The 115,343-nt window shown below is 36.2% G+C and carries 106 protein-coding genes, 4 tRNA genes and 1 pseudogene; 47 read left to right on the top strand and 64 right to left on the bottom strand.

Going from position 1 to position 115,343, the window contains the following annotated elements:
- Window positions 1-13 precede the first annotated feature (13 nt).
- The 10 genes from CCAL9328_RS04900 to mog are packed head-to-tail and all read left to right on the top strand — an operon-like array spanning window position 14 to window position 10,923.
- Window positions 14-1,120, top strand: a complete 1,107-nt coding sequence (locus CCAL9328_RS04900; protein WP_249318024.1) for an MlaE family ABC transporter permease — start codon at window positions 14-16, stop codon at window positions 1,118-1,120.
- Entirely contained in the window at window positions 1,117-1,857 is a 741-nt protein-coding gene (locus CCAL9328_RS04895; protein ID WP_169938478.1) for an ABC transporter ATP-binding protein, read from the top strand. The genes CCAL9328_RS04900 and CCAL9328_RS04895 overlap by 4 nt, the downstream gene beginning before the upstream one ends.
- A complete protein-coding gene (locus CCAL9328_RS04890) occupies window positions 1,857-2,783 on the top strand; it encodes an MlaD family protein (protein ID WP_170000158.1) in 927 nt (308 codons plus the stop codon). Before CCAL9328_RS04895 ends, CCAL9328_RS04890 begins: the two co-directional genes overlap by 1 nt.
- 1 nt (window position 2,784) lies before the next feature.
- On the top strand, window positions 2,785-3,345 hold the full coding sequence (locus CCAL9328_RS04885) for a lipoprotein (protein WP_170000157.1): 561 nt from the start codon (window positions 2,785-2,787) through the stop codon (window positions 3,343-3,345).
- A 39-nt stretch (window positions 3,346-3,384) separates the two neighbouring features.
- Window positions 3,385-4,809 (top strand): COG3400 family protein, encoded by a 1,425-nt coding sequence (locus CCAL9328_RS04880; protein ID WP_169938472.1) that lies wholly within the window; start codon window positions 3,385-3,387, stop codon window positions 4,807-4,809.
- A 55-nt stretch (window positions 4,810-4,864) separates the two neighbouring features.
- A complete protein-coding gene (gene aroB / locus CCAL9328_RS04875; RefSeq protein ID WP_170000156.1) occupies window positions 4,865-5,905 on the top strand; it encodes a 3-dehydroquinate synthase in 1,041 nt (346 codons plus the stop codon).
- Window positions 5,902-7,491, top strand: coding sequence for a mechanosensitive ion channel domain-containing protein (locus CCAL9328_RS04870; protein WP_170000155.1), 1,590 nt, complete (start codon window positions 5,902-5,904; stop codon window positions 7,489-7,491). The genes aroB and CCAL9328_RS04870 overlap by 4 nt, the downstream gene beginning before the upstream one ends.
- The gene (gene mtaB, locus CCAL9328_RS04865) at window positions 7,488-8,732 is read left to right on the top strand and encodes a tRNA (N(6)-L-threonylcarbamoyladenosine(37)-C(2))-methylthiotransferase MtaB (RefSeq protein ID WP_349304194.1); all 1,245 of its coding nucleotides are present in this window, start codon (window positions 7,488-7,490) and stop codon (window positions 8,730-8,732) included. Before CCAL9328_RS04870 ends, mtaB begins: the two co-directional genes overlap by 4 nt.
- Window positions 8,719-10,374 (top strand): AAA family ATPase, encoded by a 1,656-nt coding sequence (locus CCAL9328_RS04860; RefSeq protein WP_170000153.1) that lies wholly within the window; start codon window positions 8,719-8,721, stop codon window positions 10,372-10,374. The genes mtaB and CCAL9328_RS04860 overlap by 14 nt, the downstream gene beginning before the upstream one ends.
- 9 nt (window positions 10,375-10,383) lie before the next feature.
- On the top strand, window positions 10,384-10,923 hold the full coding sequence (gene mog, locus CCAL9328_RS04855) for a molybdopterin adenylyltransferase (protein ID WP_170000152.1): 540 nt from the start codon (window positions 10,384-10,386) through the stop codon (window positions 10,921-10,923).
- Window positions 10,924-10,969: 46 nt separating this feature from the next.
- Here the strand turns inward: mog and rfbB are convergent, their stop codons facing one another.
- The 16 genes from rfbB to CCAL9328_RS04775 form a co-directional block, all read right to left on the bottom strand.
- Window positions 10,970-12,004 carry a dTDP-glucose 4,6-dehydratase gene (gene rfbB, locus CCAL9328_RS04850; RefSeq protein ID WP_170000151.1) on the bottom strand — a complete coding sequence of 345 codons (1,035 nt, stop codon included), beginning with the start codon at window positions 12,002-12,004 and terminating at the stop codon, window positions 10,970-10,972.
- Entirely contained in the window at window positions 12,004-12,870 is an 867-nt protein-coding gene (gene rfbD, locus CCAL9328_RS04845) for a dTDP-4-dehydrorhamnose reductase (RefSeq protein WP_170000150.1), read from the bottom strand. The genes rfbB and rfbD overlap by 1 nt, the downstream gene beginning before the upstream one ends.
- Window positions 12,863-13,447 (bottom strand): dTDP-4-dehydrorhamnose 3,5-epimerase, encoded by a 585-nt coding sequence (gene rfbC / locus CCAL9328_RS04840; RefSeq protein WP_170000149.1) that lies wholly within the window; start codon window positions 13,445-13,447, stop codon window positions 12,863-12,865. Before rfbC ends, rfbD begins: the two co-directional genes overlap by 8 nt.
- 2 nt (window positions 13,448-13,449) lie before the next feature.
- The gene (gene rfbA / locus CCAL9328_RS04835) at window positions 13,450-14,337 is read right to left on the bottom strand and encodes a glucose-1-phosphate thymidylyltransferase RfbA (RefSeq protein ID WP_170000148.1); all 888 of its coding nucleotides are present in this window, start codon (window positions 14,335-14,337) and stop codon (window positions 13,450-13,452) included.
- Window positions 14,334-15,089 carry a glycosyltransferase family 2 protein gene (locus CCAL9328_RS04830; protein WP_170000147.1) on the bottom strand — a complete coding sequence of 252 codons (756 nt, stop codon included), beginning with the start codon at window positions 15,087-15,089 and terminating at the stop codon, window positions 14,334-14,336. The genes rfbA and CCAL9328_RS04830 overlap by 4 nt, the downstream gene beginning before the upstream one ends.
- Window positions 15,086-15,862, bottom strand: a complete 777-nt coding sequence (locus tag CCAL9328_RS04825) for a polysaccharide deacetylase family protein (RefSeq protein ID WP_170000146.1) — start codon at window positions 15,860-15,862, stop codon at window positions 15,086-15,088. Before CCAL9328_RS04825 ends, CCAL9328_RS04830 begins: the two co-directional genes overlap by 4 nt.
- On the bottom strand, window positions 15,859-16,836 hold the full coding sequence (locus tag CCAL9328_RS04820; protein WP_170000145.1) for a glycosyltransferase: 978 nt from the start codon (window positions 16,834-16,836) through the stop codon (window positions 15,859-15,861). Before CCAL9328_RS04820 ends, CCAL9328_RS04825 begins: the two co-directional genes overlap by 4 nt.
- Window positions 16,829-18,043 (bottom strand): O-antigen ligase family protein, encoded by a 1,215-nt coding sequence (locus CCAL9328_RS04815; RefSeq protein WP_170000144.1) that lies wholly within the window; start codon window positions 18,041-18,043, stop codon window positions 16,829-16,831. Before CCAL9328_RS04815 ends, CCAL9328_RS04820 begins: the two co-directional genes overlap by 8 nt.
- Entirely contained in the window at window positions 18,021-19,118 is a 1,098-nt protein-coding gene (locus CCAL9328_RS04810) for a glycosyltransferase family 4 protein (RefSeq protein WP_170000143.1), read from the bottom strand. Before CCAL9328_RS04810 ends, CCAL9328_RS04815 begins: the two co-directional genes overlap by 23 nt.
- Entirely contained in the window at window positions 19,115-20,005 is an 891-nt protein-coding gene (locus tag CCAL9328_RS04805; RefSeq protein ID WP_170000142.1) for an ELM1/GtrOC1 family putative glycosyltransferase, read from the bottom strand. The genes CCAL9328_RS04810 and CCAL9328_RS04805 overlap by 4 nt, the downstream gene beginning before the upstream one ends.
- The gene (locus tag CCAL9328_RS04800) at window positions 20,002-20,880 is read right to left on the bottom strand and encodes a lysophospholipid acyltransferase family protein (protein ID WP_169936002.1); all 879 of its coding nucleotides are present in this window, start codon (window positions 20,878-20,880) and stop codon (window positions 20,002-20,004) included. Before CCAL9328_RS04800 ends, CCAL9328_RS04805 begins: the two co-directional genes overlap by 4 nt.
- Window positions 20,881-20,926: 46 nt before the next feature.
- Window positions 20,927-21,532, bottom strand: a complete 606-nt coding sequence (locus CCAL9328_RS04795; protein WP_169971757.1) for a DedA family protein — start codon at window positions 21,530-21,532, stop codon at window positions 20,927-20,929.
- Window positions 21,533-21,573: 41 nt separating this feature from the next.
- Window positions 21,574-22,227, bottom strand: coding sequence for a LysE family translocator (locus CCAL9328_RS04790; protein ID WP_170000141.1), 654 nt, complete (start codon window positions 22,225-22,227; stop codon window positions 21,574-21,576).
- Window positions 22,228-22,265: 38 nt separating this feature from the next.
- Window positions 22,266-23,054: a MetQ/NlpA family ABC transporter substrate-binding protein gene (locus CCAL9328_RS04785; RefSeq protein ID WP_170000140.1), complete on the bottom strand. Its 789-nt coding sequence runs from the start codon at window positions 23,052-23,054 to the stop codon at window positions 22,266-22,268.
- A 33-nt stretch (window positions 23,055-23,087) separates the two neighbouring features.
- Window positions 23,088-23,867 (bottom strand): MetQ/NlpA family ABC transporter substrate-binding protein, encoded by a 780-nt coding sequence (locus tag CCAL9328_RS04780; RefSeq protein ID WP_170000139.1) that lies wholly within the window; start codon window positions 23,865-23,867, stop codon window positions 23,088-23,090.
- Window positions 23,868-24,003: 136 nt separating this feature from the next.
- On the bottom strand, window positions 24,004-24,777 hold the full coding sequence (locus CCAL9328_RS04775; protein ID WP_170000138.1) for a MetQ/NlpA family ABC transporter substrate-binding protein: 774 nt from the start codon (window positions 24,775-24,777) through the stop codon (window positions 24,004-24,006).
- Window positions 24,778-25,082: 305 nt separating this feature from the next.
- Here CCAL9328_RS04775 and CCAL9328_RS04770 point away from each other — a divergent pair, with 305 nt between their 5' ends.
- Window positions 25,083-25,859, top strand: coding sequence for a PhzF family phenazine biosynthesis protein (locus CCAL9328_RS04770; protein ID WP_170000137.1), 777 nt, complete (start codon window positions 25,083-25,085; stop codon window positions 25,857-25,859).
- A 4-nt stretch (window positions 25,860-25,863) separates the two neighbouring features.
- Here the strand turns inward: CCAL9328_RS04770 and CCAL9328_RS04765 are convergent, their stop codons facing one another.
- A complete protein-coding gene (locus CCAL9328_RS04765; RefSeq protein WP_169935987.1) occupies window positions 25,864-26,199 on the bottom strand; it encodes an ArsR/SmtB family transcription factor in 336 nt (111 codons plus the stop codon).
- 99 nt (window positions 26,200-26,298) lie between these two features.
- Here CCAL9328_RS04765 and CCAL9328_RS04760 point away from each other — a divergent pair, with 99 nt between their 5' ends.
- Window positions 26,299-27,261, top strand: a complete 963-nt coding sequence (locus CCAL9328_RS04760) for a permease (RefSeq protein ID WP_170000136.1) — start codon at window positions 26,299-26,301, stop codon at window positions 27,259-27,261.
- A gap of 5 nt (window positions 27,262-27,266) precedes the next feature.
- Here the strand turns inward: CCAL9328_RS04760 and CCAL9328_RS04755 are convergent, their stop codons facing one another.
- The 6 genes from CCAL9328_RS04755 to pbpC form a co-directional block, all read right to left on the bottom strand.
- Entirely contained in the window at window positions 27,267-27,941 is a 675-nt protein-coding gene (locus CCAL9328_RS04755) for a methionine ABC transporter permease (RefSeq protein WP_169935983.1), read from the bottom strand.
- Window positions 27,941-28,897 (bottom strand): methionine ABC transporter ATP-binding protein, encoded by a 957-nt coding sequence (locus CCAL9328_RS04750; protein WP_169935981.1) that lies wholly within the window; start codon window positions 28,895-28,897, stop codon window positions 27,941-27,943. The genes CCAL9328_RS04755 and CCAL9328_RS04750 overlap by 1 nt, the downstream gene beginning before the upstream one ends.
- Window positions 28,898-28,941: 44 nt before the next feature.
- Window positions 28,942-29,925, bottom strand: coding sequence for a diaminopimelate dehydrogenase (locus CCAL9328_RS04745; RefSeq protein ID WP_169971748.1), 984 nt, complete (start codon window positions 29,923-29,925; stop codon window positions 28,942-28,944).
- 105 nt (window positions 29,926-30,030) lie between these two features.
- On the bottom strand, window positions 30,031-32,646 hold the full coding sequence (locus CCAL9328_RS04740) for a valine--tRNA ligase (protein WP_170000135.1): 2,616 nt from the start codon (window positions 32,644-32,646) through the stop codon (window positions 30,031-30,033).
- Window positions 32,647-32,763: 117 nt separating this feature from the next.
- Entirely contained in the window at window positions 32,764-37,881 is a 5,118-nt protein-coding gene (locus CCAL9328_RS04735) for an alpha-2-macroglobulin family protein (protein WP_170000134.1), read from the bottom strand.
- Between the two features lies 1 nt (window position 37,882).
- Window positions 37,883-40,066 carry a penicillin-binding protein 1C gene (gene pbpC, locus CCAL9328_RS04730; protein WP_170000133.1) on the bottom strand — a complete coding sequence of 728 codons (2,184 nt, stop codon included), beginning with the start codon at window positions 40,064-40,066 and terminating at the stop codon, window positions 37,883-37,885.
- A gap of 61 nt (window positions 40,067-40,127) precedes the next feature.
- On the opposite strand from pbpC, the gene CCAL9328_RS04725 reads away from it, so the two are divergent.
- Window positions 40,128-42,161, top strand: a complete 2,034-nt coding sequence (locus tag CCAL9328_RS04725) for an ATP-dependent helicase (protein ID WP_170000132.1) — start codon at window positions 40,128-40,130, stop codon at window positions 42,159-42,161.
- 19 nt (window positions 42,162-42,180) lie between these two features.
- Here CCAL9328_RS04725 and CCAL9328_RS04720 read toward each other — a convergent pair whose 3' ends face one another.
- The 14 genes from CCAL9328_RS04720 to CCAL9328_RS04655 form a co-directional block, all read right to left on the bottom strand.
- Window positions 42,181-42,570 carry a DUF3237 family protein gene (locus tag CCAL9328_RS04720; RefSeq protein WP_249318021.1) on the bottom strand — a complete coding sequence of 130 codons (390 nt, stop codon included), beginning with the start codon at window positions 42,568-42,570 and terminating at the stop codon, window positions 42,181-42,183.
- A 114-nt stretch (window positions 42,571-42,684) separates the two neighbouring features.
- Window positions 42,685-43,089: a DUF3237 family protein gene (locus CCAL9328_RS04715; protein WP_249318018.1), complete on the bottom strand. Its 405-nt coding sequence runs from the start codon at window positions 43,087-43,089 to the stop codon at window positions 42,685-42,687.
- A gap of 102 nt (window positions 43,090-43,191) precedes the next feature.
- Window positions 43,192-43,845 carry a DUF3137 domain-containing protein gene (locus tag CCAL9328_RS04710; RefSeq protein ID WP_169935968.1) on the bottom strand — a complete coding sequence of 218 codons (654 nt, stop codon included), beginning with the start codon at window positions 43,843-43,845 and terminating at the stop codon, window positions 43,192-43,194.
- A 256-nt stretch (window positions 43,846-44,101) separates the two neighbouring features.
- Window positions 44,102-44,665, bottom strand: a complete 564-nt coding sequence (locus CCAL9328_RS04705; RefSeq protein WP_170000131.1) for a LemA family protein — start codon at window positions 44,663-44,665, stop codon at window positions 44,102-44,104.
- A gap of 66 nt (window positions 44,666-44,731) precedes the next feature.
- Entirely contained in the window at window positions 44,732-46,588 is a 1,857-nt protein-coding gene (gene htpG, locus CCAL9328_RS04700) for a molecular chaperone HtpG (RefSeq protein ID WP_169971740.1), read from the bottom strand.
- An 85-nt stretch (window positions 46,589-46,673) separates the two neighbouring features.
- Complete coding sequence (locus CCAL9328_RS04695; protein WP_236860494.1) at window positions 46,674-46,991, bottom strand: YolD-like family protein; 318 nt, start codon at window positions 46,989-46,991, stop codon at window positions 46,674-46,676.
- Complete coding sequence (locus CCAL9328_RS04690; protein ID WP_170000130.1) at window positions 46,972-48,234, bottom strand: Y-family DNA polymerase; 1,263 nt, start codon at window positions 48,232-48,234, stop codon at window positions 46,972-46,974. Before CCAL9328_RS04690 ends, CCAL9328_RS04695 begins: the two co-directional genes overlap by 20 nt.
- Window positions 48,235-48,594: a fluoride efflux transporter FluC gene (locus tag CCAL9328_RS04685; protein ID WP_169935960.1), complete on the bottom strand. Its 360-nt coding sequence runs from the start codon at window positions 48,592-48,594 to the stop codon at window positions 48,235-48,237. It abuts the gene before it with no gap.
- A complete protein-coding gene (locus tag CCAL9328_RS04680; protein ID WP_170000129.1) occupies window positions 48,587-49,273 on the bottom strand; it encodes a lysophospholipid acyltransferase family protein in 687 nt (228 codons plus the stop codon). The genes CCAL9328_RS04685 and CCAL9328_RS04680 overlap by 8 nt, the downstream gene beginning before the upstream one ends.
- Entirely contained in the window at window positions 49,254-50,555 is a 1,302-nt protein-coding gene (locus tag CCAL9328_RS04675) for an SH3 domain-containing protein (protein ID WP_170000128.1), read from the bottom strand. Before CCAL9328_RS04675 ends, CCAL9328_RS04680 begins: the two co-directional genes overlap by 20 nt.
- On the bottom strand, window positions 50,549-51,214 hold the full coding sequence (purQ, locus tag CCAL9328_RS04670) for a phosphoribosylformylglycinamidine synthase I (protein WP_169935954.1): 666 nt from the start codon (window positions 51,212-51,214) through the stop codon (window positions 50,549-50,551). The genes CCAL9328_RS04675 and purQ overlap by 7 nt, the downstream gene beginning before the upstream one ends.
- Window positions 51,211-51,447, bottom strand: coding sequence for a phosphoribosylformylglycinamidine synthase subunit PurS (purS, locus tag CCAL9328_RS04665; protein WP_169935952.1), 237 nt, complete (start codon window positions 51,445-51,447; stop codon window positions 51,211-51,213). The genes purQ and purS overlap by 4 nt, the downstream gene beginning before the upstream one ends.
- Window positions 51,448-51,455: 8 nt before the next feature.
- Window positions 51,456-52,166, bottom strand: coding sequence for a phosphoribosylaminoimidazolesuccinocarboxamide synthase (gene purC / locus CCAL9328_RS04660; protein ID WP_169935950.1), 711 nt, complete (start codon window positions 52,164-52,166; stop codon window positions 51,456-51,458).
- Window positions 52,167-52,183: 17 nt separating this feature from the next.
- Window positions 52,184-53,467, bottom strand: coding sequence for a S41 family peptidase (locus CCAL9328_RS04655; RefSeq protein WP_194238992.1), 1,284 nt, complete (start codon window positions 53,465-53,467; stop codon window positions 52,184-52,186).
- 219 nt (window positions 53,468-53,686) lie between these two features.
- Here CCAL9328_RS04655 and CCAL9328_RS04650 point away from each other — a divergent pair, with 219 nt between their 5' ends.
- The 13 genes from CCAL9328_RS04650 to hypA all read left to right on the top strand — a co-directional run bounded on the left by CCAL9328_RS04650 (window position 53,687) and on the right by hypA (window position 68,401).
- A complete protein-coding gene (locus CCAL9328_RS04650; protein WP_169971737.1) occupies window positions 53,687-56,260 on the top strand; it encodes an ATP-dependent Clp protease ATP-binding subunit in 2,574 nt (857 codons plus the stop codon).
- A 181-nt stretch (window positions 56,261-56,441) separates the two neighbouring features.
- Window positions 56,442-57,596, top strand: coding sequence for a hydrogenase small subunit (locus tag CCAL9328_RS04645; RefSeq protein ID WP_169971736.1), 1,155 nt, complete (start codon window positions 56,442-56,444; stop codon window positions 57,594-57,596).
- Window positions 57,589-59,313, top strand: coding sequence for a nickel-dependent hydrogenase large subunit (locus CCAL9328_RS04640; protein WP_170000127.1), 1,725 nt, complete (start codon window positions 57,589-57,591; stop codon window positions 59,311-59,313). The genes CCAL9328_RS04645 and CCAL9328_RS04640 overlap by 8 nt, the downstream gene beginning before the upstream one ends.
- Window positions 59,314-59,316: 3 nt before the next feature.
- Window positions 59,317-59,976 (top strand): Ni/Fe-hydrogenase, b-type cytochrome subunit, encoded by a 660-nt coding sequence (cybH, locus tag CCAL9328_RS04635; protein WP_169935942.1) that lies wholly within the window; start codon window positions 59,317-59,319, stop codon window positions 59,974-59,976.
- 2 nt (window positions 59,977-59,978) lie between these two features.
- Window positions 59,979-60,533, top strand: a complete 555-nt coding sequence (locus CCAL9328_RS04630) for a HyaD/HybD family hydrogenase maturation endopeptidase (RefSeq protein WP_169935940.1) — start codon at window positions 59,979-59,981, stop codon at window positions 60,531-60,533.
- On the top strand, window positions 60,493-61,974 hold the full coding sequence (locus CCAL9328_RS04625; RefSeq protein WP_170000126.1) for a hypothetical protein: 1,482 nt from the start codon (window positions 60,493-60,495) through the stop codon (window positions 61,972-61,974). Before CCAL9328_RS04630 ends, CCAL9328_RS04625 begins: the two co-directional genes overlap by 41 nt.
- Before the next feature lie 36 nt (window positions 61,975-62,010).
- Window positions 62,011-64,221 carry a carbamoyltransferase HypF gene (gene hypF / locus CCAL9328_RS04620; protein ID WP_170000125.1) on the top strand — a complete coding sequence of 737 codons (2,211 nt, stop codon included), beginning with the start codon at window positions 62,011-62,013 and terminating at the stop codon, window positions 64,219-64,221.
- Between the two features lie 46 nt (window positions 64,222-64,267).
- On the top strand, window positions 64,268-64,681 hold the full coding sequence (gene nikR, locus CCAL9328_RS04615; RefSeq protein ID WP_169935934.1) for a nickel-responsive transcriptional regulator NikR: 414 nt from the start codon (window positions 64,268-64,270) through the stop codon (window positions 64,679-64,681).
- 215 nt (window positions 64,682-64,896) lie between these two features.
- Window positions 64,897-65,709, top strand: coding sequence for a hydrogenase nickel incorporation protein HypB (gene hypB, locus CCAL9328_RS04610; RefSeq protein WP_170000124.1), 813 nt, complete (start codon window positions 64,897-64,899; stop codon window positions 65,707-65,709).
- Window positions 65,709-65,999 carry a HypC/HybG/HupF family hydrogenase formation chaperone gene (locus CCAL9328_RS04605; RefSeq protein WP_169971730.1) on the top strand — a complete coding sequence of 97 codons (291 nt, stop codon included), beginning with the start codon at window positions 65,709-65,711 and terminating at the stop codon, window positions 65,997-65,999. Before hypB ends, CCAL9328_RS04605 begins: the two co-directional genes overlap by 1 nt.
- Window positions 65,983-67,074, top strand: coding sequence for a hydrogenase formation protein HypD (gene hypD / locus CCAL9328_RS04600; RefSeq protein WP_169935928.1), 1,092 nt, complete (start codon window positions 65,983-65,985; stop codon window positions 67,072-67,074). The genes CCAL9328_RS04605 and hypD overlap by 17 nt, the downstream gene beginning before the upstream one ends.
- The gene (hypE, locus tag CCAL9328_RS04595) at window positions 67,071-68,060 is read left to right on the top strand and encodes a hydrogenase expression/formation protein HypE (RefSeq protein ID WP_170000123.1); all 990 of its coding nucleotides are present in this window, start codon (window positions 67,071-67,073) and stop codon (window positions 68,058-68,060) included. The genes hypD and hypE overlap by 4 nt, the downstream gene beginning before the upstream one ends.
- The gene (gene hypA / locus CCAL9328_RS04590; RefSeq protein ID WP_170000122.1) at window positions 68,060-68,401 is read left to right on the top strand and encodes a hydrogenase maturation nickel metallochaperone HypA; all 342 of its coding nucleotides are present in this window, start codon (window positions 68,060-68,062) and stop codon (window positions 68,399-68,401) included. The genes hypE and hypA overlap by 1 nt, the downstream gene beginning before the upstream one ends.
- A 48-nt stretch (window positions 68,402-68,449) precedes the next feature.
- Here the strand turns inward: hypA and CCAL9328_RS04585 are convergent, their stop codons facing one another.
- Complete coding sequence (locus CCAL9328_RS04585) at window positions 68,450-71,017, bottom strand: YhdP family protein (RefSeq protein WP_170000121.1); 2,568 nt, start codon at window positions 71,015-71,017, stop codon at window positions 68,450-68,452.
- Here CCAL9328_RS04585 and mltG point away from each other — a divergent pair.
- The 10 genes from mltG (at window position 70,965) to CCAL9328_RS04535 (ending at window position 80,476) form a co-directional block, all read left to right on the top strand.
- On the top strand, window positions 70,965-71,909 hold the full coding sequence (mltG, locus tag CCAL9328_RS04580; protein ID WP_170000120.1) for an endolytic transglycosylase MltG: 945 nt from the start codon (window positions 70,965-70,967) through the stop codon (window positions 71,907-71,909). The genes CCAL9328_RS04585 and mltG overlap by 53 nt on opposite strands.
- Window positions 71,910-71,981: 72 nt before the next feature.
- Window positions 71,982-74,165, top strand: coding sequence for an NADP-dependent isocitrate dehydrogenase (locus tag CCAL9328_RS04575; RefSeq protein WP_170000119.1), 2,184 nt, complete (start codon window positions 71,982-71,984; stop codon window positions 74,163-74,165).
- A 3-nt stretch (window positions 74,166-74,168) separates the two neighbouring features.
- The gene (locus CCAL9328_RS04570) at window positions 74,169-75,059 is read left to right on the top strand and encodes a lactate/malate family dehydrogenase (RefSeq protein WP_169935915.1); all 891 of its coding nucleotides are present in this window, start codon (window positions 74,169-74,171) and stop codon (window positions 75,057-75,059) included.
- Complete coding sequence (gene sucC, locus CCAL9328_RS04565) at window positions 75,059-76,234, top strand: ADP-forming succinate--CoA ligase subunit beta (protein WP_170000118.1); 1,176 nt, start codon at window positions 75,059-75,061, stop codon at window positions 76,232-76,234. The genes CCAL9328_RS04570 and sucC overlap by 1 nt, the downstream gene beginning before the upstream one ends.
- A 1-nt stretch (window position 76,235) precedes the next feature.
- The gene (gene sucD / locus CCAL9328_RS04560; protein ID WP_170000168.1) at window positions 76,236-77,135 is read left to right on the top strand and encodes a succinate--CoA ligase subunit alpha; all 900 of its coding nucleotides are present in this window, start codon (window positions 76,236-76,238) and stop codon (window positions 77,133-77,135) included.
- On the top strand, window positions 77,119-77,424 hold the full coding sequence (locus tag CCAL9328_RS04555; RefSeq protein ID WP_170000117.1) for a 4Fe-4S binding protein: 306 nt from the start codon (window positions 77,119-77,121) through the stop codon (window positions 77,422-77,424). Before sucD ends, CCAL9328_RS04555 begins: the two co-directional genes overlap by 17 nt.
- Complete coding sequence (locus CCAL9328_RS04550) at window positions 77,425-78,552, top strand: 2-oxoglutarate synthase subunit alpha (protein ID WP_169971721.1); 1,128 nt, start codon at window positions 77,425-77,427, stop codon at window positions 78,550-78,552.
- Window positions 78,542-79,387 carry a 2-oxoglutarate ferredoxin oxidoreductase subunit beta gene (locus CCAL9328_RS04545; RefSeq protein WP_170000116.1) on the top strand — a complete coding sequence of 282 codons (846 nt, stop codon included), beginning with the start codon at window positions 78,542-78,544 and terminating at the stop codon, window positions 79,385-79,387. The genes CCAL9328_RS04550 and CCAL9328_RS04545 overlap by 11 nt, the downstream gene beginning before the upstream one ends.
- Window positions 79,384-79,935, top strand: coding sequence for a 2-oxoglutarate:acceptor oxidoreductase subunit OorC (locus tag CCAL9328_RS04540; protein ID WP_170000115.1), 552 nt, complete (start codon window positions 79,384-79,386; stop codon window positions 79,933-79,935). Before CCAL9328_RS04545 ends, CCAL9328_RS04540 begins: the two co-directional genes overlap by 4 nt.
- Window positions 79,936-79,990: 55 nt before the next feature.
- On the top strand, window positions 79,991-80,476 hold the full coding sequence (locus tag CCAL9328_RS04535; protein ID WP_170000114.1) for a flavodoxin domain-containing protein: 486 nt from the start codon (window positions 79,991-79,993) through the stop codon (window positions 80,474-80,476).
- A 34-nt stretch (window positions 80,477-80,510) separates the two neighbouring features.
- Here the strand turns inward: CCAL9328_RS04535 and CCAL9328_RS04530 are convergent, their stop codons facing one another.
- The 15 genes from CCAL9328_RS04530 to murA all read right to left on the bottom strand — a co-directional run bounded on the left by CCAL9328_RS04530 (window position 80,511) and on the right by murA (window position 93,678).
- A complete protein-coding gene (locus CCAL9328_RS04530) occupies window positions 80,511-81,149 on the bottom strand; it encodes a thiamine phosphate synthase (RefSeq protein WP_170000113.1) in 639 nt (212 codons plus the stop codon).
- Window positions 81,142-82,302: a 2-iminoacetate synthase ThiH gene (gene thiH / locus CCAL9328_RS04525; RefSeq protein WP_170000112.1), complete on the bottom strand. Its 1,161-nt coding sequence runs from the start codon at window positions 82,300-82,302 to the stop codon at window positions 81,142-81,144. The genes CCAL9328_RS04530 and thiH overlap by 8 nt, the downstream gene beginning before the upstream one ends.
- The gene (locus CCAL9328_RS04520; RefSeq protein WP_169935897.1) at window positions 82,302-83,069 is read right to left on the bottom strand and encodes a thiazole synthase; all 768 of its coding nucleotides are present in this window, start codon (window positions 83,067-83,069) and stop codon (window positions 82,302-82,304) included. Before CCAL9328_RS04520 ends, thiH begins: the two co-directional genes overlap by 1 nt.
- Window positions 83,070-83,081: 12 nt before the next feature.
- Complete coding sequence (thiF, locus tag CCAL9328_RS04515; protein ID WP_170000111.1) at window positions 83,082-83,936, bottom strand: sulfur carrier protein ThiS adenylyltransferase ThiF; 855 nt, start codon at window positions 83,934-83,936, stop codon at window positions 83,082-83,084.
- Window positions 83,936-84,139 (bottom strand): sulfur carrier protein ThiS, encoded by a 204-nt coding sequence (thiS, locus tag CCAL9328_RS04510; RefSeq protein WP_169971715.1) that lies wholly within the window; start codon window positions 84,137-84,139, stop codon window positions 83,936-83,938. The genes thiF and thiS overlap by 1 nt, the downstream gene beginning before the upstream one ends.
- A gap of 84 nt (window positions 84,140-84,223) precedes the next feature.
- Window positions 84,224-85,393 carry a pyridoxal phosphate-dependent aminotransferase gene (locus tag CCAL9328_RS04505; protein ID WP_170000110.1) on the bottom strand — a complete coding sequence of 390 codons (1,170 nt, stop codon included), beginning with the start codon at window positions 85,391-85,393 and terminating at the stop codon, window positions 84,224-84,226.
- A 114-nt stretch (window positions 85,394-85,507) separates the two neighbouring features.
- Window positions 85,508-87,343: a biosynthetic arginine decarboxylase gene (gene speA / locus CCAL9328_RS04500; protein ID WP_169935889.1), complete on the bottom strand. Its 1,836-nt coding sequence runs from the start codon at window positions 87,341-87,343 to the stop codon at window positions 85,508-85,510.
- On the bottom strand, window positions 87,336-88,574 hold the full coding sequence (gene hisS, locus CCAL9328_RS04495; protein ID WP_170000109.1) for a histidine--tRNA ligase: 1,239 nt from the start codon (window positions 88,572-88,574) through the stop codon (window positions 87,336-87,338). Before hisS ends, speA begins: the two co-directional genes overlap by 8 nt.
- Before the next feature lie 20 nt (window positions 88,575-88,594).
- Window positions 88,595-89,179, bottom strand: a complete 585-nt coding sequence (gene tmk, locus CCAL9328_RS04490) for a dTMP kinase (protein WP_169935884.1) — start codon at window positions 89,177-89,179, stop codon at window positions 88,595-88,597.
- 2 nt (window positions 89,180-89,181) lie between these two features.
- Window positions 89,182-89,652: a pantetheine-phosphate adenylyltransferase gene (gene coaD, locus CCAL9328_RS04485; protein WP_169935882.1), complete on the bottom strand. Its 471-nt coding sequence runs from the start codon at window positions 89,650-89,652 to the stop codon at window positions 89,182-89,184.
- A 57-nt stretch (window positions 89,653-89,709) separates the two neighbouring features.
- Window positions 89,710-90,261: a UbiX family flavin prenyltransferase gene (locus tag CCAL9328_RS04480; protein ID WP_170000108.1), complete on the bottom strand. Its 552-nt coding sequence runs from the start codon at window positions 90,259-90,261 to the stop codon at window positions 89,710-89,712.
- Window positions 90,258-91,064: a flagellar basal body P-ring formation chaperone FlgA gene (gene flgA, locus CCAL9328_RS04475; RefSeq protein WP_169935877.1), complete on the bottom strand. Its 807-nt coding sequence runs from the start codon at window positions 91,062-91,064 to the stop codon at window positions 90,258-90,260. Before flgA ends, CCAL9328_RS04480 begins: the two co-directional genes overlap by 4 nt.
- Before the next feature lie 68 nt (window positions 91,065-91,132).
- Window positions 91,133-91,207, bottom strand: a tRNA-Gly gene (locus CCAL9328_RS04470).
- 43 nt (window positions 91,208-91,250) lie between these two features.
- Window positions 91,251-92,411 (bottom strand): molybdopterin molybdotransferase MoeA, encoded by a 1,161-nt coding sequence (locus CCAL9328_RS04465; protein WP_170000107.1) that lies wholly within the window; start codon window positions 92,409-92,411, stop codon window positions 91,251-91,253.
- A gap of 1 nt (window position 92,412) precedes the next feature.
- Window positions 92,413-93,678, bottom strand: a complete 1,266-nt coding sequence (gene murA / locus CCAL9328_RS04460; RefSeq protein ID WP_169936045.1) for a UDP-N-acetylglucosamine 1-carboxyvinyltransferase — start codon at window positions 93,676-93,678, stop codon at window positions 92,413-92,415.
- Between the two features lie 141 nt (window positions 93,679-93,819).
- Between murA and CCAL9328_RS04455 the strand changes: the two genes are divergently transcribed.
- The 4 genes and pseudogenes from CCAL9328_RS04455 to CCAL9328_RS04440 all read left to right on the top strand — a co-directional run bounded on the left by CCAL9328_RS04455 (window position 93,820) and on the right by CCAL9328_RS04440 (window position 96,352).
- Window positions 93,820-94,506 (top strand): NlpC/P60 family protein, encoded by a 687-nt coding sequence (locus CCAL9328_RS04455; RefSeq protein ID WP_169971710.1) that lies wholly within the window; start codon window positions 93,820-93,822, stop codon window positions 94,504-94,506.
- A 10-nt stretch (window positions 94,507-94,516) separates the two neighbouring features.
- Window positions 94,517-95,041 (top strand): rhomboid family intramembrane serine protease, encoded by a 525-nt coding sequence (locus tag CCAL9328_RS04450; protein WP_169936043.1) that lies wholly within the window; start codon window positions 94,517-94,519, stop codon window positions 95,039-95,041.
- A gap of 8 nt (window positions 95,042-95,049) precedes the next feature.
- Window positions 95,050-95,987, top strand: a pseudogene (locus CCAL9328_RS11270) (ferritin-like domain-containing protein).
- On the top strand, window positions 95,876-96,352 hold the full coding sequence (locus CCAL9328_RS04440) for a SixA phosphatase family protein (protein ID WP_349304193.1): 477 nt from the start codon (window positions 95,876-95,878) through the stop codon (window positions 96,350-96,352). The pseudogene CCAL9328_RS11270 and the gene CCAL9328_RS04440 overlap by 112 nt, the downstream one beginning before the upstream one ends.
- Window positions 96,353-96,831: 479 nt before the next feature.
- On the opposite strand, the gene CCAL9328_RS04435 is transcribed toward CCAL9328_RS04440, so the two are convergent.
- The 4 genes from CCAL9328_RS04435 to murI form a co-directional block, all read right to left on the bottom strand.
- Window positions 96,832-98,181: a TolC family protein gene (locus CCAL9328_RS04435; RefSeq protein ID WP_170000105.1), complete on the bottom strand. Its 1,350-nt coding sequence runs from the start codon at window positions 98,179-98,181 to the stop codon at window positions 96,832-96,834.
- A 1-nt stretch (window position 98,182) separates the two neighbouring features.
- Window positions 98,183-100,111, bottom strand: coding sequence for a MacB family efflux pump subunit (locus CCAL9328_RS04430; protein WP_170000104.1), 1,929 nt, complete (start codon window positions 100,109-100,111; stop codon window positions 98,183-98,185).
- Complete coding sequence (locus CCAL9328_RS04425; protein WP_169935862.1) at window positions 100,108-101,301, bottom strand: efflux RND transporter periplasmic adaptor subunit; 1,194 nt, start codon at window positions 101,299-101,301, stop codon at window positions 100,108-100,110. Before CCAL9328_RS04425 ends, CCAL9328_RS04430 begins: the two co-directional genes overlap by 4 nt.
- Before the next feature lie 66 nt (window positions 101,302-101,367).
- Window positions 101,368-102,168, bottom strand: a complete 801-nt coding sequence (murI, locus tag CCAL9328_RS04420) for a glutamate racemase (protein WP_169935860.1) — start codon at window positions 102,166-102,168, stop codon at window positions 101,368-101,370.
- A gap of 79 nt (window positions 102,169-102,247) precedes the next feature.
- On the opposite strand from murI, the gene CCAL9328_RS04415 reads away from it, so the two are divergent.
- From CCAL9328_RS04415 to murG, 3 genes are all read left to right on the top strand, one after another.
- A complete protein-coding gene (locus tag CCAL9328_RS04415; protein ID WP_169935858.1) occupies window positions 102,248-103,309 on the top strand; it encodes a tyrosine-type recombinase/integrase in 1,062 nt (353 codons plus the stop codon).
- Window positions 103,310-103,382: 73 nt separating this feature from the next.
- Window positions 103,383-104,543 carry a peptidoglycan glycosyltransferase FtsW gene (locus tag CCAL9328_RS04410; protein ID WP_169935856.1) on the top strand — a complete coding sequence of 387 codons (1,161 nt, stop codon included), beginning with the start codon at window positions 103,383-103,385 and terminating at the stop codon, window positions 104,541-104,543.
- Window positions 104,540-105,574, top strand: a complete 1,035-nt coding sequence (murG, locus tag CCAL9328_RS04405; RefSeq protein WP_169971704.1) for an undecaprenyldiphospho-muramoylpentapeptide beta-N-acetylglucosaminyltransferase — start codon at window positions 104,540-104,542, stop codon at window positions 105,572-105,574. Before CCAL9328_RS04410 ends, murG begins: the two co-directional genes overlap by 4 nt.
- Here murG and CCAL9328_RS04400 read toward each other — a convergent pair.
- The 4 genes from CCAL9328_RS04400 to CCAL9328_RS04385 form a co-directional block, all read right to left on the bottom strand.
- Complete coding sequence (locus tag CCAL9328_RS04400; protein ID WP_169971703.1) at window positions 105,566-106,303, bottom strand: hypothetical protein; 738 nt, start codon at window positions 106,301-106,303, stop codon at window positions 105,566-105,568. The two genes, murG and CCAL9328_RS04400, sit on opposite strands and share 9 nt — an antisense overlap.
- Window positions 106,304-106,378: 75 nt before the next feature.
- Window positions 106,379-106,465, bottom strand: a tRNA-Leu gene (locus tag CCAL9328_RS04395).
- Window positions 106,466-106,555: 90 nt separating this feature from the next.
- Window positions 106,556-106,858, bottom strand: coding sequence for an HU family DNA-binding protein (locus CCAL9328_RS04390; RefSeq protein WP_169935850.1), 303 nt, complete (start codon window positions 106,856-106,858; stop codon window positions 106,556-106,558).
- Window positions 106,859-106,987: 129 nt separating this feature from the next.
- On the bottom strand, window positions 106,988-107,728 hold the full coding sequence (locus tag CCAL9328_RS04385) for a YaaA family protein (RefSeq protein ID WP_169971702.1): 741 nt from the start codon (window positions 107,726-107,728) through the stop codon (window positions 106,988-106,990).
- A 108-nt stretch (window positions 107,729-107,836) separates the two neighbouring features.
- On the opposite strand from CCAL9328_RS04385, the gene flgL reads away from it, so the two are divergent.
- The 4 genes from flgL (at window position 107,837) to CCAL9328_RS04365 (ending at window position 112,621) form a co-directional block, all read left to right on the top strand.
- The gene (gene flgL / locus CCAL9328_RS04380; RefSeq protein WP_170000103.1) at window positions 107,837-110,101 is read left to right on the top strand and encodes a flagellar hook-associated protein FlgL; all 2,265 of its coding nucleotides are present in this window, start codon (window positions 107,837-107,839) and stop codon (window positions 110,099-110,101) included.
- A gap of 143 nt (window positions 110,102-110,244) precedes the next feature.
- Window positions 110,245-112,353: an FtsK/SpoIIIE family DNA translocase gene (locus tag CCAL9328_RS04375; RefSeq protein ID WP_169935844.1), complete on the top strand. Its 2,109-nt coding sequence runs from the start codon at window positions 110,245-110,247 to the stop codon at window positions 112,351-112,353.
- Window positions 112,354-112,451: 98 nt separating this feature from the next.
- A tRNA-Gln gene (locus CCAL9328_RS04370) sits at window positions 112,452-112,526 on the top strand.
- A gap of 20 nt (window positions 112,527-112,546) precedes the next feature.
- Window positions 112,547-112,621 (top strand) — tRNA-Met (locus tag CCAL9328_RS04365).
- Between the two features lie 58 nt (window positions 112,622-112,679).
- Here the strand turns inward: CCAL9328_RS04365 and CCAL9328_RS04360 are convergent.
- The 3 genes from CCAL9328_RS04360 to CCAL9328_RS04350 all read right to left on the bottom strand — a co-directional run.
- Window positions 112,680-113,555 (bottom strand): tyrosine-type recombinase/integrase, encoded by an 876-nt coding sequence (locus CCAL9328_RS04360; protein WP_194239107.1) that lies wholly within the window; start codon window positions 113,553-113,555, stop codon window positions 112,680-112,682.
- The gene (locus CCAL9328_RS04355; protein WP_170000102.1) at window positions 113,539-114,762 is read right to left on the bottom strand and encodes a replication endonuclease; all 1,224 of its coding nucleotides are present in this window, start codon (window positions 114,760-114,762) and stop codon (window positions 113,539-113,541) included. The genes CCAL9328_RS04360 and CCAL9328_RS04355 overlap by 17 nt, the downstream gene beginning before the upstream one ends.
- Before the next feature lie 53 nt (window positions 114,763-114,815).
- Window positions 114,816-115,343: secretin GspD/PilQ domain-containing protein (locus tag CCAL9328_RS04350; protein WP_211436824.1), on the bottom strand; the 528-nt coding region annotated here is incomplete at its 5' end.

Raw genomic sequence — 115,343 nt, 5'->3', positions numbered from 1 at the left:
TTAAGGAAAATTTTTGTCAAACTCACAAAGTATCGTTTTTATAAAAAACCAGAGCTTGGCTAAGCTTATTTTTAAAGAAGATGTGAGCTATAAAGATGCGAAAATTTTACGACCTATTTTTTTAACATTATCAAAATTTAACGGCGATATCGAGATAGATATGACGGAGCTTGAAAAGATAGATTACTCCGTTTTGATCCTACTTAAGAATAGCATTAAAAACAAAAAATACGATATAAAAGTTAATAATCCAAAAATCAAAGCCATGTTAAAATTAGTCGATGATAAAAATATCGACACAAGTTATTTCCCTGCTCAAAACAAGCTAAATTTCTTCGCTCGTTTAGGTGAGAAAATTTGCGACGGAATTTTAAATTTATTGGAATTTTCTGCATTTTTGGGTGAATTTATCATCAAAACTCTTAAAATTTTAATTAATCCCACTCAGCTTAGGTTTAAGGAATTTAGTAACTACATAAAAGACGCCGGTGTAAATGCCGTGTTTATCGTATCTTTGACCGCATTTTTGATAGGCGTAGTACTTGCTTATCTTGGAAGTTCCATGCTTGCAAATTTTGGAGCAAGCATATTTATAGTTGAGATAATGGGAATTTTGACTCTTCGTGAGGTCGCTCCGCTTATTGCAGCTATCGTAGTTGCAGGTAGATCGGCATCAAGCTTTACTGCTCAAATAGGTGTTATGAAGCTAACCGAAGAGATAGATGCGATGAAAACGATGGGCTTTAAACCGTTTAATTTTCTAGTTCTTCCTCGTATTATAGCTATGGTTTTGTGTCTGCCTGTGATAATTTTTATCACTGATGCGGTTAGTATATTTGGGCAGATGCTAGTTTGTGAAAATTTGCTAGATATAAGCTTTAATGACTATCTTGCTAGGTTTAAAGACATGATCGAAATTCGACATTTTGTGGTTGGTATGATAAAAGCACCGTTTTTTGGTGCAGTCATAGCGATAATTGGCTGCATGAGAGGGTTTGGAGTAAGTCAAAGCGCTCAAAGTCTTGGTGAGATGACTACGATAAGTGTTGTAAATGCGATATTTTGGGTTATAGCGCTTGATGCGTTTTTTGCGATAATTTTTATGTGGTTAGAGATATGAGAGATATTATTAGGGGTGAAAATATCACGACAAGTTACGGCGAACGTATAATGCACGATAATGTCAGTTGGAGTATCAAGGAGGCTGAAATTTACGGCTTTTTGGGTGGTAGCGGTAGCGGCAAAACAACACTTATGAAGACGATGATATATTTAAAAGAGCCAAATTTGGGCGATATCTACTTTGATGGCGTAAATATGTGGAAAAGTGATATCGCAACACAAGCTAAGATAAAGCTTCAAAGCGGGACGATGTTTCAGTTTGGTGCGCTTTATAGCTCTATGACGATACTTGATAATGTCGGTGTTATGCTGGTTGAATACTCTAAATTTAGCAAGCGACAGATAGATGAGATCGCGATGTTTTGGATACAAAAGGTAGGCCTTAAAAAAGAGGTGGCTTCATTATATCCAAGTGAGCTTAGCGGTGGTATGAAAAAACGTGCTGCACTTGCGCGAGCTCTTGTGCTTAGCCCTAAAGTTTTATTTTTAGATGAGCCAAATAGCGGACTTGATCCCGTTAGTTCACGTCAAATGGACTCTCTTGTAAGGGATTTGAGGGATTCGCTTGGGCTTACGGTTGTTATGGTTACTCACGATGCAGACAGTATCTTTGATATACTTGATCGTTTTTTGATAATAGAAAATAAAAAAATCGCCTTTGAGGGAACGCTAAGTGAGCTTGAAAAAGCCGATCGAAACCCTCTTGAAGAGTTGTTTAAATCAAGGAAAAAATAATGGAAAATAGAAATTCCTATACCATAGTTGGTATGTTTTTTATAACCTGCCTTAGCGCACTTGCCGTATTTATCTGGTGGATGACAAATAACGATACGAAGCTTGATTATGTTAATTACTATATAAGGACAAACGAGCTTCCAAGCGGTGTTAAGGCTGACTCTTTGGTTAAATTTATAGGAGTTCCCGCAGGAAGTGTTAGTAGGATCGACTTTGTAAAAGATAGCAGTGCTTTAATCGAAATAACACTAAAGATTAGAGATGATCTACCTATTAAAAAAGACAGTGTGGCAAGTATCGAGCTTCATCCTATAAGTGGAGTTGCAACGATAAACATAAGTCGTGGAACACAAGACTTTAAAAAGGATGAACGTTTGGTTTTAGAACTTGAGGCTAGTTTGTTTTCAAAGCTTGGAAATAACGCTCAAAATATCACAGAAAAGCTAAGTCAAAGCCTTGATAAGCTTGATAATTTCTTCTCTGATAAAAATATGGCCCACTTACAGTCGATTCTTGAAAATATCGATGCGTTCACTAAAGAGCTAAATGATAAAGAGAGCATGGCGAATGCAAAAGCTATGGTGGAAAATTTAAAAAACATAACATCCGATTTTGAAAAAGCACAGATAAAAGAACTTGTGTCAAATTTAAACGGGCTTGTTGACAGTTCAAATTCTTTTGTGGTTTCTGCTGACAAAAATGCGAAAGAATTTTCCTCTTTGCAACAGCTGTTAAGACAAAAGCTACAAGACGGCGAGTATGACCTTAAAAATGCGCTAAGCCCAACCATGCTTGAGGCGACTAAATTTCTAAGTGATTTTCAAAAAACATTAAGAGAATTTAGAGGTGCGCTTTATCGTTTGGAAGATAACCCTTATGAATTTTTCTTTAAAGATGTAGAAAATAAAAAACAAAATGGAGAGTGAAATGAGAAAATTTACATTAGCCCTTGTATCTTTGATAATCTTAAGCGGTTGTTCGATAAAAACAACGGTTGCGCAACCGGATATGTATGAAATTTACTACTCAAACAAGGAGTGCAGGGCAGTTAAAAATGCTTCTAAAAATATCTACATAGATAGCGTAAGTGCGCTTGATCTAGTAGATAGTAGGAGAATTTTAATCGTTGCCGAAAATAATAAGATAAGATACTTAGACGATGCAAAATTTGTAGCTATGCCAAGTGAGATGATATACAAAGCGCTTGTGAAAGGGGTTTACTCAAACTGCGGTCTATCTCCTGTTTTTGCACCAGGCACAAATGACAGCAGGCTAAAGGTAAATTTAATCTCACTTCAAATAAGAGGCGATAAGGCTGAAGTAACGATGGCCTATGAACTGTTTAACGCCTCAAGATCGATAAAGTCAGGGATAATAAACAAAGAACTTTTTTGTCCGGATCCTAGCTCAAAAACAGTATTTGAAACTATAAACAAAACCGTAAATATAGCGATCGATACGCTTTTGTCTGAAATTGTAATAGATTAAGTCCGTTTTGCTATAATGCCGCCTTTAATGGGAGTATTTATGAAAAAAATTTTAATAATAGCAGACGGAATACTTGCTGAAAATTTTATTAAAAGACTTTTAAAAGCAAAGTCCGTATCTCATCACTATACGATCGTTATCGAAAAAAACGGGATCATATCAGATGATATGAATCTTGAAAATTTTAGTTTTTATTATTTTGATCCGACAAGCTTTTCTAAGCTAAAAGGTGTTGCCGATGGCTATTTTAGTCAGTTTCTAATAGTCATGCAAAACAAAGCCGATGCATTTGCTGCTTATGAAAATTTAAGAAAAATAAGTACTAGGACAGAGCTTGTTTTTATGAATATATGGGAGCTTACAAAAGAGGAAAAAGAGCGCATAAGCTCGGATAAGCATTTGGAATTTGAAGATGTAAGGGAGATCGTCTCTTCTCGCTTGATGGACTGTATGCCTGATGTTCCTGTTTTGGCTGACAACATTGGTCTTGGCGAGGGCGAGATAATGGAAGTAAAAGTGCCTATCGGCAGTGCATATATGTATAGGCATATAAATGCCATTCAGCAAAAAAGGTGGAGAATTTCGCTTGTTTATCGTATGGGCGAGATAATACTTCCAAAGCCTAGCGTGATGATACAGCCAAACGATACGCTTTTAATAGTTGGCGATCCTAACGTTTTGCAAAATGTTTATCGCTCTATAAAACGTGAGCCGGGACAGTTTCCAAGCCCTTTTGGAAGCAATATCTATACGATAATAGACATGCATGAAATGAGTAAAGAGCGAGTTGCAAAGCTTATAGAAGATAGCTTGTTCTTAAATTCTAAGCTAAATAATAAGCGCTTGATACTTAAGGTTTTAAATCCGACTTTGGGCAAAAATTTAGATATGCTAAAAAGCATAAAAGATAAAAAAATAAGCGTTTTGTTGGATTATTTCTCACAGGATCTAGCTTATATAAAACAAGAAATTTTTAAATTAGATGTCGGTATGATCGTTAGCGATGATGAGTATTTCTTTAAATTTCAAAAATTTTTCTACTCGCTAAAACTACCTGTTTTAAAGACGGGCAAGCTAGACTTAAAACAGGTAAAAGAGGGTGTTATACTTGGAGAAGAGAGTCAAGAGATCGAAAATCAATCCGCCGTCATAATGGACTGTTGCGCGCAGCTTAGTCTTGATATGAAATTTTATCATTTTGATAGCCAAAATAGCGATAAAGACGCTTTGACAGAGCATTTTGAAAGTATAAGCAACCTATTTTCAAGACGTATAACCATAGAGAGTAGCAAAGACAAAAATCCTATCATAGCTTTAAAAAAAAGCAAAGATCTGTTGCATTTTGTGGTGTTTAACGAAAATATCGTTACCTCAAGCCCTTTTGCCTTTATGTCAAGAGACATGAATAGACTTTATAAAAAATTAAGTAACAATGCGCAGCTTTTTGTGCCTACAAGTGTGTAAAATTTACTTAAATTTGAAAGAATTTGGCTAAAATATCCATAAATACGGAGTAAATATGCAAATAGATTTAAGATTAAAACAAAAAGAGCATGACTATAAGGTTTATATAAATGAGCTTGAGCGCATAGAGCTAAAAGGAAAAGTTGCGATCGTAACTAATCCAAAAGTCGCGGGACTTCATCTTAAAAGACTTCTTGATGTCTTAAAGTGCGATGATTATTTTATAGTTACTGTTCCTGACGGCGAAGAGTATAAAAATTTAACTACGGTTGAGAGCATCTTAGAGCAATTGTTTACAAGCCGTCTTGATAGAAGTAGCACGCTAATAGCTTTTGGTGGTGGCGTAATAAGCGACATGGTGGGTTTTGTGGCTAGTATTTATCAAAGAGGGATAAAATTTATAAACATCCCAACCACTCTTTTATCTCAGGTTGATGCAAGTGTAGGCGGAAAAACCGGAGTAAATAATAAATTTGGAAAGAATTTGATCGGCTCTTTTTATCAGCCAGAAGCGGTTTACTGTGAAAGTAAATTTTTACAAACATTAGCCAAGCGCGAGTTTAGTGCAGGCGTAGCTGAGGCTATCAAGATGGCCGTAACATTTGACAAAGAGATGTTTGAGTGGCTCGAAAATGCTGACTTAAACGATGAAAAAAATTTAGCAAATTTAATATATAAAGCAGTTGGCATAAAAGCAAATGTTGTTATGGACGACGAGAAAGAAAAAAGTGTAAGGGCTGTTTTAAACTATGGCCATACATTTGCCCATGTAATAGAAAACCAAACAAACTATAAAACCTATCTTCACGGAGAAGCTGTTGCCATCGGTGTAAACATGGCAAATGCTCTTGCTTTGCACTTGGGTTTAATGAGTAAAGAAGAGGTTGAAAGAGTTAAGAGGCTCTTGTTAAAATTTGACTTGCCGACAAGCTATAAGATAAATGACGAAGAACTATTTTACGACGCATTTTTCCTTGATAAAAAGAGTGAAAATAGCAAGATAAAATTTATCCTTGCAGACGGCATTGGAAATGCGGTTATAAAAGATAACATATCAAAAAGTGATGTTTTAAAAGTTTTAAGAGAATTTAAATGAAATTTTTAGTTGTTTTATTTTCTATTTTTGTTTTTGCTTGTGCGGAAGATAACTCCACTATATCCGTTCAAGACTCTGAAATTTCACTTAAGATCACTGAAGTGCAAAAACAAATAGACGCCATAGATAGCTTGCTAAAAGGTAATGCGTGGATAACTAGATACGCAAACTACAACACATACCAAAAATTGCTTTCTGAGTTGGAAGAGGGCGAAGCTGCCATAAAAAAAATGGATAAAAATTCTCGTAAGACTAGCGATACTGCAAAGAGGATAGAGACCTTAAAAGAGCAGGTAAATTTACTAAAAGAGTATGAGAAGACACCATTTTCAGCCATGCTTGCCGCACCTGAAGTAGAAAATCCACCACGTATCATAAACCCGATCGCTCTTATCTCAGGGTTTTCTTATATTAAAAAAGTAAAAACAAATAAAGACGAATATTCTCGTCATATACTTGAACTTGACATGGTTTTATCTAGGCTTGATGAGAAAGAAAAACTTTTAGTTGCTATGCTTGATCTTGATAATAGCGAGGAGAATAGAAATTTACTCTACTCAACAAGACAAGAAATTTCAGAACTAAGCGCAGCAAAACAGATCGCACAAACGACATTTAGTGTATATGGCAAAAGAGCCGACGAGGCGATAAGTATAGCTACAAATGATATAAAAGCACAATTTTTTAGCATGTTAAATATCACGATTTGGTTGATAGCAACGATCATACTTTCGTTCTTGGCTAAATTTATAGCCAAAAGAACGATAACTGATAATGAGCGCTTTTATACGGTAAATAAATTTCTAAACTTTTTAAACGTTACGCTTATTATACTTATACTTTTGTTTGCATATATAGAAAACGTAACTTATATCGTTACTGTGCTTGGTTTTGCGTCAGCTGGTATTGCTATTGCTATGAAAGATATGTTTATGAGTATGCTTGGCTGGATGGTGATAATGTTTGGTGGCTCGATACATGTTGGAGATAGGATAAGAGTGCTACATAACGGTTCTGAGTTTACTGGTGATATTATCGACATCTCTCTTCTTAGGATGACTGTTTTTGAGGATGTAACATATACGACATATAAAGTAAATCGTCGTGCAGGACGAATCGTCTTTATACCAAATAATTATATATTTACCGATCTTATCGCAAACTACTCTCACTACGGCATGAAGACTGTTTGGGATGGCATAGATATCGTGCTTAGCTTTGATAGTAACCATAAAAAAGCTGTCTATATAGCAAAAAGTATAGTTAGAAAATACTCAAAAGGATATACCGATATCGCAAAGCGCCAAATGACAAAATTACGCAGTCAATACAGTATAAAAAATCCAAACGTAGAGCCGAAAGTTTTTACTTTTTTTGAGCCTTATGGAGTAAATATCTCAAGTTGGTATATGACAAATTCATACGCGGCACTTGCTCTTAGAAGCACGATAAGTGCCGAGATCATAGACGCATTTAACAAGGAGGATGATATAAAGATAGCTTACCCTACGCAAACCATGTATCTAAGCAAAAAACAAGACCCAAGCCCACATAGCGAGCTTGAAAATGAAAGTAGCTGGATATAATGCAAAAGGTGTTTTTTAAAACATTCGGTTGTCGCACAAATATCTACGACACTGAGCTTATGAAAAGATACATCAAAGACTATGAGATAACAAACGACGAAGATAGCGCAGATATCGTCATCATAAACTCATGCACTGTAACAAATAGCGCAGATAGTGGCGTAAGAGCTTATATAAATAATGTAAAAAGACGTGGTGCTAAGGTTGTTTTAACGGGTTGCGGAGCTGTTAGTAAAGGCAAAGAGCTGTTTGATAAGAATGGAATTTTTGGCGTGATAGGAGCTAGTGAAAAAGCAAATATCAACACGCTTTTAAATTCGCAAGGTAGATTTTTTGAGCTTGGAAATTTAAAGTCCATAGACAGAGATATCGTTACAAATTATGAAAATCACACAAAAGCTTTTATAAAAATTCAAGAAGGTTGTAACTTTTCTTGTAGTTATTGCATAATCCCTAGCGTGCGCGGTAAAGCACGTAGTATGGATGAGCAAAATATCTTAAACGAGGCTAAAATTTTATCTCAAAACGGCTATAACGAGCTTGTTTTGACAGGGACAAATATAGGCAGTTATGGCAAAGATACAGGCAGTTCGCTTGGCGCTCTTCTTGCAAATTTGGGTAAAATTTCAGGCATTAAGCGCATCAGGCTTGGTAGTATTGAGCCAAGCCAGATAGATGATAGTTTTAGAGAAATTTTAAACGAGCCGTGGCTAGAAAAACATCTTCATATTGCACTTCAACATACAAGCGAAAGAATGCTTCGTATCATGCGCAGAAGAAATGAAGCCTTGCGTGACTTGGAATTATTCTATGAGCTTAGCGAGCTTGGATTTGCACTTGGGACGGATTATATAGTCGGACATCCCGGCGAGAGTGAAGAGATATGGGATGAAGGGCTTGAAAATTTCAAGAAATTTCCGCTTACTCATCTACATGCATTTGTTTATTCACCGCGTTTTAACACACATTCGGCAACTATGAAGATAGACGTTAGTGGCGATATAGCTAAAGCTAGGTTAAATACACTAAAAGAGATAACAAGGCAGAAAAATTTAGAATTTAGAAAGCAACATAAAGTAGAACTTGGCGTTTTGGTTGAACAAAAAAACAATGAATTTTACGAAGGATTTGATCAGTTTTATAATAAAATTAAGATCAAATCAGAACGCGATATATCAAAAGAGTGGCTTTGGCTTAAGGATTATGAGATAGAAGAGGAATTAAATTATGCAAAAATTTAATTTTAAATTTAATAAAAAAAATATAGTAGTCATTGTTTTGATTTTGCTACTTTTGCTTATAGGATTTGCACTTTTAAAAGAGCCAAAAACGATAAGATATGATGCTTATAGCGCGCTTCTTGACGGAGACTTTATCGACAAAGCAGTTATAGAAGATAACGAAGTAATAATCTATGCACAAAACAATAGATATAAAATCATAAAAGACGGCATAGACGTAAAAGAACTCATAAAAAAGGTGCCAATAGAACAAAAGGAAAGATACATATCAGTGAGTGAAATTTTTACTATTTTTATAGTTTCTTTTGTGCTTTTCTTTGTAATGTTTTTGTTTGTTAGATTTAGAAAAAAAGAGTTGGAACAGGAAAAAAAGCCTGTTTATGATGTCGAAAGTGTTGTAAATTCTTTTGGCGTTCCTGTTATATCAAATGTGAAATTTAGCGATGTGGCAGGCATTAGTGAGGTAAAAATAGAACTTAGCGAGATCGTCGATTTTCTTAAAAATCCACTAAAATACAAAAGCTTTGGTGTAAAGATGCCAAAGGGCGTTTTGATGGTTGGACCTCCTGGAGTAGGTAAAACTTTAATTGCAAAAGCTGTAGCAGGAGAGGCAAATGTGCCGTTTTTTTATCAAAACGGTGCTAGCTTTGTTCAAATTTATGTTGGAATGGGTGCAAAACGCGTTAGAGAGCTTTTTTCAAAAGCTAAGATGTATGCACCGTCTATTATCTTTATCGATGAGATAGATGCTGTCGGCAAGAGTAGGGGAGGCAGTAGAAACGATGAACGTGAAGCTACGCTAAACCAGCTTTTAACCGAAATGGATGGTTTTGAAGATAACTCGGGCGTTATAGTCATAGCTGCAACAAACCGCATGGAGATGATAGATGAGGCGCTTTTAAGATCCGGAAGGTTTGATAGGAGGATTTTTCTTTCTATGCCTGATTTTAAGGATAGGGTGGCGATACTTAAAGCATATCTTAACGGAAAAAGCTGCAATGTCGACGTAAATGAGATAGCCAAAATGAGTGTAGGATTTAGCGGAGCGGCTCTTTCTACCTTGGTAAATGAAGCTGCTATAAGTGCGCTAAGGCAAAATAAAACAAGTATAGATATATCAGACTTTGAAGCTGTTTCAAACAAGGTTTTACTTGGCAAAAAGAAAATCCTAAGCTACTCCGAAAGCGAAAAAAAGATACAAGCTGTTTATCAGGCGGCAAAGGTGTTAAGTGCGTATTGGTTTGACGTTGGATTTGAAAAAATTTCTTTAGTAGAGGATCGTTTTATAGGCGTTGAAAGAGAGATAGAGTCAAAATCCCAAATGTTAGCTCGTATCAAGGTATTTTTATCAGGCAGATGCAAGCTTGAGCTTGATCAAAATGATCTGTTCTCAAATTCTAAAAATGATCTAAATTTAGCAAAAGATATCGCTCAAAAAATGATCTTTGAATACGGAATGGGGAGCTCCTTTATTCCAAATCAAATGGATGTCGAGCAGATACTTTTGCAAGCAAAAGAGGAAGTGGTAAGCTTTTTAAAGGGTGTTGATACGCAAATTGAAGCTATAGCCGAATATCTTTTAAGCTACGAAACGATAGATAAAGATATGGTGGCTGAAATTTTAAATAAAATTTATAAATAGGAAGATTATATGAAAGTAAAAATAGGAATTTTAACACTTAGCGATAGGGCGAGTGACGGAACATATGAGGACAAATCAGGACCAGCTATAAAAGAAGTGCTTGGTGAATGGATAGTAAGCGAATGCGAGTATTTTTACGAGGTTATACCAGATGAGCTCGAACTTATCAAAAAGCGCCTTAAATATATGTCAGACGAGCTTGGATGTAGTCTTATCTTAACAACAGGCGGAACCGGTCCTGCAGTGCGAGATGTAACTCCTGAGGCAACTGAAGATGTATGTGAGAAGATGATGCCGGGCTTTGGGGAGTTAATGAGAGCGGCAAGCTTGAAATATGTCCCAACGGCAATTTTATCAAGGCAGACTGCCGGCATTCGCGGTAAATCTTTAATCATAAATTTACCGGGTCAGCCAAAAGCTATAAGAGAGTGCCTTGAGCCGATATTTCCTGCTGTGCCATACTGCATAGACCTTATCGAAGGGGCTTTTATCGAAACAGATGAAAATGTAATGAAGGTATTTAGACCAAAACAAAAGAAAATTTCTTAAATATTTTAGTGCCTATTTGTTAGGCACTAATTTTTGGTATTTTGATTTATATACCATACTTCTTCAAATACCACTCAACAGTCTTTATAATACCTGTCTCAAAATTCTCATCAGCTTTCCAGTCAAGTTTATTTTCTATCTTAGTCGCATCTATAGCATAGCGTCTATCATGTCCAGCTCTATCCTCTACAAAAGTTATTAGGCTTTTGTATGAGAAGTTTTGCTTTGGCACTTCTTTATCTAAAATTTCGCATATTCTATCCACGATTTGCAGATTTGTTCGCTCGTTTCTTCCACCGATATTATATGTCTCGCCCCTTTTGCCATTGTGATAAACCAAATCTATACCCTTGCAGTGGTCAAGCACATATAGCCAGTCTCTTATGTTTTTGCCATCACCATATATTGGGATAGGATTGCCTTTTAGAGCGTTTCTTATGATAGTTGGGATTAGCTTTTCATCATGCTGTTTTGGGCCATAGTTGTTTGAACAGTTTGTGATAACACAGTTTAGTCCAAAAGTTTCCACATAAGCCCTTACTATCATATCACTTGAAGCTTTTGATGCTGAGTATGGTGAATTTGGAGCATAAGGCGTCTTTTCAGTAAAAAGATCATTTGGATCTTCTGATAGCGTGCCATATACTTCATCTGTGCTTATATGATGAAACCTGCAGTCTTCGTACTCTTTTTTATAGACAAATGGCTTATCCATCCAATGCTTTTTAGCCACGTCTACAAGAGTGTAGGTGCCATTTACATTTGTTTGCACAAATACACCGGGGTTTTTGATGCTATTGTCCACATGGCTTTCGGCCGCGAAGTGGATAACTCCCCTTATATCATACTCAGAAAATATAAACTCCACAAGCTCACGGTTACAGATATCGCCTTTTATAAATTTATATCTTTGGTTGTTTTCACACTCTTTTAAATTTTCTAAATTTCCAGCATAGGTTAAAAGATCCAAATTTACAATATTATAGTTTGGATACTTTTCTAAAAAATACGGCACAAAATTGCTTCCTATAAATCCAGCACAGCCTGTTACTAAAATAGTTTTATTTGAGTTATTAAACATTATCTTCTCTCCCCTAGTCTTTTTAAACAGTCATCCAAGCCATCTTTCCAATATGGTATCACTACGTTAAATTTCGACTTTATCTTACTTTTGTTTAGTAATGAAAAATGCGGTCTCTTTGCCGGTGTTGGGTATTCAAATGTCTCTATTGGGTTTATCTTGCAAGGTAGTTTTGCCATCTTCATTATTTCTTTTGCAAAGTCATACCAAGATAAAACACCTTCGTTTGAGTAGTTATAAATTTCCACTTTGTTGTTACTAATTTGTGGGATAATGTCAAGTATAGCTTTTGCTAAATCTTTTGCGTATGTCGGAGCGCCTACTTGGTCATATATCACACCCAAACTCTCTTTTTCTTTGCCAAGTCTTAGCATCGTTTTTAAAAAGTTATTTCCATAGTAGCTATAAACCCATGAAGTTCTAATAATGATAGAATTTAGTGGATTTATATTTCTCATCTCAGTCTCACCATCAAGCTTTGACTTGCCGTAAATCGACTGTGGATTTGTCTGATGTTCCTCAATGTATGGCTTGTAATTTTTACCGTCAAATACATAATCAGTTGAGATATGAACTAGCTTTATACCAAGCTCTTTTGCGACAAGAGAGAGCTTTTTTACAGCTTTTCTATTTACTAGATCAGCATTTTCTATGTCGCTCTCAGCCCTGTCCACAGCTGTATATGCCGCACAGTTAATGATAGCGTTGATAGAGTTTGTCTGACAAAAATTTATTATATCATTTTTATCTGTGATGTCTATATTAGTTCTATCTGTAAAGAAAAATTTATACTCATAGTTTGACGCTAGCTCTCTTATCTCAGAGCCAAGCTGCCCGTTTGAGCCGGTTACTAGGATATTAAGCATAGTAGTTTACTCCAAACTCAAATATCTCTTTACTGTCTTTTATATCAAATAACTTTGGCTGAACCTTGTCTTTTTGTGATAAATTTAACTCATCATGGTTTAATATCCAGTCAATATTTAAATTTTTATCATCAAATGCTATACCTCTATCACATTCCGGACTATAGTAGCTATCTACCTTATATGCGAATATCGTATCTTCTTCAAGAACTACAAAGCCATGAGCAAAGCCTCTTGGTATAAGTAGTTGTCTTTTATTTTCAGCGCTTAATTCTACAGCTACGTGTTGTCCAAAAGTTGGTGAGCCTTTTCTGATATCAACCGCGACATCTAAAACTCTTCCTTGTATAACACGAACAAGTTTTGTCTGTGCAAAAGGAGCAAGCTGATAGTGAAGTCCTCTTAAAACTCCCTTACTTGACTTTGATTCATTGTCTTGACAAAATTTTATCTTGTAACCTAATAATTCCTCTAGCTTATCTTGTCTAAAGGTCTCTACAAAGTAGCCACGACTATCTCCATGCACCTTTGGCTCGATAATAACAACGTCTTGGATACGCGTTCTTATAAAGTTCATATCTACTTAATCCTTCCGGGTTGTTTCGCTCTATTAATTAGATACTGTCCGTATTGATTTTTCTTTAAAGGTTCTGCTAGCTCAAGAAGTTTTTCTTTTGAGATATATCCCATCTCATAAGCTATTTCTTCTAGGCACGCTACTTTAAGTGACTGTCTATTCTCAATGGTTTGTATAAACTGACTAGCTTCTAGTAGGCTCTCATGAGTGCCTGTATCTAGCCACGCATATCCACGCCCCATAAGCTCGACTTTTAGCCTGTTTTCTTTTAAATAAATTTCATTTAAAGTTGTTATCTCAAGCTCTCCGCGCTCTGATGGTTTTACATCTTTTACTTTTTTTACCACATCATTTGGATAAAAATACAACCCAACAACAGCATAGTTTGATTTTGGATTTTTTGGTTTTTCTTCTATGGATACCACATTACCATCTGCATCAAACTCAGCCACACCGTATCTTTCAGGGTCTCTTACATAGTAGCCAAATACAGTTGCATTATTTTCTTTTACATTAGCCACTGACTGTGCTAGTAACTTTGTAAAACCATGTCCATAAAATATATTATCACCAAGAACCAAACATGCATCATCGCCGTCAAGGAATTTTTCACCTAAGATAAATGCTTGAGCCAGACCGTCTGGACTTGGCTGGATAATATAATTTAATTTAAGTCCAAGATCAGAGCCATCTCCGAGTAAATTTTTAAAAGCAGCTTGATCGTTTGGTGTGGTAATAATAAGTATCTCTGTGATACCTGCTAGCATTAAAACAGATAATGGATAATAAATCATAGGCTTATCATATATGGGCATGAGTTGTTTGCTAACACCCTTTGTTAGAGGATAGAGTCTAGTGCCGCTACCGCCTGCTAGGATTATGCCTTTCATTGTTTTCCTTTAAAATTGTCCAGCTCATAAAGCTTTGCCTCTTTCATAAATGCATAAAATGCATTGATATTTGCCGTAATAAAGCCTTTTTTGCCATCATAAAATGAACGTCTTAAAAAGTATGACTTAAAAAACGTAAGTGGGTATATAAAAAGTAGTTTTAAAAATGAACTTTTATTTTTTTTGCCGGCTTTTTGTTCGGCTCTTAGTGTTGAATAATTATTGTTTTTCATTACTAATTCATGTATAAATTTATCACTAAAATGATGTATCGTTCCTTTTGAACGTTTTATTTTTGTATCAAAAATTTCAACCTGAGCATGAACACCCATATTTGTATATCTAGCATTTTCTTTTTTAAAAAATCTTATATGTGTATTTTTACGTACTTTGTCATGGCAAATCTTACCTAGACTATACTCGTGAAACGGTATATCAAGAGCGCCATACTCATCTTGCTTCATCAGCTCAACGATCTCTCTTTTAAGCTCTGGAGTTACCTCTTCATCAGCGTCAATATTTAGTACCCATTTATTTGTGCATTGCGCTAGCGCGTAAGCCTTTTGTATGCCTTCGCCCTCCCATTTTTTATATATAACTTTATCTGTGTACTCTTTTGCGATTTGCACTGTTTCATCAGAGCTACCACTATCTACAACAACTATCTCATCAAAGTCTTTAACGGCTTCTAAGGCTCTTCTTATATGCCTTTGCTCGTTCATACATATCATATAAACCGAAGCTTTTATCATAGTTTATTCCTTACTTTATGAAATTTTAGCCAAAAGTCAAAAACGCTCTCGGTGCCAAGAATTCCTATGCGTTTTATGGTAAATTTATCATCTTTTGATTTAAATAAACCACGTTTTACTATAACGGCATTTTTGTATCCCACATCCTTTGTTAGGCAAGCTATATCGTCGTTGTATTTGCCGTATGGATAAGCAAATGCCTTGCACTCTTTTTTACTTAAATTTTCTACTGATTTTTTTGAGTTTATTAGCTCATCTTTTACGTTTTCTAAACTTGCGCGTTCTAAATTTAGATGAGACATCGTATGTGAGCCAAACTCGACCAAATCAGACATCTTTAAAATTTCATCTTTGCTTAACATGCGCGATATATGGTTTGTATTCTTCTCTTCCCAATGATTTGTCTCTTGGTTTGGCACTATATAGATAGTTGCCTTAAAGCCATATTTTTTAAGTATAGGATAGGCGTTTGTAAAGTTATCAGCATATCCATCGTCAAATGTTATACAAACGGCTTTTTTGGGAAGCTCGCTAAAATCGCAAAGCTCACTTATGGTGTAGCTTGTAAAGCCATTTTTATATAGCCACGCCATCTGTTTTTCAAAGTCTTCAGGTTTCACACGCCATTTGTCAAATTTATCGCCTTTGTGTGTATCTATGCTATGATACATAAGAACTCTAGCATGAGCAAGGCTCTCGCTTTTTCTCCACCAGTTGTATCGAAGTGATATCACAATGGCTAAAAATGCTATAAAAATATAAAACCATATCATCCTATTTCCTCATCAATCGCTTTTATAAAATTTTCAAATTCGATCTTTGTTTTTTCATATAAAAAGATAAATTTATTATATCCATTTTGTGCAAGTGATTCTCTTTTATCACTATTTTTTATCAGCTCTTTAATGCTTTTTGCTAAAATTTCTGGTGAATTTTCGCACATCATGATTTCATTATCATCAAAAAACTCATAAATAGCCTTTGAGTGCATCGTGATAAGTGGTTTTTTACAAGCTAAGGCTTGATATGCCTTGTTTGGCACTACGCTTTTTGCCTTATTTGAGCTACCAAATACTCCAAGCACTATATCACTACTGCGTATTATCTTAGCTAAATCATTTTCAGCTATAAACTCGCCATCCATCTTCACTTGTTTAAGATCAAGCTTATCAAAAAGCCTTTTATACTCTTTGTATGTCTGCCCACTACCTACTATCTCGCCGTCAAACTGCACTCCATCTTTTTCTAGGATACTAAACGCATGAAGTATCACATCTATGCCATGAAGCGGTATAAAAGAACCGTAAAAAAGCACCTTTATTTTTTCATTTTTTATATCATTTTGTATTGGATAGTATATGTTTTTATCAGCAAGAACAGGTAAAACAAGATGTTTGCCGTTAAATTTTCCAAACAAACTTTGCCAGTATAAAAAGTGCTCGTTTGTATCCGAAAGTAGATATTTTGAGAATTTAAAATTTATATAGTCTTGTAAAAATTTTATCCAAGCACGAGGATTTAGCTTGCCTATCTTTTTTCTGTCATACACATAGGTGTCATAGTTTGAGATAAAAAAGTCGTTTATTATCCTGTATCTTTTAAAGAAATTTTTTAAAAAAACATTTTTTGAAAAAGGCATTAGTATATAAATTTCATTTTTGATATTAACGTCTTTAACTAAGTCTTTTATGATGTTAAAACGAGAGTAATCCTTTTCTTTGCGCTGTAGAAATTTTAAACTATTCATTATCTTTCTTTGTAATTAAACCATAATAATTATCAAGCAAAACAAATAAAGTAATGGCAAATATCATAAAAAATGCTGTGCGACTACCAGATAGTATATAGGATGAATTTAAGAAAGAAAACGCATAAAGTACACTAAAAGTACTTATAAACATAAAGGCACCTTTTTTGTAAATTCTTAAAAACACACCTACTAAAAGCGTAATCCCAAAGCAAAATCCTACAAGCCCTTGCTCAGCCAATATATCCATCCATGGACTATGTGAGTGATGAACTGTCAAGTTTTTTTCTTTATTTATCTCATAGCTTTCAAATTCGTCTTTATAATAATCAAACTGCCTATCTCTAAAATTCTTAAACCCAACGCCTAAGATCGGATTGTCTTTAAACATTTCAAACGATGTTTTCCATATGGCTATCCTATAGTGTTTCTGACTCTCAAATGGATTTGATAATGTAGTTAGTCTATCTTGCAATTTATCATTTGTTAAAACCATGGCGCTTATACACAAAATAAGTATTCCAAGTGCTGCAAATGCATACTTTCTATATGGACTAACCCAAGCTATTACCGGTATAAATACAGCAAGTATGATAAGAGGACCTCTAGAACCGCTTGCTGGCATGGATATCAAAAGTGCAAAAAGTGCTAGTGAATATAAAACGTAGTGTGATTTTAAACGATCTTTTAAAGAAAGCATCGCGCCAAATATGCCTACAAAAAGCGGAAGTATATAAGAGTAATCCCTGGAGTCGCTGTAAAACAGATCCGACACCCTGCCGTCTTTTATAGCAGTACCAAACATATTGTAGCCTATTGCTATTTGGAGTAGTGCGTTAAATGCTATAAGTAGTACTATGATTGCCACAAATTTAAAGAAATTTTCAAGCTTTTCTTTTGTGCTCAGGCTTTCTTTTATAGCCAAATATAAAAGCACCCACAAAAACACCTTGCTAGCAGAGTTTACAGCACCTACTTTATTTACAGCCCATAGTGCGGTTAGACACATATATCCACACCAAATAGATAAAAATATAAAAATCTTATCCTTAAACAAGCAAAAAGAACGTGTTTTTATGATATGTATCAAAAATAAAACTACTATTAGCCCACCAACCACATTAAAGCTTTTTCCAATAAAAAAACTAACAACCAGAAGACACATTAGCCAAGTCATAATATTTTCATAAGTTATTTTTTGTATCATAAAAATCCTTGTAAATTTTAATTGTCTCTTTTGTCATATTTTCTAGATTAAATTTCTCTTTTATGTAATTAAATCCATCAAATTTAAGCTCGCGCGCTAAGAGTATCTTTTTAGAAAGCTCCGCTTCATCTAGTGGCTCAAAAAAGTAGCCATTTTCTCCATCTTTTATGATGTCTTTCACACCGCCGTGATTACTAGCTACTACCGGGGTATTAAGAGCGATGGCTTCAGCCACACTTCTACCAAAGCTTTCGGGTTTTAAGGTCGCACTCACCACCACATCACTTAGTTTGTAAATTTTAGCTACTTCACTAATACTACCTAAAAATTTTACATTTTTATCAAGTCCAAGCTCTTTAGTTAGCGCCTTAAGTTTGTTAAAGTATTCCTCTTTTTTGGGATGTGCTCCACCAGCTACTATGAGGCAGACACTGCTAAAATTTTGCTTTAGCAAAGCGGTCGCTTTTAAGATAGTCTCGATATTTTTTATCTGGGTTATGCGTCCAACAACACTTATAACAAGCTCGCTTTCTATCTTAAACTTATCTCTTAAAGTTCTCTTATCGGCTAAATTTTTAGGATCAAAGCTGGTAAGATCAACACCGCGAAAAACAACCGATATTTTATCATTTTGCACATTAAAATGTTTTATAATATGCTCTTTTACGGCGTTGCTTACGCATATTATCTTATCGGCATCTGTCATTATCTTACTGTAAAAATTTGGTGTATTTATACCGTGAACTGTGCTTACTATATTTAGATTTAGTCCGATTTTAGCAAATTTTAAAAGCCAAGCAGGCACACGAGATCTTACATGCACGATATCAGGCTCTATCTCTTTTAAAATTTTTCTAAGCTTTAAAACTCGTTGGATCATAGTGAGCAAATTTTTACTATAAACATCAGCCGTTATGTGCGTTACGCCGTTTTTTTCTATCTCGCTTACCAGCTTTCCGCCACCGCTTATCACGTATGATTTTATGTTATATTTGTTAAATTCGCGTGTTATCTCAACTACACCACGCTCCACTCCGCCCTCATTTAGCTCAGGTAAAAGCTGAACTACTTTCATATATTTATCTCTTTTAAAATTTTAGCTAAATTTATCTTTTCGGTTTTGGCAAACACCTCGTTTTTTTGATAAATTTCAACCAGTTTTTTATCTTTTAAATTTTGTATGAAATCATCAAATTTATTATGCTCGTCTTTTCTCTCAAGTTCCAGTATGACTACATTTGCGTTAAGGTTACACACGGCTTCGCTTATCATGGATACGGAGTCGATGGTGATAAATACGTATTTGCAGTGTTTTAAAAAGTCATATATTGGATTTATCTTGTCTTCAAGATAGCTTACAAAAAAGTTAAAATTTTCTTTTTTTAGCACGCATTCTATCTCTTTTGGAGTTCGCGGAGATGTTGTAATAAGCGCTTCATGGTCACTAAATTTAGCCCTTATCTCTTTTATGGTTTTTACTATCTCTTCACTCATGACAAAGCTTTTGTTGCTACCGCCGATGATAAAACCTATCGCCTTTTTTTGCGGGGTGTAGTAGTTTGTTGGCTTTAGATAGTTTAAATTTACAGGCAATATGGTCGCATTTTTGGCATGAAAATTATCATGATGTGTGCAAAATACAATATCAAAGTCATTTCTAAAACCTTTTGGAGCCATTAGTGCTACGTTTTTTGCTTTAAATTTTCTTGCAAAATATTTGTTAGCATAATACGTCGTAGAGCCAGCCGAAACAACTATATCAAAATTTTGAAATTTCAAACTGCTATAGTTAAAAATAGGCAGATATATACGCAAAAAATCAAGCAAATAACTTAAAAATTTAAGCCATTTATATGAGAATTTGATACGCAGGATCTCAAATTTATATCCTTTGAGTTCGCAAAACGCCACACTTTGGCTTTCATGTCCGGCTCTTGCATCGCTAATGATAAGAGCTCTCACATTTTCCACCTATTATGCATCCAAAACCACTGTGCAGGATCAAGCCTCACAACCTCTTCAAATATATCGTTTATTTGTTGCGTTATAAATTTAGTATCATGCTCACTATCGCCGTTTAAACCGCTTTCATCAAAATTTTTAACGATAATCTCATATCGTCCATCATCTTTTCTTATTGCAAAGATCGGTATTATAACTGGATTAAATTTTAATTTAAGCTGTGCGATAGCTTTTGACGTTAAGCACTCTCTTCCAAAAAAGGTTGACGGAATGGAATTTATGGCTCCTGGTTTTTGGTCTATCAAAATCCCTGCATGGTATCCTTTTTTAAGAAATTTTACCATTTTTATCATTGCGTTATCTTTTGTGGCTAGGGCGTTACCAAATTTAGTGCGAGATGGCGTTGTGATATTTTTTTCTATAAGTAAGTTATTGCCTTCTCTGCCCACAACAACTAGTTTGTAGCCGTTAAAACCAAAATAATGCGCCAAAGCTTCCCAGTTGCCAAAATGAGCCGTTGTGAACAAAACCGGGCGATTGCCGTTATCGCAAAGGCGGTTTACGGTTTCTATCGCCTCTTTGCCGTTTATGATAAGCTCGTCAAGCGTTTTTTTGTCATTATATAGTAAGAGGCTCTCGCAAAGTGTTTTACTAAGGCTTGTGAAGTTATTTTTAGCTATATTTTCTATCTCTTTTTGTGTTAAATTTGTATAGGCAAGACGTAAATTTTTAATGGCTAGTTTCCGTCTTGATCCAAGTGTGTAATATAATAATACGGCAATAAATTTAAAAAATTTATATGAAAAAGAAATAGGGCAAATTTTAGAAATTTTTATAACCAATACAGCCAAGAAATACTCAAATTTTTCTCTCAAAATTCACCTTTATTTAAATTTTTATAGATTATATCAAAAAATGTTTTTAAGCTTTTTTAAAATATTTTACAAAGATAAAATATACTGCAAAGAGTAGGGCTACGACAAACAAAAGCCATAATGTTATCTCTTTTAACTTGGCTGATATCAACTCCTCATTTTGACCCAGAAAGTAGCCAACCCAAAGTAGTATACCAACCCAAATCCCAGCACCCAACGTAGTAAATAAACTAAATTTTAAAACATTCATTTTAGTAAGTCCTGCCGGCAAGCTGATGTATTGGCGGATCCCTGGGATCAAACGGCAGTTAAATGTCGAAATTTCACCGTGTTTGTTAAAAAAGTTTTCGAATTTTTGCATTTTTTTATCTGTGATGCCAACAAATTTACCGTATTTTTGAATGAGGGGACGACCAAAAAAGTAGCACAAATAATAATTAAAAATAGCTCCGGCTAATGAACCAAGAGTTCCTGCCATAAATGCCAAAGTTAGGCTCATCTCGCCCTTATGTGCTAAGTATCCGGCAGGAACCATGACTACTTCGCTTGGAAACGGGAAAAACGAACTTTCTAAAAACATCATAAAAAATATCCCGGTATATCCCCACTGGCTAACAACCGAGACGATAAAATTTATAACACCACTTAACAAGGCAGGCCTTTTAAAAATTTAAAGCCTTAATTATAGTTAAATCACCCTTTTAAAGCATTTAAAATTTCAAGCACAAGCTCATAAAAGATGATTGTGGCAAAAACGGCAAAAACGAGTGAACAAATTCCGTCTAAAAGACGTTGTTTTTTAAGAAAGGCTTCACGTGCTTTAGGCAAAGAAAACAATTTGCCCAAGAGTATGAAGCTAAGAACGCTTTGTATTGATATAACCGCAACTAAAAGTATGATGTGGTAGACATTGCCTGACTTATCGATAAATCTTGAAAATATGCTCGCAAAGTATAAAATGGCTTTAGGGTTTGATAAATTTGTTAAAAATCCCACGATAAAAAAGTGTTTTGCGCTTAAATTTTTATCTTTATTTTCCTTAACATTGACATTTGAGCTATTTTTTGAAGAACGATAAAGCAAAAAACTAAGGTAAAAAAGATAGCAGACGCTAAAGAGCATGAGTGCTATTTGCAAAGGTGGAAATAAAACAAATAGTGTTTTTAGACCAAAGGCTGTAAACATGATCCAGATGATTATCCCGGCTCCAACTCCAAGACAGGCAAAAATGCTTTGCCTAAATCCATAAGCAAGTGATGTTCTAAGGATGAGAAAAATGTCTGGCCCAGGTACTATAAGGGCTAAAAAATGTGTCGCCATAAGGGCTAAAAGTGCATAAATTTCCATGATATTCTTTCAAAAGAGCAGGGCATATGCCCTGCGTGTTAAAACGACGGTATAACCGCTCCTTTGTAGCGATTGATAATAAATTCTTTTACCTCGGGACTTAGTATGGCTTTGTTTAGAGCCTTGATCTTTGGTAGGTTTTCATTACCATCTTTTACTGCTACAAAATTTGTATAAGGACTATCTTTTCCTTCAAGCAAAAGTGCGTCTTGCGTTGGCTTTAGACCTACGTCAAGTGCGTAGTTTATGTTGATAAAAGCTATCGTCACATCGTCAAGTGCGCGAGGTGTTTGAGCTGACTCCATCTCTTTAAATTTTAGATTTTTTGGATTTTCTACTATGTCAAGCGGAGATTTGTATTCGCTATTGTTTGCTTTTATAATCCCTGCCTTTTCTAATAAATTTATCGATCTAGTCGAGTCTGCAGAGTTGTTTGATATAGCTACGATATCGCCGTTTTTAAGCTCGTCAAGGCTTTTTATCTTCTTTGAGTAAATTCCCATAGGCTCTACGTGAACGCCGGCAGTTGGGACAATATGTGTTTTATTGTCTTTATTAAAGGCTTTCATGTAAGGAAGACCCTGGAAGTAATTTGCGTCAAGATCGCCTTGCTCGGTTGCTAAATTTGGTATAACATAGTCGTTAAATACCTTGATCTCAAGCTTATAGCCCTCTTTTGCCAAAAGCGGAGCTACGACCTCTTCAAGAATTTCCGCATGAGGAACAGGAGTTGCGCCGATTATTATTGTTTTTGCATCTCCTGCTGCATTTAGGCTAAGCGCTAAAGAGATAGATGCAAGTGGTAGTAGTAGTTTTGAAATTTTCATTATTTTTCCTTTATTTTATTTTGTTTTTTGGCATTAAAACGCCGGTATAACTTCGCCTTTATAGCGATCAAGTATGAAATTTTTAACCTCTTGTGTCGTGATAGCGGCGTTTAACGCCTTTATCTTATCGTTATTTTCATTTCCTGCGCGAGTAACTACGATATTTGCATAAGGACTATCGCTATCTTCAAGCAAAAGCGCATCTTTTGATACACTAAGACCTATATCAAGGATGAAATTTGTGCTAATAGCGGCCAGATCAACCTCGTCTAGCGTGCGTGGAATTTGCGCTCCTTCGAGCTCAAGAAATTTTAAATTCTTAGGATTTTTAACTATATCATGCGGAGTTGCAAGGCTGATATTTGGCGCAAGTTCGATAAGCTTTGCTTTTTCAAGTATCTTAAGTGCGCGGTTGGCGTTACTTGGGTCATGTGCGATGGTAATGGTCGCTCCGTCTTTTAGCTCATTTATGTTTTTTATCTTCTTAGAGTAAAAGCCAAGCGGTTCAACATGAACGGCTACGGTCCTAACAAGAGTGAGCCCGCGGTTTTTATTTTGCTCTTCAAGATATGGCAGGTGCTGAAAGAAATTTGCATCTAGATCACCGTTTTGAGTTGCGATATTTGGTATAGAGTAGTCGTTTATCTCTTGGATGACCAGCTCATACCCTTGTGCTTTTAAATTTGGCTTTATAAACTCTAAAATTTCAGCGTGAGGAACGGGAGAAACTCCGACTATGATCTTTTTATCACCACTTGCACCGTATAAATTTAGTGCGAGTATGGCTGTGCTTATTATGGTTAAAATTTTCATTACATTTTCTTTTAGATTATGCGTGATACGCTGCATTGATAAATTTAGACTTAAATTTACCGACTTTAGGACAAAAGGTTAAAGGCCTTTGCTCTTTGTGGTATTAAGGAAGCTTTTGGCTTCCTTAATGGCGTTATTAAAACGCTGGAAGTATGGCTCCTTCGTATTTTTTCTCGATGAAAGCTTTTACTTCAGGTGTTGTTATAGCTTTGTTTAGAGCTTGTATTTTTTTACTTTGCTCATTGCCTACTTTTACAACTACATAGTTTACGTAAGGGCTCTCTTTACTTTCAAGAGCAAGAGCGTCTTTTGTAGGGTTTAGGCTAGCATTCAAAGCATAGTTCGTATTAATAACTGCTATCGTAACATCATCTAGTGTGCGAGGTGTTTGAGCCGACTCCATCTCTTTAAATTTTAGATTTTTTGGATTTTGGGTTATATCAAGAGGTGTTTTTAGTGGATTGTCATTTAGCTTTATAAGACCTGCGGTGGCCAAAACATCAAGAGCACGACTCTCGTTTGTTGGGTCGTTTGGTATAGCTACGATATCTCCGTTTTTGATCTCGTTGATGTTTTTTATCTTTTTAGAGTAAACACCCATTGGCTCAAGGTGAACACCTACGGTACGCGTAAGTTTTGTTCCTTTGTTTTTGTTAAATTCTTCAAGATAAGGCAGGTGTTGGAAGAAATTTGCATCCAAATCGCCGTCGTCAGTTGCGATATTTGGTATAGAGTAATCGTTAAATTCTTTTATTTCAAGCTCATAGCCATCTTTTGCAAGGATAGGTTTTATAACCTCAAGGATCTCAGCGTGTGGAACAGGCGTTGCGCCGACTACGATTTTTTCAGCTGCGTTTGCTGATACAAGCAGGCTTAAAGCAACTAATGAAGTAGCAAGTATTTTTGTCATTTTTTATCCTTTTTAAAAATTTGCTAACACTCAAAAAGGATAAGCGGATAGTAGAAAGCTTAAATTTCTTTTTAAATGTTTAGCGAACTAAGCACTTAAAAAGAAATTTGTGCTTAGTATTTGTCTTTCGACACCTTAGTTTCTATCAAGCGACACATTTCGCACATATCTGATTTCATGATATATCCTTTCTCTTTTTAAAATTAAATTGGCGAATTGTAAGAAAAGTTTCTTTAAAATAAGTTTAAAATCTTTAAAATTTAGGTCAATTGATGTAAAATACTTAAAAATTTAAAGGAAAAATGATGATAATACATCATGTAGATGCTTTTACAAATGAGCTTTTTAAAGGCAATCCAGCCTGTGTTTGCGTAAGCGACGCTCCGCTTGATGAAAATTTGATGCAAAAGATAGCTGCTGAAAATAATTTATCCGAAACTGCATTTTTAGTTAAAAATGGTGAAATTTATAATCTTAGGTGGTTTACGCCTGTTAGCGAAGTAGACCTATGCGGACATGCTACGCTTGCTAGCGCCTTTGTTTTAAAAAGCTTTTTTGAGCCGAGTCAAAATGAGTTTAAATTTAGTACATTAAGTGGGATTTTAACTGTAACCTATGAAAACTGTGTATTTTTGCTTGACTTTCCAGTGTTTGAGCTAAAAGAGATAAATGTGACTGAAGCGATGAGTAGGGCTGTAGGAGCAAAGCCACAGCAAGCCTTTTTGGGACGCGACCTGCTTCTTATAATGGAAAATGAGAGCGATATTATAAACGCAAAACTTGATTTTGGTGCGATGCTAGAGCTTGACGGACTTATAACTCATATAAGTGCAAAAGGAGGCGAATTTGACTGTGTTTCAAGAAGCTTTGCGCCAAAACTAGGCATAAGCGAAGACCCGGTTTGTGGCTCAGGGCACTGTCATATCGTGCCATTTTGGGCTAAAAATTTAGACAAAACAAAGCTAAAAGCACTACAAGCATCAGCTAGAAGTGGAATTTTAGAGTGTGAGATGATGTCAAACGGACGCGTAAGACTTGGCGGAACGGCGGTTTTATACTCTAAAAACGAAGTATTTGTTTAAAAATTTACCTTAAATTTTTTATGATACTTCTTGCATTTTTTGAATTTTTAGTGATTTTTTCCTCTAAAATTCTATTTATGCACTCTAAAAAGTTTGGCAAACAGCAAATATCAACTGAGTAAAATACATGAAGTCCTGATTTTTCTCCTTTTAAAATTCCAGCACTTTTTAATACACTAAGATGCTTTGAAATGGTGGCTTGCTCTTTGTTTAAGCTTTCACAAATTTCGCTTACACTCATACTTTTATCGCCTAAAATTTCAACTATCTGAACTCTTAATGGATGGGCTAAAGCCCTCATAAAATCACTTTTTAGCTCAAAAATATCAACATACTGCATCTAAAATCCTTTTGGCAATTTTATCTAAAAAAGCTAAATTTATACTTGACTATATTCCTATATAGATATATAATAATGCAAAAAATAAAAGGATAAGATATGTTAGATATATTTACAAGGCAAAGCGTATTTCAGTTTTTCAAATTTTTTATGATTTATTTTGTTGAGATTTCACTGTTATTTTTAGTTGTGTCTTTTTTGGTATTCATTGTGTCTGAAAAATTCAGCGATAAACTTAAAAAGCATTTAGTAAAGAGCGATTTTTCAAGCTTCGTTAAAGCATTTGTAGTCGGCGCTCTCACTCCGTTTTGTTCTTGTTCTACCATACCACTTTTAAACGGATTTTTAAAAAGTGGCGTTTCTTTGGGGGTTAGTAGTGTGTTTTTACTAAGCTCACCACTTGTAAATCCGGTTATCCTGACTCTACTTTTTATCAGTTTTGGCTTAAAATTTACAGCTGTTTATTTTGCGGTTATTTTTATCACATCAATTACTTTTGGCATCATACTATCTAAAATAAACCAAAACAAATTTTTAAAAGATGACTTTATAAAACCAAAATTTAGCCTAAGTGTAGGCGTTTCAAGTATGGTTTTTAAAGCTACAACTCAACCAAAAATCTGTGCTTGCAACCAAGCAAACACTAATGAAAGTATCTATAAAATAGCTTTTTCAAACTCACTTAGGGAGTACAAAAAGCTATTTGTGTACGTACTGGTTGCGATGTTTATCGGTGCGACGATACATGGCTTCGTGCCACAAACGCTTGTATCATTATACCTTGGCGCAAGCGACTTTGACTCTATATTTATATCAGCCGTACTTGGCATTTTACTTTATGTCAGAGTAGAAGCCCTCATCCCTATCGGAACAGCACTCTTGTCATCAGGTGCGAGCGCGGCGGCTTTTGGAGCGTTTGTGATAACGGCAGCTGGGATAAGCTTGCCTGAGATTATACTTCTTAACAGGTTCTTTAAACCAAAATTTATAGCTATTTTTATCGGATTTATACTGTGCGTGGCGATGATATTTGCGTTCTTTTTATCCGCAAATATCATCTAATTTTTTTATTTTTTCGTCCATTTATAGGCTAAATTTCCTAAAATTTGAACGATTTGTACCATGATTATCAGGATAACTACGGTGTAAAACATTATATCAGGGCGAAATCTCTGATATCCGTAATTTATCGCAACTGCTCCAAGACCGCCACCACCGACAGCTCCAGCCATCGCTGAAAAGCCGATATTTACGATAAGAGTTAATGTAAATGCAGATATGATACCTGGAAGTGCCTCGACAAACATTATCCTAAAAATGATCTGAAAATTTGAAGCACCAAAGCTTTTTGCTGCTTCTATTATGCCGCGATCAACCTCTTTTAAAGAGTTTTCAATAAGCCTAGCCACAAAAGGAGCAGCTCCGATGGTAAGTGGAACGATCGCAGCAGTAGTGCCTATGCTTGTGCCAACTATCATTTTTGTGATAGGAAATAGTACGATGATAAGGATGATAAACGGAAAGCTTCTTAGGATATTTACACAAATATCAAGTATAAAGTAGACTTTAGAATTTGGTTTTAGGCCGTCTTTATCAGAGATGATGAGTAGAACGGCAGGGATAATGCCTATGACAAATGCTAAAAATGTAGAAACAAGGCTCATGTAAACGGTTTCGTTTATAGCAGGGAGTAAAATTCTGTTAAACACATCAGGAAATTTTGAAAAATCAATGCCAAACATTACGCCACCTCCCATAAAACGCCACTTTTAGATATATAGTCAAGCACTTTTTCTTTGTCTTCTTCTTCGATGTTTATTACCAAATTTCCAAGAACATGGTCGTTTAGCTTTTCTAATTTGCCCCAAACGATGTTAAAATCAACATTTAGCGTCCTCGCCATATGTGTTATGATGCTGTGTTGGGCGACTTCTTTTGGAAAATACAAGCGAATATTTATGCCACTTTCTGGCAAAATTTCCTCTTCGCCAAGAAATTCTTTCATTTTTAAGTCGGGTTTTAAGAATAACTCCTCGATACTGCCGCAGCCTATTATCTTTCCATGTTCTAGCAGTAACGCACGAGAGGCGACACTTTTTACGACTTCCATTTCATGAGTAACCAAAACTACGCTTATACCAAGCTCTTTGTTGATACGTGTTAAAAGCTCCAAAACACCTTTGGTTGTATTTGGATCAAGCGCAGAAGTCGCTTCATCGCTTAATAAAATTTTTGGCTCCAAGGCTAATGCTCTTGCTATGGCGACGCGTTGTTTTTGACCGCCGCTTAGCTCGTTTGGATATGATTTTAATTTATTTTCAAGGCCAACAAGGCTTAAAAGCTCATTTACTTTTTTGTTTATGTATGCGCCGTCAAACCCCCAAAATCTAAGTGGAGTTGCTACATTTTCAAAGACAGTTTTGCGGTTCATTAGTGCGAAGTGTTGAAATATCATCCCGATATCTTTTCTAAAACGCCTTAACTCATCGCCTTTGATCTGGCTTATCTCTTTGCCAAACACCTTTAGGCTTCCTTCTTGATAGTCCTCAAGTCCGTTTATACAGCGAAGCAGGGTTGATTTACCGGCGCCACTGTGTCCGACTATGGCAAAAATTTCGCCACTTTCTATCTGCAAACTTACATCGTTGATGGTTAATGTGTCGCCGTAATATTTCTTTAAATTTTTAATTTCAATCACTAAAATTCCTTTTTTGGCAAAACCAGTCATTTAAAACTGTTTGCTTATAAAATTTCTTTTCTTAGCTCTTCTGTGCTTTTTGGTGATATTAATGCCGGAGCTATGTCAAAAACTGTGTATGCACCGCTCTCGCCCTTTGCATTTAAGCGGTAAGCCGCACGTGCGTAAGCCACTAAAACACTAGCCGTAAATTCCGGGTTGGAGTCTAGTTTTAGCGAAAATTCGATTAGGTGTTTACTTTCGTCGTTTTCACCTGTTTTACCACTTCTTAGCACAAAACCACCGTGCTGGATACCGCCGTGTTCGCGTTTAAGTGTTTCTAGGTCGACAAAATGCACGCTTGTGTTATAGTCGGCAAAGTAGTTTGGCATAGTTTTTATCTCGTTTTCAATACGAGCTTTATCAGCACTGTCTTCTACTACCACATAGCATTCTCTTAGGTGTTTTTCACGTGTAGAAAGTTTAGGATTTTCACCATTTCGGACACTATTTAATGCGCTCTCTATCGGCACTGTATACTGTCTAGCATCCACTACGCCTTTTACACGGCGTATGGCGTCAGAGTGTCCTTGACTAACACCTTTACCCCAAAATGTATAACTCTCGCCATTTTCTAACACACTCTCACTATAAAGGCGATTTAGTGAAAACAGACCCGGATCCCAGCCTACGGCTATCACGCCTACTTTTTTACTTTTTTTAGCCTCAGCATCAACTGCTGCAAAGTGTTCTGGAATTTTAGCGTGCGTGTCAAAGCTATCAACGACGTTGAAATTTTTAACAAACTCAGGAGTTTGTGTAGGCAGGTCAGTAGCACTTCCTCCACAAAGTATTAGCACGTCAAACTCGCCCTTGTGTGATAAAATTTCATCCATTTTAAATACAGGCGCACCGCAAGTTTTTACGCTGCTTGGCTCACGACGGCTAAATACCGCCGTCATCTCTATATCTTTTGTGTTTCTTGTTGCTAGTTCAACGCCACGACCTAAATTTCCATATCCCAAAACTGCTATTTTTATCTTACTCATATTTTTCCTTGTTAAATTTATCTGTTTTTTGTGTTTTAAAATCTATAAATTTCAAGGCACGCGTTCAAGTCGCCATGTCCTAACACAAAAACCAAAAAATTTCACCTATTGCGCTCCAAAATTTGCTAGCTCACCAACTACTTTTTCAAGCTGTGCTTTTGCATTTTCTAGCCCTTCGCGGTTAGTTTTGATGACTTCAGCCGGTGCATTTGCTACAAATTTCTCATTTCCTAGCATATTTTCTAGCTTTGCTACCTCTTTTTCTAGCTTGTTTTTCTGCCCCATTAGACGCTTTACTATCTCACTAGTATCGATGCCTGATAGTGGTACAAACACGCTTAAATTTTCGCTAACATCAACGGCAGAGTTTGCCACTTTCTCAGTGCAAATCTCTATCTCCTCGCATTTTGCCAGAAGTCTTACGTAGTGTATCACAGCACTCATATCCTCATCCACCATCATATAAGCCTTGGCTATCTTTGAGTTACCAAGATCAACAGTCGCTTTTGCACGGCGTATGCTTACTATGGCTTCTATAACTAGTGCAAATTTACGCTCGATATCCATATCACGCTCATTTACCTTTGGATACGCCTCGACCATTATAGAGTTTGTATCCTCTAAATTTGTACCACTTAGCTCGTGGAAAAGATACTCAGAGATAAACGGCATAAACGGACTCATCGCCCTCATCGCCTCTTTAAATATCGCCCCAAGCTCTGCCACACTAGCCTTATCACCCTTGCTTAACTCGATACCCCAGTCGCAAAACTCATCCCATAAAAATTTATAAAGTGCATTTGCCGCATCGTTAAAGCGGTACGCTTCGACGTTTTCGCGCACGACTGCCACACACTCGTTAAAGCGACTTAGCATATATCTGCCTAGCTCGGTTTTTACCTCTATTTCACTTAAATTTTCAAATTTTGGTGCGTTTAGAAGCAGGTACTTACTCGCGTTATAAAGCTTGTTTGTGAAGTTTCTAACTAGGACCATTTTCTCTTCACTTAAGCGTATATCGCGACCCTGCACCGCTAAAAGCGTAAGCGTAAAACGTAAAATATCAGCCGAATACTCATCTATCTTATCAAGCGGGTCGATGATATTTCCACTACTTTTGCTCATCTTTTTGCCATCTTTATCTTTTACCAACGCGTGCAGGTAGATATCTTTAAACGGTATCTCGCCAAGTGCGTTTTCACTCTGAAACATCATCCTAGCAACCCAGAAAAATAGTATATCAAAGCCTGTTATAAGCATAGTGTTTGGATAAAATTCTTTTAAGTCGTTTTCAAACCATTTCTCATTTTTAAGCTCGTCGCCGTTACCCCAGCCAAGTGTTGAGATAGGCCACAAACCACTACTAAACCACGTATCTAGTACGTCAGGGTCTTGCGTGAAGCTCTTACTACCACACTTTGGACAGCACTCAGGCGTATCGCTCTCATCCGCCCACTCATGCCCACACTCGCAGTAAAATACAGGAATCTGATGTCCCCACCAAAGCTGACGGCTGATACACCAGTCTTTTAGCTCTCTCATCCATGCATTAAAGCTATTTATCCAGTGTGACGGATAAAACTCCGCCGCGCCCTCGTTTACCTTTTTTATCGTCTCGTCCGCTATCTCGCTCTTTACAAACCACTGTTTTGAGATATACGGCTCGACCACGTTTTTACAACGATAGCAGTAGCCCACTTGGTTTTCGTAGTCTTCGATTTTCTCTACATTTCCTATCTTTTCAAGCTCAGCCATCACTATATCACGCGCCTCAAGTCGCTCAAGACCTTTAAATTTATCGCAGTAGTCGTTCAAAATCCCTTGCTCGTCAAATATCGTGATAAACTCTAAGTTATGGCGTTTGCCTACTTCATAGTCGTTCACGTCGTGTGCAGGAGTTACTTTGACCACGCCCGTTCCAAACTCCATATCAACGTGCTCGTCCGCGATGATAGGAATTTCACGGTTTATGATAGGAAGCACGACTGTTTTACCTATTAAATTTTTATAACGTTCATCATTTGGATTTACCATAACAGCCGTGTCGCCAAAGCATGTCTCAGGTCTGGTGGTCGCCACGATAACAAATTCTTTACTTTCTTTTAGAAAATATCTTAGGTGGTAAAGCTTGCCCTTATTTTCCTTATGTTCAACCTCTACATCACTTAGCGCGCCATCATGGGTGCACCAGTTTACCATGTAGTTACCGCGTATGATAAGACCTTTTTCATATAAATTTACAAATGCCTTCTTTACAGCCTTTTTAAGCCCCTCATCCATAGTAAAGCGCTCTCTACTCCACGCAGGAGTGATACCAAGACGGCGCATCTGATAGACTATCTGACCGCCACTTTTTTCCTTCCACTCCCATACTTTATTTACAAATTTTTTGCGTCCCAAGTCCTCTTTTTTTGTTCCTTGTGCTAAAAGCTGTTTTTCTACCACGTTTTGAGTAGCGATACCAGCGTGATCAAGCCCTGGTTGCCATAGTGTTTTGTAACCGTCCATACGCTTATAACGAGTCATAATATCTTGAAGTGTAAAAGTAAGCGAGTGTCCGATATGAAGCACTCCAGTGACGTTTGGTGGTGGCATCATTATGCAGAAATTTTTGCCATCTTCTTGGATAGACTTGTTGCCATCTATCTCAAAATATCCGCGCTCTTCGCAAATCTTATAAAATTTCTCTTCTATCTCTTTTGCATTGTAAAAATCAGCCACTTTTTTATCCTTAATTATTATTTAAAAAATGCTCGATTTTATCAAAAACTTGTTTAAATTTTGCTTTTTAAGGGGCTAAAGAAGATGGAGCAGGGTGAGAGCTAGTCACCCTTTTGTTTACTTTATAATAAAGCTCTTTGTAGCTAAATCATGGTCATTTTGTGCTTCGTTATACATGTTTTCGCCTATGACAGCAGGCAGAGAGTATTTACCTTTTAAAACAACTCGGTAAGGTGTATAGATAATTGCATTTTCACCGCCTTTTAATTCGAAAAAGCTCAAAACTCTATCGTCCTTTATGAGCTGATGTGATAAATTTATGCTATTTGTTACGGCTTCATCTCTTGTAAAATTTGCTAAATTTTCATTTATGGGCTCAAAACATGTGCTAGTTATCTCGTTTAAAGCACCCACAAGGTCTGCCTTGGATAAAATTTCAACTTTTGAGTAAACTATATCGTTGAGCTTAAGTGAATTTAGCGATATTTCTTTACCATCATTTGTGACAAAAGTCCTGTAAATATCAAGCTCTTTTTTCTCTTTTGTATGCTTTATCTGCAGAGGCGTATAGGCACTTGAACTGATTGTTATAAACAAATCTCCGGTTGCTTCTACTTCAAATTCGCCCTTTTTTGTGTTTAAATTTATTGTTTGATTTGCGTTAAATTCTTCAACTTTGCCGTCGTATTTTACTTTAAATTTCACATCTTTATCATCTTTTAAATCTGCAAAATAAGCATTTAACGCACGAAGCATAAACGCCCTTTCTTGTGTTGAGCGAGCGCTGTTTGTTTTTGTTAGTAGCTCTTTTGCAAGATTATCTGAAAATGTATTTTTCTCAAAATTTGTAGCGTGCAGATATAGTATAAATGCCTTGTCTCTTAAATTTGAGCTAAAGCCTATGCTCTCATTTTCTGTCTTAACTACATCTAAATTTTTAAGTACCACCAAAGCTTCGTTTTTGTATCCAACCGCTTGTAGTATCGAAGCCATTAGGTATTTGCTAAGAGTGGTTTTTGTGTAATTTTTAGTGTCGTAAATTTGATTTATCTCGCTCATGCTGGCTTTTGAATTTTTACTTAAAACATACATCGCATAAAGTGCGTTATCACCGTTTGTGTGGTGCTTTAGTCCATTGATCGCTTGTTTTTTGATATTTTCATCCACGTTAAAACCAGCTTTGCTAAGCTCAAAAAGCACATCGGCAGTGTATATAGAAGCAAAGCTATCAACCGCTCCTAGCTCACTCCAGTATCCAAATTCGCCATTTTTATTTTGCATTTTACTTAGTTCTTTTATGGCACTATTTATAAACCTAACTCTATCTTTTTCTTCGGTTTCGTCTGCGCTTTTTGCATGAAGTAGGGCTAAAAGGCGACTTGAGCGTTGTTCGGAACATCCATATGGGTAAGAGATTAAATTTTTTGACATTGCCGCAAGTAGACCGTAAATAGAACTTGAAGCATCAATTGCTATGTCTGTATAGCCGTTTGCGAGCTTGAATTTTCGTGATTTATGCACACTAAAGCTTTTTGCGTAAGTGCTTTTTGGTTGGGCATTTATGATGGTAATGTTGTTTAAATTTGCAAAGGTGTTATTTGCTTCGTCTGTAGCTGTTATCTCAAATTTAGCATCAGCAACATCTTTTGCTTTTATATTAAAATTCAAAGCTATATTTTCAAAAGGTTGTAGATTTACAGATGTTTGACTTAAATTTATATCCAGGTTGTGGCTGTGACTTGAGCTTAAATTTAGAGTTTTTTTATTTTCCGTAGTGTTGAGGATACGCAAAATCCCCTCTATCTCATCGCCGTTTATCATATAACTAAGCTTTGTGGGTTTTAAAACTACATCGTCTTTAACCTCTAAAACAGCACTGGTGCTTGACATCTTTAGTTTGCTTGAACTTATAACATCTATACGGATGGCCGAGTTAAAGTCGCTAGGTGTTTTAAACATGTAAACCGCAGTTCCATTCTCGTCAGCTTTAAGCTTTGTAGCTTCATAAAATGTTTTTATGTTTTTAGTATCTACAGGACTTTCGTATTTTGCCATTTTGGCAGCCATTAGCATATTAGCGCTATCTCCGCCAAAATTTAGCGTTTTTGCATTTAGCTTGTAGCCTGTTAGTCTATCGTAAAAATCATAGTCAAAAACGCCGTCGCTAACAACTTTATCAAAAAATTGAAGTGGATTTGGGGACGGTTGTGAAGTGATGTTAAGTATACCAAGATCTGCTAGAAATAACGCTATATCGGCATTTGGTTCGGTTTTTATCTCGATCTTAACGTCCTTGTTTGTAAATGAGCTTTTTGGGGCATTTAACAAAAGTTGTATGTTTCTATCGCTTTTATCGGCGTTTGCATAGACTTTCGCATGTGTTCTAAACGGTGTGCTTCCCTCATCTGCTAGTCGGTAGATGTTCGCACTTACATATAAACCGGTAAAATCAAAATCAAGTTTAAATTTAACATTTGCCGAGTTGTTTTTTATCCTTGCAAGCTTATATGCTTTTACGTTTCCGCTTTCTACCGTAACAAGCGCTAGTCCTTCTTTTATGACCGAACTTATATCTGCGCTTAGCTCATCGCCTTTTTTGTAGCTTTTTGCATTTAGTTTTATCTGTGCTTTTGAAAGCTCTTTTGTTGGCATTAAAGTTGAGTATGTATAGCCGCTGACATCAATGTCTATGCTAGTGCTTGCTTTGCTTATGATGTCAGTTACTACGACTGTATAGTTGCCGCTTTGAGCAAAGGCGTATTCTAAAGCGCTATTTTCTTGTGTGAATGTAGCTATGGTTTCTAGGCTTTCAAACCATCTTAGCTCGTTAAATGCGTCGGTTGTATAGTTCCAAATTCGTCTTTTTATCTCAAATTTTAGATTTGGCTTAACTTCTTCCATATTTTTTGTATCAAGCACTACGGTTTTGAAATTTACCTTTTCTTCAGGCTCGACAAAATTTTTGTTTGCATAAATTCCAACTAAATTTTGCTTCGGAAAGATAGTTATTAACTTACTTGCGCTTACATTTTGCCCATCGTCGTTTATGTTAAAATTTATTATGCCGTTTGCTATGCTTTGGGTTTGGACGCTGTCGTTTATATCGATAATAAAAGACTCCTTGCTTGTGCCCTTTTCATCGAGTTTAACAGGCTTATAAAAGCCATCTAAGGCTAAATTTTTAACAGTGTCGTCTTTAAATTTATAGTCTTTGTATTGTTCGTTTTTGTATTCTAAGTCAACAAAATCAATCTCCAAACTACCGTTTAAAAAGCTTGCCTTACTTCCAAATAAATATGAGCTTGACAATAAAATTTTGCCTAGCTCCTGGGCATGAAATTTATCTTTTGCAAGAGTTATTTCATTTTTTATACGAGTTGGAGTAAAGCTTTCAACGTAAAATGGCTCTTTTGATAAAATTTTACCGGCATAAATAACGCTAAAAGTAAACCTGCCACTAAGCTCGCTTGATATACTTTCGTTAAAGTCAAAAGCACCTACTTCATTTGTTTGATAGGTTAAATTTGCTATCTCTTTGTTTTGCGGATCGGTTATTTTGACTTTAACAGGCATGTTTGAGATCGGAGTAAAATTTCTATCTCTTAGATAGCTTACACCTTTTATGCTTTCATCTGGTCTTATTAAATTTGATGCAAAGTGTGTAAATGCGTCGATAGTTTGGTTGCCGTCTTTTAGTGAATACGCAGCGTCTTTGTTTATATGTCCGTCTTCATTTATAATCAAGAAATTTTGCTCTTTTGCAAGGCTTACGACAACCGAGCCTACATCTTTATAAATGTCTTTTTTGCTAAATTTAAAAACACCTTCGTCATTTGTTGCACCTATCGTGATCTCGTCGTTTTTCTTGCTGTAAATTTTAACATTTGCATTAGCTAGCATTATGTTTTCACCAAGTCTGTTGGCAAATACGAAAATTTCATCCTTGCTAAGTTTTGCATTTACTGCTATATCACTTAGATAGACTACTTTTGAGGTGTGTTTATCTTTGTCGTAGTATAAATTCACACGATAAATTCCATCTGTAACTCCGGTAAAGTCAAGTTTGATTTTATGTGATGAAAACTCGTTTAAAACCCCGCCTAGTTCGTAGTTTTTAGAAGCTATCTCGCTTACAAATTCGTCTATGTCGTTTGGTTGTGGTTTGAAATTTAAAAAATATCTATAATTTTGATCGCTAAGTTTTTCTATAACTACTTTAAGGTTGCTTACATTTACACTTCTTATGCCGATCTCTCCGACGCTTGATATATACGGCTTATCGTTTATAAATTCTGCAAAAGGTGCTAAATTTGGCATTTTAACGATATAAGTACTATCGTCTCTTACTACATTCCAGTTATCGCCAAAACCTTTTTTGATAGTTATTTCGTATTCGTTAAGGGCTTTAAATTCATCACTTACGATATCAAAATAATAATAAAAATCCTCACCTATCTCATCCGTTTTGTTTTCGTCTATGACATATCCGATATTTGTTATTTGAAAATTTTTGACGCCTTTTATTTCGATAAATTTATTAAAATTTCTATCATTATAAAGCCAGTCTTTTAGATAAATTCTAGCTGCTAGTTTTCCGTTATTTAGGCTTTGAGGATAGAGTTTGTCTATCGTTAAAGTTTTTGCTTTTTCATTTTCTACTACGATATTTTCTTCATTTAAGGGTTTTGAGTAAGTTATATTAAGGTCGGCTCCCAAAGTCGCGTTAAATTCGCTACTAAAGTCTTTAGGAAGGTTAAAAGCGGGGTTACTTTGAGCTTTGTCTAAAGCTATAACAAAAGCCTTTTCAAATGAATTTTGTATACTAAAGTTGTTGTCGTTTATGGCTAGCTTTTGTTTTAGCTCATTGACGCTGACTTTGTCGTTAAATTTTAATACAAATTTATAATCTGAAATTTTGTCTATGCTTTTTAATTCAAAATTTGGAGTGCTAAAGTTTATCTTGCTGTTTTGCATTTTGCAGGTGTGTTTTTTGCCTGCGTGAAGGTCTTTGGTGTAAAGGATGATACTTTTTGTTTTGTATTCTATAGTTGCGTTTATTTCAGGCACGCAAGTTAAAATTTTATCATCGCTTGTTGTTCCTACGAGTTTTTCATCTATAGTTTCATTTACGCCAAATTCTATCGAAAACGGCGTTTGTGTGATATTTTGATCAAAAGTTAATGCGCTTAAATTTATAGTTGTAAAAAGTATCAAAAGCGCTTTTGAAAGATTCATACTATCTCCTTATCTCTATCTTTATCTCTTTGTAGTTTGAATTTTCATCAAGACATCCTATGCGGTGCTGACCTGTCGCCAAACTAACGATATTTTCGCTTGCACTTTGGCGTTTGATAAATTCGCCGTTACCAAGCGTGATGTAAATTTCATCTCCTAAATAAGCGTAACATTTTATCATAACTTTGGTTTGATTATTATCATTTATGAAGATTTGACCATCATATAAAGAGGCAAAGATCGGAGCTTTATCTCGTAAAAACTTAGCACAAGGACTTTGTGCGATATCATTTTTGTTTAAAAATCCGTTTTTATACATAAAATCAAGCTCTTCACTTCTTAAATTTTGACATTTGTTTTGAGGCCAAACACCGAGAATTTGCTCATCTTGTTGCATATTTTTACATTCTTTAAACTCAAAACTATCAAGGCATGTTGGAGCTAGAACTATGCCGTCTGGTTTTTGCATGAAATTTAGTTTTTCTTTTTGAGAAAGCAACTTAAACATGTCAAACACAACCGAACTAGCGTCATTTAAGCCTGTTAATCTACTCGTCTTCTCGCCGTTAAAATTTCCTATCCAAATTCCAAGAGTATAGTTTTGATCAACTCCCAGCGCATATAGATCTCGCGAGTTATAGCTTGTACCTGTTTTAAATGCGATGGTTGGTGTATTTTGGGCGTATTGCCATGCATTTTTTAAGATGCCCCTACTTGCTTCGCTCATCATTTTTGCGCTCAGATAAGCACTTTGAGGGCTTATGAGGTTTAAAATTTCATTTTGGTTATTTACAAATTCACCTGCAAACTCAAGCGGTAAAAGCTTGCCGCCGTTTGCATATATCGTATAAAGACGAGTGAGGTTTAAAAGGCTTATTTCAGGACTTCCAAGCGCTATGGAAGCTCCGTAAAATTCCTTTTTGTTGTCTATTAAATTTATCTTTTCAAGTAGTTCATAAAGTGAGTTATCGCCAAGTTTTTGATTTAAATTTACGGCGGGGATATTTAGGCTAAGACCTAGCGCGTCCTTTGCGCTTACTTTACCCAAAAAGTCGTCGTTAAAATTTCTAGGAACATACTCGTTTATGTAAATTTGCGTGTCTATAAGCTCGCTTTTTGGAGTGATAAGTCCGCTATCAAGGGCAAGCGAGTAGATAAAGGGCTTTAGTGTGCTACCGACATTTCGTTTCATATTTAGGCTAGAGTTTTTGCCGTCTTTTGAGCTTTGATCGTGTGAGCCGATAAAGGCTACGACACTCATTTTTTTATTATCTATCAAGACGGCTGAGGCGTTATTTGCGCCATTTTGCTTGAGTTTGAACATGGTTTGATTTAAGATGTTTAATAGATCGTTTTGAAATTCTAAATTTAAATTTGAGTTTGTGATACCATTTTTAAAAGCGACATCGGTGTAGCTTGGAGCATGAAAGGGGGCATTTAAGCGAGTATTTACAAAAGGCTCATTTTGAGCACGCTTAAGTGCACTAAGGTCGATGATGCCTGCATCAAAAAGCAGTTTAGCGACGCGGTTTTTTAGTGTGTTTATGTCTGATTTTTTATCAAGGCGATTTTTGTTTGGATTTTTGGGTATTGTGGTCAAAAGTGCGATCTGAGCGTAGCTTAATTGTGATAAATTTTTATTAAAATAAAACCTAGCCGCAGCTTTTATGCCCTCGATATTGCCCCCGTAAGGAGCTAGATTAAAGTATAAATTTAAAATCTCATCTTTACTAAAATGCCATTCGAGTTGAAAAGCGCGAAAAATTTCTTTGATTTTATTTGCGTAAGTTCGCTCATTGGCTTCAAGCATCCTTGCTACTTGCATAGTTATCGTGCTGGCTCCTATGCGGTTTTTGTGCGTTATGTTGTAAAAACTAGCGCGAATTATCGAGAGGGGATTAACGCCAAAATGATAGTAGTAAAATTTATCTTCAAAAAGTAAAACGCTTTTTTTCAAAATTTCAGGAACTTCATGTGTGTGAAACCTCCAAGCTCCGTCACTTGCGAGCTTCATGCGTAGAATTTCGCCGTTTTTATCATAAACAACCTTGGAGTCATCTTTGTTTAATTTATCTAAATTTAACGGAAAAAGTGCGTCAAAAAGCATAAACGCCACAAGCAAAATAGCAAAAAAAGACACCGTAAATTTTAGGAATTTTAAAGATCTTGGCAATGTTTTATTCATTGCGTGATTATATCTTATTTTTAACTCACTTTAGGTATAATCACGCCTTTTTGGAGTCATCATGCCGTTAAGTAAACTAAATAAAGAACAATACACCGCCGCAACCGCACCGTTTGGTCATAACCTGGTAATCGCAAGTGCAGGAACGGGAAAGACCAGCACTATCGTAGCTCGCATAGCACATCTTTTAAATTTGGGCGTTTTACCTGAGAAAATTTTACTTCTTACGTTTACAAACAAGGCTGCGAGCGAGATGATAGAGCGACTAGAGCGGTATTTTGACAAAAAAATCACCGCTAAAGTCACGGCAGGGACATTTCACTCCGTCTCATACACGCTACTTAAGTCGTTAAATAAAGGAGTTATACTAAAGCAACCGGGTGAGCTTAAAATTTTACTAAAAAGCTTAGTTGAGCGACGTAAATTTCATCACTTAAGCGATGTAAAACCATATGGCGGCGCATATCTTTATGACATGTATTCGCTTTATCAAAACAGCGTAAGCGATATAAGCTTTGCCGACTGGATAGTGCAAAAAAGCGATGAACAGGGCGTTTATGCTGAAATTTATGAAGATGTTTTAGAAGAATTCGAAAGCGAGAAGCGTAAATTTTCATACGCTGACTTTAATGACTTGCTTATAAATATGAGAAACGAGCTAAAAAATAATGCTCAAATTAATTATGATGAAATTTTAATAGACGAATACCAAGACACAAACACTCTCCAAGGCTCGCTTATAAGCGCGTTTAAAACAAAAAGCATCTTTTGTGTTGGGGATTTTGACCAAAGTATTTATGCCTTTAATGGTGCAAATATCGAGATCATCGGCTCTTTTAAGGATAGATTTTTAGATGCAAATATATACGCACTAAATGTAAATTATCGCTCCAGCTCGTCCATACTTGCTCTTGCAAATAAAGTAATATCAAACAATCCGCGCCTTTACGAGAAAAATTTAATAGTAAGCAGAGAGGGAAATTTTAAAGCTCCGACATTGCTTGTTTATAATGAACTTTTCGAACAATACGTAAATATCGCAGATATCATCTCTCTCTCGCCGTTTTCACGTCAAAATATCGCGATAATCTTTCGAAACAACTCAAGCGCGGACGGCCTTGAAGTCGCGTTAAAAGAGCGAGGGATAAGCTCAAAACGTAAGGGTGGGATAAGTTTTTTTGAAAGTAGAGAGATAAAGGCGCTTGTTGATATCATGGGTGTTGTGATAAACCCAAAAGACATAATGGCTTTTATACATATCTGCGAATATGCCAAAGGTGTTGGAAGTGCGGTTAGCAAGGAGCTTTTTGACGCACTTGTAAAATTAGGACATGGAAGCCTTGTTGAGGGGCTTTTAAATCCTGATGAAAATGTAAACATACAAAGCAATAAAAGACGCAACTACCAACTAGGGCTTTTTGATGACATAGACGAATTTGCCGATGTGTCGCGTTTTTCATCACTTAAATTTAGTGATAAATTTCTATCCCACCCTATACTCAAGATGCAAAAATTAAGCGAAAATGGAGCGATATTTTTATATGAAATTTATAATTTCTTACTCCGCGCAAAACGTATAACTCGTCCAACATCGCTGATAAACGAGATAAGAGATAGCAAAATTTACGAGCTTATCGTGCAAAATATCGCCACAAAACGAGCTACACTGAAAAACGGTAATGTTGACCCGTCGTTATTTAACGAGGCAAAAGAGCGCATAATGAGAAAGTCCGTAGTCTTAGCCGAGCTGTCTAAAAACTATCATGATATGGAAAAATTTTATAACTTTATAACGCTTGGAAGCAATGAGATGAGCGAGGGGGAGGGTGTGAGCTTGCTTAGTGTTCATGCAAGTAAAGGGCTTGAGTTTGACCAGGTATTTATAGTTGATCTTGCGCAAAATCGTTTTCCAAATTTAAAGCTAATGAGCATGGGCGGTTCGCTTGAAGAGGAGCGAAGGCTTTTTTACGTCGCAGTCACCAGAGCTAGAAACGAGCTTTATCTAAGCTATGCTAAATTTGATAAGATAAAAAAGATAAATTATCAACCAAGTTGCTTTTTGATAGAAGCAGGCATGGCAAAGGCAGGAATTTAATCATTTTAGCTCATAAAAGCTAAGAAGCGTTCCTTGTGGAGTGGATACCGCGTAACCGATAAATATGGCTTGTTGTATCCATTTGTATTTTTTTAGAGTAAGCTTCAAATTTTGGCACTGTAACAAAGTATCGAGATCCATCATTCTTTTTATGTATCATGCCTTCATTTTGTATGTATATCGTTTCACCATCATCTAAAAGTATGGCATATCTGGCGGAAATTTCTTTTATGCCGTTTTCTTTTTGCTTTTGGATGTCAACTCCATAAGGCATGGCGACACCGTTTATTTTACCGCTTACCTTAAGTGTAAATGGTACGAAAATTCTTTCGTTATCTCCAAGATATAGTCTTTCTTTGTTTGAATTGATAAGTATACTAAATGTGTATTTAAGTTTTGGTTCTTGCAAAGTAGGGTGCGAAACATTTGCGCACCCTGAGATAAATATGGAAATAAAAGTAAAAATTAAAAATTTTATATTAATTTTTATCATTTAACTTCATAAAAGTTTAATAAAACTTTATCAGGTAGCCTTACAGCGTGCAGCCTCTTTTGCAACTTCAGGGTCTGTTATATGCCTCATACCGCTATTATCAATATAAATTTGAGCCCCGTCATCAAGCTTTATGGCGTATCTTGCGGTAAGTTCCGTAAGTCCGTCAGGGCGAACGACTTGACTATCTACACCGTAAGGCAAGACCTCTCCGTTTAGTTTACCGCTTACTTTACCGCCTTTTATATATATGAGTCTTCTTAAGCCGTGTTCGTCATCTTTGCCGACAACAAGCGGCTTTTCAACCTCTATATCTATCATAAAGGCAAGCTCAAGTTTAGGCTGCTTTAAGTCTTTGGCTGAAATATCAGCAGCATTTAGACCAAAAAGACCGAGTGTGACTATCGCTAATGCAACGAAAAATAACTTTCTCATATAAACTCATTTTAAAAATAAAGTAAATCTATTTTTTAATAGTAATATAAGAATAATAAATTTTTACTGAATTTTGTTCTGTTTTAAAAAATTTTTGTATTTTTAGTTACAAAATAAATTGTTGTTTAAATTTAAATTTTTAACTATATCCAAAAATGTGGTAATCTCTTTTTTGTAAGCGTTTAAATTGTCTTGATCTAGTGTATTTTTCATATCAAGCTCGAAGCTGTCTTTGCCTAAATTTATGTAAATATAAATAAATTCGTCTTTCAAAACAGCACAAATTTGAGCTTTAAAAATTCTTTTTAGCTCGCAAAAATCCTGCATAAATTTTGGTGTTAAAAGATAACGAGCGTTTATTTGATCATTTGTGTAGGTTTTAAAATGGCTTTCAAAAGTAGCATCGTCCATATAGGCTCTATCGCCGTTTGTTTTTATGAAATTTGCTTTTTTGTCTATTATTTGAGTGATAGAATTTATTTTTTTATTAAATTTAGCGATAAAAAGCACTCCTTGAAACACAACAATCTCTTTTTTTATCTCTTTGCCGTTTTGTATGTCTTTTTGCACTCTTTTAACCAAAGCATCACTAAATTTAACCAAAATATCATCTGCTTTGCCATTTACTAGATCATTTCCGCCATAAAATGATATATCGGGACTATAAATTTCTGTAGATAAAAACTCGTTTTTTGTTATAAATTTATCTTTTTCATAGACTAGATCAGGGTTGATATCTTTAATTATGATCGGCATTATTTTGCTTTTAAACTCAACTTTTACGCTTTTGGAAATTTTTGAAACATAGAAATTAAAAGCAAAGACAATAGCGATAGTGCTAAATATAAAAGCTCCTAGTTTATTAAAACCAAAAGCATGAGCATAAAAATGAAAAAATAAAAATGATAATACAGCCACGCAGACAGCTAGTATTAGGGTGTTTTTGCGCTTTTTAAAAACAGCTATCTGCTCTGCTTTAATATCTGCAATATATGAATTTAAATTTTCGATCTTAATCTCGCTTAAAAAGATCTTTTACATCAGGCGTATTTTGTTCGTTTTGAGGTGCTTGAAAAAATTCTTTATGGCTAAATTTAAACCAAGAAGCGACAATATTGCTAGGAAACATCTCAAGTGCGTTGTTGTAAATCATCACGGCAGAGTTATAGGCTCTTCTTACGGCACTTAGCTGAGCTTCTATCTCATTTAGGCTCTTTTGAAGCTCTATGAAATTTTCGTTTGCTTTTAGCTCGGGATAGGCTTCAGAAAGTATTTTTATGCCGCCAAGTGTCGAGCTAAGCTCATTATTTATCTTTAAATTTTCACTCTCATTTGCATTCATGGCTTTACTTCTAAGCTCTGTTACTTTTGTTAAAAGTTCGTTCTCGTGTTCTGCATATCGACTAACGCTTGAAACCAAATTTGGTATAAGATCGTAGCGATTTTTAAGTGCAGCATCAATGCTTGCACGGATATTTTTTACCTGATTTCTTTTTGCGATTAGCGAGTTGTAGATGTTTATAAAAGCGATGACTAGTGCAAGTAGAGCGATCAAAATAGCAACATAAGCGTTCATGAAATTCCTTTAAATTTTTGCAAATTGTAGCATATTTGGCTCCAAAATAGAGCCAAATATATGCCGCTATATCGCTTTTGTCATTATTTTGGTTAAGATTTTGCTAAATTGAGCAGGATCTTCTATGTTCATACCCTCATTTATCTTTGCCATATCAAGAAGCAGGCGAGAGATATCATTTATCATTAACTCGTTTGTTTCTAATTTGGTAAAAATTTCGTGATTAGGATTGATCTCAAGTATAGGTTTTACCTTAGGTAGGTCGTTTTGGCCCATTTGTTTTAACATCATCTGCATAGCAAAATCAGGATCGTTTTTATCATATATTAGCACTGCAACAGAGTCGCTAAGGCGCGAGCTTAATTTTACGTCCTTAACATCATCTTTTAAAATTTCACGCATTTTAACCAACGTATTTGTCAGTTTGCTTTCATCAACGCTATTTTCTTCGCTTTTTATCTCATCGTCTATATCTGCGTGAGATATTGATTTCATAGGAATTTTATCAAATTCATTGGTCATTGGCATAACGATAGTGTCGATCTCTTCGTCCATTATCAGCACTTCTATATCGTTTTTCTTAAAGCTTTCAAGAAGTGGAGAATTTCTAAGCATATTTTCGCTGTTTCCACTTATGTAATATATGCTTTTTTGATCCTCTTTCATACCTTCTTTATACTCTTTTAGGCTGATAAGTCCATCTCGTTTGCTTGATTTAAATAATACAAGATCTAAAACCGCCTCTTTGTCATTACCAAAGCCGTAAAGTGCCTCTTTTAGGACTTTCCCGAAAAATGTGTAAAATTTTATGTATTTTTCTCTATCTTTTTCTTTTAATTTAGCTAATTCGCTTAAAATTTTCTTCACGCTTTGCTCTTTTACGCTTCGCATGATGGCGTTTTCTTGTAAAATTTCACGGCTTACGTTAAGAGGTAGATCTTCTACGTCGATAACGCCTCTGATAAATCTTAAAAACGGAGGTAGAAGCTCTTTTGCGTCATCTGTTATAAAAACGCGCTTTACATAGAGCTTTACACCGCTTTGGTAATCAACTCTAAACAAATCAAACGGCTCTGAACCAGGCACGTAAAACAGCGTGCTATATTCGATCTTGCCTTCGGCTTTTGTGTGGATATGCAAAAGCGGATCGGTACTGTCGTGGCTGATTTGCTTATAAAAGTCATTGTATTCTTGTGTTTTTATCGAGGCTTTGTTCATGCGCCAAAGAGCGCTTGCTTTGTTTATTTGAACGTTTTTTGTTTCGTATTTGCCCTCTTTTTCATCACCACTTGGAGCTACATACTCCTCTTTGTCCATAAAAATCGCATACGGGATATGGTTTGAGTATTTTTTGATAATACCTTCGAGCTTCCAAGTATCGGCAAATTCTTCGTCATTTAGATATAGTGTTATACTTGTGCCGTGTGATTCTTTTGTACTGTTTGAAATTTCATAGCTTTTTGCGTCTGAAGTCCATTTGTTTACCTCGTCGCTTAACGCTTTTTTGCTAACGACTTCTATCTTGTTTGCAACCATGAACGCAGAGTAAAAACCTACGCCAAACTGACCTATGAGCGAGCTGTCTTTTTTGGCATCTCCGCTTAAATTTTGCATAAAGCCTTTTGTGCCGCTTCTTGCGATAGTGCCTAAATTTGCGATAAGCTCATCTTTGTTCATGCCTATACCATTATCACTGATTGTTAGTGTTTTTGCCTCTTTGTTGACGCTTATATCTATGCGTGGAGTGTAGTTTAGACTTTTATATGCTTCATCAGTAAGTGATAGGTAGTTTAGCTTATCTAGTGCGTCGCTTGCATTTGAGATAAGTTCGCGAAGGAAAATTTCCTTGTTGGAATATAGTGAATGTATCATTAAATTTAACAGATCATTCACTTCGGTTTGAAATTCAAATTTGTCTGCCATTTTATGTCCTTTTTAAATTTTTAGCAGATTATATCGTAATGTGATAAAAATATTTTTAAAATTGACTGTGGTAATGTCAATGTTATTAACTATTTTTAGTTATATCGTATATATCGTTAAAATTTATCTCGGTTTTTGCGATGTTTATCTTTTGTAGTTTTAAATTTATCTGTGTAGTAAGTCCGCTTAAATGAATGCAGTCAAAACCGTCATGGTAGGTAAGAGATATGTTATCTCCAGGCTTTAATGTGCTTAAAATTTCTAAGTTTTCATAGGCTTTTGCCTCGTCTATTTCAAGCTTTTGACTAGCTTGTCTCTCTTGTTCCCTAAGCGCTTTACTTAGCGTTGACAGAGGATTAAAGGAGCTAAAAATTTTTGCTCTATCATTTTTTATCTTTGACACCGCTTTTATGCCCTCCGATTTTTTCGTTTCTATCTCGCCCTGTTGCTTCTGGCATAAGATCTATCGCTCTTAAGATGGCATTTTTGCCAAATTTATCCTTGATGGCATTTATGGCTTTTAAGGCAGTTTTTTCTTTATCGTCTTGCTCGTCAAAAAGACTTTTTTCTACTTGAGTATCTTTTTTGATATTGTTTGCGCTTATGCTAATTTGCCTGATAAGTCCTAAATTTTTGATTTTATTTAGATATAGATCCTCAACGCTTTGTATGATCTTACTGGCGATATTTGTAGGAGTATGGTAGCTTATCGTAGCGCGTTCGTGTCCAAGATTTTTATCGGCAAATTTTATCACTATGCTAATTCCGCTGGCTTTGACATTTTGCGCCAACATCTTTAAGCTTAGTCTATCGCTCATCTCTTTTATAACAGTTAAAGCTTCATAATACTCATAATCACGCGGTAAAATTTCAGAGCTATAAAAAGACCTTGTGCTTGGCTTGTATGCTTTTATGTCAGCGATAGTTGTCGGCTCGATACCATTTGCATGATCAAGAGCTATATAGGCGTCTATGCCAAATATCTTTTCAAGTAAATTTAAAGGAACCATTGACATGTCTTTCATGCAAAAAATTCCATATCGGTTTAGCTTTGCTTCTGTTTGTTTGCCTATGCGCCAAAAGTCGCTAAGAGGCCTATGTGTCCAAAGCTTTTCTTTGTATAAATTTTCATCTAAAAACGCTATATTGTCATCACTATGCTTTGCAAGCATATCAAGTGCGATCTTTGCTAGGTATAAATTTGTACCGATCCCACAAGCAGCTGTTATGCCGGTTGTTTTAAAGATATCTTCCATTATCATTTTAGCTAGTGATCTTGCATCAAGAGAGTAAAATTTAATATACTCGCTAATATCCATAAAGGCTTCATCTATGGAGTAGACATAAATGTCCTCTTTTGCGATGTATTTTAGATAAATACCATAAATTTTTGCCGCATAGTCTATGTAATACTGCATGCGAGGGGCAACGGTTGTGTATTTGATATTTTTTGGTATCTCGTATAGGCGACATCTATTTTTGACGCCTTGATCCTTCATATATGGAGTAACCGCAAGACATACCGTGCCATCGCCTCTGCTTGTGTCCGCAACTACTAAATTTGTCTTAAATGGATCAAGTCCAAGCTCCACGCACTCTACGGATGCGTAAAATGACTTTAGGTCTATTACGATATATGTTTTCATTTATATGAAATTTTTGCTTACTAAAACCCCAAGATAACAAAAGGTTATACACATAAAAACACTTAGAAATATATTTGCAAAAGCCAGTATCGGATCTTTTGAAAAAAGCGTAACGGTTTGATAGCTAAAAGTAGAAAATGTAGTAAATCCACCAAGTAGACCTGTTATCAAAAAGAGTTTTAAGCTGGGATCAAATTTTAGGCTAAACAAAACACCTATAAAAAAGCTGCCTAGTGAATTTAGAAAGAGTATAGATAATGGAAAGGATGTGATAAAAATTTTATTTATCAAAATATCCAGACCATATCTAAAAATAGCCCCGAAAAAACCTCCAAAGCCAACAAGGATTAAGTTAAGCATTTAAATTTGCACGCTCTTTATCAAGTACGGCTTGCATTTTTGAGCGTGTATTTTCAATCCACTCTTTGTCGCTTGTGTCAATGGTGTCTAGACAGATAACTTTTATGTTGCCGTTTTTAAAGCTAAATTTTTTAACATTTAGGATATCTGTGCCAATTATTACGATAGGTTGGACTTTTAAATTTAGCTTTTCGGTTATTATCTTTGCGCCGCCTTTAAATGGTAATAACTTGCCCGAATACGACCTTGTGCCTTCTGGAAATATCGCCAAAACACGACCATTTTTTACTCTATCTTCTGCATCTTTTAGCAGCTTTATAAGGGAGTGTTTGCTCTCGCGTTCCACGGCTATCATTTTTGGCAGGCTTAAAATTTTACCGATTATCGGTATTTTACCGATTTGAGCTTTTGCTATCCAGCAGAGGTTTTTGGGATGAAGCTCTTCTAAAACGATAATGTCTAGCATGCTTTGATGGTTTATAAGTAAGATATTTGCTTCGTCGCTAAATTCGCCTTCGAGTTCTAAGCTATAAAGTCCGCAAATTCTTTGCAATTTCGCCCAAGCTCGTCTGATAGCACGGTTACTTTCGTTAAATACCCACATTAAAAACACAACAACTGAAACGCTAAGCAGGAATTGAAGTAGATAAAAAAAAGCTTTAATTCTTGAAAAGATCATCTTTTTTTACCCAGCCTATCTTTCCGTCGTTAAATAAAATTTTACGGTAGTCATCTTTATCTCCTAAAATTTCAACATTTTCTTGAGCAAGCGAAGTGTAGAATATAGTTGAGTTTTGCGTAGGCAAGATACTCACGCTTACGTTTGGTTTTAGTGTTGCTTTGCCAAAAGGGTTGTAAGTGTAAATTCCAAGCGCTACAAAGATGGCCGCAACGAAAAAATAACTAAATCTTCTTCTTAAAAGGGCAAGAAGGAAAAATATCCCGGCAAACGAATAAATAGCAATATCTTTATAGGCGCTAAATTCGCTTTGTTTTGGATTAAGCCCGATCTGAGTGCTTACATCGTCATCCTCAACACTAACAGGCAAAGAAAAGCTCTCGAATTTATTTCTACCTAAGTTATAGTAGTTGAAGTCAAGACTTTTTTTGTTAGGTTTAAATACGGCAAAATAATATGCACTTTGAAGCCCAAAGTCTCCAACTATAGTATCTACGCCTTGCTTTAAAATGGTTTTGTTTTGTATATCAAAGGCGCTTATGTCGATATTTCTACCTACTATTTCAACAACCATGATATTGTTTATATCATCAAATTTAGTAGTTTTAAATTTCTTTACTTCCAGGCTGTCTGCGACTATGTGGTTGAAATTTTCATCAGACCTTAGCTCTTTAAGTCTTGGAAGAAAGATGTTTATATTTGCATTTTGGTAATCTTGGTTATTTCTTTTAAGATTAAGACTTACGCGAAGACTTTTTGCTTCGATACTTTTTGCTATCATATGAAGCGTAGTTGTATATACGCCATTATCTGTTTTTATCCATTTTAAATTTTTGGAATTTAACCATTTTATATTAGTCTCATCGACTGTTGTAGTAAATTCAAAGTCGAAGTCACTTTGAGTATCAGCCAATATGTCAACACTAAAAATTTCGCCAATAATGGCATTTTTAGGCATATTTACGGCTTTAAGTATGACGTCTTTTGCTTTTACGCTATCGTAAATTTGAGAGTCGGGTATGCTAATATCTGGTTCGTTTGTGGGTATGATATTACGCATTTGTTCCGGGGTTATGCGCTCTGGCTGTGGTGAGACTAATTTTTGACTTATGTCAGGATTTGAAATAGGTGGTTGCGGTGTAGCCGAGGGCACATCTTCTTTGGGTGTGCTTTGGATAGTCTTTTCTCTGTCGCCATCCATCATATCAAAAATGCTAGGCTCACTCCTTTGAGCCGCATTTATGTTTAAAACAAGTAGTAAAATTGAAAAAAATTTTACCAAACTAGTCCTTTTAGCATTTTTAGACCATCGTCTGAGTTAAGTATTTTTTCACAAGCGCGCTCAGGATGCGGCATAAGGCCGAAGATCTTTTTACTCTTGTCGCAAATACCTGCTATACTATCGATAGAGCCGTTGATATTAACGTCATTGCCTTTTTCGTCACAATACTTTAGCAACACCTGTTCGTTTTGATACATCTCTTTTAGGGTTTTATCATCTGTAAAATAATTACCTTCGCCGTGTGCAACAGGGATATTTACTATCTCTCCAACTTCTAAATTTGATAGAAATTTATTTGAATTTGCTACAACTTTTAGTGGTTGGTATTTTGATATAAAACTCATGCTTTCGTTGCGTCTCATAGCGCCTGGCAATAATCCAAGCTCGAGCAACATCTGAAATCCATTGCAGATTCCAAGCACGTAGCCGCCTTTTTTAGCGTGTTCTACGACTGCTTTCATAGCAGGAGAAAATTTAGCGATGGCTGCTGTTCTTAAGTAATCTCCATAGCTAAAACCACCGGGTAAAACAATCAAATCAGCGTCGATTTTATCCTCTTTATGCCATACGATCTGCGTATCACAGCCTAGAAGATCAAATGCGTATTTTGTATCTACTTCGCAATTTGAACCGGGAAATAAAACTACCGCTACTTTCATAGCACTATCTCAAAATCTTCGATTACGGTATTTGCTAGTAGCTCTTCACACATTGTTTTAAGCTGTTTTTTTGCCTCTTCTTTATCTGTTGCGTCTATATCTAAAACAACTTGTTTTCCGATACGTACATTAGATACATTTGCAAAACCTAGTGAGCTAAGAGCATGTTCTGTTGCCTTGCCGGCAGGGTCTAAGACCCCGTTTTTTAGTGCTATATTTATAACTGCTTTCATTTTTAGCCTTACGATAAAATTCTTCTTAAAACTTCTTCATAAGCGACTTTTACTTCGCCGATACCTTGTCTAAATCTATCTTTGTCAAGTTTTTCGTTTGTTTGTGCATCCCAAAAGCGGCAGCTATCAGGGCTTATTTCATCAGCCAGTAGTATATTACCGTCTTTATCGATACCAAATTCTACCTTAAAGTCAACAAGTTTTAAGCCTTTTGCTTCAAAGAATTTAAATAGTATAGAGTTTATTTCGCGAGCGATATGGCGTAATGTCTCAAGATCTTTTTCGCTTTTTACAAGACCCATAACAAGACAATGTTCGTCAGTTACGATAGGATCGTTTAGTTCGTCATTTTTATAATAAAATTCAACTAATGTAAACGGTAAAACCATGCCTTCTTTTAGTCCAAGGCGTTTTGAAAGAGAGCCGGTTGCTATATTTCTAACAACAACTTCTAGAGGAACTATTTCACATTTTTTAACAAGCTGCTCTGTGTCGCTAAGTGTTTCAACAAGGTGAGTCGCTATGCCTTTTTCTTTTAAAATTTTAAAAAGTTGTGTGCTTATTTTATTATTTAAGGCGCCTTTACCGTCTTCTTTACCTCTTTTTTGAGCATTAAATGCGGTCAAATCGTCTTTAAATTCAGCGATGAGCAAATTTGCGTCATCGGTTGCATACATCTTTTTGCCTTTACCTTCGTAAATCAACTCTCTCTTTTCCATACACTACTCCTTGAAAATTATTGTTTTATTTTTAAAACTTTTACTACGTCAATGGCTGTTTTTAACTGTAAATCTTCATCAATTTTTTTCTGAGAAATTATCGTTTTATCATCTTTTGCTTCTGTTTTATTTGCTTCGGCACTTGCGTCTATTTTATCTAATTCACTTTGTAAATGCGCTTTTAGCTCACTTTCTTTTATTGCAAATGCACTATTTTCGCTTTGCGGTACTTTACCTGGATAGACTACTATATCAGGCGTAACACCGACTGCTTGTATAGTCCTGCCACTTGGAAGATAATATCGAGCGATAGTAAGTCTAAGAGCTTCAGTGTCGTCGATAGGTAGTATGACTTGAACGCTGCCCTTACCAAAGGTGTTCTCTCCTACTACTACACCACGTTTGTGATCTTGAAACGCACCACTAACTATCTCGCTAGCACTTGCGCTACCGCCGTTTACTAAAATGGCCAAAGGAAGTCTGCTTAGCGTGGCACTAGAGCTTGCTTTATACTCGGCATTTTCATTACTATCGCGACCTTTTTGAGATACTATGATGCCTTTATCTACAAAAAGATCTACTAGCCCGACAGCTTGATTTAGTAGTCCGCCAGGATTATTTCTTAGATCCATTATAACCCCGTCTACTTTAGGGTATTTCTTAAGAAATTCGCTTGCTTTACTGACTACGTTTTTGTCGAAATTTGTTATCCTAAGATATAAGATGTTTTCTTTTTCTATCATGCGAGCATATACGGACTCTACTTTTATTATGTCGCGTATGATTTTTACGTCAAATGGCTTTTGCTCGCCTTTTCTTACGATTGTTATGGTTATTGGAGTTTTTGGTTTACCGCGCATTTTATTTACGGCTTCATCTATCGTTGTTCCAATGGTTGCATTGCCGTCTATTCGCAGGATTATATCTCCTGCTTTTATACCGGCTCTATCTGCCGGAGTATCTTCGATAGGAGAGATAACGGTTAGTGCGCTATCTTTTATACCAACAGTTATGCCAAGTCCGCCAAATTCGCCGTTTGTTTGGACTTGCATATCCTTAAAAGCTTTTTCATTTAAAAAGCCCGAATGTGCATCTAAATTTTGCATAAGACCGCTTATGGTTTTATCGATAAGTTCTTTAAATTTTATATCATCAACATAGTATTTTTCAACGGTGGATATAGTTTTTGTTAGTTTTGAAAGCGCTTCGATCCTAATACTTGCATCATCATCGCTTTTAGCCGTCAGTGAAGTTGCTAAAAGTGCTGAAGAAAGTAAAAGTGAGATGAATTTTTTATTCAATTTTTCTCCTAGAATTTAAATACTGGGAATTTTAGTAGGTTTTGCCTAAAAAATGGCTAAATTTTAGCAATATCGTCGCATGAATTCAAAATTCCTACGCATTATAAAAAAGGGAAATATTGTCACTCGTATATTTTATCTGCTAAATTTATAAAAATACCTTGACAATAATAGACTAAAGTTATATAATACAACCAATATAAAATTAAGGAGCCAAGAATGTCTAATATAACAGAGAATTTGACAGCACAAATGACAAGCGCTTTAGAAAGTGCCGCGTCTTTAGCTATACATTCTAAAAATTCACAGGTTGTGCCACTGCATCTTTTTTGGGGATTGGTTACGGATAGTGGTTCGATCTTAAACCAAGTTTTTAACAAAATGTCTATCTCAAAAGAAGCCGTGGAGCTTGAGATAAAAAGCATTATTTCATCATTGCCTACAAGCTCAAACGTAAGCCGTGAAAATATCCAAATTTCACGTGATATGATAAACTCTCTTGAGAGTGCAAAAGGGCTTATGACTAGCCTTGGAGATAGCTTTGTGGCAGTAGATACGTGGATAATGGCAAATTTAGACGTTGAACCGATCAAAGGAATTTTGTCTAAATTTTGCGATATTTTAGAGATAAAGAAAAATTTAGAAGCCATTCGTGCAGGTCGCAAGATAGATACCCAAACTAGTGACGAAACACTTGATAGTTTAGAAAAATACGGGGTTGATCTTTGCAAGAAAGCTCTTGAGGGCGCACTTGATCCGGTTATCGGTCGTGATGAAGAAATAACAAGGATGATGCAAATTTTAATAAGAAAAAGCAAAAACAACCCTATCTTACTTGGTGAGCCGGGTGTTGGTAAAACGGCAATAGTTGAGGGCTTAGCTCAAAAGATAGTCGCTAAAGACGTGCCTGTAAGTTTGCAAAACAAACGCGTGATAGCTCTTGATATGAGTGCGTTAATCGCCGGTGCAAAATACCGCGGCGAATTTGAAGATAGATTAAAAGCCGTTATAGAAGAGGTTAAAAAGGCTGAAAACATCATACTTTTTATCGATGAAATTCACACCATCGTAGGAGCTGGTGCAAGCGAGGGTAGTATGGATGCGGCAAATATCCTAAAACCGGCTTTAGCGCGTGGTGAACTTCACGCAGTTGGTGCAACTACGCTAAAAGAGTATCGTAAGTATTTTGAAAAAGATGCGGCGTTACAACGTCGTTTTCAGCCTATCGACGTAAAAGAGCCAAGTGTAAATGAGGCCTTGCAAATTTTAAGAGGTATAAAAGCTAGACTTGAAGTCCATCATAGTGTAACTATAACTGACAGTGCGCTTGTGGCAGCTGCAAAGTTGAGCGATCGCTATATATCAAACCGATTTTTGCCTGATAAAGCCATCGACCTTATAGATGAAGCGGCGGCTGAGCTAAAAATGCAAATAGAAAGCGAACCATACGAGTTAGCACATGTAAAGCGTGAAATTTCAACTCTTGCCGTTGAAAAAGAAGCATTAAAAATGGAAGATGAGGCTAAAAATTCGGCTCGTTTGGAGCAGATAGAAAAAGAGATCGCAAATTTAAACGAGCAAAAACAAAGTTTAGATATAAAATTTGAAAATGAAAAGGCTGTGTTTAACGGAATTTCAAATGCTAAAAAACAGATCGATAGTCTAAAAAATGAAGCCGAGATCGCAAGACGAAACGGAGAATTTCAAAAAGCAGCCGAGATAGAATACGGCAAAATTTTAGAGGAAACAAACAAGCAAAAAGAGCTTGAAAGCAAATGGGAAAGCATGAAAAAAGAGGGCGTGCTTCTTAAAAATCAAGTAGACGAAGAGCTTGTTGCTGGAATTTTGAGCAAATGGACAGGCATAGCTGTTTCAAAAATGCTAGCTAGCGAAAAACAAAAATATCTACAAATAGAAGAGCATTTGCAAAAAAGCGTTATAGGTCAAGACGCTGCCTTGCACGCGCTTTCACGTGCCATAAAACGTAACAAAGCAGGGCTAAATGAAGGTTCAAGGCCTATTGGGTCGTTCTTGTTTTTAGGTCCTACGGGAGTTGGTAAAACGCAGTCGGCAAAGGCACTTGCTAAATTTTTGTTCGACGATGAAAAGGCGCTTATACGTTTTGATATGAGCGAATACATGGAAAAGCATAGCGTCTCAAGGCTACTTGGCGCACCTCCCGGATATGTCGGATACGACGAGGGCGGACAACTAACAGAAGCGGTTAGACGTCGTCCTTATAGCGTGATCTTGTTTGATGAGATAGAAAAGGCTCATAAAGATGTGTTTAATATCTTGCTTGGGATATTAGACGATGGGCGAGCAACCGATAACAAAGGTGTTACGGTGGATTTTAAAAATACTATCATTATCCTAACCTCAAATATCGCTTCAAATTTTATCATGGATCTTGAGGGAGAAGAGCGAGAAAAAGCCGTTAAAAACGAGCTTAAAAACTACTTTAAGCCTGAATTTTTAAATCGCCTGGATGATATGATAATTTTTAATCCGCTAACTGAAGATGGGCTTGTAAGTATCGTGCAAATCATGTTTAAAGAATTTCAAAACAGACTTGGCGAGCGCGATATAAAAGCAAATTTGGATATAAGTGCGGCTAAATTTATCGCAAGTGCCGGTTTTGACCCGGTTTATGGCGCTAGACCGCTAAGACGCGCACTGTATGAGCTTGTTGAAGATAATGTTGCCGAAATGATACTCAAAGACGAGCTTGAAAGTGGCGATGAGATAGAAATTTCAGCAAATGCAAATGAAATTTTAATTACCAAGAAATAGTGAATTTTAGGGCTGTTGCGGCAGCCCTTTACAATATGCTAAAAAATAATATTAACATAAAATAAATATTAATAAATCCTCTCTTAAATATTATCTCTAATAAAATTTTTAATAACCTTTTAGTAAAACTATGTGTAATATTTCACAGTTAGTTTTATCTCATTATATAAAAGGAGTAAAAATGACCGAGAATGACGTCCTTGTAAGGATTAACAAAAGATTGCTCGAACTTTCTAAAATTCCAAGAATCAATCAAGAAGGTTCTATTGCTAAACGTTTAAAAGAAAAAGGTTTTTCTAGGCGTGATTTCATGAAGTGGGCAGGTGCGATGAGCGCATTTATGGCACTTCCTTCAAGTTTTGCGCCAAGTATTGCAAAAGCTGCCGAGCTTAGTGATAGACTGCCCGTGATTTGGCTTCATATGGCCGAGTGCACGGGTTGCTCAGAAAGCCTTCTTAGGAGTGATACTCCAACTATAGATAGTCTTATTTTTGACTATATTAGCCTTGAGTATCATGAAACCCTAATGGCCGCGGCAGGTCATCAAGCTGAAAGAAATTTGCACGATGCCATTAAAAAGTATAAAAACCGCTATATTTTGATGGTGGAGGGTGCTATCCCAACCGGAGCTACCGAATACTATCTAACGATAGGCGCCGAAGGTCATACGGGTAAGCAGATAGCTCAAAATGCCTGTGAAAATGCGGCGGCTATATTTAGTATAGGAACTTGCTCTAGTTTTGGAGGAATTCAAGCCGCACATCCAAATCCAAGCAACTCAAAAGCGCTAAGCGTTATCACTTCAAAACAAGTTATAAACGTCCCCGGCTGTCCTCCAAGCGAGAAAAATATCGTAGGAACACTGCTTCATTTTATATTATTTGGCACTCTTCCTGCTCTTGATGTTTACAACAGACCAAAATGGGCTTATGGACTTAGAATTCATGACCTTTGTGAAAGACGCGGACACTTTGATGCCGGCGAGTTTGTGCAAAGCTTTGGTGACGAAGGTGCTAAACAGGGCTTTTGTCTATACAAGGTAGGTTGTAAAGGACCATATACTTTTAATAACTGTTCACGCGAGCGCTTTAACTCTCATACATCATGGCCTATCCAGGCAGGACATGGCTGTATAGGTTGCAGTGAGCCTGACTTTTGGGATACTATGGGGCCGTTTGAAGAGCCAATGGCAGATAGATTATACAACACTCCGTTTGGTATTGGGTCTGACGCCGTAAGCGATAAAATCGGAGTTGGAATTTTAGCTCTAACAGCCGTTGGCATAGCAGCGCACGCAGCAATAGCCGCTATGAAAAAAGGAGATAACGATGAGTAAAAGAAAGATTGTCATAGATCCTATAACTAGGATAGAGGGGCACTTGCGCGTAGAGGTTGTTGTTGATGATAATAACGTCGTGAAAGAGGCGTATTCTGGATCGACACTTTGGCGTGGTATAGAGCAGATAGTAAAAGGACGTGATCCCAGAGACGTTGGGTTTTTTACTCAAAGAATTTGTGGCGTTTGCACGTATTCTCACTATAAAGCAGGTATTATCGCGGTTGAAAACGCACTTAGTATAACGCCTCCTTTAAATGCCCAACTAACAAGAACTCTTATGAATGCAGCGCTTTTTGTGCATGACCATATCGTTCATTTTTATCACTTGCATGGGCTTGACTGGGTTGATGTTATATCAGCTCTTAGCGCTGATCCTAAAAAAGCAAGCGAAGTTGCGTTTAAATTTACAGACCTACCGTATGCGTGCGGGGAGGATAAGCTTAAAGAAGTTCAAAAAAGAGTAGGGGAATTTGCAGCTAAAGGTAACCTTGGACCATTTGCAAATGCGTATTTTGGACATAGCACTTACAAACTAAGTCCTGAAGAAAATTTAATAGCTCTTTCGCACTATCTTGAATGCTTAAGAATTCAACGCACCGCAGCGCAACTTATGGCGATATTTGGCGGTAAAAACCCACATCCGCAAAGCTTAACCGTAGGCGGTGTAACTTGCGTTATGGATATCGAAAGCCCCGCAAGACTAGGCGAATATCTAACAAAACTAAAAGAGATCCAGGAATTTGTTAATCGTGCTTACTATCCGGACTTAGTTATGGCGGCAAAAGCCTATGCGAACGAGCCTAGCGTGCTAAATGATATCGGTGTATCAAATCTTTACACATTTAAAGAATTTCAAATAGGCGCAAACGAGTGGTTGTTTGAAAGCGGTATCATTAAAAACGGCGATCTAAGCAAGGTTTATGATGTTGATGAGAGCCTTATAACTGAAGAAGCCACACATGCTTGGTATGAAGATGACAAAGCACTTCATCCGTATGATGGCAAAACCGATCCAAAATACACAGGTTTAATTGATGGTGAAAGTATTGGCGAAGACGGTAGGATGGTTCATTCTAAATTATTTAACACAAAAGGTAAATATAGCTGGATAAAAGCGCCTAGATACGGCGGAGAATCTCTGCAAGTAGGTCCTTTGGCAAATATCGTAGTTAATTACGCAAAAGGAAACAAATACGTAGTGCCTGTGGTGGATAAATTTTTAAAAGACACGGGACTTCCTTTAAGTGCTGTTTTATCAACACTTGGTAGAACTGCAACAAGGATGCTTGAAGCTAAAATCATAACCGATAACACTATTACGGCCTTTAATAACCTCATAGAAAATTTAAAAACCGACCGTGAGACATGTGCTAAATACTCTATAGACAAAAACAAAGAGTATAAAGGCAGATACATGGGTCATGTGCCACGCGGAACGCTAAGTCACTGGTGTCGCATAAAAGATGGCGTCATAACCAACTGGCAAGCTGTAGTTCCTAGCACATGGAACGCCTCTCCAAAAGATGCCAAAGGTCAAATGGGATCGTATGAGGCGTGTTTGATCGGTTTAAAGATAGCCGATGTTACACAGCCACTTGAGATCGTGCGTAAAATTCACTCATACGACCCTTGTATAGCTTGTGCCGTTCATGTGATGGACACAAAGGGGGCAAAACTTGGCGAGTATAAGATAGATGCAAATCTAAAAGGATAAGCCATGAGAAAAGCAGAGTATGAATTTAGCATAGGAGTTAGACTTACGCATTGGATTAGAGCTATTGCGATAGCGTTTTTGATTTTTAGCGGGTTTTACATCTCTTATGTATTTATAGCGCCTGAAATTTCGGCAGAACCTACGCTGTTTTTAAACGCAAAATGGAGAGCCGCCCATCAGGTTGCTGGGTTTATTTTGATAGCGTGCTTTATATTTAAAGTTTATCTATTTATATTTGACAAACATAGTAGAAAGGAGTTAAGAAGTGTTTTTGACTTTTTAAATCCAAAAATTTGGTTCTCGCAGATCAAATACTATCTGTTTTTAGGCAAACATCCTCATCTAAAAGGTGTTTACAACCCGCTTCAGTTTGCGTCTTATTTTTTCTTTTATGTTGTTTTGGCTCTTATATGCGTTAGTGGCCTTGTGCTTTACGCTCACGTTTATCACGAAGGACTTGGTGGCGCTATATATGACATTGCTAGATGGCTTGAGGAGATGATGGGTGGTTTGGCAAATGTTAGAACGATACATCGAATTTGTATGTGGGTTATCATGATATTTGTGCCCATTCATGTCTATATGGCTGTATTTAATGCCGTTAAAGGCAAAAACGGAGCCATGGATGCGATAGTTAGCGGATATAAATTCGTAAAAGAATAAAGATGAAATTTCTGCTTCTTGGTATCGGAAACGTTATGTTTGGCGATGAGGGCTTTGGAGTGCATTTTATAAAGTGGGTAGAGAGAAACTACCGCTTTACAAGCAAGGAGCATTTGCTTGAATTTATAGACGGCGGGACGTTAGCCATGGCGCTAACTCCCGTTATTTCGGAATTTGATAGTATAGTGATGGTTGATTGTATAGAGGCTAACGACTCAAAAGTAGGCGAAATTTACTTCTTTGACTATGAAAATATCCCTGAATTTATAAATTTTGACGGATCTGCACATGAAGTCGAGATGAAGCAAACATTAGCATATATGGACATTTTAGGTGATAGACCTGAGGTTAAAATTTTAGGACTTATCCCAAAGCGGATAGAGCCCATGAGTTTTGAACTCTCAAGCCAACTGATAAATGGCGCAAATGTCGCTTTAAACGCACTTTTAAACTATCTTTTAAAATGCGGATTTGAGTATGAAAAGATAGATAATCTTAGCATACAAGATATAGCAAATGAGTATAAGAAGAAAGGTTTTTATGGTTCTAGCTTTTGAATTTTTATGGATAAAAGAGCTTGTTTGGTTTGAGATCATCCTAAGACAAACGGCTAAAAATTTACCTCATAAAGTAGTAAAAGATAGCGAAGGACTTACGCTTTTTATTAGTGCAAACGAGAGTGAACTTTCTAAATTTAGTGACAAACTTTGCATAAATTTACCAAGTTCGCTTTTTATAAAAGGCTTTAGAGTTTATGAAGCAAGCATGCCAAACGACAAAAGCGATAAAGATGTGCACTTGGAGTGTGATTTGCCAGCTCTAACCCCGCTTCAAGAGCTAAATTTTAAACAAAACGGACAAATTTGCAAAAATGAATTTGGTGTTTTAAGTAAAATTTCTGTACTTGATCAAAAAATTTGCGAAGACAATTTTAACCTCCTTTTAGGGCAGTGCGCTAAAAAGATAAAAGATGGAGAGGTAGTGAAATTTAAGAGCAGCTCTAGTGAATTTGAAGTAGAGATCCTACATAGCTTTGATAAATTTGACTTTATCATGCCAACTAATTCAAAAGCGCTTTTAAACATCTTTGCTTTTAATGAGCGCGAGATAACGGCACTTGCTAGCTTTGAAAAGCCGATGTTAAGACTAAAAACAAATGCGCTTTTTAAGCAAAAACACCCTCAAATTCAAACTACGGCAAATGTTAAATTACCACAGGATTTTTTTATCTTTGCTCTTTGCGATAAACTTTATAATGATAAGATAAATTTTATCGGAGTTAGAAATTTAGGCAAAAATTCTATTTTGAAATTTTGCCTTTTTGATAAAGAAAGCTTGGTTTACGATAGCAGTTCAAAAGAAGAGCTAGAGAGTGATTATTTTGAGTTAAATTTAAACAAAAATAGTGCCGACGGTATATTTTTAGTGCGTAAAAATGATAAGATACCGCTACTTTTTATACCAAATTTTATAAGTTTTGACGAAATTTTTAAGGAGATAAAAGGGCTTGATGGCGGAGAAAGGTTGCTTGAAAATTTTGCAAAAACTTATGTTTTACCAAGCGAAAATTTAAACCTAAATGCAAATTTTTACTCACTGTTTTGCATGAGTGCAAAGGTGTTAAATTTTAGTCCAAATTTAAAACAAGCAGGAGAAAGGCTGCTATTAAACGCCTTTAACTTTGGTGCAAATAGAGGCGTTTTGATAGATTGTAAGGTTAAAGACGGTGTTTTTGATGTGGCTAAATTTATAAGAAGCACCATGAGTTTTATGCTAGCCGGAGCGCAAGAGGGCAACATAAGCTATGGTGTGGTAAGTTCACTGGCTGGCTTTTTAGCAAATTTCATACTTGAAAAAGCGGATGAATTTGATATAAAAACCGTGAAATTTAGCGGAGATTTATTTAAAGAAGAAGCTGTATTAAAAACATTTAAGCGCGAATTTGAGCCAAATTTTAAGCTTGATTTTAGCAGTTTGGGCATTAAAATATCACTGTAAAGCCCGAATTTATTAAATTTTTGTTATAAATTTCAAATGATAAATTATAATTTTGAAATTTCAGGTTTAGTTCAGGGTGTTGGTTTTAGACCATTTGTGTATTCACTAGCGATCAGGTATGGACTAAAGGGTGAAATTTACAATGACGACGAAGGTGTAAAGCTAAGCCTTTATGGAAAAGAAAAGGCGCTATTATCATTTGAAAAGGCACTATTTGCTGAGCTAGTGCCGCTTGCTAGGATAGATGAGCTAAGGAAATTTAAAGGCGATAAAGTCTTTGACGAGCTAAACATCATTGCTTCTAGATCAGCCCAAAAAGCAGCTGCCATACTACCTGATTTTGCTATTTGCAAAGAGTGCGAACGAGAGTTTTATGATCGGTCAAATCCTCGCTATCTATATCCATTTATAAACTGCACGAATTGCGGTCCGAGATTTTCTATCATAAAATCCCTGCCATATGATCGTATAAACACAACCATGAATGAATTTAATATGTGTGAAAGTTGCGAGAGTGAGTATAAAAATCCACTCGATCGTCGCTATCACGCACAGCCCATCTCATGTCCAAAATGCGGTCCTAAGCTTATGTTAAAAGATAAAGTCGGTAAAATTTTAACCCAAAACGAAGACTCGATAAAACAAGCCACGCAGCTTATAAAAGATGGTAAAATTTTAGCCATAAAAGGACTTGGCGGCTTTCATCTAGTTTGCGACGCGCATAATCAAAATGCGATAAATGCGCTTAGACTTCGCAAACATCGCCCGCACAAGCCGTTTGCTATAATGTGTAAAAATTTGCAAAACGCTAAAGAACTGGCTGAAATTTCAAGTAAGGAAGAGGAGCTTTTAACTTCAATTTTAAAGCCGATCGTGCTTTTAAAAGCAAAGCCAAACAGCACTTTAGCGCCAAGTATCGCGCCAAATTTAAACCGTCTTGGCATTATGCTAGCATTTAGCGGTATCCATTTAGCACTTTTTGAATACCTTGATACAAATATCGTGGCAACTAGCGCAAATATCTCCGGTGAGCCGGTGATATATAACGAAGCAGAGCTACTTTATAAGCTTGGCGATGTGATTGATTTTTATCTTGACCACGATAGGCAAATTTACTCTCCCAGTGACGATAGTATCGCTTTTGCGGTTCAAGAGGAGATAAATTTTACACGCACTTCGCGCGGGCTTAATCCATACTTTTTTCATTCAAATTTCAACAAAAAAGGGACATTTTTAGCCCTTGGTGCCGAACTCAAAAATCAATTTGCCATCTATCATAACGGGCAAATTATGATAAGCCCATACATTGGAGATCTTAAAAATGTAGCTACTTTTGATAGATTTTTAAATGTTTTAAACCTTTTTGTTAAAACCTACGAGCTTAAATTTGATCACGTGATTTGCGACCTTCACCCGCATTTTTTAAATACAAAATGGGCTAAAGAGCAGGGATTTACTTTAAGTGCCATCCAGCATCATTATGCACATCTTTTAGCTGTTATGTTTGAGCATAATTTACCAAAAGATGGCGAATACATCGGCTTTTGTTTTGATGGTACAGGATATGGTGAGGATGGTAAAATTTGGGGTGGAGAGGTATTAAAAATAGATCAAAACGGCTATAAAAGGCTTTATTGTTTTGATGAATTTAAACTAATAGGTGGCGAAAATAGCATAAAAAACATCTATCAAATCGCTTACTCTATCATATTAAAATACGATCTTGAAGATGAAGCGAGAGAATTTTTATCAAAATTTGACGCAAAAAGGCTTTTGGCACTAAAATCAGCGCATAATGTTACCAATATACACACTAGCTCTTTAGGCCGCGTGTTTGACGCATTTGCAAGCGTTATCTTGGGTTTAGAAAGTATAAGTTACGAAGCCCAAAGCGGTATGGAGCTTGATAAATTTTATGATGAAAGTTTGGACTATTCTTATAAATTTGAGATAAAAAATGGTGTTATAAATTTTAAAAATGCCTTTAAATCGGCTCTAAAAGATGACGCAAGGCACGCAGTTACTGGCTTTATTAATGCTATCGCAGATCTAGTAACTCAAGTATCTAAAGAAGGCAAAAAAGATGTCTTGCTTTCTGGAGGAGTATTTCAAAATTCTACACTTTTATCACGTGTGATTAGGAATTTAAAAGATAAAAATATAAATTTTTATCACTGTTCTAAATTTTGTGATAACGATACAAATATAGCTTTGGGTCAAATTTATTATCTTTTATCTAAAATTTAAGCTTTAAAGTTTTATAATAACATAAGTTTAAGTTAAGGGGGCTAACATGGATGAGATAATTAGATTTAGCGTTTCTTTACCTAAATCGCTTCTGGACGAACTTGACAAAAAGATCGCAGAGCAAGGATATGCTTCAAGAAGCGAACTGACACGAGATCTCATAAGAGAAAAGATGGTAAAAGATAGTTGGGAGACTTCAAGTGGCGAACTTGTAGGTGTTTTAACGGTCATTTACACACATCATCAAAATGAGCTTGTTGTTAAGATGTTAGAGCTTGAACATGATGCTGATATAAAAATCGTCTGCACAACACACATTCATATAGATCATCACAACTGTCTTGAGACGCTTGTTTTACGCGGTGAAGCTGATAAAATAAAGCGTTTTAGCGATAGGATATCAGGACTAAAAGGTGTTAAATTTGCCGAACTTACAAAAGCAGCCGTTCCGCACACCTGATAACACTTAATATTTTTAATTAAAATATAAATTTATAGTGGTAGGTTATTTTAGTATTTAAATTTATGAAATTTTATGCTTCTAAAATTTACAGTCAAGTTAAAATTTCATAAATTTTACTACATTTTTTCTTCTAAAAATTTAAAATTTAAATTTAAGCTTTATCTAATAATCAAAGAGTTAAACTTATAAAATTAATATTTAAGGAGCTAAAAATGTGTAAAGATTGCGGTTGCTCGCTGCCTGGTCACTCACACGAGCATACTCATACGGACGGTACAAAACATACTCACTCGCATTCTCATGACGGAATTTTATCTCATACTGACAAAAAAGCCCACGAACACGAGCACTCGCATGCACATCCGGTGTTAAATGAAAGCAAAACGATAGATGTTATAGAAAAAATTTTATCGGCAAATGATGCCGAGGCAGAGCACAATAGAGCTCATCTTGACGAGCATAAAATTTTATGCGTAAATTTAATGAGTTCACCAGGGGCTGGTAAAACCACTCTTTTAGAAGCTACTATAAAAAATTCAAACATCAAAATCGGCGTAGTCGAGGGCGACTTAGAAACTAACCAAGATGCGGATCGTGTAGTGCTTGCAGGCGGTAAGGCTCACCAGATAACCACCGGTCAAACATGCCATTTGGACGCTTTTATGGTACATGAAGGACTTCATCATCTGCCTTTAAATGAGCTTGATATGGTGTTTATAGAAAATGTCGGAAATTTAGTCTGCCCTGCTAGTTATGATGTAGGCTCGCATTTTAACGCAGTGCTTATATCAGTGCCTGAAGGCGACGATAAAGTAAGTAAGTACCCTGTAATGTTTCGCGCGGCAGATGTGCTTTTGATAAGTAAAATTTCACTTCTTCCTTATTTTGACTTTGATATAGAAAGGGTAAAAAAAGACGCAAGAAAACTTAATCCCAAAATCGACATTATCGAGATAGATAGCAAAACAGGCGAAGGTATCCAAAAGTGGGTTGAGTATCTAAAATTTAAAAAAGAGATGAGATAATGTGCCTTTCTATACCATCAAAAGTTATCGAGATAGATAGCGATAATGTAGCACTAGTTGAGACGCTTGGCGTTCAAAGAAGAGTTAGTCTTGATCTAATCGCAGAGCCGGTAAGCCCTGGTGAATACGTCCTAATCCATGTCGGATACGCAATGGAAAAGATAGACACAAAGATCGCTCAAGAAAGTATACAAATTTATAAACAAATAGCCAAAGACATGAAAAGCGGCGTGATAGACAGCTATGATGGCGACATGGGACTAAGGGATTTTGATGGATCTGATAAATGATTTTCGCGATAAAGAACTTATCTTAACTCTTAGTTCGTTAATAAAAAAAGAAAGTAAAAAACCGCTAAATATCATGGAAATTTGCGGTGGACATACGCACTCTATTATGAAATTTGCCTTGCCTGATCTAGTTGGCAAAAATATAAATTTTATCCACGGTCCGGGTTGCCCGGTTTGTGTTATGCCACGCTCGCGCATAGACGAAGCCTGTAAATTAGCAGCGCTTGAGGGTGTGGTGTTTTGCACCTTAGCCGATATGCTTAGGGTGCCAGGCTCATATACAAGCTTGCAAAAGTTAAGAGCTCAAGGGCATGATATACGCGCGCTTTACACACCGCTTGACGCTCTTAAAATCGCCAAACAAAACCCTGATAAAAATGTAATATTTTTTGCAATAGGTTTTGAAACCACAACTCCAATGAGCGCAAATCTGGTTGAAAAAACTATAGAGCAGGGTATTAAAAATTTATACTTTCATATAAATCACGTCACAGTTCCCGCTCCGGTTCGAGCTATCATGCAAGATGAAAATGTCAATATAGATGCATTTTTAGGACCTAGCCACGTAAGTGTTATAACTGGAAGTGAAATTTATAAAGAGCTTAGCGAGGAGTTTGCAAGACCGATTGCTATTAGCGGATTTGAGCCACTTGATATCATGGCTAGTGTCTTAAATTTAGTAAGACAGCAAAATTTAGGCACTCATGAGGTCTATAACGAATACGAACGTGTCGTTAGCAAAGACGGAAATTTAAAAGCAAAAGAGCTAATCGCAAAATACTTTATCCCATGTGACTTTGAGTGGCGAGGACTTGGCGTGATAAAAGATAGTGGTGTGAGACTACGAGATGAGTATGCACACCTTGATGCAAGGCAGAAATTTGACTGTAATGTAGAAAGCAAAGGCGAGAGCAAGGCCTGCATATGCGGTAAAATTTTACGCGGACAAGCAAAACCGTTTGAATGCAAAGTCTTTGCAAAAGCGTGCACCCCGCAAAATCCAATAGGCTCTTGCATGGTTTCAAGCGAGGGTGCTTGTGCGGCATATTTTAAATACGCAAAGAGGATTTCATGAAGATAATGCTTAGCCACGGTGGTGGTGGCGAGGAGATGAACTCGCTTATAAATGAAACTATTTTTAAAATTTTTGATAATGAAATTTTATCACAAAGTAACGACTCGGCTATCTTAAATTTAAACTCAAAATGTGCCTTTAGCACCGATAGTTTTGTGGTCACTCCTATATTTTTTAACGGTGGAGACATCGGCAAGATCGCAGCTTGCGGCACCATAAATGACCTTGCAATGGTTGGAGCTAAAGCAAAGTATCTAAGTTGCTCGTTAATCATCGAAGAGGGGCTTGAGATAGATGAGCTAAAGCAAATTTTAACCTCGCTAGCAGAAATTTGTAAAAATGACGGTGTAAAGGTTGTTTGCGGGGATACAAAGGTTGTGCCAAGAGGAAAGTGTGATAAAATTTTTATCAACACATCAGGGATCGGCGAAATAATCTGCGACAATGTAGAGCTTAAAAGCTTGCGTCCAAAGGCTAAAGTTTTGTTATCGGGAGATATCGGAAGACATGGTGGCGTTATACTTGCAAGCAGAGAAGAATTTGAGCTAAGTTCTGCGTTAAAAAGTGATTGCAAAAGTTTAAACAGTGTTGTTTTGGAGCTTGTAAAAAACGGCATAAAACCGCTTTGCATGAGGGACGCCACAAGAGGCGGCTTGAGCGCAGTTTTAAACGAGTGGTCGAAATTTAGCAACCTTGACATCTTGGTTTTTGAAGAAAAGATAAAAGTAAGCGATGAAGTTACGGGGATATGCGAGTTATTTGGATTTGAACCTTACGAGCTTGCAAACGAAGGGACTTTTGTCCTTGCCGTAAGCGAAGAAGACGCACCTTTGGCGCTTAAAATTTTAAAAGAATTTGACCAAAATGCAAGTGAGATAGGTGAAATTTTAGATAGTAAAAACTCAAGGGTTATTATAGAAAACGCTTATAAATCACGTAGATTTTTAGAGCCTCCAAAAGGCGAGCTTTTGCCAAGGATCTGTTAATGCACGAACTAAGTATCGCTCAAAATTTACTCACTCTTTGCGAGCAAAATGCCAAAAAAAACGGTGCAAAAAAAGTTAATGAAATCATCATCAAAATAGGGCGTTTAAGCGGAGTTGAGCCACATTATCTACAAAGTGCGTTTGATGTTTGCAAAGCAGGAAGTATATGTGATAGCGCCAAGCTTACTATAAATTTGCAAAATATAATCATAAAATGCAAAAGCTGCAACAAGGAAAATGAGCTTGATAAAAATGAATTTTTATGCCCAAATTGCGGCTCAAACGAGCTTGATGTTATAGACGGCGAAGACATGATGCTCATGCAACTAAAAATGGAATAATACATAAAATTTTATGTATTATTCTTAAAATTAAACTACACTTAACAATCAATCAAAAATCAAAAACGGAGCCTCTATAATATTTTTTATGATATTAAACGGGGAAAGCAAAGCGTCTTGTAAAATTTGAGTTGAATACTCCGGCTTTTGCGTTGTTCCGCGAATGGTGATGAGCGTTGAAAACGAGCGTTCTTTGCCAAGTATGATTTGATTGACTACAGGAATTTTATCGATGATATTACTTGCGTCTTTTAGTATCTTAAGCTCAAGATCGATATTTATCACCTTACTTTCAAGATCTATCGTGCCTTTTCCTGCGATATCGGCACTGCTTCCTTCGATGTCTATTGCTATAAATTTTATCAAAGAGCCATCTTTTTCAAATAAAATTTTACCGCTTTTTACCGTAAAGCCTTTATCGTTAAAATCAGGCGTTTTAAAGCTTAAAAGCGCAGGAACGGAGTTTATAAAGCTTAAAAGCTGTTGGTAAAATATATAATCCTTAATGTAAGCACTGTGAAATCTCGCCTCACCCTTAAATAAATCCTTGCTTTCCCCAAGTATCTTTAGCCTAAAATTTCCACTCTCAAAGCTGTTAAATCCAAAAATTTGATTAACAAATTCACCGCTTATCCCTGTGGCGTCAAGGTCGATTTTTTGGTTATTTTTGACAAATCCAAAACGCCCGTTTGATGGAAAACCTCTAATTATCATCTCGTCGGCTTTCTCATAAAATTCCAAGTTGTCAAACGTAAGTGTTCTGTTTAGATCTTTTATCGTTACGTCGGCATTTTTTGCGTATAAATTAAGTGCGTAAAGCCTCTCTTGATCGTTTGTTTCATTTGTGTCTATTTGTAAATTGAGATTTTGCGTTGTGATATTTACATCGCTTTGTTTTGTGTTAAATTTGATAAGTCCGCTTTTTGAGCGACCTTTTGAGGTAAGCTTTTGTATGTTTACATCGATGTTAAAGTCGTCTACTTCGTATTTAGTACCGTCTTTATGATAAAAAGGCAGGTTAAATTTAAGATCGTTTGCGTCTATGTTTAGAGTGTTAAAATCCTTCGTAGTAAGCGTAAAGTCTCTAAAATCACTTATGCCGATCTGGTTTAAAAGTGGCGAGTGTTTGATCAAACTTGCGTTGTTTGTTTGTATTTTATTCTCATCGCCAAAACTTAAATTTAGGTCGAAATTTAATATATTAAGCTTTGTATCATCTCCGCTAAAGTCAAGCTTTGCTTGTATTTTTTCATCTTTGAGGCTTAAAATTTTAGCATCATCTGAGCCAAGATCAAGGTTTTTTAAATTTGCTCTTATATCGCCGACACTTTTATTGATGTCTATGTTCGCTCTTGCGTCGCTGTTAAAAAACTCAAGACCAAAATTCTTTGCATCGATCTTTAGTATGTCTGTATTTATGAGTTTTATGTCGGCATTTTTAGCATTAAATTTCGCTCCCGCTATGTCTATGCCCGCATTTGTTGCGTTAAAATCGCCATTTGCGATGACGTTTATCGTATCGAAATTTATATCAAGCAATAGTGTGGCGTCCATTTTTCCACTTGTTTGATTTATCGGTATTTTTATATCATAAGTTTTTAAAATATCATTTATAACACTATCATACATTGAGCGAGTTTTTAGATTAAGTAAAATTCCAGCCTCTTTTTCGTCAAAAATATTATAGATAACAAGGTTTGAGCCGTCAAGTTTGCGACCTTTATATACCGGCTCTAAAAGATCAAAGTATAAATTTGAGTTTTTAAGTTTTATGCTCGCTTCTTTTACATCAACCGCCTCTAGGCTCTTTTCAAATTTTACCTTTAGGCCTTTTGCAACGGCTGTGGCATTAAGATCATCTAGATAAAATTCCGAATTTTCTAAATCCACCTTGCCATTTAACTCTTTGATATTGTAATCTTGTGCGATAATAAAGCCGTAGATCCAATTTTTAACATCCTCGTTTAAGTTAAATTTCAAATCAAGATCATTCATAAAATCCCGCAAAGAATTTGCCTTAATGTCATAAGCTTTATATCTTAAAATCCCATCTACAAGCGTAAAATCAATCCTTCCGTTTATCTCAAACGAATTAAAACTTCCAGAAAATGCGTATTTTTGTTTTTTGATATCAGCACTTCCAAAGCCAGACAAGGTTACATTAAAGTCCTTAAAAGCAAGGTTTGATATGTTAAAGTTATCAACCCCGGCTTCTTCTCTTTCTTGCATTTTAACATCTAGACCAAAATGCTTGTTGTCTACAAAAAAGGAGTTGTTTTCAAATAAAATTTTAAGCTCATTGTCTCCGATTTTTAAGCTGTGAAGTGAAATTTCTTGAAAAAGTATATCAAGCCATTTGGCACTTTGAGTAACATCGATTAGGTAATTACCTGAGGTCTTTTCCTCTTTTTGCACTTTTAGCTGAGGAAATTTTAATTCTTTTGCTCTAAGTATCAGTTTTTTATCGAGTTTTATGTATAATTGTTCTATTCTAAGCTCGTCAAATTCGAGGTTTTCAACCTTAATTCCAAATTTTAAGAGCAAGACTAAAGAAAGAACAAAGATGATTAAAAATTTTATAAAAAACCCATATTTAGCTATTTTTTTTGATGCCATACTTATATTTTTCCTAAGTATTTTTATATATCTAACACGTCCTATAAATACAAGCGAAGTCGTTTTTGTCCCAAAAGGCGGTGTTGGTGAAATTATATCTTATTTATCTAACCGTAACTTTAACCTAAGTAGTATCGACAAATACGCACTGATATTTATCGGATCACCACAATCAGGCTGGATAAATATGCAAAGCACTAAGTTAAGCAGGATTGATTTTTTACGTAAATTAACAGTAGCAAAAGCCGCTCTTAAGGACATAACTTTAATCCCAGGCGAAACTACTGTGATATTTTTAAACCAAATTTCAAAAGAGCTCGGCTTAAACGAGCAGATTTTAAATGCCGAATACAACGCGATATCTCCACTTCCTGACGGCTTTATCATGCCAAATACATATAAAATCCCGCTTGGCATCAGCGAAAGACACCTGGCTTACTATCTTGTAAATTCATCAAAAAAAGCACATCAAGACCTTAGTATGAAAATTTTTGGTGAATATGATGAAAAAAAATGGTTTAAGTTTTTAATCATCGCTTCAGTTATCCAAAAAGAAGCAGCAAGTAATGACGAAATGCCTCTTGTTAGCTCTGTCATCTACAACCGCCTAAAAAAAGGCATGAGACTACAAATGGACGGGACTTTAAACTATGGTATCTACTCTCATGAGACGATAACCCCGGAGCGTATACGCACTGACATGAGCAAATTTAACACATATCTAAACGACGGACTTCCGCCAAGCCCGGTTTCTTCAGTTTCTATAAATGCGATAAAAGCGGCGATAAGCCCCGCAAGTAGTGATTATTTGTATTTTGTAAGAGATAAAAGAACAAAAAAACATAAATTTTCAAAAACTTTAACCGAACATAATCAAAATATAGGTAGGTAGTGTTTAAAATTTTATTTTATAATTGTTTTTTAACAAAAAAACGATAAATTTATAAAAAACCAAGGAATAAATATGAGTGAGATCATTTGGACTAAGACGGATGAAGCCCCGTTGTTTTCGAGTTATTCGTTATTGCCTATTTTGCAAAGTTTTTTATCGAAGGCAGGCATAAAAATATCACAAAAAGATATATCTTTAGCAGGACGAATACTGGCTGAATTTAGTGATATTTTAGCTAATAAACATGAAAACGCTCTTGAGCTATTAGGAGAGCTTACAAAGAGTGCTGACGCAAATATCATAAAACTTCCAAATATTTCAGCAACACTTCCTCAACTAAATGCTGCCATTAGCGAGCTTAGAAGCAAAGGCTTTGATCTACCGTTATATCCAAATGAGATAAAAACAAAAGAAGATGAAGAGATAGCAAAAAAATACGCAAAGATAATTGGAAGCGCGGTTAATCCAGTCCTTAGACAAGGCAACTCTGACAGGCGCTGTGTAAAGGCGGTAAAAGACTACGCAAGGGCAAATCCACACTCCACGGGCGAGTGGGATAAAAATGTAAAAACTCGTGTAGCACACATGCAAGATGGGGATTTTTACGCCAACGAAGAGTCTGTCATCAGTAAAAAAGATGATGTTTATACAATAAATTTTATAAATAAAAATGGTGAGAAGACAAAACTAAAAGAGCTTGAAATCTTAAAAGATGAGATAATCGATGCTAGTTTTATGAGTGTAAAAAAGCTTGATAAATTTTATCAAGATGCCTTTAAAAGCGCAAAAGATGATGACTTACTGGTAAGCTTACATCTAAAAGCTACGATGATGAAAGTAAGCGATCCTGCTATATTTGGTCATGCGATAAAGATCTTTTTTAATAAAGCATTTGATGAGTTTGGTGAAATTTTTAAAAGCCTAGAGATAAATGAAAACAACGGTTTAAAAGATATCTTTGCTAAAATTTCAACTCTAAAAGAGACAGAACAAAACAGGATCAAAGCTAAATTTGATGAAATTTTTACCTCATCGGCAAGTGTTGCGATGGTAAATAGCGCACAAGGTGTTACGAATTTTCACGTTCCAAACGATACGATAATCGACGCTTCAATGCCTGCCATGATAAGAAATTCTGGAACAATGTATGATAAAAACGGCGAACCAAAAGAAACTTTAGCGATAATACCCGACAAAACTTACGCCACTCTTTATCAAGCTTGCATAAACAACCTAAAAGAAAAAGGCTCACTTGATGTCACCAAAATAGGAAGCGTCTCAAATGTCGGTTTAATGGCTAAAAAAGCTGAAGAATACGGCAGTCACGATAAGACTTTCATTGCAAAAGATGATGGAGAATTTATCGTAGTTGATAAAGACGATAAAGAGGTATTTAAATTTAATGTGCAAAGCGGCGATATCTTCCGCATGACTCAAGCAAAAGATGATGCTATAAAAAGCTGGATAGACCTAGCTTTAAATAGAGGCAAGATAACAGGCGAACCGCTAGTTTTTTGGCTTGATGAAAACAGAGTGCACGATAGAAATTTAAAATCAAAAATAGATCTTTTGAAATTTGAAAATGCAGGCGTAAAGTATGAAATTTTAAACTATGAAAAAGCATGCGAGAAATGCCTTGACATCATAAGAGAGGGTAAAAATGTTATAGGCGTTACAGGGAATGTCTTGCGCGACTATTTAACTGATCTTTTCCCGATACTAGAGCTTGGCACTAGCTCAAAAATGCTATCTGTCGTGCCTTTGCTTTGCGGAGGAGGTATGTTTGAGACTGGAGCGGGTGGAACTGCACCTGTGCTAGTAAAAGAGCTAATTGAGCAAAACCATCTCATCTGGGATAGTCTTGGCGAATACCTAGCTCTCATAGCCTCGCTAGAACATCTTGCTAATTCTAAAGGCAATAAAAACGCTAAAATTTTAGCTAAAACACTAGATGGTGCCGTAAATTTATACCTAAAAAATAACAAATCACCACAAATGGGAGTTAAAAATCCAGACACTAGAGCGAGCCACTACTATCTAGCCCTTTACTGGGCGCAAGAGCTTAAAAATAGTGAACTTGGCAAAGAATTTACAAATTTAGCAGATGATTTGCTAGCTAACGAAGCTAAAATTTTAAATGAACTTTGCGAAATTCAAGGGGATGGAGTTGATTTTGGTGGATATTTTTATCCGGATGAGCAAAAAAGTTCTAATATCATGAGACCTAGTCAAACACTAAATAAAATAATAGGATAAAAAATGAAGATAAGTATAATCGGAGCAGGAAATGTCGGAGCAAGCATAGCTTACGCTCTTTGCATGAGAGAGGTTTGTGATGAGATCGCACTTGTTGATATTTTTAATGATGTTGCAAAGGCGAAGGCTATCGACATAACGCAAGCAAGCTGTGTGTTTGGTGCTAAAACCAAAGTCGTCGGCGCGGATAACTTTGAGCTAGTTAAAAACAGCGATATAGTTGTTGTTACGGCAGGTAGCCCTAGAAAAGATGGTCAAAGCAGAGAAGACTTGCTTATTAAAAACGCTCTAGTAGTAAAGTCAAGCGCCGAAAATATCGCCAAATTTGCTCCAAATGCGATAATAATCGTCGTTACAAACCCGCTTGATGTTATGGTTTGGGTTGCACGTAAGTTTAGCGGCTTTGATAAAAGTCGTGTTTTGGGTATGGCTGGCGAGCTGGACGGCGCAAGATGTCGTTTTGAGCTTGCTCAAATTTTATCACAAGATATGAGTGAGCTTAGAACAAAAGTTGTTGGAGCGCACAATGATAAAATGGTCATATCCAATAAAAATATCAATGTAAATTTAAACAAAGAAAACTTTGAAGTCTTAAAACACGAGACAAAAACAGGTGGAGCAAAGATAGTAAAACTACTCGGAACTTCGGCGTATTACGCTCCTGCGGCAGCTGTTGTAAAGATGTGTGAAGAGATAAAAGATCAAAAAGGCGAGATTGTTAGCGCAAGTGTGATCTTAGACGATGATCTTTCTTGCGGTAGGTTGGTAAAACTAAGCAAAAACGGGGTTGGCGAAATTTTAGAGCTAAATTTGGATCAAGAAGACTTAGATGAGCTAAACGCAAGTCAGGACGAGATCAGAAAGAACATAAATTTCTTAAAAGAAAATTTATAATGAACATTCACGAATACCAAGCCAAGCGGATCTTTAAAGACTATGGCATAAATGTCGCAAACGGTATTTTAGTTGCAAATTTAAATGAGACCAAAGAGGCTTTAGATGTTTTGCAAACAGATAAATTTGTCCTAAAAGCGCAAATTCATGCAGGTGGTCGTGGACTTGGCGGTGGTGTGAAGATAACAAAAGACAAACAAGAGGCGTTAGAGTGGGTGGCTAGTATGCTAAACACTCGCCTTATAACCAAGCAAACTTCAAAAGACGGAATGCTTGTTGAAAAAATTTACATCGAAGAGGCTATTAAATTTAAACAAGAAATTTATCTAAGTTTGACATTTGATAGAAACAACGAGAGCATCAGCCTGATCGTTTCAAAAAATGGCGGCATGAGTATAGAAGAAGCTGCACAAATAAGTCCACATCTTATAAAAAATATAAGTATAGATCCGCAGATAGGGCTTTGCTTGTTTCACGTTCAAGAGCTTGTGGTATTTCTTGACATCAATAAAGAACTAGCGTTAAAACTTCATGAAACGATTTTAAAACTATATCAAATTTATATTCAAAAAGACGCAAATTTAATAGAGATAAACCCGCTTGTTTTAACGCAAGATGATGAAATTTATGCGCTTGATGCAAAGATAAGTTTTGACGATAGTGCTCTTTTTAGACATCCTGAAATTTTAGCTCTAAGTGATCCGTCTCAAGCTGATCCAAGCGAAAACGAAGCCAAAGAGCAAAAGTTAAATTACATAAAATTTAATGGAAGTGTTGGTTGCGTTGTAAACGGTGCAGGGCTTGCGATGGCAACTATGGATATCATAAAAGAGCTTGGCGCAGATGCGGCAAATTTTTTAGACGTTGGCGGAAGTGCAACAAGTGACGGTGTGGCAAAGGCTTTTAGGCTCATTTTAAAAGATAAAAACGTCAAGGTGATTTTCGTAAATATTTTTGGCGGCATAGTAAGATGCGACCGTATCGCTTCTGGTGTGATAAAAGCATGTAAAGAGATAGGTCTAGACGTGCCTGTGGTTGTTAGGCTTGACGGCACGAATGCAAAAGAAGCCATGCAAATGTTAAAAGAGTCCGCCTTAAAAGGGCTACATGCAAGTCAAAATTTGCTTGATGGTGCAAAGCTAGCCGTAAAACTTGCCAAAGAAACGAGCTTATGACATGAGTATATTTATAGACAAAAACACAAAAGTCATAGTCCAAGGCATAACGGGCAAGGAAGGTAGCTTTCATACTCAAAGCTGTTTGGACTACGGCACGCAAATTTTAGCCGGAGTTACCCCTTTTAAAGGTGGGCAAACCCATCTTGGGGTTAAAATTTATAACACCGTAAAAGAGGCAAAAGAGGCTACTGGCGCTGATGTTAGCATGGTGTTTGTTCCTGCGAATTTTTGCAAAGATGCGATCATCGAGGCGGCAAATGCAGGCATAAGGCTTTGCGTTGTTATAACAGAACATCTGCCTGTTCTTGATATGCTAGAGGCAAAAACCTACGCAAAAAAATGCGGTATGAAGATAATCGGACCAAATTCGCCGGGCATCATAAGCGCAGGCGAGTGTAAACTTGGCATAATGCCTAGTTGCGTCTTTGAAAAAGACAAGATAAATGTCGGGATCATCTCCAAGTCAGGCACTCTAACATATGAAGCCGCAAATCAGATAAAAGCCCAAGGTTTTGGCATATCAAGTGCGATTGGCATAGGTGGAGACGCTGTTATCGGTATGGCTTATGATGAAATCTTACTAGAGTTTGACAAAGACGAGGATACAAAAGCTATCGTTATGATAGGCGAGATCGGTGGCGAACTTGAGAGCAACGCGGCAGACATCATAAGAAATTTAAAAAAGCCGGTTGTTGCATTCATAGCAGGAGCCAGTGCACCGCAAGGGCGTAAAATGGGACATGCTGGAGCCATTATAAATTCAAAGAACGCAAGCGCAAGAGCCAAATTTGAGATACTTGAAAGTGTCGGTGCTTATACGGTTACAAATCCTGCCAAAATAGGTGAAAAATTAAAACAAATATATAATGAAGGAAAATTTTATGATCATAAGAGATGATGTGCCCGTTTGGGTTGATGAAAGCAGGTGTAAGGCTTGCGATATCTGCGTGAGCAACTGTCCCGCGGGAGTTCTTGGTATGTGTATAGAAATCTCTGCAGTGCTTGGTAAGATAATCGAAGTAGTTCATCCTGAGTCTTGTATAGGTTGTCGCGACTGTGAGTTACATTGTCCTGATTTTGCGATTTATGTTGCCGATAAAGGATATAAATTTGCCAAGCTTACGCCAGAAAGCAAAGAAAGAGCACTTTTGGTAAAAGAAAATAAATTTCAAAAGCTGGAGGCGTAGATGAGAGAGATAGTATCAACGGGAAATTCGCTCGTAGCTATGGCTGCCATAGAGTGCGGTTGTAACTTTTTTGGCGGATATCCCATAACCCCAAGCAGTGAGATAGCACACGAACTAAGTCTTTTGTTGCCGCAAAATGGCGGAACATTTATACAAATGGAAGATGAGATAGCGGGTATATCTGTGGCTCTTGGAGCGGCTATGAGCGGTGCAAAAGCAATGACAGCAAGCTCAGGTCCCGGAATTTCTCTAAAAGCAGAGCAGATAGGCTTGGGTTTTATAGCTGAAATTCCTATCGTTATCGTAAACGTTATGCGCGGCGGACCTTCTACGGGACTTCCTACTCGTGTGGCACAAGGCGATGTCTTACAAGCTAAAAACCCAACTCACGGCGATGTTAATATGATAGTTTTAGCGCCTTCGAGTTTGGCTGAGTGCTATACTCAAACTATCCACGCGTTTAACCTAGCCGCACGTTTTATGACACCAGTTATGTTGCTTCTTGACGAAACGGTAGCGCATATGCAGGCAAGGGTAAGTTTGCCTGAAATTTACGAACTTGAAATTTACAAAAGAGATGAATTTAAAGGAGATCCAAGCTCATACAAGCCTTATGCCGCTAAATTTGACGCTCCTGCAACGCTAAATCCTTTCTTTAAAGGCTACCGCTATCATATCACAGGTCTTCATCACGGAGAAACTGGCTTTCCTACGGAAGATGGAAATATCGTTGAGTATAATATAAACAGGCTGTTTAATAAAATAAATTTGCACACGGATAAGATAGAACAAAGCGAAGAATTTATGTTAGATGACGCTCAAATTTGTATCATTGCATACGGAAGTGTCGCTCTTGCAGCCAAACAAGCTATACTAAATTTACGTCAAAAAGGACTAAAAGTAGGGCTTTTTAAACCTATATCGCTTTTCCCGATGCCTAAAAACGCATTAAAGGAAATTGCCGACAAATTTGATAAAATTTTAGTTTGCGAGCTAAATTTGGGTCAATACAGTGGCGAGATCGAAAAAGTCATAAAAAAAGAAACACAAAAATTACTAAAAGCAAACGGCAGACCGCTCACTCCAAGTGAGATAGAAGCAAAGATAGGAGAGTGCTATGGCATTTAATTACGATAATTATTTAAGAACTGATAAAATGCCTACGCTTTGGTGCTGGGGCTGTGGGGATGGAGTTATTTTAAAAAGTGTCATTAGGGCGATAGATCAGCTAGGCTGGGACATGAATGACGTATGTGTTGTTTCGGGCATAGGCTGTAGCGGAAGATTTTCAAGCTATGTAAATTGTAATACCATTCATACTACACATGGTCGCGCCATAGCTTATGCTACAGGTATAAAACTAGCAAATCCAAACAAGCATGTTATTGTTGTAACAGGTGATGGAGACGGTCTTGCCATAGGCGGCAACCACACCATACATGGATGCAGAAGAAACATCGGACTTAACCATATCCTTATAAACAACTTTATCTATGGACTTACAAATTCTCAAACAAGCCCGACTACTCCAAGAGGATTTTGGACGGCTACAGCTCAACTTGGCAACATCGACCCTAGCTTTAACGCAACAAATTTAGCCATCGCAGCCGGAGCAACATTTGTTGCAAGAGGAAGCGTTATAGAGCCTGAAAGACTTACGAAACTTTTTGTTGAAGGCTTTAAGCACGACGGATATAGTTTTTTTGATGTATTTTCAAACTGTCATGTAAATTTGGGTCGTAAAAATAAAATGGGCGAAGCCGTAAAAATGCTTGAGTGGATCAAAGAAAGAAGTGTAAACAAAATCAAATTTGATCAAATGAGCGAAGATGAGCAAAAAGGACTTTTTCCGCTCGGAGTTTTACATAAAGATGAAACTAAAACCGAGTATTCAAAAGCCTATGCGAAAGTTATCGCAGCCGCCAAAGACGGTACAAAGATAAATTTTGAGGAGATAGTATGAAAACTCAACTTAGATTTGTCGGTGTCGGCGGGCAGGGTGTCATAATGGCTGGTGAAATTTTAGCCGCAGCAAAGATAGAAGACGGTGGATATGGTGTAAAGGCTTCCACATATACTTCTCAAGTTCGCGGAGGGCCGACAAAGGTTGATATCATCCTTGATGAAAATGAAATTTTATACCCTTATGCGAACGAAGGCGAGATAGACTTTATGCTAGCAACCGCACAAAAAAGTTATGATCTTTTTAAAGACGGAGTAAAAGAGGGCGGTATCATAGTCGTAGAGCCAAATCTTGTAAAACCAAGCCAAGATGATTTAAAAAAATGGAAAATTTATGAAATTCCTATCATTTCTATCGCTAAAGACGAAGTTGAAAACGTCATCACTCAAAGCGTTGTAGCGCTTGGAGTTGCGGTGCAAATGAGCGGTTGCCTGGATAACAAGCTTGTAAAAGCAAGTATGCTATCTCACGTGCCAAAAAAGGTGCAAGAAGCAAATGCTAAAGCGTATGATCTAGGGATAAAATACGCAAAAGAAGTGATGAATTAGTTAAACTTTAATACAAAAAAGAGTAAAATACTCTAAATTTATCAAAAGGAATAAAATGAGTAAAGTAGCTATTTTTTACGCAACAGGCAAAGGCGATACTAAAAAAGCATGCGAGTATCTTGGTGGGAAACTAAACGCCAAGGTTTTGCCTGTAAATGAAGCAACTAAGGCTGTCTTTGAAGAGCAAGACATTTTGATCCTAGCTAGTTCAAGCTATGGTTTTGGCGAACTGCACGATGACTGGAAAAACAAGTTAAGCGAACTAAAAGAGGCAAATTTAAAAGGCAAAAAAGTCGCGATAGTAGCCGTAGGCAACCAAGAAAGACACGCTGATAGCTTTGTAAGCGGAGTGGTTGATTTCTTACCTTGCATCAAAGATGCTATTTTGATAGGACAGAGTGAACTTGACGGCTATAAATTTGATAGCTCTTCGGCTTTTATAAATGGCAAATTTATAGGACTTGCGCTTGATACAAAAGGCGATAAAGAGTATGAAGCTCGCATAGATAAATGGGTCGTTGCTTTAAAAGAGCAAATTTAAACCATACTAAAAACCTCTTTGAGATAGACTTTTCTTAAAGAGGTTTAAAATTCCTTACAAATTTAAACTCATCCTCACATCTCATGGCTAAACTCATGGTGCAAATTCCATCCACTCCGGCGTTCAAGATATCTTTGGCGTTTGTTTCGTTTATGCCACCAAGAGCGTAAATTTCTTTATCAAATTTAGCTTTTAGTTCTTTAATAAAGCAAACCCCTTTTGGCTCAAGTCCTACTTTGGAATTTGTAGCAAATATATGAGAAGCGACCAAAATATCTGCAAATTTAGAGGAGTTAAGAGCTTCGTTAAAAGTATGAGCTGGAGCGTAAATTTTAGCATTTAAATTTTGCTTTTTATGCTCGGCTAAATTTCGCACGTTAAGCTCAAACTCATCGGTTTTTAAATTTATAAGCGTTTCGAGTTGTTTTGAACTCATCCAAAACGATCTCTCAAGCTCGCACGCGATATTAAAAAATTGATTGATAACGAGTTTTGTGTTAAATTTCTTACAAATTTCATCTACCTTAAAAGCAAGCAAACGAAATTCATTCTCGTTAAGTTCTTTTTCACGAAGTAAAATTTCATCTACACCGGCTTTGCAGAGATTTGAAATTTTATCTAAAAAATCCCCTTCGCAAAGAGCTATTGAGCTTATTGCAAGAAGTTTAGACATAGATGTATTCGCTCATTAAAGGCTCAAGTCCTTGAGCTCTTATCATGGCGCAAATTTCATCAACCGAGCGAGAGTCTTCTATCTCAAACTGCTCATCGCCTTTTTTGTTATCCGAGTGTGCGCCGATACCGACATTTACTCCTGCGCTTATTTTGTTTGCGGCGATTTTAACGGCATTATCGCGAAACAAAGCGCGCTCACGAGTTGAGATAGTTATGTTTGCGCTTGGCATAAAGATACGATAAGCGCATATCACTTGCAAAAGCTCGCGCTCACGGACATCTCTTGGATTGATCTTGGAGTTGTTTATGATAGGACGAAGTCTAGGTACTGAAAATGCGATCTCTGCATGAGGGTATTTTTTCTGCACCAAACTAGCATGCAGTGCTGTAGAAAATGCGTCTAACCTAAAGTCGTCGAGTCCTAAAAGAGCGGCAAAACCAACCCCTCTCATGCCTCCCATAAGAGCTCTTTCTTGCGCATTTAGCCTGTATGGGAAAATCCTTTTATTTCCTGCAAGGTGAAGTTTTTCGTATTTTGAAGGATTATAAGTTTCTTGAAAAACGGTTACATAGTCTACTCCGCTTTTGTGAAGTAGGGCGTAATCGGTCGAATTTACAGGATAAACTTCAACTCCGACTATCTTAAAATACCTCTTTGCTATCTTGCACGCTTTTGCGATGTAGTTTATATCGGAATTTGTCTCGCTTTCGCCGGTAAGTATCAAGATGTCTTCAAGCCCGGTTTTTGCTATCTCTTTTAGTTCAGCTTCGATCTCACTCTCGCTTAACTTAGCTCTTTGTATATTGTTTTTAGAGTTAAATCCGCAATAAACACAGAGATTATCACAGTGATTTGCTATGTAAAGCGGAGTAAAAACGCTAACGTTTATACCAAAATTTTCCCTTGTTTTTTTCATGGCAAGCAAGGCTATTTGCTCTAAAAATTCAGACGCCGCAGGACTTAAAAGCGCTTTTAAATTTTCTAAAGTGCAAATTTTACTCTCAAGTGCAGCCAAGACATCATCTTTGGTATAAATTTCAGGCTTATAGCTCTCTCGCTCTTTTAAGACGGCATTCATTATCTCATCGCCTATGTTTTGCATATGCGGCAAAAGCTTCATGTGGTCGGTTTTAAATTGACTAAATTTCATTATTCTAAAAATCCCGTCAATGGAGAGCTTGCACTAGCGCTATCTTTTACTCGTCCAAGCCCTGCAAGATAGCCCTCACGACCGGCATTTATGGCGTTTTTAAACGCTCTTGCCATAAGGGTTATGTTTTTAGAAGTTGCGATCGCGGTATTTGCCATGACTGCCGCTGCTCCAAGTTCCATAGCCTCACAAGCCTGAGACGGGCGACCGATACCGGCATCAACTATGATCGGAGCTTCTACCTCGTTTATTAAAATTTCAATGATATTTTTAAAAACCAAGCCTTGATTTGATCCGATAGGTGCGCCAAGAGGCATAACACAAGCTGCGCCGCTGTTTATCATGGCTCTTGCCGAATTTAGCTCGGGATACATATAAGGCATGACAACAAAACCCTCTTTGGCCAAAATTTCAGTCGCTTTTATAGTTTCGTAGTTATCGGGGAAAAGGTATTTTGAGTCGGTTATGATCTCTATCTTTACAAAATTTCCACAACCAAGCTCACGTGAAAGTCTAGCTATACGCACTGCCTCCTCGGCATTTCTAGCTCCGCTTGTATTTGGTAGGAGCGTGACATTTTTTGGTATAAAATCAAGTATATTTCTATCTTTGCTTTCATTTACACGGCGAAGCGCTAGTGTGATGATTTGCGCATTTGCTTCATTTATAGCAGCAGTTATTAACTCATGGCTGTATTTGCCAGAGCCTAAAATAAACCTTGAGCTAAATTCTTTATCTCCAAGTTTTAAAGTATTGTTTTGTTGCATATTTTGCCTTTATTAATTTGCTTCAAGACCCATAAGAAGGCGGATGGCTAGGTTTGCTTCGTGATTAGCACATATCGCGACTCTTGGAGCCATTAGTCCTTGTCCATGCTTTGCGGCATTTACAAGATCTCCACAAATATGAACGTTTTTTGCAAATTTGATAGTTTTTATGAGGTTTGAGCTATAATGCCCAGCCATGCCTGATGCGCCAATTATCTGCTTATCTTTTAAGCTTAGTCCGGCTTCGTTTACTATCATTGCTTTGCCTACGACATTATCAAATGCCTCACACACGATAGAACATGGCGCAAAAACTTCAGCTACATTTGAACTATCAAGAAGCACATCATGGGTTATAACTTCGACAAAAGGATTTACATCGGTGATTAAATTTTTTAATGCCTCGGTTTTTTTCATGCCGATATGCTTTACAAAGTATTGTTGTCGGTTTAGATTGCTAGGCTCGACTACGTCAAAGTCGGCTAGCACAAGCTTTGCTACACCTACGCGAGCAAGGCTTAAGGCAATGTTTGATCCAAGTCCTCCAAGTCCGGCTACTCCGATGCAGGCATTTGATAAAGCCTCATTTAGCTCAGGCGAATTTCTTGCGGCTATCATTGCTTTTAAAATATCTTTTTGAGGCATAACACCACGTTTTATAAACACTACGTTAGAACCGTCATTTAGCACTAAATTTTCTTTTGTTGCAAAGCCGTCAACGATAAAAATATCAGGCTCATCGGCATTAAATTTAGTTAAAAATTTATAAATTTCTCCATTTTTATTATCAAAAATTTCAGACTTTAACTCATTCAAATCACTTGCCAAAACTTCAAATTTAACACCATTTATTACTATTTGCTTCATTAACCGCCTCCTACAAATTCTACCACTTCATATTTTTTACCAAGACTCATCGTCTGTTCTTGCCACATATTTCTTGGTAAAATTTCATAGTCGCGCTCAAGTGCTATAAATTTGAGTTCAAATCCAAATTTTAGTAAAAATTCCTCTACTGTCATATCGCTTTCAAGAGTGATTTCTTTGCCGTTTAGGACTATGTTTACCATTATAAAGTGCCTTAAAATTTTATCGTGGTATTGTATCTAAAATTTATAAATGGAAAAAAGAAGACGGAAAGCTCCGTCTTTAGATTATTTGTAAGTTTTTACAAACTCTGCTATCCTAGCGATAGCCTTTTTGATACTTCCTATATCTGTAGCAAAACTTATCCTAAAATATCCATCCATACCAAATCCAACCCCAGGAACAGTGGCTACATTTGCTTTTAAAAGCATGTCTTGACAAAATTTCATGCTATCTGGTTCAACTTTAGAGCAGTTTACAAATAGATAAAATGCACCTTTTGGCGAGTCTACGCTAAGCCCATCTATCTCGTTTATAAGCTTAACTGCGATATCGCGACGTGATTGATACTCGCGTCTCATGCGTTCTATATCATCGTCTGTTTTTCCTAAAAGTGAAGGTATGGCACCTGCTTGGACGATAGAGCTTATGTTGCTAGTACTTTGGCTTTGTAGCTTTTTCATGGCTGCATTTAGCTCGTTTATCGGACTTGCTATGTAACCAAATCTCCAACCCGGCATTGCGCCGCATTTGCTTAGTCCATTTATCGTGACGGTGCGATTAAAAAGATCTTGATTAACAGATGCAACTGATACGAATTCTACGTCATAAACTAATTTTTCATAAATTTCATCGCTTGTTATGATGATGTCAGTGCCCTTTAGCACCTCTCCAAGAGCTGCTATCTCATCGCGAGTATATACTGATCCTGTTGGATTTGTAGGGTGGTTTAGGCTTAAAATTTTTGTTTTTGGAGTTATAGCGTCTTTGAGTTGTTGAGGGGTGATTTTAAATTCAGCGCTTTCGTTTGTTTCGATAAATACAGGCTTGCCTCCGCAGAATTTCACTATCTCCGGGTAACTTACCCAATACGGGCTTGGTATGATAACTTCATCGCCCTCATCAACAAGTGCTTGAAAGACGTTAAATAAAGAATGCTTGGCTCCGACGTTTGTTATTATCTGACTAGGTTCGTATTTTAGTCCGTTATCTCTTTCAAATTTAGCCGAGATTGCTTTTAAAACTTCAGCCGTTCCAGGAACCGGGGTGTATTTTGAGCAGCCTTTATCGAGTGCTTCTTTTACACTGTTTTTTATAGTTACAGGTGTGTCAAAGTCAGGTTCGCCCGCTGAAAGACTGATGACATCAATCCCTGCCGCCTTCATCTCTTTTGCTTTTGAACTGATCGCTATTGTTAAAGACTCGCTTAGAGTTTGCATTCTTTTTGCTAAAACCATTTTTAACTTCCCCTTTGTAAATTTTTTAAAGTAATTTTATAACAAATAATTTTTGAAGCGACCCAAAAATTTAAAATTTAAGATCGCTTTTTAACCTCATGTTTCAATAAGTAATCAATTAATAGTTTTTAGATAACTATTGTCATTTAAAAACAGATAAAGTTCTCCTAAAATTTGTTTTTTCTGTGTTTCGTTGATTAAATTTGACTTTTCAAGCCTTTCGTTCAAAGTGTCTTGTATCTCGTAAATATCATAGTCAAGATCCTCCATGATATCAAGTATCGACTGACTTTCGATCACATCTTTTATAGTGTAGCCTTCAGGCGTAAGCTCTATCGTTGCTTCCGTAGGATGAGTAAAGAGGTTGTGCTTCATCCCAAGAACTTCTTGATACGCACCAACTAGGAAAAATCCCAAAAAATACTCCTCTTTTTCAACATCTACATCGTGCAAGAAGAGCTGGTTACCGTCTTCGTTGTAGCTTATCTCGCCGTCGCTATCGCATGTTATATCCCAGATACAAGCAGGAAGTGTAGGGCGTATATCAAGCCTGTCTAGTGGCATGATAGGGAAGTTTTGCTGTAAACCCCAAAAGTCGGGCATGGATTGAAACATCGAGAAATTTACTAGATAACGCTCTTTTATCTCCTCTTGTATGCGCACAAGGTCTGCGGTGCTATTTTTATTGCCGAGCATGATAACGGCTTTTTTACTTATCAGCTGGACTAAAATTTCTGCATTTGAGCGATCTTGAAGATCAACATAACCAAGGTCAAATAGCGTAAGCACACTTTCCATATGATGGATCGCATCATGCAGATATTCAAGTGCATTTGAAGGCTTTATCGTCTCGTAAAGATCGTAAAGTTCGGTTATTAAAGGTGGATTTTTCTTTTTTAAATTTAGCTTTTCTTCGGTATGGTCTTGACTGAAAAGTTCAAGCACAGGAGCCACCAAAAGTGCGTGAGAAGCCGAAACAAAACGCCCGCTTTCTATAAAAATATCAGGCTCGAATTCATTTTTTTGATTTGCGATATTTTTTAGAAGATAAACAACGTCGTTTGCATATTCGTTTAGAGTATAGTTGCGGCTTATAGTTTGTTTAAATTGCGAATACTCAATCGCCAAACCGCCGCCTAAATTTATGGCTTTTAGGTTTGTTGCACCCATTTTTCTTAGCTCAACATAGATGTTGCCTGCCTCGGTTAGCGCCTTTTTAAGTGGGTGAATTTCATTTATTTGCGAGCCGATATGAAAGTGTATCATAGTAAAGCAATCAAGCAAATTCGCTTTTTTAAGCAAATTTACCGCTTCGATAAGCTCGGTTGAAGTTAGTCCGAATTTAGAATAAATTCCACCGCTCTTAGCCCATATGCCAGAGCCTGCAGAGTGCAGACGTATGCGAAGTCCGATGTTTGGTTTTGGGGCAAATCTCTCCTTTGCGGTTGCGATGATCGCTTCAAGCTCATTTAGACCCTCGATGGTTAAAGTTATGTTGTGTCCCATTTCAGCCGCGATAAAGCCGATATTTATAAGCTCTTTATCTTTAAATCCGTTTACCGTTATTGGTGCGCCGTCGTTGTTGTATGCCATAGTCAAAAGAAGCTCTGCCTTACTTCCTGCTTCAAGCCCGTAGTTATACGGCTTGCCAAGGCGTGTTAGGTTTTTAACAAAACCTGGGTATTGATTTACTTTTAGAGGAAAAACCGCGTTAAAATTTCCTTTATACTCAAATTCCTTTTTTGCCTTAGCAAAGCTTGCATGAATTTGCTCGATCTGCTTTTGTATAAGGTGTGGAAAACGAAGAAGCAATGGACCTCTATAGCCCTCTTTGCGTATATCTTTTACAATGTCGATTATCGCTGGTTTTCCTGCCGAATTTATGCAAACCTTGCCATTTTCTATGACAAAATTTGAGTTTCCCCAGATATTTAAACCGTAATCATTCATTATCAAGTTCCTTTTCAAGCTCATTTAAATTTATAGTTTTTTCGGTTTTATTGTCTAAATTTTTATACCAAATTTGACTATTTGCGCGTTCATTTTCTCCTATGCAAAGGAAAATTTTAGCGCCTTTATTGTCTGCTATTTGCAAATGTTTTTGAAGTTTTTTGGCTTCATAGGATATCTCTACTTTAAATTTATCCCGCATTTTAGTCCCAAGCGAATATACAAAGTCCAAATTTTGCTCATCTAATGCACAAATATAAACTCCGTTTCGCTCGTTTTTAATATCTCTTGAGCTTAAAATTTCCATTATACGCTCTATGCCTATGGCAAATCCAACTCCATAGCTTGCTTTCCCACCAAGATACTCCACAAGCCTATCATATCGTCCGCCACCGGCTACCGCGCTTTGAGAGCCTATCTCATTGCTAATAAACTCAAATGCAGTCTTGCAGTAATAATCAAGCCCTCGCACAAGCTTTGGATCGACCTCATAACCTATGTTGTTTTCGTCTAAAATTTTCTTTAGCTTATCAAAGTCATCCGCAGCTTCTTTGCTTAAATTTTCTATCATTAGCGGTGCATTTTGATAAATTTCTTGGCATTTTTCATTTTTGCAATCAAGCGTTCTTATAGGGTTAAGCTCTTTTCTTCTAATACAATCATTGCAAATTTCACTCTCATTTGCATCTAAAAATTTGACTAATTTTTCTTTATAGCTAGCCATAGAAGAAACATCTCCAAGAGAGTTTATTTTAAGTGTGGCTTTGATATCTAAGCGTTTTAAAATTTCACTTATCATTAAAATAATACTTGCGTCCTCATAAACGCTAGCCTCACCAAAACACTCCACGCCAAACTGGTGAAATTCTCTTAAGCGACCCTTTTGAGGTCTTTCGTATCTAAACATAGAGCCATGATAAAACCACCTATAAACGCCACCTGCACGGTCAAGTTTGGCTTCGATATAAGCCCTAACAACCCCCGCAGTGCCTTCAGGGCGTAAGCATACATCGTTGTTGCCCTTATCAGTAAACTGATACATCTCTTTACCGACGATATCGCTACTTTCTCCAACACTTCGTTTAAAAAGAGCAGTCTCTTCAAGATGTGGAGTTTTTATCTGAGTATAACCGTAGTTTTTAGCCACGTCTTCACAGGTTTTTACAATGTATTCATATAGTTTACTTCTATCTTGAAGCATGTCTTTCATTCCGCGAAGTGCTGTTATCATTTTTGTCCTTTTAGTTTATTTTAAAATTGTATAAATTCTTCTATCTCTTTACTTATCTCTTGCACGCTTTTGCTCGCATCTATATAAAGCGTGTTTAAATTTAAGTCTAAGAGTAAATTTTTCATATTTTGCTGAACAAGCAAAAGATACTCAAAACCTCTTGCTTCTACTGCGTCCGATCCGCCTCTACTAAGCAACCTTTGCTCTAAAAGCTCCTTATCTGCCTCAAAAAATACAACCTTATCCGGCAAATTTGAGTTAAGGGCAAATTTGTTAAATTCTAGTAAAATTTTAGCATCATAGCTGTTTTCGTTAGCTAAGGCATAAGCTATACCTGAGATAAATCCTCTATCGCTAATGACGATTTTATTGGCATTAGGCGCAACAACTTTTGCATAATGTTCGGCTCTATCAGCCAAAAACATCAAGGCCTCAGCTCTTGGGCTTAATTTAAATTTACCGCCGAGTAAAATTTCCCTAACATGCACACCAAACTCCGTTCCTCCGGGTTCTTTTGTGATGATAGGATTTTGGTATTTTGCGGATAAAAGCTCTATTTGCGTGCTTTTTCCAACTCCGTCTATGCCTTCAAATAAAATATACATTATCACTTTGCCTTTAAAATTTCTAAAATTTCAACTGGTACAAGCTTGCTTACATCGCCGTTGTGCAAAAATACCGAACGAACTATCGAGCTTGAGATGAAAGCATTTTTAAGGCTTGGCATAAGATAAACCGTCTCAAAATCCTCCCAAAGCGCAGCGTTTGCATAGCCTATTTGCAGTTCGTATTCAAAGTCGCTTACCGCTCTAAGACCCCGTATCACTGTGTTTATGCCTCTTTGCTTAGCAAAATCAACCAGTAAATTATCAAAACCTTCAACACAAACATTTTTAAAATTTTGTATCGAAATTTCTACCATATTTACACGTTTTTCAAAGCTAAATAACGGCTTTTTACTATCATTTTTAGCTACCGCGACTATTACTTTATCAAAAATTTTAGTAGCACGCCTTATAACGTCAAGGTGTCCGTTGGTTATAGGATCAAAAGTGCCCGGATATATGCACGCTTTCACTTTACCGCCTTTAAATTTTTATATTTTATACTTTTATTACTAAATTACGGCTTTTGGTTAGTTCCATCTTTTGTAAATTTCATTTTCTATATCAAGCAAATCAAGCCATTTGCCGATTATAAAATTTTCCATGTCTTTTAATGTCTTAACTCCTGAATAATATCCTAAGATAGGCGGAGCGATAACTGCTCCACAAAGTGATAGTTTAGACATATGCTCTAAGGATATGGTTGAAAAAGGCATCTCTCTAACCGCCAAAACAAGCCTTCTTCGCTCTTTTAGACTAACTGCAGCCGCTCTAGTTATCAAAGTATCGGCAAACCCGGCATGAATTTTAGCCAAAGTATTTATAGAGCAGGGCGCAACTATCATCGCATCTATCTTAAACGAGCCCGATGCAATAGCCGCACCTGTATCATCGTCATCGTAAAATTTAACACCCTTATCTTCAAATTTGCTTATTTCGATACCTTCTTCTAGCAGCAAAGTTTTTTTGGCCGCATGACTAATTACGGCATGGATTTTGGCATATTTTTTAGCTTCATTTATGAGCTTTAGCCCTAAATTTACACCACTGGCTCCGGTTATTGCTATGATTACGCTTTTCATTGGATCATCACCTGTTTTGACGAGGAGACAACTGCAGATAAAATTTTATTATCCCTTGTTCTAATCTTAATAATATCACCCAAATTTCCATTTTCAAGCGCTTTTACTTCGATTATGATGCTAACACCGCCTTCATTTAGCACCGCCTTGACACTGTCTCCTTTTTTTACTAAAGAAGCTGCTATAAAGTGTTTTGTCGAGAGAATTTCACCGGCTTTTATCTTTGTTCTGGTTATCAAAGTTGAGTTTGGAAACGACGAGATATAATCTTTTTGATATTTATTAAACTCAACATACCCACTTTGATAGTCAAGAAGGCCCAAGATATGTTTATGATCCATTGAGTTAAGAGCCAAAAATACAGGCATTTTAGCTTTAAAAGAGTATTGGAAAAATATGCTTTTTGAGGTAAGATCGGGTTGTTCAAACGAGGCTCTAAATGTTCCGCTTGAACGATCTTTTGAATTTATAAAGATATTTTCAAGACGAAAATCATTAAAATTTTCAGGCAATGTGCTTTGAGGTTTTATATCGACACTTTCTATCTTTATCCCTGAAAATTCATCACTAAGAGCGTGTAAAAACCTCATTAATACATTATCCATAAGTGTGCAATTTCTAACAAAGGATACGCTTCCTCCGCTTTTATCTTTATATGTTTTAAAATTTGCCGTTAAAATTTCGTGAAGTTCTTTTGTATCTATCTTTGCGGCTCTTTGTCCGTTTAAATTTAAAATTTCATTATCTTCGCCGTCAAACCCAAATGTATAAAGTGAAATTTCATCTTGATCGATACAATACATCGGATAAACACTGACTTCTTTTGCAAAACTTGTTAAAGAAAGTAAAAAAAATGTGGATATAAAAAAAATGGAGCGGGAAACGAGATTCGAACTCGCGACCCTAACCTTGGCAAGGTTATGCTCTACCCCTGAGCTATTCCCGCAACCAAATGAGAAAGCGCATTTTAGCAGATTTAATATCATTTGTCAAGAGATCCTTGTGATAAAAATGTCAGAATTTGCTAAAATTTCACTTTCGCTTGGATTTGAGATATAAATAGCGTTACTTTTTAAGAGTGGTTTTATCATTCCGGAGCCGTATCTGTTTTCGTTGGTAACATGAAACTCAAAATTATCAACGCTTCCTAACACGATATTTGCTCGTCCTGGTTTTATTTTTATATTTTCTTTTAGTGTTACTTTTTCAAATTTTAGTCTCTGCGATAAAAGCAACGGAAGTATAAATAAATTTGCGCAAAGATATGCTGCCATTGGGTTACCGGGCAAGACAAAAACCATTTTTCCGTCTTTTTTATATGCTTTAAATGGCGCTCCAGGACGCATATTTACCTTATTAAAAAGTTCATTAAAACCGATAGCTTCAAGGGCTTTTTTCATAAAGTCAGCCTCTCCCTTGCTTGCACCGCCAGAACAGATAATAACATCAAATTTATTGCTTTGATTTAAGGCAGTCACGGTCGCTTCAAAGCTATCTTTAATAATGCCAAGATAAGAGCTTTTAAAGCCATTTAGAGTGAGTATGGCGCCGATACCAACGGCATTTGCATTATAAATTTGATCATCGTCGGCATTTTGCCAAGGTTCTACTATCTCATCTCCACTTGAGTAAATTCCAATGCGCGGCAATGCAAAAACTTCAACAAAGCTAATACCTTGCGTAGCCAACATCATAACCACTCTTGCGTTTAGTTTTTCGCCTTTTTTAAGCAAAATTTCACCTATTTTTACCTCTTCGGCGGTAAATCTATAAGCGTCTCCTTTTTTTAAGTTCTTAGGAGCATGGATTAAATTTTTATCTACGATACACTCTTCAAGACGCATGACGGTATCAGCCCCAAGAGGCATTTTAGCTCCCGTCATTATCTTTATGCATTCGTTTTGATTTATCTTAGTAGTTCGCTTATCTCCTGCAAGAACGCTATCAATCAATACAAAAGGCTTGTCTTTATCTTCAAATTTTATAGCATAGCCGTCAAGCGCAGAGTTGTCAAAGCAGGGTAAATTTTTAACCGCCACGACATCTTTACTCAAAATTCTACCGCAAGCTTCATTTATAGGTAAAATTTCCAGCGAATAGGGCGGATTAAAATTTCTAAAAATCTCATCTATAGCTTCAAAAACTTCCATTTCATTCCTCTAGTCTTGTGATATTTGCACCAAGTTGTTTAAATTTAAGCTCTAAATTCTCATAACCCCTATCAAGATGATATATCCTATGAACTCTTGTTTCACCTTTTGCAACAAGAGCTGCCAAGATAAGCGCAGAGCTTGCTCTAAGATCAGTTGCCATAACATCGGCGGAATTTAGCTCACTGCCGCCATAAACACTTGCAATATGACCATTTAGTCTGATATCAGCGCCCATTCTAGCTAGCTCACTTACGTGCATAAAGCGATTTTCAAAGAGTCTTTCATCTATCACGCTAACGCCATTTGCAACAAGGGCTAATGCCATAAACTGCGCTTGCATATCAGTAGGAAATCCTGGATACTCAGTCGTTATGATCTCGCAAGGCTTGATCTCTTTAGCTGGACTTATCGTTATCTTATCATCATCTATCTCTATGCCAAAACCCATCTCTTCAAGCTTTGCTATAACGGCAAGCATGTGTTTTGCATTTACTTTAGTTACTGTTATCTTAGAATTTGTTATAGCACCTGCGCAAAGGTAAGTACCTGCTTCTATCCTATCAGGGATAACTTTTATGTCAGGTATCGTAAGTAATCTTTGACCGCTTCCTTCGATTACTAGCTCACTAGTTCCTATGCCTTCTATGTTTATGCCAGATGCCTTTAAAATTTCACACACTTGCACGACTTCAGGCTCTTTTGCCACGTTTAAAAGTCTTGTAGTTCCATGTGCTAAAGCTGCCGCCATGATGATGTTTTCGCTTCCGGTTACGGTTATCTTGTCAAAAACTATGCGAGCTCCATTTAGTCCATTTGGTGCACTAGCCACGATATAACCTTGTTTTATTTCGATATTTGCGCCCATTTTTTCAAGCGCACTAAGGTGAAGGTCTATAGGTCTTTGACCGATGGCACAACCTCCTGGCAAACTAACCTCACAATGTCCAAAACGGGATAATAAAGGACCAAGAGTTAAGATAGATGCTCTCATTTTTCTAACTATGTCATAGTTTGCCATGGTCGAATTTACACTACTTGTATTGACCTTAAGAGTATTTGGATCTTCAAATTCACAACTAGCGCCTAAATTTACAAGCAACTGTGCTAGAGTCTTAATATCTGCAACATTTGGAACATTTGTAAGTTTTAATTCATTTTTAGCAAGCAGTGTTAGTGCGATCAACGGGAGAGCTGCGTTTTTAGCACCACTTATAGCAACTTCGCCACTTAGTTTCGCTCCGCCTTGTATTTGCAAATAATGCATCATAATTTTACCTTAGAATTTAAATTTTTGCCTTGATTATAGTGATTTTTTGCTTATAAAACAAAATTAAATTTCCAAAAACCATCCATTTACTTTGCATAGGTAAAATACTTACTTTAAATTTAAGTGATTAGGAAATTTATGCTTAAGCGTTCCATAGTTTTAGCTACTTTGATCGTTCTTTTTACAGGTTGTGCTACTCTTAATCAAAACAAAAAACTACCCATAAACGAGGTCATAAAAACAGACGTCCCTCTCCAAAAAAAAGAAGAGCAAACATACTTGGAAGCGTATCTTGACAAAGACAAACAAGATACTCGAGAGCATAAAAATTTCGGGTCGTTTTTTAACAAATACCTAAACACAAAAATAGGCGGCGACTGCTCCGGTTTCATATCAGTGGTAAATAAAAAACACGAAAATATGTATTTTGATGAGAAAAGCATATCAAAATACTACGATAAGTCAGGCAGAAAGTCAAAGGCTATCTTTAACCTATATAGTAGCAAAAAGCAAATTTCATTTACCGAACCCAGGGTTGGGGATCTGATATTTTTTGCAAATACCCTAGGAAGAGCCGCAGGTAAAAATAAAGACAAAAGCAACATAACCCACATCGGTATAGTCACCGAAGTAGCAAAAGATGGAACGGTTAAATTTATACATAATTACAGCGGAAAAATAACACATAGTTATATGAATTTAAGACAAAAAAACACATATAAGATCGGGAAAAAAGAGATCAACAGCTATATGTTAAGATGTAAAAGCAACAAAACAAGCTGCCTTGCTTCAAATAGATTTGCCGGATATGGCATAGTAAGGTAGAGCAAATTTGATCGTTACTTACATATTAATATGTATAAATTGTCTTATCTATCTTTTTGTCGGACAAAATTTTAATACAATTTTTGGCCTAAACGCCGGTTTTGCTCAAAATTTTATATTTTCTTTTCAGCCGCTAACATCGATGTTCTTACATGGTTCGCTTTCGCATCTAATTATGAATATGGTTGTTTTGTTTCAATTTGGCTCTATTTTAGAGCGAAATTTGGGACATTTTAGATTTTTACTTATATATATTTTAGGTGGCATTGCAACTTCGTTTTTAACACTCATTTATGTGTATTATATGCTTTATTTTAATGCGCAAGTTGTCACTGTAGTTGGTGCAAGTGGCGCGATATGTGTTCTTTTGGGTGTTTTGTCGTTTTTGACAGACAAAGAGACGCGAAAAGGACTTGTTATAGCACTTTTGCTTATGAGTTTTGCTCCGTTATTTTTTGGAGTAAATATCGCTTGGTATGCGCATTTGCTTGGTTTTGCGATAGGATATATTTATGCTAAAATGTCATTTAAATAAGGAATGACATGAATTTTTTTGATGAACTTTTTGAGATTATAAACGAAAGCAACATAAGCACTAAATTTAATAAATTTCAGATATTTTACGATAAATTTAAAGCAAATGAGGATATAAATTTAAAAAGAAACTCACCCGCACAAGAACTTAAAACTCCTTGTTACGCAAGTCTTTGTGATGTCGTCAGCATGAAAGAATTTAATAAAAAGACAAAACCAAAAGATAAAAAGCTAGCCTTTATCCACTCTGTGGCCCATATAGAATTTAGCGCTATAGACATCGCTCTTGATGCATGTTATCGTTTTGATAATCTGCCAAGAACATACTTCTAGACTGGCTTGAAGTAGCACAAGACGAGATAAGACACTTTAATATGATAGAAAATTTACTTAAAGAGCAGGGCGCAAAATACGGTGACTTAAGTGTTCATGACGGACTTTTTATCGCCCTTTGCAAGACGCAAGAAAGCCTTGTTAAACGTATGGCGCTTTTGCCAAGATATATGGAGGCAAACGGACTTGACGCAAACGCTCATATCATACAAAAACTTCAAAAAGAGGGCGGAGATAAAGAGCTTATTGGGGCGTTAAATGTCATTTTGCAAGAGAAAATTTCTCATGTCAGTAAAGGTGATAAGTGGTTTAAATTTGCTTGCAAACAGCTAAATATAAATCCAAGCGAATACATAAATATCATACAAACTCTCTATCCAAATTCCTTTAAAACAAGTAGAGAGCTAAATGAAGCAGATAGACTAAAAGCCGGCTTTAGCAAAGAAGAACTTGAGATGATCAAAAAATTTACAAAAGTCTCAAAATGCATAAAATTTATTTTATCAGACACGCAAAAGCGCAAAAGGAAAATAAAGACACAAGCAAAGACTTTAGTAGAGAGCTTACTTCACGTGGCAAAGAAAATGCAAAATTTATGGCACAAAGGCTACTAAAACACAAAATCATACCAAATGCCATTTTTTCAAGCAGTGCAAAACGTTGCGAACAGACGGCAAAAATCATCTCTCAAAATATAAATTTCAAACACAAAATCATCCTCAAAGACGAACTTTATGATATAAGCACAGATAAACTTATAGAATTTGTGCAAAATTTAGACGAAGATATAAAAGATGTTTTCATCATACTTCATAATCCAAGCATAACTGAAATTTCAGAACTTCTAAGCGACTCTTTTATTGGTAACATTCCAACGAGTGGAATTTTTTGTGTTAAGATAAAAACAACTTTTAATCAAATAAAAGAGGGGAGCGCAAAAGCGCTTTTCTTTGACTACCCCAAAAAACACAAAAAATAACTTTTTTAATTTTTACTTTTATTTATATACATTTTTATACATTGCATAATTTTTGCAGCTTCGTGTGATTTTATATCTAAAAAATAAGTTTTTATCCATACAGAAAATAAAACATATTTATTTATGCATTTTTTTACAATAAATTTCATGGATAAATTTTTATATTACAAAAAGTAAAGTCAGATAAATCCCTAAAATAGGCACTTTAAAGTTAAAAAGGATAGATTAAAGAAAAATATAAATAATAATTTGAAAATTATAGTTTTCAATACAAAATATAAAATTTGTCTCGGTTTTACGTTTTGTTGTATTATATTGCATGAAATTTTATGTTTTTGATTTTGCTTTGAAATTTTGGCTTTATGATAACTTTTATGTATTGGAAATTTTTGCTACGCTAAATCAAAGCCAAGATGACTTGGCTTAATGAAAGTAATTTTATATATATTTAAAAATAAATAATTTTATGAGCTGTTGATTTATCTTTTGGTAAATTTGCCGGCCATAGCTTGATAAATTTCTATCTCGTCTTGCAGGAGATTGTATTTTCCGGATAGTAAATTTATATAAGCGTCTGTTTGATCATTTAGCGCTTCAAGGTAGTCTTTTAGCTCTGCTTTGCCGTATTGGTATTTGTTATTATAAATTTCACTGATTTTTTGTGTATTGCCAAACTGCTTTACATAGTTGTCAAACACTCGCGTATCTTTTTCGTATGACTTATAGCTAGTTGAAATTTCGTTTAAAGCCGTGTTTAGCGTGCTTAGATAGTTTAGTTTTGCGCTTTCAAAATTTGCTTCTGAAATTTTTAGGTTTGATTTAAGTTTTGAATAGTTTAAAAACGGTAAATTTAATGATACATTACCGCTTAGAAATTTCATAGAAAAACTATCTGAAAAATTCTCATCACTTCCTCTTAAACTAGCCCCTATCGTGATACTTGGATAAAAGTCTTTTTGACTGGCTTTTAAATTTAAAAGCCCCTCTTCTATCCTAAAAATCGCAGCTTGCAAATCAGGACGAGTTGAGATACTTTCAAGTGGTATTTCCAGATCAACTCCGATCGGGATAATGTCGCTTATTAAAATTTCATCTGTTTTTAGTTCAAAACCAGGTTTTACATTAAGTAAAATTTTAATATTTTTTTCGATAGTTAAAAGTTCATTTTGAGCATTTAGTAGCCTAGTTTTAGTGCTAATGACGTAATTTTGTAGTTTGGTCAAAGACAGTTCTTCTTCTTTTCCGCTTTGAAATTTTACCAAGACGATTTGCTGCAGTTTTTCATAATTATCCAGTAAAATTTTATAATACCTTATACTCTCGTTTAAGTATGCAATATTAAAGTAACCGTCTACTATGCCATTTATAACACTTAACTTACTGGCTTCAAGGTCAAAACGGGTAGCGCGTGCTTCCCATAAGGCAGCATCTCTTGCATTGGCTAGTTTTCTAAACAAATCGATCTCATAATTTAATGAAATTCCACTTGCATTTGTTCGCGTCCAAGACGAATTTGTAGATATATCGCGCGAACGCTCTGCTTCAACGCTTGCATTAAAAGTAGGTATAAGTTCGGCTTCTAAAACACCTGCTTGAGCCATGGCTTTGTTGATAGCAACGGCTGCTTTAGCAAGGTCGATATTGTTTTTTATGCCAAGCTCGATAAGCTCATTTAGATAGTTTTTGTTGTATTCTTGCCACCATTTTGTGTTTATACTTACATCTGCCCTATTTTCGTTTTGAAGTAAAATTTCGCTGAAATTTTCATTTACGTCCTTAACGGCACAACCGCTTAAAACTGCCACAAGTGCCAAGCTTAAAATTCTCATTTTACTCCCTTGAAAGTGCATCTATTGGATTTAGTTTTGACGCATTTTTGGCTGGCATATAGCCAAAAACCACTCCAATAACCATCGATGTTGTGATGGCAACTATTATTGATTCATTTGAAAATATCATCTTAAATCCGCTTAAAATGTTATTACAGATATAGCCTATACCATAAGCCGTAGCTACGCCGATCGCACCGCCGATGACACAGAGCAAGATGGCTTCTATAAGAAATTGCTGTAAGATATTGCCCTGTCTTGCACCTATCGCCATTTTTATACCGATCTCTTTTGTGCGCTCGGTAACTGATACGAGCATGATGTTCATGACACCTATACCACCAACTATAAGCGAGATCACTGCGATACTTGAGATAAGAATTCTCATGGTTGATATCGTGCTTTCGACGGTTTGTTTTACGCTATCTGAATTTCTAGTAAAAAAGTCCTTTTTACCATGCTTTATAGTTAGAAGTTCTGTTATGCTTTTTTCTGCAATTTGTGCATTTACGCTCTCTTTTACCCTGGCGGTTATAGAGTTTATATGCCTATCGCCTGTGATTTTGTTTATAACAGTCGTGTAAGGAGCATAAATCCTAAGCGCGCTAGCATCTCCGAATGTAAAATCATCCTTTTTTAACACACCGATGATCTTAAGTGGTTTTTTATTAAAAAGTATGGTTTGCCCGACTGGATTTTCGTGTGGGAAAAGACTATTTTTAGTATTTTGATCGATCACCACAACAGAAGCCGAATCTCTTACCTCCTCATCGTCATAAGTCCTACCCTGCTCTAATTTTAGTCCGTTTACGTCAAACGTCCCCGAGCCGCCACCTCTTAAACTAGCCGTAAGCGAGGTGTTTTGATATGTTATTGTTCCACTTGTGGAGGTATTTGGAGTGACTGACTCTAAGAACGATTGATTTGCAAGCATTTGCGCGTCGCTTATCACAAGAGTTTTAACGCGTCCTGAGTACATATCACCAAAACTTTGCCCAGGCATTATGTCGATAGTGTTTGTGCCTATCTTTCTTATGCCGGCTAAAATTTGCTCTTGCGAGCCCTTCCCTAGCGCTACCATACTTACTACCGCGGCTATACCGATGATGATACCAAGCATGGTTAAAAGCGAACGAAGCTTATGCGCAAGCATCGCACTTACAGACATTTTAAAGCTTTCGATAAGCTGATCTTTATAGTAGATAAATGAGCTTTTTTGTTGAGGTTTTGGTCTTTTTAGAGTATAAATTTCATCTTTTTTACTCTCGTCTTTTATGATATGACCATCTTTTATCTCTATGATGCGATTAGCGTATTTTGCTATTTTTGGATCGTGTGTGACGATGATTATAGTATGGCCTTGTTTGTGTAAATTTAACAAGATATCCATCACCATAAGACCACTTTTACTATCAAGCGCGCCCGTTGGCTCATCAGCTAGGATGATCTCTCCGCCGTTCATGAGCGCACGTGCTATGCTAACACGCTGTTGTTGCCCTCCAGATAGCTTGTTTGGCAAACTTAATGACTTATCATCAAGCTCAAGAGATGTTAAAATTTCATGCGCTCTGCTTTGTCTATCCTTTTTACTAACTCCGGCATAAACGCTTGGAAGCGCGACATTTTCAAGCGCATTCATGCTCGCTAAGAGGTTGTATCTTTGAAATATAAAGCCGAATTTATTGCGTCTTAAATTCGCAAGTTCATCTGAGTTAAATTTCGAGATGTTTTCATTTTCTAGCAGATACTCACCGTAGCTTGGACTATCAAGACAGCCTAAGATATTCATAAGTGTTGATTTACCAGATCCAGACTGACCGATGATGGCTATAAATTCGCCCTTTTTTATATTTAAATTTATGCCATGTAAAATCTCAATCTCACCATCGCCGACTTTGAATTTCTTTACGATATTTTTTAGTTCGATCACCTTGGACCTCTATTTGCCTTTGCGACCATTTGAGCGATCTCACTAGAACTACCTTGCGATGTTATGATCTCATCGCCCTCATCTATACCGCTTATTATTTGTGTCTCAAGGCTATCTCTTATGCCTGTTTTTACTTCTACTCTTACAACTTCTTGATCGCCTTTTAGGACATTTACATAGCTTTTGTCTTTTTCTTTTTTTATAGCAAGGCTTGGTATGACGATAGCATCATCTACTTTGGTTACCAAAAGAGTGTTTTGCGTAGTCATGCCGATACGAAGGATACCGTCAGTATTTTCAACTATGCTTTGCGCATAGTAGTAAACTGCCGAAGAGCTTGAAGAACTTGAGCTTGAGGAGGAGCTTGAGCTTGAGTAAGTTCCGTCACTAAGCCTTGTAAGACCGGGGTCTATCGAGCTAACAACTGTTTTAAATTTCATATTTGGCTCAGAAAGTATCGAGTACTCAACAGGGGTGCCGACTTTTATCTTTGTTATGTCGCCCTCTGCGATTTGCATTTTCATTTTTACCTTACTAAGGTCTGCGATATTAACAATGGTCGGCGTTGTTTGATTTGAGTTTACTGTTTGTCCCTGCTCTACTTGCACAGATACGATCACCCCATCATTTGGTGCTGTGATTTTAGTATAACCAAGGTTGATCTCGGCGGTATTTAGTTCGATTTTGGTTTGATTAATCTGTGCGTAAATTTCTCTTAAAGAGGCTTCATTTGTTGCATAAGTGTTTTTTGCATTTTCAAATTCTTGTTTTGAAGTAGCATTCTTTGCGTATAGTGTTTTTTCACGCTCAAACTGTGTTTTTGATATCTCAAGAGCTACTTTTGCACTAGCAAGTCTAGCCTCATAAATTTCAAGTTGAGCACGCTTGTCATTTACGTTATTTTGCTGCGTTGAGCTATCGATCTCGGCTATCATATCGCCCTTTTTTACCTTATCACCAAGCCCTACGTATAGCCTTTTTATCTGCCCACTAACCTGCGCGCCAACATCCACAAGTTCTGTGGCAAATATCTCACCAGTCGCTTCTACTTTGTTAGAAAAGCTTTTTTTAACAGCCTTTTGGGTGATAAATTCTATGCGCTCCTTTGGCTTAAAATACTCTGCATAGATGTAAAAACCGCCAACCACAACCACTGCTAAAAATGCTATAAATTTGAAAATTTTTTTCATAGTTTCACTTTAAATTTTAAAATACTCGGCAATTCTATTTAAAAAAAATAAATAAAAAATTAAATTTTACGCTATATCTATCATCTCATCAAGTCGCTTGAGATATCGCTTTAGTTTTGTGATCTCACTACCGGATGATACTTGTTTTGATGAGTAAAAAAACTCTACGCTTTGCTTGTTGTTTTCAATTAAATTTAAGCCCTCAAGCTCGGATATTAGCTTATTTACTGTGCCTTCGTTACCGTCAAGTATTTTTATATTGCTTGGCAAAATCCGCCTTAGAGTATCTTTAAAATAATTAAAATGCGTACATCCAAGCACAATAGAGGAGTAGTTTGTAAGATTAAATTTTAAAAGCTCGCTATTTAAATATTCCAAGACATCAATTGAGGCAAACTCTTCTTTTTCTGCAAATTCTACAAGCTTTGGAAGCGGTAAAACATCGACTAAATGGTTTGTATCAACGCGCCCGATAAGATCTTTTAGTTTTTTGCCAACCGCGGTTACGGGAGTTGCGATAAGTAAAACTCTAAGATCATTTTCATCAGGTATTTCTTGCTGTAAGTCAATAGCTTTTTTAACAGCAGGCTCCATGCCGATTATCGGTATGTTAAATTTTGCCCTAAGTTCGTTTATCGCTACGCTTGTTGCGGTATTACATGCGATAACGACAGCTTTTGCGCCTTGCTTTATTAAAAATTCCACGCTCTTTGTCGTGAAATTTAAAATCTCCTCCCTGCTTTTTAAGCCGTAAGGAACATTGTCTTTATCTGCATAATATAAAAATTCTTCGTTTTTTAAGCGTTTTAGCGCCAGATGAAGCACACTAAGCCCGCCAAGACCAGAGTCAAAAAAAGCTATTTTCATTACAAATTCCTTTTAAAGGCGTTATTATAACTCATTTTTGGATATAATTTTCAATTATTAAATTTATAAGGCTTATATATTGAAATACCCGCTTGATGCAAAAGATAGTTTTGAAAACTCTATGCTGTTTTGGCTCGTAAGATATGTCAAATTTAAATTAAGCTCTCTTTCTAATAAAGAACTAAGAGATCCAAAGGCTTTAGCTACCGTAAACTATAAGCTAAGCAGAGATATAAAAAGCATAGAAGAGCTTGACGGACTTGTTAAAATTTCAAGAAATGCAGGACTAACGGGCATAAACACCTACTTTAATCCACTTAAAAAAATTTATGAGACGCTTAAATTTTACGAGCTTTCGAGTTTAAAAGTGATAGATGAAGAGTTAATAAGCGAAGTTTTAGCCAGCGTTACTGGCGGACTAAGCGATGCGAGTAAGAAAAACTATAGAATTTCTGTTATAAATTTCTTTGCGTTTTTGGATAAACAAAACGAAGAAGACGGCAAGGCTCATGTTTTTGATATAAATTTAAAAAACTGGGGTGGTATAAGCGGAGTTAGAGGTCAAAAACTACCTGAATTTATGAGCGAAGAAGAGGTTAAGAAATTTCTAAATGCCATTGAAAATGCCGACTTTAAGGTAAACACAAATCGCAATAAGCTAATCATCAAAACAATAATCTTCACAGGAATTCGCGTAAGCGAGGCTTTAAATTTAAAGCGAAAAGATATAACGGAAGAAGGCGACCTTTATATCATAAGAATTAGAGGCAAAGGCAACAAATACCGTATCGTCATGATAAAAAGACACCTCATAGAAGCCCATATTGACGCGATCGCCATAAACTACATAAATAAAGAGGGGTATTTATTTATCAATAAAAAAGGCACAAGGCTAACTCAGGCATACGTAAGTCGCATAGTCGAGCAAATTTTATTTAGCGCCGGTATCCGTAAAGAAAAAAACGGCGCACATATGCTTCGTCACACATTTGCAACAATGCTTTACAAAAAGCAAAAAGACCTTGTTTTAGTGCAGGAAGCCTTGGGTCATGCAAGCCTAAATACTTCAAGAATTTACACTCACTTTGACAACGACAAGCTCAAACTTGCCGCGCAAGTTGCCGAAGAGCTAAATGGCTAGTATAAACGATCATTTATCGCTTTGTAAGTAGAGTTTCAATACAATAAAAGGCTATAAATTTTTGGAGTAGATCTTGGCTGTTGATAAGATTATTTTTTACCTTTGCGTGACACTGATTACGATTAGTATCACATTTTCACTATCCTTGCCTGTTTTTACGGTTTTACAGTTTGATTATAGTCAATATCACTTTTTTATTAGGCAACTTATAGTAGGTTGTATAGGTATTTTTTTGATGTGGGGACTTTCAAGACTTAATCCCGACAAAGCTCTTATCTGGATAGGTTTTGGGCTTTTTGGTTTTTGTATAATCACAATGGGTCTTATGCACATGCTACCCTCTTCAATGGTAACGGAGGCAGGTGGCGCGCGTAGATGGATAAGACTTCCCGGGTTTTCGCTAGCGCCGGTTGAGTTTTTTAAGATAGGTTTTGTTTATTTTCTAGCATGGAGTTTTGCCAGAAAGATAAATGAAAACAAAAAAAGCATAAAAGAGGAACTTAAACTTCTTTTACCTTACATCTGCGTCTTTCTGATAGTAGTTTATCTTATCGCCGTTCTTCAAAATGACCTTGGACAAGTTGTCGTGCTTGCATTAACACTTATCATGATGGCGCTTTTTGCAGGAACTAGCATGAAATTTTTTAGCATAGGTTTTTTAGGTGCAGCCTTGCTTGCTATCGTTGCCATTATCAGCTCTGAACACAGGATTTTACGCATAAAATCATGGTGGGGAACGATACAAGGCATGGTTTTATCGATACTACCTGAAAATATAGCTGAAATTTTAAGAGTGGATGATGCGCCGGAGCCTTATCAAATTTCACACTCGCTAAATGCTATAAAACATGGGGATTTCTTAGGAGAAGGACTTGGTGCCGGCGTTTTTAAGCTTGGCTTTTTAAGTGAAGTTCATACGGACTTTGTTTTAGCAGGCATAGCAGAAGAAGTCGGCGTCGTTGGAATTTTATGCATAGTTGCTATTATGCTTGCGTTACTTTATAGAATTTTTAGAATTTCAGCCAGAAGCGAAAATAAAGTTTATCACCTATTCTCGCTCGGTATCGGACTTATCATATCGTTTTCATTTCTTATGAATAGCTACGGCATAACTTCGATAACACCGATAAAAGGTATCGCTGTGCCGTTTTTAAGCTATGGTGGTAGTTCGATATTGGCCGTTTGTATAGGCATAGGTATGGTTTTAATGATAAGCAAAAAGGCGAAAATATGATAGTTATTAGTGGTGGCGGAACCGGAGGACATCTAGCTATTGTCAAAAGTTTATGCGAAGAACTTAACCTTCGCGATCAAAAGCCGATTTTTATCGGCTCAACAAGAGGTCAGGACAAGCTTTGGTTTGAAAATGATGAAAATTTTAGTGAAAGAATTTTCTTAGAAAGTAGTGGCGTAGTAAACAAAAGAGGCTTTGATAAAATTTTATCTCTATTAAACATCTTTAAGCTCTCACTAAAATGTTGTAAAATTTTAAAAAAACATAAGGCAAGAGCCGTTATTATTGTTGGTGGCTACTCTGCCGCACCTGCCGCATTTGCTGCTGTAATGTGCAAAATTCCACTTTTTATACACGAACAAAACGCAATTACAGGTAAGTTAAACAAACTTTTAAAACCATATGCAAAGGGATATTACAGCTCATATGATAAAATTTCTCCATGCAATTATCCAGTAGGCAGTAAATTTTTTGTTACGTCAAGGATTAGAAAAGAGCTAAAAACCGTGATATTTTTAGGCGGATCACAAGGAGCAAGAGCGATAAATGATCTTGCCGTAAATTTAGCTCCTAAGCTTAAAGAAAGCGGCATAAAGATCATTCATCAATGTGGCAAAAACGCACTTGTAAAACTTGAAGAAAGATATAGAAATTTAGGTATAAGTTTAGAAAATGATGTAGAAATTTTTGAATTTAGTAAAAATTTGGAACAAAAAATGTCGATCGCAGACCTAGCTATAAGCCGTGCAGGAGCTAGCTCACTTTGGGAACTTTGCGCAAATGCCTTGCCTGCGATATTTATCCCCTATCCTCATGCCGCTAAAAATCACCAATACTACAATGCTAAATTTTTATTTGAAAAAAATATAGCTAAAATTTGTTTACAAAACGACTCTGGTGTGGATACTGATAGTGTTTTAAAAATGATTAAAGAATTTGATATAAATCACAGCTCAAAAGCGCTACAAAGCATGATAAACCAAAACGGAGCCAAAGAGATAGTTGATAAAATTTTTAGCAAGTTAGGTTAGATGCTCGCCAACCGCGCTTGCTTTTATCTCTTGAAGCTCATAGCTTAGATAGTGATAGATAAGCTCTGTTTTTACAAGACTTTTGCTACTAAAGACTGGATTTATGATTTGCATTATACGGTCAGTTGCGTCTGCTATCTCTACAAGCAAAAGCTCATCTTTTCGTTTTTTGGCAACCGTTATAGCACTAGTTAGAAAACTAAATATGTTTTTAAACTCAACAAGAACTACATTTGAAGCTATTTTTGAGTCATAATTCAAAACTCGCTTCATCTGCTCTTTAAGCCCCGTTAAGTCCCTTAAAATCTCTTTTATCTCTTTTTCTTCTTGGTTATTAAAATTTATAAAATTAGCTTTCGCTTTTTTAACACTTTCTTTGTATTCTTCTATCAAAATAGCGATAATATCTGAAATTTTTTCCAAACTATTTTTGATATTTTTATTTGCCTCAAGGCTAACACCCTCTTTTGCGGCTCTTTCCTTTAAGACATCGTTCATTCTGCGTAAATGCAGACTTATCTCTTCGTAGTAGTCATTTGTATTAAAAAGATTATTAAAAAAATCACTCTCATTGTTTTTGCTATAAAATTTAGTTTTAAGCATATCAACATTTTTATTAAACTCAAAAACATCAACACAAGGAATAATTTCTTTGTCAAAATCCCTATCTAAAAGCGCAAATTCTTTTTTTATATTTTCTATCTCATTTTTTATAGTGGTATAATTCATATTATTCTCTTTTATTTTTTGATATTCTACTATAAATTTGATATGTTTTGAAGTTTTTGTATAAAATATATATAATGGTGCCCGAGGTCGGACTCGAACCGACACAAGGTTGCCCTTACCAGATTTTGAGTCTGGCGCGTCTACCAGTTTCACCACTCGGGCTAAAAATTAGAAATGTGATTGTATCAAATATATCTAAAAGTGAGCTAAATTTAAAGCCCTTTGTATAAAAGGGCTTTTGGGTTAAGAAAATTATTTCTTTTTAGATTTTTTTGCTGCGGCTGCGGCAACTGCTTCTTTAAGTTTTTTGCCAACTTTAAATTTAACAGCTTTGCTAGCAGGAACGTCGATAACTTGTTTTGTTCCAGGAACTCTTGCTTTTCTAGCAGCTCTTTCAGTTGTATCAAAAGTACCAAAACCAATAAAGCTAACAGAATCACCTTTCTCAAGAGCAGCAGCTATGGTCTCTAAAGCAGCGTCAACAACTTTAAGAGAATCTTTTTTTGAAAGACCGGCCTTATCGGCAACAGCTTGAATAAATTCAGCTTTTTTCATAAATCGTCCTTATATAAGAATTGTAATGCGCTAATTCTACAATGTTTTTATAAAAAAAACAATAGCTTTTTGCCTATTTTAGCTATCTTTTTCAATATTTTGGTAAAAATTCAACTAAATTAGGCGCTTTTAGCACATTATCTCGAAACAAACCTCGTTTTTTAGCCCTATCTTCTTGATCTCAACTAACTTTAGTCCATCAAAATTTACATCCATAAGCTCTTTTTTGCTATTAATATTATCTTTTGCGATTTGATTTAAAATTTTGCCTCGATATGCTTTTGCGTGATGGCTTACTATTTTCCCATTTTTTATAAATTTAAAGCTTGTGTGCTCTTTTTTTACTTGATAAAATTTCTCATAATACCCTGCACGAAGATCCAAAATATCATTATCTTGTAAAAATTCATCAAGACTTTTGCTAAAATGTTCATTATAAAATTTTTCAATATTCACACCGTTAATCTTCTCACCCTGCTTCAATTTGTATTCAAAAATTTTATCTCCGGCAAGAATGGGTCCAAATAAATTTGAAAATATAACCACATTTTTATCTATATAATTTTGTGAATTTTGACTTAAATCTCGGTAATTTAAGTGCTTATAAGCAACACCGTCATAGCGCAAAACCGCTTTTATTAAACCTTTTGTAAAAACATCCTGCCTTAAACTCTTATCATCGATTAAATTTTTTATCCCAAAAAGTTTTGAAATTTTATCTATACTGGAAGTTTTTATAAATTCATTATATATGTTTAGAATTTCTAGTCTTTTTTCATACAAATCTAAAAATACAAGACTGCTTTTGTCCAATCTTTCGTCGTTGTTAAACGCGCTTTTACTCTCACTTGGAGAAAATAAAATTTTCATACTTACTCCTTTAAAGGTCTAATTATAGTGTAAATAATTTTACTTTTTATCCGATATTACAAAAAGCGGAACTATTTTTGCTTTATCTGCCAATAAAGAGGAATTAAAATGAGAATAACAAATCAATGGCGTTACAACCAAACATTATATGACTATCAAAGAAATATGGCCGGAGTTCAAAAAAACTACTTGCAACTTTCAAACGGCATTAAGATAAATCAAGCATACGACGATGCTAGTTTATATAACGACGGAATGAGGCTTGATTATGAAGTAGAAACCTTCAGCCAAGTCATAGAAGCTACATCAAAGTCTGTAAATTTCGCCAAAAATACAGATAAATCACTGCAAGAATTTGAAAAGCAACTTGAAAATTTTAAAACAAAGATGATACAAGCAGCTAGCGACGTGCATAGTTCTACATCACTGGAAGCTCTTGCAAATGAGCTTGTCGGTATAAAAGACCATCTTGTAAATATCGCAAACACTTCCGTGAACGGTCAGTTTTTATTCTCAGGTTCAGCCGTTGATACCAAGCCTATAGATGGTTCAGGCAAGTATCAAGGAAACGGCGAAAGCATGAAAACTTCAGCAGGAGCGCAGATAGAGCTGGCTTATAACATTCCAGGGAAGCAAGTATTTTTAGGTTCAGATAACGACTATAATAAAATTTTAACCACAAATGTAAGCTTGATAGACAACACCAAAGACTATTCAAATGGAACTGAATTAAAATACCTAAACGAACAATCAACCATAAAACAAATGGTTGGACTAAACTATGTAAATAACAAAAATACCATAAATTCAGATTATGATTTTACCGATAAAGACATTGACTTCCCTGGCACATACTTTTTCTTACAAGGAACGAAACCGGACGGAACAAGCTTTACTAGTAAATTTAAAGTAACAGGCGACACGACGCTTGAAGGCTTAATGGATAAGATCGGTTATGAGTTTGGCAATACCAAAGGCTCAAAAGTCGTTGACGTAAGTATAAACAATGACGGTCAATTTAATATAAAAGATCTAACAAAAGGCTCTCAAGTCCTAGACTTTCACATGGTAGCCGCTACTGTTAAAGTTGACAACAAAGCTGATCTTGCTACGGCGATCGCTGATGAAACAGCAGGAAATTCTCCTCTTGAAGCAGTTGACACATTATCAGCCCTACAGACTTTAGCAGACAATGGCGATGTGCATATAACAAATTTTATAAAAAACAACTTTAAAGATAAAGCTTCAAACAAAGTTGACTCTTTTGATTACGATAATGTAATGTTTGAAAAAAGCAATAATCAGCTTATAGGCAATATCTCTCAGGTTAATAGAAAAACAGGAGAAGTAGCTACAGACTCCACTCGCTTAAGTCAAACGGCTGCAGCCCAGCAGCTTTATCCAAATTCACAAGATAGATATAATATCGATAACCAAAAACTAGCCATAGAAGTCAAATCAAAAACAGGTATAAAATACACCATCGAATTAAGACTGGGCACTCAAGATCCGTCTACGCCGGTCTTATTTACCATACAAGCAACCGACGCTAATGGCAACAATGCCTTCCCCACAGGAACGCCTGCCACAAGATCTCTAGCCGTGTATAATGCGGACGAATTTGGCGAGTATAGAACACAGACAAACGACTTTACATATAGACAACTAATGGATATAGTAGCAATGGCGGCGAGTGACAATATACCAAGTCCGCCTCATGTGGAAAATGCCACAACCACAACAGAACAAAGAAGACAAAACTATGAAGCATACAAAGATGCTATAGAAAAATCACACGGCTCAGTAGAAGTAAATTTAGATGACAAAGGCAGAATAACACTAACCGACAAAACTCAAAGCGTAACAAATATCGAGCTTAGCATACAAGACGCAAGCGAAAGCGGTAAATTTTATGGTGATAGCACAGGCAATACCGCAGCAACAAAACAAGGCAATGGCTCTGTGTTTAGCTTTATGGAAAATAACGCGGTTACGATAGACGAGCCCGGTATTGATATGTTTGCCGACCTTGATAGCATGATAGAGGCTGTTAGGCAGGGGTATTACCGTGCCAGCGATGAAAACGGCGATCCAAGAAACACAGGCATGCAAGGTGCACTGCAAAGACTTGATCACTTAATGGATCACGTAAATAAAGAGATAACCAAGATTGGATCTCAAACAAATTTAATAACAACAACGAAAGAACGAGCCGAACTTATGAAAGTAAATGTTCAAACGGTAAAATCAGACATAATGGATGCTGACTACGCCGAAGCCTATCTTGCATTTACTCAAAAATCCCTAGCCTACCAAGCGATGCTTCAGGCTACTTCTAAAATCAACCAGCTAAGTCTTTTAAACTACATGTAAAAGCGGGCAGGCACGCTCGCTTTTAAAATTTTTAAACTCCACTGTGTTATAATAAGTCTTTTTATTAAAAAGGATTAAAAATTTTACACCAATCAATCTTAACAATAATCATTTGTATTTTACTATTTTTTGGCATTGCAACCATGGCTCCGACAGCTGATTTTGTGGGTTCTGTCGGTGAGTTGCTTGGAAATTTAAATTTTAAGCTATTTGGACTTATTGCTTATGTTTATCCGTTTTTGCTGATTATCTTAAGCTATTTGTTTTATAAAAAACACAATAAATTTGATAGCGAATTAGCCCAAAGTCTGCTTGGATTTTTTTTATTTTTTATTGCAATCTTAATGCTTCAATCGATCACAACATCTATCGCAAACAGCGGAGAGGTCGGAAATTTCATCAACGATGCTCTAAGGGACATTATCGGTACATTTGGCACATGTATAGTGATACTTATGATGTTTGTTATCTCTGTCGGACTTATCTTTAGAGATAATATTATAGTTGTGCTAAGGCGAGCTTTTGTAGACCCTACGGTAAATTTAAAATTTAAAAATCAAGAACAAAAAACAAGTCAAAAACAAACTATAGAACGCAAAAAACTAAAAGAAATTTCAAATACTAAAGACGATATCAAAACATATGTGGACGAGCAAGTTATAGAACAAATAGAAATTTCAAACACAGATGAAGCCGATACACAAATAAATTTAGAACCTGACATAAACAGCGAACTTGATGAGCCAAGCATCAATAGAAAGTTAAAAATTCAAGGCGTTGAAATTTTAAATGAAGTTGTAGAAAATAAAAAATTACTCGAGGAGATAGAAAAAGGTAAAATCGAAAAACCTAAAAACTTCGAGCTTCCATCGCTTAAATTTCTAAAAGATCCACCAAAAAGATCAACTCACATAAACGAAGCAGAAATTGATCAAAAAATTTCAGACTTGCTTGATAAACTTCGTAAATTTAAGATAGACGGCGATGTGGTTCGTACATACACAGGACCGATCGTTACAACATTTGAATTTCGCCCTGCCCCACATATAAAAGTCAGTAAAATTTTAACACTTCAAGACGATCTTGCTATGGCTTTACGTGCTCAAACCATACGTATCCAAGCACCAATTCCAGGCAAAGACGTAGTTGGCATAGAGGTGCCAAACACAAACACCGAAACCATCTACCTAAAAGAAATTTTAGATAGCGAAATCTTTAAAAACGCCAAAAGCCCACTAACAATGGCACTTGGCAAAGACATAGTCGGAGCACCTTTTATAACAGACCTTAAAAAACTCCCGCACCTTCTCATCGCAGGAACAACCGGAAGTGGCAAGAGTGTGGGCATAAACGCCATGCTGCTAAGCTTGCTATACCGCAACAGCCCGCAAACCCTTCGTCTCATGATGATAGACCCAAAAATGCTGGAGTTTAGCATTTATAACGACATACCGCATCTTTTAACACCTGTTATCACTCAGGCCAAACAAGCCATAACGGCTCTATCAAATATGGTCGCTGAAATGGAGCGACGTTATACTATCATGAGCCACACACGCACAAAAAATATCGAAAGCTACAACGAAAAGATGAAAGCAGAAGGTGGCGAGCAATTCCCATACATCGTAGTTATCATTGATGAGTTGGCTGACCTTATGATGACTAGTGGCAAGGACGTGGAGCTATATATCGGGCGTCTGGCACAGATGGCAAGAGCAAGCGGTATACATCTAATAGTCGCCACGCAACGCCCAAGTGTGGACGTAGTAACCGGTCTAATAAAAGCTAACCTACCAAGCCGTATCAGCTACCGTGTCGGACAGCGCATAGACAGCAAAGTCATACTTGATCAAATGGGAGCAGAAAGCTTGCTAGGACGTGGTGATATGCTATTTACCCCTCCCGGAAGTCCTGGTATAATACGCCTACATGCGCCATTTGCAAGTGAAAAAGAGATAGAAAGCATTGTTGAGTTTTTAAAATCACAACAAGAAGTAGTTTATGATGAGAGATTTTTAGCTGAAGCTGGAAGCAGTGGAGAAAATAGCGAAGCTACGCTAAATGCCGGAGAGCTTGATCCACTTTATGAAGAGGCAAAAGCCATTATACTAAGTGAGCAAAAAACATCCATAAGCTATCTACAAAGGCGTCTAAGCATAGGGTATAATCGCTCGGCAAATATCCTAGAGCAACTGGAAAAAATGGGCGTCTTAAGCCCACTTAATGCAAAAGGACAAAGAGAAATTTTATAGATATTTGAGAGAATTTTAATATTTTTTGCAAAATTTTTTAAAATTCCCTTGACAAAGAAATAAAAAAAATGTATAATTCAATTTCTTTTTTAAAGCGTTGGGGTATCGCCAAGCGGTAAGGCAACTGGTTTTGGTCCAGTCATTCAGAGGTTCGAATCCTCTTACCCCATCCACCCCCTTAATATCCAAATGACGCAGAGTAGAGCAGTGGTAGCTCGTCGGGCTCATAACCCGAAGGTCAGCGGTTCAAATCCGCTCTCTGCAACCAATACCCTAAAAATCGACATTTCAAAGCACTTTTTTAAAACTTAATTTTTTCTTACTTTTTAATTAACTGATTTTATTAAATTTTCAATAGTTTCTTTAGATTTTTTAATATTACTAGTAATATATTTTTGAGTAGTAATTATATTTGTATGCCCCAGAGTAAAAGATACTTGCTCAATAGGAAGCTTTAAATAATTTATTGAATAAGTTCCAATTAAATGACGTATATCATGAAGCCTGATTTTAGGCAAATTATTGCGTTTTAGTAAAGAATTCCAAGAACGACGTAAATCGACAAATTTATTATGAGTGTTAGAATTTTCAAATATATAACCGTTTAGCCTATTATCTTTTTTAGCTTGTATATAATGTTTCAATAATCTTAAGTATAACTCATCGCTCATAGTATAAATCATATTTCTTTTAGCTTTATTAATTTTATATGGAATTATATAAGTTCTATTTTTTAAATTTATATCACTAAATTTAAGACTTAACACTTCATTTTTGCGCCTACCATGAAGCAAGAAAAAAAATATATCGGCATTTACTCCCCTATTCTCAACTATTGCTTTAATAATAGCCTTTTGTGTTTTAGTAGAATAATCAAAATATCTTTTATTATCAAACCTTGGAAGCTCGATAAACTCACAAGGATTTTTAATTACAAGATCGAGTTTTAGGGCAAATTTAAAAATTACTCGCAACTTTGCTACAATATTTTTCACAGTTTTTACTTTATATCCATTTTTTAAAAGCACATTGCAAAACTCTTGGATATCAAGAAATGTTATTGCATCTACAAATTTTAAACCTAGGCCGTTTTTAAAATGCTTATTGTATGTTGCTATATCGCTTCTAAGAGTAGTTTTACTTAAAATAAGCTCGTAAAATAAAATATACTTTTCGAAAAGCTCATTAAGAAGGATTGACATTTAAGCCCCTTTTAATAAAATCATTGGCAGTCAAATTATTTAAATCATGAGGAGTATTAATGTGGGTAAAACAATTTAAATCACGTTCAAGTAAGATATTTTCTACATATCCCAAATGCTGTAAATTTATGTTTTCTAGGTCTAAATTGTGATAATAATTAACTAATTCAAAATTAGACATGCGATTTATAGGAATACGATTTAAGCATTTAATATTTTTGTTATCGGAGCCGAAAAGCTCATCAATATAATTTAAAAGCTGTAATTCTTTAAAACGTTTAGAGATGTTTTTATCATTCATTTTATAGGGAGTATTATTGCAAACTTTAGGTATTTTTATTTTTTGCCATAACTCGCCGAATTCGTCAAAAATTTGAACTGGTTTTTTTGTTTCAGGATCTATAATTACTGTAATTAAGCCTTTATTGTAGTTTTTTGTAAGAGATATCAAACCAATTCTTCCGTTTAGTTTTCTATAAATTTCAAGACTTACAAAAGTTTTAGACATAGTAAAACGTCTAATATGATGTTTTAAATACCAAAACGTAATATCTGTCAAATTCTCCAATTCAGGGTTTTGTCGCAAATCATCAAGAGTTTTAAAAATATATTTCATAATATAAGCCGTTGGATTATTAATGTTTGTTTCAACTTTACTATGAGTATCTAAAAATCTACTTTTAATAGCGCTAACACAATCATTTAAATATTCTTCGGGAACAAAAACAAGCAAATTCAAATGACAAGTTCCGTCTAAATGTGGCTCCTTTGTGGATATATAACATCTTTGTTTGGGAGGTATATTTCTAAAATGCTTTGAATTCATAATGCTTCTAACTAAAAATTGGAGCTTATTTGATCCAGACTTTACACTGTGCTTATCATCATTGATATATTTTTTATTGTAAACTAGCTTACTTCTACCGCTTTTTAAAGTAATCATTTTTTGACGATGATACTCGCTAGGCAAAGTTAAAACAGCAAATATAGGCTTTAATCCTTCTTTTTCTGCGTAATCATTTAAGCTAGAGACACGATTGTTTAGTTCTGCAATATATCTATTTGAATTATGCCAACTAGAAAAATAAAAATGAGAATAGGGAATATTTTTGCCATTGATATATAAAAAATTATTATCAAGGTATCTTTTTTGATTTTCTAGTTTGTTTTTTAAAAAGACTTTATCAGCTTCAGTAATTCCATACACAATCTATCCTTTAAGTTACACACTTATATTATATATAGCCAAGAGCACAACGCTCATTCCCCGCTACGCGGGTCCCCTTTGGCGTTGCGCGTTGCGCTCAAAAAATAATCCTCTAGCCTTTTATTTAACTCTTTTTCATCGGGCAACATTGTAATAAAAATACTAAAACTAAAATCATTGGTTTTTGTGCTACTATAGGACGTTAAATCGCCTAAAATAGGTATATTCTCTATAAACGGAATAGTTTTATTTGAAGTTATTGTTTCTTTGCTATTTATACCACCGATAAGAAAAGAATTAGTGTCAGTAAGATATACATTAGTTTTTAGATGTCTACTACTAATTCTTGGAGTGTCTGTGTCATCTAGTAAATTCTCAATATACAAATCAAGCGTAAAGCTTACACTATCGTTTGTGATTAATACATTTGTAATATTAAGCTTCAATCCTACATCTTGATAATCTACTTGATTTGTTGTCAATGTCTGATTATTTTGAATTTCAATAGAAGATTTTTTAATGGGTGTTTTTATAACGCTTTCTATAACACTATCTTTATTATCTATAAGGGTAACTCTTGG

The organism is Campylobacter sp. RM9328 (assembly GCF_012978615.1).
This window is presented reverse-complemented; position numbering and strand designations above follow the sequence as displayed.

Coding starts and splice junctions, on each gene's coding strand:
- flgA (WP_169935877.1), bottom strand. CDS start 91,064: ATGTATTGTATCGATCAAGATGAAATTTCACTTTATACATTTGGGTTT.
- CCAL9328_RS04425 (WP_169935862.1), bottom strand. CDS start 101,301: ATGAAAAAAATTTTCAAATTTATAGCATTTTTAGCAGTGGTTGTGGTT.
- nikR (WP_169935934.1), top strand. CDS start 64,268: ATGGATGAGATAATTAGATTTAGCGTTTCTTTACCTAAATCGCTTCTG.
- CCAL9328_RS04400 (WP_169971703.1), bottom strand. CDS start 106,303: ATGAATTATACCACTATAAAAAATGAGATAGAAAATATAAAAAAAGAA.
- murG (WP_169971704.1), top strand. CDS start 104,540: ATGATAGTTATTAGTGGTGGCGGAACCGGAGGACATCTAGCTATTGTC.
- CCAL9328_RS04830 (WP_170000147.1), bottom strand. CDS start 15,089: ATGATAAAAGCTTCGGTTTATATGATATGTATGAACGAGCAAAGGCAT.
- CCAL9328_RS04775 (WP_170000138.1), bottom strand. CDS start 24,777: ATGACAAAAATACTTGCTACTTCATTAGTTGCTTTAAGCCTGCTTGTA.
- sucD (WP_170000168.1), top strand. CDS start 76,236: ATGAGTATATTTATAGACAAAAACACAAAAGTCATAGTCCAAGGCATA.
- thiS (WP_169971715.1), bottom strand. CDS start 84,139: ATGGTAAACATAGTCCTAAACGGCAAAGAAATCACTCTTGAAAGCGAT.
- cybH (WP_169935942.1), top strand. CDS start 59,317: ATGAGAAAAGCAGAGTATGAATTTAGCATAGGAGTTAGACTTACGCAT.
- CCAL9328_RS04375 (WP_169935844.1), top strand. CDS start 110,245: ATGGCTCCGACAGCTGATTTTGTGGGTTCTGTCGGTGAGTTGCTTGGA.
- CCAL9328_RS04705 (WP_170000131.1), bottom strand. CDS start 44,665: ATGAACGCTTATGTTGCTATTTTGATCGCTCTACTTGCACTAGTCATC.
- CCAL9328_RS04810 (WP_170000143.1), bottom strand. CDS start 19,118: ATGAAAGTAGTTCAGCTTTTACCTGAGCTAAATGAGGGCGGAGTGGAG.
- htpG (WP_169971740.1), bottom strand. CDS start 46,588: ATGGCAGACAAATTTGAATTTCAAACCGAAGTGAATGATCTGTTAAAT.
- CCAL9328_RS04360 (WP_194239107.1), bottom strand. CDS start 113,555: ATGTCAATCCTTCTTAATGAGCTTTTCGAAAAGTATATTTTATTTTAC.
- CCAL9328_RS04465 (WP_170000107.1), bottom strand. CDS start 92,411: ATGGAAGTTTTTGAAGCTATAGATGAGATTTTTAGAAATTTTAATCCG.
- mltG (WP_170000120.1), top strand. CDS start 70,965: ATGATTAAAAATTTTATAAAAAACCCATATTTAGCTATTTTTTTTGAT.
- CCAL9328_RS04630 (WP_169935940.1), top strand. CDS start 59,979: ATGAAATTTCTGCTTCTTGGTATCGGAAACGTTATGTTTGGCGATGAG.
- thiH (WP_170000112.1), bottom strand. CDS start 82,302: ATGAAATTTAGTCAATTTAAAACCGACCACATGAAGCTTTTGCCGCAT.
- hisS (WP_170000109.1), bottom strand. CDS start 88,574: ATGATAACAGCACTTCGCGGAATGAAAGACATGCTTCAAGATAGAAGT.
- CCAL9328_RS04820 (WP_170000145.1), bottom strand. CDS start 16,836: ATGAATAGTTTAAAATTTCTACAGCGCAAAGAAAAGGATTACTCTCGT.
- CCAL9328_RS04715 (WP_249318018.1), bottom strand. CDS start 43,089: ATGAGAAAGTTATTTTTCGTTGCATTAGCGATAGTCACACTCGGTCTT.
- rfbC (WP_170000149.1), bottom strand. CDS start 13,447: ATGAACTTTATAAGAACGCGTATCCAAGACGTTGTTATTATCGAGCCA.
- hypF (WP_170000125.1), top strand. CDS start 62,011: ATGATAAATTATAATTTTGAAATTTCAGGTTTAGTTCAGGGTGTTGGT.
- rfbB (WP_170000151.1), bottom strand. CDS start 12,004: ATGTTTAATAACTCAAATAAAACTATTTTAGTAACAGGCTGTGCTGGA.
- CCAL9328_RS04540 (WP_170000115.1), top strand. CDS start 79,384: ATGAAAACTCAACTTAGATTTGTCGGTGTCGGCGGGCAGGGTGTCATA.
- rfbA (WP_170000148.1), bottom strand. CDS start 14,337: ATGAAAGGCATAATCCTAGCAGGCGGTAGCGGCACTAGACTCTATCCT.
- CCAL9328_RS04680 (WP_170000129.1), bottom strand. CDS start 49,273: ATGATCTTTTCAAGAATTAAAGCTTTTTTTTATCTACTTCAATTCCTG.
- purQ (WP_169935954.1), bottom strand. CDS start 51,214: ATGAAAGTAGCGGTAGTTTTATTTCCCGGTTCAAATTGCGAAGTAGAT.
- CCAL9328_RS04505 (WP_170000110.1), bottom strand. CDS start 85,393: ATGGTTTTAGCAAAAAGAATGCAAACTCTAAGCGAGTCTTTAACAATA.
- CCAL9328_RS04550 (WP_169971721.1), top strand. CDS start 77,425: ATGAGAGAGATAGTATCAACGGGAAATTCGCTCGTAGCTATGGCTGCC.
- hypB (WP_170000124.1), top strand. CDS start 64,897: ATGTGTAAAGATTGCGGTTGCTCGCTGCCTGGTCACTCACACGAGCAT.
- CCAL9328_RS04885 (WP_170000157.1), top strand. CDS start 2,785: ATGAGAAAATTTACATTAGCCCTTGTATCTTTGATAATCTTAAGCGGT.
- CCAL9328_RS04815 (WP_170000144.1), bottom strand. CDS start 18,043: ATGATACAAAAAATAACTTATGAAAATATTATGACTTGGCTAATGTGT.
- CCAL9328_RS04570 (WP_169935915.1), top strand. CDS start 74,169: ATGAAGATAAGTATAATCGGAGCAGGAAATGTCGGAGCAAGCATAGCT.
- CCAL9328_RS04860 (WP_170000153.1), top strand. CDS start 8,719: ATGCAAAAATTTAATTTTAAATTTAATAAAAAAAATATAGTAGTCATT.
- thiF (WP_170000111.1), bottom strand. CDS start 83,936: ATGAAGCAAATAGTAATAAATGGTGTTAAATTTGAAGTTTTGGCAAGT.
- CCAL9328_RS04585 (WP_170000121.1), bottom strand. CDS start 71,017: ATGGCATCAAAAAAAATAGCTAAATATGGGTTTTTTATAAAATTTTTA.
- CCAL9328_RS04760 (WP_170000136.1), top strand. CDS start 26,299: ATGTTAGATATATTTACAAGGCAAAGCGTATTTCAGTTTTTCAAATTT.
- CCAL9328_RS04685 (WP_169935960.1), bottom strand. CDS start 48,594: ATGCTTAACTTAATCCTTGTTGGCTTTGGAGGTTTTTTCGGGGCTATT.
- CCAL9328_RS04520 (WP_169935897.1), bottom strand. CDS start 83,069: ATGCAACAAAACAATACTTTAAAACTTGGAGATAAAGAATTTAGCTCA.
- CCAL9328_RS04650 (WP_169971737.1), top strand. CDS start 53,687: ATGTCTAATATAACAGAGAATTTGACAGCACAAATGACAAGCGCTTTA.
- CCAL9328_RS04785 (WP_170000140.1), bottom strand. CDS start 23,054: ATGAAAATTTCAAAACTACTACTACCACTTGCATCTATCTCTTTAGCG.
- CCAL9328_RS04455 (WP_169971710.1), top strand. CDS start 93,820: ATGCTTAAGCGTTCCATAGTTTTAGCTACTTTGATCGTTCTTTTTACA.
- CCAL9328_RS04640 (WP_170000127.1), top strand. CDS start 57,589: ATGAGTAAAAGAAAGATTGTCATAGATCCTATAACTAGGATAGAGGGG.
- CCAL9328_RS04690 (WP_170000130.1), bottom strand. CDS start 48,234: ATGAAAACATATATCGTAATAGACCTAAAGTCATTTTACGCATCCGTA.
- flgL (WP_170000103.1), top strand. CDS start 107,837: ATGAGAATAACAAATCAATGGCGTTACAACCAAACATTATATGACTAT.
- CCAL9328_RS04555 (WP_170000117.1), top strand. CDS start 77,119: ATGATCATAAGAGATGATGTGCCCGTTTGGGTTGATGAAAGCAGGTGT.
- hypA (WP_170000122.1), top strand. CDS start 68,060: ATGCACGAACTAAGTATCGCTCAAAATTTACTCACTCTTTGCGAGCAA.
- CCAL9328_RS04765 (WP_169935987.1), bottom strand. CDS start 26,199: ATGCAGTATGTTGATATTTTTGAGCTAAAAAGTGATTTTATGAGGGCT.
- CCAL9328_RS04605 (WP_169971730.1), top strand. CDS start 65,709: ATGTGCCTTTCTATACCATCAAAAGTTATCGAGATAGATAGCGATAAT.
- CCAL9328_RS04745 (WP_169971748.1), bottom strand. CDS start 29,925: ATGAGTAAGATAAAAATAGCAGTTTTGGGATATGGAAATTTAGGTCGT.
- tmk (WP_169935884.1), bottom strand. CDS start 89,179: ATGTATATTTTATTTGAAGGCATAGACGGAGTTGGAAAAAGCACGCAA.
- murA (WP_169936045.1), bottom strand. CDS start 93,678: ATGCATTATTTGCAAATACAAGGCGGAGCGAAACTAAGTGGCGAAGTT.
- CCAL9328_RS04385 (WP_169971702.1), bottom strand. CDS start 107,728: ATGAAAATTTTATTTTCTCCAAGTGAGAGTAAAAGCGCGTTTAACAAC.
- CCAL9328_RS04895 (WP_169938478.1), top strand. CDS start 1,117: ATGAGAGATATTATTAGGGGTGAAAATATCACGACAAGTTACGGCGAA.
- purS (WP_169935952.1), bottom strand. CDS start 51,447: ATGAAAGCAGTTATAAATATAGCACTAAAAAACGGGGTCTTAGACCCT.
- hypE (WP_170000123.1), top strand. CDS start 67,071: ATGAAGATAATGCTTAGCCACGGTGGTGGTGGCGAGGAGATGAACTCG.
- CCAL9328_RS04545 (WP_170000116.1), top strand. CDS start 78,542: ATGGCATTTAATTACGATAATTATTTAAGAACTGATAAAATGCCTACG.
- CCAL9328_RS04390 (WP_169935850.1), bottom strand. CDS start 106,858: ATGAAAAAAGCTGAATTTATTCAAGCTGTTGCCGATAAGGCCGGTCTT.
- CCAL9328_RS04825 (WP_170000146.1), bottom strand. CDS start 15,862: ATGATATGGTTTTATATTTTTATAGCATTTTTAGCCATTGTGATATCA.
- CCAL9328_RS04880 (WP_169938472.1), top strand. CDS start 3,385: ATGAAAAAAATTTTAATAATAGCAGACGGAATACTTGCTGAAAATTTT.
- CCAL9328_RS04710 (WP_169935968.1), bottom strand. CDS start 43,845: ATGCCGATCATAATTAAAGATATCAACCCTGATCTAGTCTATGAAAAA.
- CCAL9328_RS04780 (WP_170000139.1), bottom strand. CDS start 23,867: ATGAAAATTTTAACCATAATAAGCACAGCCATACTCGCACTAAATTTA.
- murI (WP_169935860.1), bottom strand. CDS start 102,168: ATGAAAATAGCTTTTTTTGACTCTGGTCTTGGCGGGCTTAGTGTGCTT.
- CCAL9328_RS04480 (WP_170000108.1), bottom strand. CDS start 90,261: ATGAAAAGCGTAATCATAGCAATAACCGGAGCCAGTGGTGTAAATTTA.
- rfbD (WP_170000150.1), bottom strand. CDS start 12,870: ATGCTTAATATCCTAGTAACCGGCTCAAACGGGCAGCTTGGCTCTGAG.
- CCAL9328_RS04435 (WP_170000105.1), bottom strand. CDS start 98,181: ATGAGAATTTTAAGCTTGGCACTTGTGGCAGTTTTAAGCGGTTGTGCC.
- CCAL9328_RS04725 (WP_170000132.1), top strand. CDS start 40,128: ATGCCGTTAAGTAAACTAAATAAAGAACAATACACCGCCGCAACCGCA.
- CCAL9328_RS04735 (WP_170000134.1), bottom strand. CDS start 37,881: ATGAATCTTTCAAAAGCGCTTTTGATACTTTTTACAACTATAAATTTA.
- CCAL9328_RS04530 (WP_170000113.1), bottom strand. CDS start 81,149: ATGTCTAAACTTCTTGCAATAAGCTCAATAGCTCTTTGCGAAGGGGAT.
- mog (WP_170000152.1), top strand. CDS start 10,384: ATGAAAGTAAAAATAGGAATTTTAACACTTAGCGATAGGGCGAGTGAC.
- hypD (WP_169935928.1), top strand. CDS start 65,983: ATGGATCTGATAAATGATTTTCGCGATAAAGAACTTATCTTAACTCTT.
- CCAL9328_RS04870 (WP_170000155.1), top strand. CDS start 5,902: ATGAAATTTTTAGTTGTTTTATTTTCTATTTTTGTTTTTGCTTGTGCG.
- CCAL9328_RS04625 (WP_170000126.1), top strand. CDS start 60,493: ATGAGTATAAGAAGAAAGGTTTTTATGGTTCTAGCTTTTGAATTTTTA.
- CCAL9328_RS04790 (WP_170000141.1), bottom strand. CDS start 22,227: ATGGAAATTTATGCACTTTTAGCCCTTATGGCGACACATTTTTTAGCC.
- CCAL9328_RS04535 (WP_170000114.1), top strand. CDS start 79,991: ATGAGTAAAGTAGCTATTTTTTACGCAACAGGCAAAGGCGATACTAAA.
- CCAL9328_RS04770 (WP_170000137.1), top strand. CDS start 25,083: ATGATAATACATCATGTAGATGCTTTTACAAATGAGCTTTTTAAAGGC.
- CCAL9328_RS04890 (WP_170000158.1), top strand. CDS start 1,857: ATGGAAAATAGAAATTCCTATACCATAGTTGGTATGTTTTTTATAACC.
- aroB (WP_170000156.1), top strand. CDS start 4,865: ATGCAAATAGATTTAAGATTAAAACAAAAAGAGCATGACTATAAGGTT.
- purC (WP_169935950.1), bottom strand. CDS start 52,166: ATGGAAAAGAGAGAGTTGATTTACGAAGGTAAAGGCAAAAAGATGTAT.
- CCAL9328_RS04575 (WP_170000119.1), top strand. CDS start 71,982: ATGAGTGAGATCATTTGGACTAAGACGGATGAAGCCCCGTTGTTTTCG.
- sucC (WP_170000118.1), top strand. CDS start 75,059: ATGAACATTCACGAATACCAAGCCAAGCGGATCTTTAAAGACTATGGC.
- CCAL9328_RS04645 (WP_169971736.1), top strand. CDS start 56,442: ATGACCGAGAATGACGTCCTTGTAAGGATTAACAAAAGATTGCTCGAA.
- speA (WP_169935889.1), bottom strand. CDS start 87,343: ATGAATGATTACGGTTTAAATATCTGGGGAAACTCAAATTTTGTCATA.
- CCAL9328_RS04755 (WP_169935983.1), bottom strand. CDS start 27,941: ATGTTTGGCATTGATTTTTCAAAATTTCCTGATGTGTTTAACAGAATT.
- pbpC (WP_170000133.1), bottom strand. CDS start 40,066: ATGAATAAAACATTGCCAAGATCTTTAAAATTCCTAAAATTTACGGTG.